96 protein-coding genes and 1 tRNA gene (1 of these 97 running past the window's edge) are annotated in these 115343 nt (G+C 42.3%); 62 read left to right on the top strand and 35 right to left on the bottom strand.

Annotated features, from left to right (window positions below; translation table 11 throughout):
- The 5 genes from BMX56_RS26420 to BMX56_RS26400 all read right to left on the bottom strand — a co-directional run.
- On the bottom strand, positions 1-1667 hold the 5' portion of the coding sequence (locus BMX56_RS26420) for a peptidase domain-containing ABC transporter (protein WP_090652716.1). The gene continues 520 nt to the left of window position 1, outside the view; the window shows 1667 of its 2187 coding nt (coding positions 1-1667); it begins with the start codon at positions 1665-1667; the stop codon falls past the left edge of the window.
- A gap of 82 nt (positions 1668-1749) precedes the next feature.
- A complete protein-coding gene (locus BMX56_RS26415) occupies positions 1750-2718 on the bottom strand; it encodes a hypothetical protein (RefSeq protein WP_090652715.1) in 969 nt (322 codons plus the stop codon).
- A 24-nt stretch (positions 2719-2742) separates the two neighbouring features.
- Complete coding sequence (locus BMX56_RS26410; protein ID WP_090652714.1) at positions 2743-4116, bottom strand: radical SAM protein; 1374 nt, start codon at positions 4114-4116, stop codon at positions 2743-2745.
- Between the two features lie 234 nt (positions 4117-4350).
- Positions 4351-4560, bottom strand: a complete 210-nt coding sequence (locus BMX56_RS26405; protein WP_090652713.1) for a hypothetical protein — start codon at positions 4558-4560, stop codon at positions 4351-4353.
- A 182-nt stretch (positions 4561-4742) separates the two neighbouring features.
- Complete coding sequence (locus BMX56_RS26400; protein WP_090652712.1) at positions 4743-4952, bottom strand: hypothetical protein; 210 nt, start codon at positions 4950-4952, stop codon at positions 4743-4745.
- A 352-nt stretch (positions 4953-5304) separates the two neighbouring features.
- Between BMX56_RS26400 and BMX56_RS26395 the strand changes: the two genes are divergently transcribed.
- Positions 5305-8124: a lantibiotic dehydratase gene (locus tag BMX56_RS26395; protein ID WP_090652711.1), complete on the top strand. Its 2820-nt coding sequence runs from the start codon at positions 5305-5307 to the stop codon at positions 8122-8124.
- Here BMX56_RS26395 and BMX56_RS26390 read toward each other — a convergent pair.
- Entirely contained in the window at positions 8027-9190 is a 1164-nt protein-coding gene (locus tag BMX56_RS26390; protein ID WP_090652710.1) for a sensor histidine kinase, read from the bottom strand. The genes BMX56_RS26395 and BMX56_RS26390 overlap by 98 nt on opposite strands.
- Before the next feature lie 266 nt (positions 9191-9456).
- Complete coding sequence (locus BMX56_RS26385) at positions 9457-10200, bottom strand: LytR/AlgR family response regulator transcription factor (RefSeq protein ID WP_090652709.1); 744 nt, start codon at positions 10198-10200, stop codon at positions 9457-9459.
- 468 nt (positions 10201-10668) lie between these two features.
- Here BMX56_RS26385 and BMX56_RS26375 point away from each other — a divergent pair, with 468 nt between their 5' ends.
- The 11 genes from BMX56_RS26375 to BMX56_RS26325 all read left to right on the top strand — a co-directional run bounded on the left by BMX56_RS26375 (position 10669) and on the right by BMX56_RS26325 (position 27072).
- The gene (locus BMX56_RS26375; protein ID WP_090652707.1) at positions 10669-11412 is read left to right on the top strand and encodes a LytR/AlgR family response regulator transcription factor; all 744 of its coding nucleotides are present in this window, start codon (positions 10669-10671) and stop codon (positions 11410-11412) included.
- Positions 11413-12040: 628 nt separating this feature from the next.
- Positions 12041-12619 (top strand): RNA polymerase sigma factor, encoded by a 579-nt coding sequence (locus BMX56_RS26370; protein WP_090652706.1) that lies wholly within the window; start codon positions 12041-12043, stop codon positions 12617-12619.
- A 186-nt stretch (positions 12620-12805) separates the two neighbouring features.
- Entirely contained in the window at positions 12806-13975 is a 1170-nt protein-coding gene (locus tag BMX56_RS26365; RefSeq protein WP_090652705.1) for a FecR family protein, read from the top strand.
- A gap of 217 nt (positions 13976-14192) precedes the next feature.
- Positions 14193-17621 carry a SusC/RagA family TonB-linked outer membrane protein gene (locus BMX56_RS26360; protein WP_090652704.1) on the top strand — a complete coding sequence of 1143 codons (3429 nt, stop codon included), beginning with the start codon at positions 14193-14195 and terminating at the stop codon, positions 17619-17621.
- A gap of 9 nt (positions 17622-17630) precedes the next feature.
- Complete coding sequence (locus BMX56_RS26355) at positions 17631-19124, top strand: RagB/SusD family nutrient uptake outer membrane protein (RefSeq protein WP_090652703.1); 1494 nt, start codon at positions 17631-17633, stop codon at positions 19122-19124.
- Positions 19125-19202: 78 nt separating this feature from the next.
- On the top strand, positions 19203-20057 hold the full coding sequence (locus BMX56_RS26350; RefSeq protein WP_090652702.1) for a DUF4843 domain-containing protein: 855 nt from the start codon (positions 19203-19205) through the stop codon (positions 20055-20057).
- Positions 20058-20067: 10 nt separating this feature from the next.
- Positions 20068-21501, top strand: coding sequence for a PKD-like family lipoprotein (locus tag BMX56_RS26345; protein ID WP_090652701.1), 1434 nt, complete (start codon positions 20068-20070; stop codon positions 21499-21501).
- Between the two features lie 104 nt (positions 21502-21605).
- The gene (locus BMX56_RS26340) at positions 21606-22745 is read left to right on the top strand and encodes a TlpA disulfide reductase family protein (protein WP_090652759.1); all 1140 of its coding nucleotides are present in this window, start codon (positions 21606-21608) and stop codon (positions 22743-22745) included.
- A 7-nt stretch (positions 22746-22752) separates the two neighbouring features.
- Positions 22753-24630 (top strand): protein-disulfide reductase DsbD domain-containing protein, encoded by a 1878-nt coding sequence (locus BMX56_RS26335; protein WP_090652700.1) that lies wholly within the window; start codon positions 22753-22755, stop codon positions 24628-24630.
- Positions 24627-25190: a TlpA family protein disulfide reductase gene (locus BMX56_RS26330; RefSeq protein WP_255369926.1), complete on the top strand. Its 564-nt coding sequence runs from the start codon at positions 24627-24629 to the stop codon at positions 25188-25190. Before BMX56_RS26335 ends, BMX56_RS26330 begins: the two co-directional genes overlap by 4 nt.
- A gap of 151 nt (positions 25191-25341) precedes the next feature.
- Positions 25342-27072: a trypsin-like peptidase domain-containing protein gene (locus tag BMX56_RS26325; protein WP_090652698.1), complete on the top strand. Its 1731-nt coding sequence runs from the start codon at positions 25342-25344 to the stop codon at positions 27070-27072.
- Positions 27073-27263: 191 nt separating this feature from the next.
- Here BMX56_RS26325 and BMX56_RS26320 read toward each other — a convergent pair whose 3' ends face one another.
- Complete coding sequence (locus BMX56_RS26320; protein WP_177183926.1) at positions 27264-27638, bottom strand: ABC transporter permease; 375 nt, start codon at positions 27636-27638, stop codon at positions 27264-27266.
- Between the two features lie 570 nt (positions 27639-28208).
- Here BMX56_RS26320 and BMX56_RS30715 point away from each other — a divergent pair.
- Both BMX56_RS30715 and BMX56_RS26310 read left to right on the top strand, forming a co-directional pair.
- Entirely contained in the window at positions 28209-28316 is a 108-nt protein-coding gene (locus BMX56_RS30715) for a helix-turn-helix domain-containing protein (RefSeq protein WP_218152493.1), read from the top strand.
- A gap of 31 nt (positions 28317-28347) precedes the next feature.
- A complete protein-coding gene (locus BMX56_RS26310; protein ID WP_143065536.1) occupies positions 28348-28629 on the top strand; it encodes a hypothetical protein in 282 nt (93 codons plus the stop codon).
- A 262-nt stretch (positions 28630-28891) separates the two neighbouring features.
- Here the strand turns inward: BMX56_RS26310 and BMX56_RS26305 are convergent, their stop codons facing one another.
- The 8 genes from BMX56_RS26305 to BMX56_RS26275 all read right to left on the bottom strand — a co-directional run bounded on the left by BMX56_RS26305 (position 28892) and on the right by BMX56_RS26275 (position 34030).
- Positions 28892-29272 carry a site-specific integrase gene (locus BMX56_RS26305; RefSeq protein WP_090652695.1) on the bottom strand — a complete coding sequence of 127 codons (381 nt, stop codon included), beginning with the start codon at positions 29270-29272 and terminating at the stop codon, positions 28892-28894.
- A 15-nt stretch (positions 29273-29287) separates the two neighbouring features.
- Positions 29288-29932 (bottom strand): phage integrase SAM-like domain and Arm DNA-binding domain-containing protein, encoded by a 645-nt coding sequence (locus BMX56_RS26300; RefSeq protein ID WP_090652694.1) that lies wholly within the window; start codon positions 29930-29932, stop codon positions 29288-29290.
- Between the two features lie 190 nt (positions 29933-30122).
- Positions 30123-30209, bottom strand: a tRNA-Ser gene (locus BMX56_RS30290).
- 98 nt (positions 30210-30307) lie between these two features.
- Positions 30308-31288, bottom strand: coding sequence for a YihY/virulence factor BrkB family protein (locus BMX56_RS26295; RefSeq protein WP_090652693.1), 981 nt, complete (start codon positions 31286-31288; stop codon positions 30308-30310).
- A gap of 10 nt (positions 31289-31298) precedes the next feature.
- Positions 31299-31706 (bottom strand): acyl-CoA thioesterase, encoded by a 408-nt coding sequence (locus BMX56_RS26290; RefSeq protein WP_090652692.1) that lies wholly within the window; start codon positions 31704-31706, stop codon positions 31299-31301.
- A complete protein-coding gene (mltG, locus tag BMX56_RS26285) occupies positions 31706-32758 on the bottom strand; it encodes an endolytic transglycosylase MltG (RefSeq protein WP_090652691.1) in 1053 nt (350 codons plus the stop codon). Before mltG ends, BMX56_RS26290 begins: the two co-directional genes overlap by 1 nt.
- Before the next feature lie 191 nt (positions 32759-32949).
- The gene (locus BMX56_RS26280; RefSeq protein WP_090652690.1) at positions 32950-33258 is read right to left on the bottom strand and encodes a rhodanese-like domain-containing protein; all 309 of its coding nucleotides are present in this window, start codon (positions 33256-33258) and stop codon (positions 32950-32952) included.
- Positions 33239-34030: a PASTA domain-containing protein gene (locus BMX56_RS26275; protein ID WP_090652689.1), complete on the bottom strand. Its 792-nt coding sequence runs from the start codon at positions 34028-34030 to the stop codon at positions 33239-33241. The genes BMX56_RS26280 and BMX56_RS26275 overlap by 20 nt, the downstream gene beginning before the upstream one ends.
- A gap of 230 nt (positions 34031-34260) precedes the next feature.
- Here BMX56_RS26275 and BMX56_RS26270 point away from each other — a divergent pair, with 230 nt between their 5' ends.
- The 3 genes from BMX56_RS26270 (at position 34261) to BMX56_RS26260 (ending at position 37188) form a co-directional block, all read left to right on the top strand.
- On the top strand, positions 34261-35238 hold the full coding sequence (locus BMX56_RS26270) for a D-alanine--D-alanine ligase (RefSeq protein WP_090652688.1): 978 nt from the start codon (positions 34261-34263) through the stop codon (positions 35236-35238).
- Between the two features lie 202 nt (positions 35239-35440).
- Positions 35441-36076 carry an ABC transporter ATP-binding protein gene (locus BMX56_RS26265; RefSeq protein WP_090652687.1) on the top strand — a complete coding sequence of 212 codons (636 nt, stop codon included), beginning with the start codon at positions 35441-35443 and terminating at the stop codon, positions 36074-36076.
- Positions 36076-37188 (top strand): hypothetical protein, encoded by a 1113-nt coding sequence (locus BMX56_RS26260; protein ID WP_090652686.1) that lies wholly within the window; start codon positions 36076-36078, stop codon positions 37186-37188. Before BMX56_RS26265 ends, BMX56_RS26260 begins: the two co-directional genes overlap by 1 nt.
- On the opposite strand, the gene prmC is transcribed toward BMX56_RS26260, so the two are convergent.
- Complete coding sequence (prmC, locus tag BMX56_RS26255) at positions 37175-38155, bottom strand: peptide chain release factor N(5)-glutamine methyltransferase (protein WP_090652685.1); 981 nt, start codon at positions 38153-38155, stop codon at positions 37175-37177. The genes BMX56_RS26260 and prmC overlap by 14 nt on opposite strands.
- Positions 38156-38188: 33 nt before the next feature.
- On the opposite strand from prmC, the gene ribD reads away from it, so the two are divergent.
- The 5 genes from ribD to bioB all read left to right on the top strand — a co-directional run bounded on the left by ribD (position 38189) and on the right by bioB (position 43669).
- The gene (gene ribD, locus BMX56_RS26250; RefSeq protein ID WP_090652684.1) at positions 38189-39244 is read left to right on the top strand and encodes a bifunctional diaminohydroxyphosphoribosylaminopyrimidine deaminase/5-amino-6-(5-phosphoribosylamino)uracil reductase RibD; all 1056 of its coding nucleotides are present in this window, start codon (positions 38189-38191) and stop codon (positions 39242-39244) included.
- Between the two features lie 137 nt (positions 39245-39381).
- Positions 39382-40272, top strand: a complete 891-nt coding sequence (locus tag BMX56_RS26245; RefSeq protein WP_090652683.1) for a transporter — start codon at positions 39382-39384, stop codon at positions 40270-40272.
- Positions 40273-40343: 71 nt separating this feature from the next.
- Complete coding sequence (locus BMX56_RS26240; protein ID WP_177183929.1) at positions 40344-40958, top strand: IMPACT family protein; 615 nt, start codon at positions 40344-40346, stop codon at positions 40956-40958.
- A 296-nt stretch (positions 40959-41254) separates the two neighbouring features.
- Positions 41255-42610: a magnesium transporter gene (mgtE, locus tag BMX56_RS26235; RefSeq protein WP_090652681.1), complete on the top strand. Its 1356-nt coding sequence runs from the start codon at positions 41255-41257 to the stop codon at positions 42608-42610.
- 57 nt (positions 42611-42667) lie between these two features.
- Positions 42668-43669, top strand: a complete 1002-nt coding sequence (gene bioB / locus BMX56_RS26230; protein WP_090652680.1) for a biotin synthase BioB — start codon at positions 42668-42670, stop codon at positions 43667-43669.
- 87 nt (positions 43670-43756) lie between these two features.
- Here bioB and BMX56_RS26225 read toward each other — a convergent pair whose 3' ends face one another.
- Both BMX56_RS26225 and BMX56_RS26220 read right to left on the bottom strand, forming a co-directional pair.
- Complete coding sequence (locus BMX56_RS26225) at positions 43757-44593, bottom strand: KilA-N domain-containing protein (RefSeq protein WP_090652679.1); 837 nt, start codon at positions 44591-44593, stop codon at positions 43757-43759.
- A 19-nt stretch (positions 44594-44612) separates the two neighbouring features.
- Complete coding sequence (locus BMX56_RS26220; RefSeq protein WP_090652678.1) at positions 44613-45104, bottom strand: YajQ family cyclic di-GMP-binding protein; 492 nt, start codon at positions 45102-45104, stop codon at positions 44613-44615.
- Positions 45105-45291: 187 nt separating this feature from the next.
- Between BMX56_RS26220 and ppk1 the strand changes: the two genes are divergently transcribed.
- From ppk1 to BMX56_RS26180, 8 genes are all read left to right on the top strand, one after another.
- Positions 45292-47337: a polyphosphate kinase 1 gene (gene ppk1 / locus BMX56_RS26215; RefSeq protein ID WP_090652677.1), complete on the top strand. Its 2046-nt coding sequence runs from the start codon at positions 45292-45294 to the stop codon at positions 47335-47337.
- Between the two features lies 1 nt (position 47338).
- A complete protein-coding gene (locus tag BMX56_RS26210; RefSeq protein ID WP_090652676.1) occupies positions 47339-48217 on the top strand; it encodes a Ppx/GppA phosphatase family protein in 879 nt (292 codons plus the stop codon).
- Between the two features lie 169 nt (positions 48218-48386).
- A complete protein-coding gene (locus BMX56_RS26205) occupies positions 48387-48950 on the top strand; it encodes a UbiX family flavin prenyltransferase (protein WP_177183928.1) in 564 nt (187 codons plus the stop codon).
- Between the two features lie 81 nt (positions 48951-49031).
- Positions 49032-49370: an NINE protein gene (locus BMX56_RS26200; RefSeq protein ID WP_090652675.1), complete on the top strand. Its 339-nt coding sequence runs from the start codon at positions 49032-49034 to the stop codon at positions 49368-49370.
- A gap of 129 nt (positions 49371-49499) precedes the next feature.
- The gene (gene mtaB / locus BMX56_RS26195) at positions 49500-50819 is read left to right on the top strand and encodes a tRNA (N(6)-L-threonylcarbamoyladenosine(37)-C(2))-methylthiotransferase MtaB (RefSeq protein WP_090652674.1); all 1320 of its coding nucleotides are present in this window, start codon (positions 49500-49502) and stop codon (positions 50817-50819) included.
- Positions 50820-50848: 29 nt separating this feature from the next.
- Positions 50849-52015: a prolipoprotein diacylglyceryl transferase gene (locus BMX56_RS26190; RefSeq protein WP_090652673.1), complete on the top strand. Its 1167-nt coding sequence runs from the start codon at positions 50849-50851 to the stop codon at positions 52013-52015.
- Positions 52008-52493 carry a GtrA family protein gene (locus tag BMX56_RS26185; protein WP_090652672.1) on the top strand — a complete coding sequence of 162 codons (486 nt, stop codon included), beginning with the start codon at positions 52008-52010 and terminating at the stop codon, positions 52491-52493. Before BMX56_RS26190 ends, BMX56_RS26185 begins: the two co-directional genes overlap by 8 nt.
- Positions 52459-53250, top strand: a complete 792-nt coding sequence (locus BMX56_RS26180) for an inositol monophosphatase family protein (protein ID WP_090652671.1) — start codon at positions 52459-52461, stop codon at positions 53248-53250. The genes BMX56_RS26185 and BMX56_RS26180 overlap by 35 nt, the downstream gene beginning before the upstream one ends.
- Before the next feature lie 195 nt (positions 53251-53445).
- Here BMX56_RS26180 and BMX56_RS26175 read toward each other — a convergent pair whose 3' ends face one another.
- Both BMX56_RS26175 and purB read right to left on the bottom strand, forming a co-directional pair.
- On the bottom strand, positions 53446-53997 hold the full coding sequence (locus tag BMX56_RS26175) for a NifU family protein (protein WP_090652670.1): 552 nt from the start codon (positions 53995-53997) through the stop codon (positions 53446-53448).
- A 184-nt stretch (positions 53998-54181) separates the two neighbouring features.
- Complete coding sequence (purB, locus tag BMX56_RS26170; protein ID WP_090652757.1) at positions 54182-55528, bottom strand: adenylosuccinate lyase; 1347 nt, start codon at positions 55526-55528, stop codon at positions 54182-54184.
- Positions 55529-55757: 229 nt separating this feature from the next.
- Here purB and BMX56_RS26165 point away from each other — a divergent pair, with 229 nt between their 5' ends.
- The 5 genes from BMX56_RS26165 to BMX56_RS26145 all read left to right on the top strand — a co-directional run bounded on the left by BMX56_RS26165 (position 55758) and on the right by BMX56_RS26145 (position 63059).
- A complete protein-coding gene (locus BMX56_RS26165; RefSeq protein WP_090652669.1) occupies positions 55758-56369 on the top strand; it encodes a TetR/AcrR family transcriptional regulator in 612 nt (203 codons plus the stop codon).
- Positions 56370-56456: 87 nt separating this feature from the next.
- Entirely contained in the window at positions 56457-57806 is a 1350-nt protein-coding gene (locus BMX56_RS26160) for a TolC family protein (RefSeq protein WP_090652668.1), read from the top strand.
- A gap of 32 nt (positions 57807-57838) precedes the next feature.
- Positions 57839-58951 (top strand): efflux RND transporter periplasmic adaptor subunit, encoded by a 1113-nt coding sequence (locus BMX56_RS26155; RefSeq protein WP_090652667.1) that lies wholly within the window; start codon positions 57839-57841, stop codon positions 58949-58951.
- A gap of 26 nt (positions 58952-58977) precedes the next feature.
- A complete protein-coding gene (locus BMX56_RS26150; protein WP_090652666.1) occupies positions 58978-62394 on the top strand; it encodes an efflux RND transporter permease subunit in 3417 nt (1138 codons plus the stop codon).
- A 179-nt stretch (positions 62395-62573) separates the two neighbouring features.
- Positions 62574-63059 (top strand): DUF4126 domain-containing protein, encoded by a 486-nt coding sequence (locus BMX56_RS26145; protein WP_090652665.1) that lies wholly within the window; start codon positions 62574-62576, stop codon positions 63057-63059.
- On the opposite strand, the gene BMX56_RS26140 is transcribed toward BMX56_RS26145, so the two are convergent.
- A complete protein-coding gene (locus BMX56_RS26140) occupies positions 63056-64174 on the bottom strand; it encodes a mechanosensitive ion channel family protein (RefSeq protein ID WP_090652664.1) in 1119 nt (372 codons plus the stop codon). The two genes, BMX56_RS26145 and BMX56_RS26140, sit on opposite strands and share 4 nt — an antisense overlap.
- 172 nt (positions 64175-64346) lie before the next feature.
- Here BMX56_RS26140 and BMX56_RS26135 point away from each other — a divergent pair, with 172 nt between their 5' ends.
- Positions 64347-64967 carry a TetR/AcrR family transcriptional regulator gene (locus BMX56_RS26135; protein WP_090652663.1) on the top strand — a complete coding sequence of 207 codons (621 nt, stop codon included), beginning with the start codon at positions 64347-64349 and terminating at the stop codon, positions 64965-64967.
- 409 nt (positions 64968-65376) lie between these two features.
- Here the strand turns inward: BMX56_RS26135 and glgX are convergent, their stop codons facing one another.
- Positions 65377-67524 (bottom strand): glycogen debranching protein GlgX, encoded by a 2148-nt coding sequence (gene glgX, locus BMX56_RS26130; protein WP_090652662.1) that lies wholly within the window; start codon positions 67522-67524, stop codon positions 65377-65379.
- Positions 67525-67738: 214 nt separating this feature from the next.
- On the opposite strand from glgX, the gene BMX56_RS26125 reads away from it, so the two are divergent.
- Entirely contained in the window at positions 67739-68104 is a 366-nt protein-coding gene (locus BMX56_RS26125) for a response regulator (protein WP_090652661.1), read from the top strand.
- Between the two features lie 119 nt (positions 68105-68223).
- On the opposite strand, the gene BMX56_RS26120 is transcribed toward BMX56_RS26125, so the two are convergent.
- Positions 68224-68832 carry a DUF2238 domain-containing protein gene (locus tag BMX56_RS26120; RefSeq protein WP_090652660.1) on the bottom strand — a complete coding sequence of 203 codons (609 nt, stop codon included), beginning with the start codon at positions 68830-68832 and terminating at the stop codon, positions 68224-68226.
- Positions 68833-68946: 114 nt separating this feature from the next.
- Between BMX56_RS26120 and BMX56_RS26115 the strand changes: the two genes are divergently transcribed.
- A complete protein-coding gene (locus BMX56_RS26115; protein WP_090652659.1) occupies positions 68947-69153 on the top strand; it encodes a helix-hairpin-helix domain-containing protein in 207 nt (68 codons plus the stop codon).
- 9 nt (positions 69154-69162) lie between these two features.
- Here BMX56_RS26115 and BMX56_RS26110 read toward each other — a convergent pair whose 3' ends face one another.
- The 3 genes from BMX56_RS26110 to BMX56_RS30420 all read right to left on the bottom strand — a co-directional run bounded on the left by BMX56_RS26110 (position 69163) and on the right by BMX56_RS30420 (position 70506).
- A complete protein-coding gene (locus tag BMX56_RS26110; RefSeq protein ID WP_090652658.1) occupies positions 69163-69681 on the bottom strand; it encodes a DUF2306 domain-containing protein in 519 nt (172 codons plus the stop codon).
- 113 nt (positions 69682-69794) lie between these two features.
- Positions 69795-70292: a GDSL-type esterase/lipase family protein gene (locus BMX56_RS26105; protein ID WP_218152491.1), complete on the bottom strand. Its 498-nt coding sequence runs from the start codon at positions 70290-70292 to the stop codon at positions 69795-69797.
- Positions 70293-70362: 70 nt separating this feature from the next.
- A complete protein-coding gene (locus BMX56_RS30420; RefSeq protein WP_218152490.1) occupies positions 70363-70506 on the bottom strand; it encodes a hypothetical protein in 144 nt (47 codons plus the stop codon).
- Between the two features lie 191 nt (positions 70507-70697).
- On the opposite strand from BMX56_RS30420, the gene BMX56_RS26100 reads away from it, so the two are divergent.
- Positions 70698-71009 carry a hypothetical protein gene (locus BMX56_RS26100; RefSeq protein WP_090652657.1) on the top strand — a complete coding sequence of 104 codons (312 nt, stop codon included), beginning with the start codon at positions 70698-70700 and terminating at the stop codon, positions 71007-71009.
- Positions 71010-71166: 157 nt separating this feature from the next.
- Here the strand turns inward: BMX56_RS26100 and BMX56_RS26095 are convergent, their stop codons facing one another.
- On the bottom strand, positions 71167-72819 hold the full coding sequence (locus tag BMX56_RS26095) for a L,D-transpeptidase family protein (protein WP_090652656.1): 1653 nt from the start codon (positions 72817-72819) through the stop codon (positions 71167-71169).
- A 420-nt stretch (positions 72820-73239) separates the two neighbouring features.
- Here BMX56_RS26095 and BMX56_RS26090 point away from each other — a divergent pair, with 420 nt between their 5' ends.
- From BMX56_RS26090 to BMX56_RS26080, 3 genes are all read left to right on the top strand, one after another.
- Entirely contained in the window at positions 73240-73881 is a 642-nt protein-coding gene (locus BMX56_RS26090; protein ID WP_090652655.1) for a peroxiredoxin family protein, read from the top strand.
- Between the two features lie 39 nt (positions 73882-73920).
- Entirely contained in the window at positions 73921-74538 is a 618-nt protein-coding gene (locus BMX56_RS26085) for a beta-class carbonic anhydrase (protein ID WP_090652654.1), read from the top strand.
- Positions 74539-74604: 66 nt separating this feature from the next.
- Positions 74605-76059, top strand: coding sequence for a phytoene desaturase family protein (locus BMX56_RS26080; RefSeq protein WP_090652653.1), 1455 nt, complete (start codon positions 74605-74607; stop codon positions 76057-76059).
- A gap of 79 nt (positions 76060-76138) precedes the next feature.
- Here BMX56_RS26080 and BMX56_RS26075 read toward each other — a convergent pair whose 3' ends face one another.
- Positions 76139-77695 carry an alpha-N-arabinofuranosidase gene (locus BMX56_RS26075; RefSeq protein ID WP_090652652.1) on the bottom strand — a complete coding sequence of 519 codons (1557 nt, stop codon included), beginning with the start codon at positions 77693-77695 and terminating at the stop codon, positions 76139-76141.
- 203 nt (positions 77696-77898) lie between these two features.
- On the bottom strand, positions 77899-78486 hold the full coding sequence (locus tag BMX56_RS26070; RefSeq protein ID WP_090652651.1) for a TlpA family protein disulfide reductase: 588 nt from the start codon (positions 78484-78486) through the stop codon (positions 77899-77901).
- Between the two features lie 279 nt (positions 78487-78765).
- On the opposite strand from BMX56_RS26070, the gene BMX56_RS26065 reads away from it, so the two are divergent.
- The 13 genes from BMX56_RS26065 (at position 78766) to eutC (ending at position 94950) form a co-directional block, all read left to right on the top strand.
- On the top strand, positions 78766-79314 hold the full coding sequence (locus tag BMX56_RS26065) for a hypothetical protein (protein WP_090652650.1): 549 nt from the start codon (positions 78766-78768) through the stop codon (positions 79312-79314).
- 253 nt (positions 79315-79567) lie between these two features.
- Complete coding sequence (locus tag BMX56_RS26060; protein ID WP_143065535.1) at positions 79568-80500, top strand: hypothetical protein; 933 nt, start codon at positions 79568-79570, stop codon at positions 80498-80500.
- A 25-nt stretch (positions 80501-80525) separates the two neighbouring features.
- A complete protein-coding gene (locus BMX56_RS26055) occupies positions 80526-82079 on the top strand; it encodes a vanadium-dependent haloperoxidase (protein WP_090652648.1) in 1554 nt (517 codons plus the stop codon).
- A gap of 29 nt (positions 82080-82108) precedes the next feature.
- A complete protein-coding gene (locus BMX56_RS26050) occupies positions 82109-82924 on the top strand; it encodes a hypothetical protein (RefSeq protein WP_090652647.1) in 816 nt (271 codons plus the stop codon).
- A gap of 97 nt (positions 82925-83021) precedes the next feature.
- Positions 83022-84128, top strand: a complete 1107-nt coding sequence (locus BMX56_RS26045) for a hypothetical protein (RefSeq protein ID WP_177183927.1) — start codon at positions 83022-83024, stop codon at positions 84126-84128.
- Positions 84129-84331: 203 nt separating this feature from the next.
- Entirely contained in the window at positions 84332-84796 is a 465-nt protein-coding gene (locus BMX56_RS26040) for a RidA family protein (protein ID WP_090652646.1), read from the top strand.
- 111 nt (positions 84797-84907) lie between these two features.
- Positions 84908-86020: a D-TA family PLP-dependent enzyme gene (locus BMX56_RS26035; protein ID WP_090652645.1), complete on the top strand. Its 1113-nt coding sequence runs from the start codon at positions 84908-84910 to the stop codon at positions 86018-86020.
- An 11-nt stretch (positions 86021-86031) separates the two neighbouring features.
- Positions 86032-87102 (top strand): dipeptidase, encoded by a 1071-nt coding sequence (locus tag BMX56_RS26030; RefSeq protein WP_090652644.1) that lies wholly within the window; start codon positions 86032-86034, stop codon positions 87100-87102.
- Between the two features lie 98 nt (positions 87103-87200).
- Positions 87201-89798, top strand: a complete 2598-nt coding sequence (locus BMX56_RS26025) for an MGH1-like glycoside hydrolase domain-containing protein (protein WP_090652643.1) — start codon at positions 87201-87203, stop codon at positions 89796-89798.
- Between the two features lie 415 nt (positions 89799-90213).
- Positions 90214-91146, top strand: coding sequence for a sugar phosphate isomerase/epimerase family protein (locus BMX56_RS26015; RefSeq protein ID WP_090652641.1), 933 nt, complete (start codon positions 90214-90216; stop codon positions 91144-91146).
- A gap of 164 nt (positions 91147-91310) precedes the next feature.
- Positions 91311-92660 (top strand): ethanolamine permease, encoded by a 1350-nt coding sequence (eat, locus tag BMX56_RS26010; RefSeq protein WP_090652640.1) that lies wholly within the window; start codon positions 91311-91313, stop codon positions 92658-92660.
- Between the two features lie 62 nt (positions 92661-92722).
- Complete coding sequence (locus BMX56_RS26005) at positions 92723-94099, top strand: ethanolamine ammonia-lyase subunit EutB (protein ID WP_090652639.1); 1377 nt, start codon at positions 92723-92725, stop codon at positions 94097-94099.
- A gap of 92 nt (positions 94100-94191) precedes the next feature.
- Positions 94192-94950, top strand: a complete 759-nt coding sequence (gene eutC / locus BMX56_RS26000; protein WP_090652638.1) for an ethanolamine ammonia-lyase subunit EutC — start codon at positions 94192-94194, stop codon at positions 94948-94950.
- A 48-nt stretch (positions 94951-94998) separates the two neighbouring features.
- On the opposite strand, the gene BMX56_RS25995 is transcribed toward eutC, so the two are convergent.
- From BMX56_RS25995 to BMX56_RS25975, 5 genes are all read right to left on the bottom strand, one after another.
- Positions 94999-95523 carry a DUF4251 domain-containing protein gene (locus tag BMX56_RS25995; protein WP_090652637.1) on the bottom strand — a complete coding sequence of 175 codons (525 nt, stop codon included), beginning with the start codon at positions 95521-95523 and terminating at the stop codon, positions 94999-95001.
- A gap of 127 nt (positions 95524-95650) precedes the next feature.
- A complete protein-coding gene (gene htpG / locus BMX56_RS25990) occupies positions 95651-97534 on the bottom strand; it encodes a molecular chaperone HtpG (protein ID WP_090652636.1) in 1884 nt (627 codons plus the stop codon).
- Between the two features lie 228 nt (positions 97535-97762).
- Positions 97763-98284 (bottom strand): NADPH-dependent FMN reductase, encoded by a 522-nt coding sequence (locus BMX56_RS25985; protein ID WP_090652635.1) that lies wholly within the window; start codon positions 98282-98284, stop codon positions 97763-97765.
- Positions 98285-98874: 590 nt separating this feature from the next.
- Entirely contained in the window at positions 98875-100224 is a 1350-nt protein-coding gene (locus BMX56_RS25980) for a sensor histidine kinase (RefSeq protein ID WP_090652634.1), read from the bottom strand.
- A complete protein-coding gene (locus BMX56_RS25975; RefSeq protein ID WP_090652633.1) occupies positions 100214-101572 on the bottom strand; it encodes a sigma-54-dependent transcriptional regulator in 1359 nt (452 codons plus the stop codon). Before BMX56_RS25975 ends, BMX56_RS25980 begins: the two co-directional genes overlap by 11 nt.
- A gap of 689 nt (positions 101573-102261) precedes the next feature.
- On the opposite strand from BMX56_RS25975, the gene BMX56_RS25970 reads away from it, so the two are divergent.
- From BMX56_RS25970 to BMX56_RS25940, 7 genes are all read left to right on the top strand, one after another.
- On the top strand, positions 102262-103515 hold the full coding sequence (locus BMX56_RS25970) for an efflux RND transporter periplasmic adaptor subunit (RefSeq protein ID WP_090652632.1): 1254 nt from the start codon (positions 102262-102264) through the stop codon (positions 103513-103515).
- Between the two features lie 136 nt (positions 103516-103651).
- Entirely contained in the window at positions 103652-104329 is a 678-nt protein-coding gene (locus BMX56_RS25965; RefSeq protein ID WP_090652755.1) for an ABC transporter ATP-binding protein, read from the top strand.
- Positions 104330-104619: 290 nt separating this feature from the next.
- On the top strand, positions 104620-105045 hold the full coding sequence (locus BMX56_RS25960) for an ABC transporter permease (protein WP_090652631.1): 426 nt from the start codon (positions 104620-104622) through the stop codon (positions 105043-105045).
- A 137-nt stretch (positions 105046-105182) separates the two neighbouring features.
- On the top strand, positions 105183-107612 hold the full coding sequence (locus tag BMX56_RS25955) for an ABC transporter permease (RefSeq protein WP_090652630.1): 2430 nt from the start codon (positions 105183-105185) through the stop codon (positions 107610-107612).
- A gap of 103 nt (positions 107613-107715) precedes the next feature.
- Positions 107716-110082 (top strand): ABC transporter permease, encoded by a 2367-nt coding sequence (locus BMX56_RS25950; protein WP_090652629.1) that lies wholly within the window; start codon positions 107716-107718, stop codon positions 110080-110082.
- Between the two features lie 71 nt (positions 110083-110153).
- Positions 110154-112508: an ABC transporter permease gene (locus BMX56_RS25945; RefSeq protein WP_090652628.1), complete on the top strand. Its 2355-nt coding sequence runs from the start codon at positions 110154-110156 to the stop codon at positions 112506-112508.
- 232 nt (positions 112509-112740) lie between these two features.
- Positions 112741-115167, top strand: a complete 2427-nt coding sequence (locus tag BMX56_RS25940) for an ABC transporter permease (RefSeq protein WP_090652627.1) — start codon at positions 112741-112743, stop codon at positions 115165-115167.
- The last annotated feature ends 176 nt before the right edge of the window (positions 115168-115343 follow it).

The following is a 115343-nucleotide window of genomic DNA, read 5'->3' as shown; positions in this document are numbered from 1 at the left end:
TTCATTAATTCAAAGTTGGTTTCGTCAATCAGGATATTACCCTTTTGTGGAGTGTAAAAATTGAGAAGTAACTTGAATATGGTTGATTTACCGCTTCCGCTGCTTCCTACTATGGCCGTTACCTTGCCAATTGGTATTTCAATATTGATATCCGATAGTACATAAGGCTGGCTGCTCCCTTCATATTTAAAGCTTACATTTCTCAGTTCAATCTTTTGCATCGGTTCAACATCCAGGTAACCGGCATCTTCAATAACTTCGTTTTTGCGCTGCATAATTTCATCCAGGCGGGTTAACGATAGTTGGGCGTCCTGGATGGTGCGTGAAAAATTGGCAAGCGAGTCGATAGGGTTTGAAAGCAGCCCTGTTATATACCCTATACTTAACATAGTACCTATGCTGAGTTGGCCTTTGATTACAAGGTAGGCACACAAAAAGGTAATAAAAACGTTCTTAAGCTGCGTTAACAGCTGTACGCCGATATTTTGATATACGCCAAGTTGTAATACCCGGTTTTTAAGTACGAAGATCTTGGTTTGTAAACGTTTCCATTGTGATATTTTTTTATCCTGTGCGTTGTTTACTTTCACATCTACCATGCCATGAATAATTTCATTTACCAGGTTATGATTTTCGGAATTCAGCCTGAAATTAGTGTAGTCAAGCTGCCTTCTGAGCCTGTAAAACATGAATACCCATGAAACAGATACAATACTTAAAATCGAAAAAATAAAACCTATATCGGTGTTATATCCAAACAAGCGCACGGTTAATACAATGGTTAATACTACCGATACAATTGTTTGGATAAGTTGCTCGGAAATAAACAACTCTACATTTTTTTGGTCTTCAATACGCTGAAAAATATCTGTAGGTACCCGGCTGTCAAAAAAGCGAACAGGTAACCTGATTACCTTTAGTAAAAGCTGGGTAATCATTTTTACACTAATCCTCATGCTGAATTTTACACGTACCCAGCCTTGTATCCAGTTAAACAGGTTCTGCCCGAATATTAATGCCAGCTGAAAACCAAGTACCGACCACAAGATGGTTACGTTTTTACGCTGAATCCCCTTATCAATTACAGTTTGCATTGTTTTGGGGAACACATAAATAATGGCCGAGCTAAATATGATGATAAGTAAAAGCGCACCAATAAGCCCATGCTGATCTTTAACGGCATCTTTGAAATAGGAAAAGCTTCGTCCAACGCGCTCCTTAAAGGTCGACGATACTAACTGAAGCTCATTAAAATCGGCTTTCGGCTCAAGAAACAAGGCAATACCTTTTTCCGCATCTTCTTTCCACCAGTTTGCAAAAACATCGTGTTTTAACCTTATTTTCCCAAATGCCGGATCGGATATATAAAAATATTTATCGGTGATTTTATATAAAACGACAAAATGATCCTGTTTCCAATGAATGATGCAAGGCAGAACCGCGTTTTCTATAAGCCACTGGCTTGTGCATAATAGGGATACCGTCTCAAAACGCAACTTATTGGCAGCGTTAACAAGGTCGCCAACAGATACACCCGCCCTGGTTGTTTCGCATAGGTCCCGAAGCTGCCCGAGAGATGATTTTTTGTTGTAGTATTTTAAAATGATCTTAAGACACGTGGCTCCGCAGTCGCTATATTCTAACTGTGAATAATGTGGAAACGACATATGAAAATTATTAAAATATTGATCTTTTGTTGCTTTCAACCAGTAACGGGATGGTTACTATCCAATTACCGGAGTTAGTTGATCAGGAGTAAACCGGCTTTCCTTTATAAGCGAGGCCGAACTCTGTCAATATGCCGGCGAAATATGTGAAATTTGCGTGTTCTTCTATGTTTTCGTCATGCTTGCTGATGTAGCTCAAATAGTTATTCAATACCATCCGTTTCAAATAAAACGGACTGTTCCTTATGGCATCAAAGTCGTGTTCGCTTAATTTATTGAAAACGTTTTTCCTGCCATCAAGATATTGCTGGTTAAGGCTCAGTACTTTTATCAGGGCGTTGAGCGTGGTGCCGGCCTGGTTTGCCGGGTGCAATATGTTTTGGAATACTGCCCGGTAAATGGCGTCGGCCTCAATACTCTCATCCCCGAATTTGCGCCACAGCGCATGGATGGAATTGTTAACGATGTGATGGGCCCATTTTTTTTTGTCTCCGTGCGAAAGACTGTTCAGGCCGGGATTGAGATAGGTGCTATTATTTATATCATAAATAACACTCCCCAACAAATCTGATAATATTTCGATGGTTTTTTCTGTGTTTTTTGTTTTAATATAAACCCGTAAAATATTAACATTCAACTCGTAAATGCTGGGAAGAAACTTGGCCATTTTATCTTTTTGAACAACAGTGTATTTTAAAGCTTCTTCCATACAGGCGATGGCACTGTCATAACGTTTTTCAACGTATTCAAGATAGGCCAGGCAGGAATAATAATTGGCGTCAACAGCATTTACTACACCGGGCGAAAAGGCATGCCTGTCAATTGCCGAAAGGGTTTTGAATGTAGCATGCGCTGAGTTGATTTCGTTACGCCTGCTAAAGGTTAAACATTTTTCGCACAGGGTATAAAAGTAGTAAAGCTCCATGTATTCGGATGATGAAAGCTCTTTTTCAAAATGTGCCAGCAATTCAATAAAAATGTGATAGCTCTTTGATTGTTCGCTTGTATCGTTTAGGGCGCTGGCTGATATGAAATGGTCGAGAAAATTCATGGCAAAAAGATTAAAGGTTAAAGATTAGTTTAATACAGACGACTGTGCATTATCAAGGCTCACAAACTTGCTCAGGAACAGGCGCTCGTCAATGTTCTTTTTAAAGCTGGGGCAAGCTGCCGAGCCGCTGTTCCAATGTTTTGGACAACCACCACCGCAAACAGGGAGGAATTTGCATCCTTTACACCATGAATCGTTGGTAGGTATTTCATTAAACCAGTCGCGCATGATAACCTTGGTCGAGTCAATATTGGGGTTGGTGTGAAGGTTGCCTGCATAATATTCTGTGTTGTCGTAAACAGGGGTGTACGGAACTTCCCAACATGTTGAAACATTGCCGTAAGCGTCATAAACCTCGCTCTGAGAGTTGGCAACCATACATACATTGTAGTTCCTGAGCGGGATGAGCCTTCCCCGGCGAAGCAGGCCATAGCTATGCAGCTTTAGCAGAACGTCGATCTCGAACTGCGCATAATCATCTTTCGAGATACCATTTATTTGCGAGGCGCCATTGTCGCCCCAGTCGTGTATAGGTGCTGTATTAAAGCCAACTTTATCCAAAATTCCGTGTTCGTGCATCATTTCAAGCAGCGTAATAATGTTGTCCTTGTTTTGGGCATCAACATTACACCTTATATTTATATCAGCTTTGTTATCCTTGAAAAAATCTGAGTGCACAATCTCTTTCACGTTGTTAAATATGATATCAAATGAAGGTGCACCGGTTTTTAGCATACGGCGCTGGTCATGAAACTCGGCTGTGCCGTCAATAGTGATCTGGAAGCTGGTGATTTTGTATTTACTTACAAGCGTTTTAAACGTCGACATTTTTAATGCAAGAGCATTAGTGACAATAGACGCGCTGTAAAAAATATTATTGTTGTCGCAATAGCTGATAAGCTGTTTGGAAAGCTGCTCAATTGAACTCAGCCCGGTTAAAGGTTCGCCCCCATACCAACTTACAGACAGTGATTGCAGGGTTTCCTGTATAGCCAACACTTTGCCAATGATGCGGTTATAAATGGCATCGTTGGTTTCGGTGGATGCTACTTTCTTTACGTGCTGCTGCCCGCAGTAATGACATCCAAGCTGGCAATTGGCCGTTGGCTGGATAGTGAATGATAAGAACTTTTTGTCGTTATCCTTTATATTCTCCTTGTTGGATGTAAGTACATAATCCAATTCATTCTGTTCCACGGGTACAATTGCTTCAGCGAGCATCAGGGTATCAATAACCTTTAATGGCAGCGCCTTCCAGTTTTCCTGTAAAACATCATCGTGATATTTTGTTTCCAGTTCAATTGCGGCCCCCGTACGTGTAGCGTATAAATAAAATGCATCGGGTAACACGTCATCATCCTTACTGATGTGTACGTATTTGGATAATTTAAATTCCATAATTGTTGCTTTTAAATTTTTATAACTTGTTTAGTACTGTTGTTTTTCAGGCTCTGCCGAAACCGGCCGGTTATGTCTTAAATTGATAATAATGAGTTGCCAAAAAAAATGAAAAACCATAAGCAAATCCTTGCTGCCCGCTACCAGATGCCCAAATGTTATTGGATGAGTTGATTAAAGTTTATGCTTTATGTAAACATCAGAAAGGCAGGCAGCTAAGGATATTGCTTAGAATTAAATACCTACTTTAACGTTGTCGGCAAAGCATTTGTCGGTGCACGAATCATAAGTGCCGCATGACGTTAAGTTTGGACAACTGGATGAAACATTACCGCCCATTGCATAAATGAGCTCGTCCTGGTTAAGGATGCTCACTTCGGCTGGTTTTGCATTGTTTTCGGCAAGTTTTGTGGCCATCAGGCCTCTCAAATTTTTGTTTTTCATTTTATGTTTTTATTTAATGGATAAACAAATCGCCATGGGCGCGATCATAATTTTCGGGCATAAGTAGTCCTGTTCAGCCGATAAAATCTGCTGAATGATTTTTTAAAGATGCTTGACCGGGCTTACCTTTTGCGGCGATTAATTTTGACTAACGCGATCATGGTTTAGGTTAATTTGGATGTTTATAAACCAACAGTTACATTGTCGGCAAAACATTTGTCACCGCAGGAATCGTAGGTACCGCATGAAGTGAGTTTTGGACAATCTGACGCTACGCTACCACCCATAGCAAAATTTAGTTCATCCTGGTTAAGGATGGTTACTTCTGTTGGCCGCTCATGGCTTTCTGCCATTTTCAAAGCCATGAGGCCTTTAAGGTTTTTGTTTTTCATTTTTTTAGCTTTTTTGATTTAAAAAATCCGACAACATTTATAAAACATTAATTAAACTTTACTTACCAGGTTGGGGTATTTTCCGTTATTTGTGCCATTGGCACCGGCTATGCCCCCTCAGGGTGTTTTTCGCTATTCCCGATATAAAGCCGGGGTTGAGCACTGATTAAAGCGATCGGATTAAAGTTAACTAACAAGGATTTTTTTTGCGTTAAAAAGCACCTGTTTTGTATCCTGAATTTTACCCTTTTTACCCCGAAAACAGGCCAATGCATAGAAAATTATGTGTAAAGACATTCTTAAATTATTGATTAGTGTAAAAAAACAGGTTAACACCTACTAAACGAAACCTATGATAAAGCTAAAATTACACCCGGCAATTCTTTGCCGGACACCTGCCTTTAGTTTGACAGACACGCTTGAACAAAAGGCCGGGGATTTGAAAGAAATGATCAAAGAGGCATCTCCTGATTTTTACCAGGTGATTCATGAACTGGATTTGGTGCAATTGCATGGTGATTTAAGCAAAGTCGGTTTTTCGGTTTGGAAATATTTTAACCGGGCAAAATACCGGGCAACGCCCTACGGAAATTTCGCGGCAATATCTATGTTAAGAGCTACCGGAGAGCCAGGCAACAGAGCGATTATAGACAATAAAATGGAACTACACCGGTTTACAGGATGGCAGCATAAGGATACATATACTAAAGCCATACCTGGTTTGGTAAAAAGCATACCATGGTTTCAAACAAACACCTCACTTTATAAAATCGGTACCGGGTACAGGTATATCAGGGTAAATGATGGATGCTTTGAAATCGCATCGGCCCCCGGCTTTGCAGAACTTGATGCGCTTTTAGCGTTTTGTAGCCAAAAAGCAGCTAATGAAGATATTTGTAAGTTTATGTTTTCGGAATTTTGTTTAAAACGGCGGGAGGTGTACGCTTTGCTTAAGCAACTTATTGAGCTTCAGCTTTTGTTATCCGATAAACATCCTAATATAACCGGGCCTGATTATTTCAGGAGGATAGGCTACCTGCCACAGGGCGACGATTATATCATCGCCAGCCGGAACGTGGTTTCGGGTGCAATTGAAAAAATGAAACTTAAGAATGTTCCCGAAATACTTAATTTTTTAGCTGTGCACCTGCCCAGGCAAACAAATAATATGCTAAATGATTTCAGAGGTGCATTCTTAAAGAAGTTTGAGGGCAGGGGCGTTCCGCTTACTATTGCCCTTGACCCCGAATTAGGCATCGGGTATGGAAACCTGGGCGAGGAATATGTGGGTGAAAAACCTGTTATGTTAAACGCAGAGAATAAACCTGAAGCGCCGCAGCAAGTTGCCGGCTATACCGGACTTCATAAGTTTATACTGAATAATTTATACAAACAAGTAATCAGGCTTGATGAGTTTAGCAACAACGAGATAAATGAGGTTTACCCTTTGCCTAATACATTTAATGTTTTAATGCATTTTTGGAACAATCAGCCGGTTATTGAAAATGCCGGCGGTTGCACAGCCAACACACTACTGGGCCGTTTTACTATATCCAATGACCAATTGGGGCAAATATCCCGTGAACTGGCTGAAATTGAACAGGATGCTAATCCTGGCGTCCTGTTTTTCGACATTGCCTACCAGGCCGAAAAACAGGTTGATAATGTTAATCGCCGCGGGCAATTGTATAAGCATGAAATGCCTATACTCACATGGTCATGTAACAATGAGCCTCTGCTACTTCATGAGGTATTGGTATCCGTAAATGGCAACCAAATTATCCTCTGGTCAAAACAATTTAATAAAAGGATAGTGCCACGCATCCCTTCGGCTTACAACTATACTCGTTCTGACCTCGCGGTATACCGTTTCCTTTGCGATCTCCAACATCAACAAATCAGTTCCGATCTTAACTTTAAAATACAGCATTTTTTTCCTGGCCTGGATTATTACCCCAGGGTAGTGTATAAAGATGTTATTGTTGCAAGAGCCTCCTGGAAACTCCCTCAATCAGTATACAAAACCCGCGCACCAGAAAACCTAAAACATAACCTCATAGGGTGGCTTGCCGGGAAGGGGATCGACTTCTTGTTTAAAAGTGGCTTTGGTGATCAAACTTTATGTTTTAACCCCAAGCAAGACGCCGATATGGATGCTTTTTCGGCTTATTGCAAACAATACAGTCAACAGGAAATTTATATTACCGAGGCCCTCATTAGCAACGCCGATGGATTAAGTGACAGCCAGGGTAGGGTGTATGCTACAGAATATATTTTAAATTATACTCATGAAGGGGCTGTATATGATGATGTTATGGTTAGCAGATCGGCATCAGCAAACACGGATATGAAAAGCAGCAACATTTTGCCCGGTGGCGATTGGGTTTATTTTGAAATATATTGTAGCACCACAAGGGCAAACAACCTTTTAACAAACAGGTTGAGCCTTTTCCTGCGGGATGTTAAATGGGATGTAAAGAAATGGTTTTTTATACGTTATGAGGATCCTAAACCGCATATTAGACTTAGGCTGCAATTGAAGCAACTAGAAGGCGGCGCCCATCTAATCCGTAAATTGAATATTTTTCTCACACCTGATTTTTCAAACGGGCTGATAACCGATGTTCAGATCAAAACCTACTTTAGAGAAACAGAACGCTACGGATATGACAGGATGCCCCTGATCGAATCCTTTTTTTTTGCAGACAGTAAATATGTGTTAAAGCAGATTGCCAATTCAACACCAAATAACAATTTATATATTCAAAGCCTTCAGTTAATGGCAGAACTACTTCAATGCAGCCTTGATTGCATTGATGAACAGATAGCTTTTGCGCGTGCGATGGCTAACGGTTTCAGCGCCGAATTTGGCATGGGCGCTGAGGCGTTCAAAAAGCTGAACCTGGATTATGCTGAATTAAAAAAACGGTTCCCGCAGCCTGATTATGGAAACGAAAGGTTTTTACCTGCTGCATACATTAAACTATTTAAACGTATTATGGATACCTGCCAAAGCGGTACGGCGCGCCATCAACTGATAGCAGATGTTATTCATATGCATATTAACCGCCTTTTTAATGCCAATCAGCGTGCCCACGAAGCGGTTCTTTATCATTATCTTTTGAAGATTTTGCAGACACGCCGGGCCCTTTTAAACAGGCCACCGGAATAGCAAGGCTAAGTTTGAAATGCTTATCAGTACCGTCTGTATAATATTTAAAATCAACAAGGTTGCCGTAAGCGTATACCAGGCGTTTTTTAATATTGATTAAGCCGGTTTGGGTTCCGGGTTTCGGCCCCGAATAGTTGATCATGTTATCCGTCTCGATATAAAAGATATCATCCCTTATATATATATTCACCAAAGACTCGTGTCCTGGCTCTGTGAGGTTGCCGTGTTTAAAAATATTTTCAACAAGGGTTAACAATACCAAAGGTATCAAATACACCCTACGGGCATCATCGGCTACCTTAAGCTCAAAGCCCAGATTATTGCTTTTTCGCATCTGGCTTAGGTATAGCAAATTGTTTACCTGGGTTATTTCTTCATCAAGGCAGATATAATCGCCTATTTTATCCGAGTCTATTGCATAGCGCATCATTTCAGACAAGGTAATTACGGCGTCGGAAGCCACCGGAGAAATAGTTACAATATTGTGATATATAAAGTCAAGTGTATTGAACAGGAAATGTGGATTGATCTGCGCCTTTAAGAAAGCATTTTGTGCTTTAATTAGTTCTTGTTCAGCATTTTGTCTGTAAATTAAATTTTCAAGCCGCTGCTTTTCAAGCTCGCTGGTTTTCTGTTTCTCGTTATTATATCTGAGAATAAAAAAATATCCAGTAGAAAAACCGATAAAATAAATCCCCCTGTATAATGTTTTAAGGCTGTACTGATATGATAACTTAAAATTGGGACTATCGGTAATAATATGGCTTTTAATAAGCAGCGCGTCAGCCGTATACGACATCAATACAAATAGTGATATTTCACCGATAAATGTAAGAGGTACCCGCCATATAGCGGCCCTGGTACTTGATAATGCCCAAGGCAGGCCATAGTTTGCGTGAAGGTAAAATAAAAATGCAATGATGAAATAATGCGCTGCATAGGTTAAGGGGTTCCCAAACTGCCCGGTAACCAGCCCTATCACAATGGATTCATACAGTATAAATAACGCCCAGACGATTAAGTGCTGTTTATATTTTTTTAGCCATTGTAGATTAATGCTTTTCATGCCGTATAGTGCTTTTGTATAGAAATTTAACTGTTATGCATAGTGGGTTTTCTTTTAGGGAAAAATCAATATAAGTTTCGAAAAAATAACAAATCCTATGAAAACCAAGTCATTTAAAATTAACTGTACTACATTGTTTGTGTACAAAGCCACCAGAAACACCCACCCCTCAACTGAAACTGACCCCACTACCAGTATGGTTACTTTTACCAAAACAGGAGGGTTTAATAAGCCTCGTTTACAGTAAAATTAAGGCTGGGTGCAAATTAGTCTTTGCGCCCTGCCTTAATCAGCTTTTCGGCCATAAAAGCGGCGAAATTTTTTCGGTAATAATCGCCCACGGTAATGTCAAGTCCGGTAGTCATTTTGATCGTATTCCCATCAATACTTTCTATATGATCTTTGCTAAGGATAAAACTACGCTGAAATTGAACAAAATTTGTTATCCGGTTGAATACCTGTGAAATCTCTTTCAACGACATGTATGTCATCACCTTCTTCGAAGTGGTGTGTATCATTACATAGTTTTGTTTGCTTTCAACGGCCACAACCTCGGCATACTTTATCTTTACTATTTTCAGGTTATCATTTTTATTTTTTACGAAAAAGAAATCGTCCGTTTCATGGGCGTCAGCATCCCCGTTAATTGCTTTGGGGAAAAGTTTGGCTATTGTCGCAGCAAATTTAAAGAACGTATAGGGTTTCAGGAGATAAGCGTCAGCAGCAACTTCAAATGCTTCGTAACCGTAACGGGTGTGGGCAGTTGTTACAATAAGCTTATGTGTTTGCTGTCTTATCGCTTTTGCCAGTTCAAGACCGGTTATGCGGGGCATTTCAACATCCATAAATACAAGATCGACGATATCCATATTTGCAAAACCAAGTAAAGCTTCCACCGGGTCGGTGTAGCAATTAAGTAGTTTAAGGTGGGGCACCTCGTTAATATACTTTTTTAAGCCTTCAATTGCGTAGGGCTCGTCATCAATTATAATACACTTGTAGCTGCTCATTTTGCAAATAAAAAACTCAGTTTAATTTATTAAGATATTAAATATAAAAGATTATTAAGATATTAAATATAAAACACAATTGGACAGACCCCATACGTTTATTGATGTTTTTTGACAAAGGAAAATAAAGAAAAAAGCCCTGTTTATGTAGAAAGTATATCGTTTTGTATAAATATTACACTTATTAATTTTTATACGGATAAATTGCGGCATTTATCTCCCTGATTGTAGATGTTTTTTTATGGAGTTATATTATTAGCGGCGTATTTAAATCTTTTGCAATGATTCTGGTATCCCAGGCGAAAGGAGACAGCAACTGTCTTGTTTTTTGTAAGAATATATGATATAGTTGCCAAATTTCGCGGTTGTGCGCCAAAGGGCTGTTTTGAATGTTAAAATATTTGCTTTGTTTAGTAAAAATAACTGGCCTTACCGCTGGGGTATAATATAGATTATAATAAACCAATTATGCTAAAATGCGCTATAATAGACGATGAAGAATTTTCAGTCAATTCGCTATTAAGATATATAAAGCTTTTACCACGACTGGATGTAGTAGGAGTGTATACTAATCCGCAGGAAGCTTTGGAGCAAGTTGGGCTGATCAATGAGTTAGACCTGCTTTTTATGGACATTGATATGCCTTATATTTCAGGTATCGAGTTGGCTCGTGCGTTACGATCAAAAACAAAAAAATTAGTTTTTACTACGTCTCATTCACAATATGCGTTTGATGCATTTGAAGTTGAAGGTGATGCATTTTTGCTTAAGCCTTTCAGTTTCGGAAAATTCTCAACAACAATCAGCCGTCTGTTTCCTGTTGGAATGGGAGAGAAAACAAATGATGTCGGCTCCGGAGATGATTATTTTTTGGTGAAGAATAAAGAGGAGGACTTAAGGATAATTAAAGTGAGGTATAATGAAATAATAGCTTTTGAAAGCGCTCAAAATTATGTTAAAATTTACCTGACAAACGGTAAGGTGTTAACAGCATACCTGACACTAAAGGACATAATGGATATTGTAGGCTCACGGGATAGCTTTAAACAATTTCATCGCGCGTTCATCGTCTCCACCGACTGCATCGACTATATCGAAGGCGGCACAGTAAAGATGGTGAATAGCTTATGTTTTACAGTGGGCGAACTTTATCGGGAAAGTTTTTCAAAATATTTATCAAACAAACTCGTTAAAACTTCCCGGAAACGATAGTAAAAAGGGCGTAAAAGCACCAGCTGGCAAATAAATATTCTTTCTGCAGCTATAAAAAGAAAAAGAGGCCGTCTCATAAATAAAATTATGGGACGGTTTTTTGTATATAATTTAAGATTTTGTAAATTGATGGCCAGAGTGCACCAATTTAAAATTGGAGACGAGGTTTATGCGCGGCCGGCGGATCATCACATTGGCACTTCGCGGAATTTATTGCTATTAAGGATGGATATTCCGGAGCCATTGATCACCACGTTCTTGAATTGCTAACCTCGGGCTCTGCAACACTTTGAGCATACTAATTCGTTGATTAATAACTGCCATTTTCTAAAGCTATAACACAAACCCGTGCTCTATATTTACAGAATTGCCTAGTCAAGCCGCCCGGAATGTCCGGAAGGAAGCCTTAAACTCGTTGATTGTCTAACCTTTTCCGGACGGGTCAGCGACCGTTCAATCCATCCGAAAGCGAACAGCTATATGTTCGGTTGCGCTACACTATATATGATATTCCTGGATGTTTGATTCCTTATATTGATAAAAGTGCGTTTTCAAACTCTTAAGCTAATCACGAGGTTTTACTCGCGAAAATTCATCGTTATCATCAATAAACTTATATTGCAGCCCCATGAGTCAGGATTTAAAAAATGCAGATGATGCCCAACTTTTATTGCTTTTGGGCGAGGGGAGTAAACCTGCTTTTGACGTGCTGTATAATAAATATTGGAAACAGGTTTATAACACAGCCTACAAAAGGCTGAATGATACCGAGCGTGCTCAGGATATAGCCCAGGACGTATTTGTTCAGTTGTGGACACGTGGTTCAAAATCCCCTATAGATAATTTACCGGCTTACTTACTTGTTGCCGCCCGCAATGGCGTTTTTAAGTACATGGAAAAAGAGGCCAAATATGCTGCCCTGCCCGATGGTGCCGAAGAATTGGAAAGCCCGCTTGGCCGTGCTGATGCCAATATGCTGCATGACGAATTTTTAAAGGCTTTTAATGAACTTATAAATACCCTACCTCCTCAGCAGCAAATGATCTTCAATTTACGTTTTAATGAGGGATTATCAAGCCAGCAAATAGCAGATCAGCTCCAGATATCTCCAAAAACAGTTCGTAATCAGATGGGCAGGGCACTTGCTACACTTCGCAAGTCGCTTTTTCTGCTTCACGTACTGTTTTATTTCTATCAAAAAGGATAGTGAAAATGCTTTTGGTCTTCTAATGTTAGTTAAAAGTGTCTATATTTTATCTTTTTTATCGTTTTGTTACCATAATTACTTTCGACAGGTGGAATAAATGTACTATTATTAATAAAAAGTGAATTTATTTGAAATTCTTGTGGGCTATTTTAAATCTTTTGACTCATGCAAGTATAAAGGATATAAATGGACGAGCTAAGCAAGCAATATTTTATACAAATACTTGCAAAATACAGGTTAGGAGAAGCTACCAATGAAGAAACAAAGTTTCTGGAAGCTTATTATGATGTGTTTGATTTAAATGACGATGTTATTACCGATGAAAATGAGCAGGATTATTTTTACTTAAAGGAGCGGATTAAAAACAAAATAGATGAACGGATTGACGGCCTTCAAAAAAGACCTGTCGCCCGGACGCAATACCTCTGGATAAAATACGCGGCAGCGGCTTTAATCCTTTTGTTTATTTCATTTGGAGCGTACTTTATAATTCGCACCGGTAACAGCAAAAATAATGCTGTTGTACACAGTTATAAAGCTATAGTTCCTGGCGGTAACAAAGCCATATTAACTCTTGCTAACGGAACAAAAATTGCGCTTGATGATGTAATTAAAGGCATAGTGGCCAGGCAAGCCGGAGTTAGCATTACTAAAACTGCCAATGGGCAAATTGTTTACAAAGCCGTTTCGGGTAGCACTGATGCAGCCGGGTTGCTTCGGAATTCGGTTTCTACTCCTAAAGGCGGGCAATACAAGGTCATTTTGCCCGATGGTACCAATGTTTGGCTTAATGCCGCATCTTCAATTACCTATCCAACCGTATTTAAGGGTACCGAACGCCTGGTAAGCCTTACCGGAGAGGCATATTTTGAAGTTGCCAAAAATAAGCAAATGCCTTTCAGGGTTAAGTCGCCTATGCAAACAATCGAAGTTTTGGGGACTCATTTTAACATCAATGCATATGCGGATGAAACGGCGGTAAAAACTACGTTACTTGAAGGCTCGGTGAAGGTTGCTTCGGGCTCAAACTCCGCGCTTATTGCGCCTGGCGAACAAGCCGTTATTAACAGGGCGGGGAATGCAACCATTACAATCCACCCCGTTAATGTTGATAATGAGGTTGCCTGGAAAAATGGTTTGTTTTCGTTTGATGGCGAAAATATTCAGTCTATTATGCGACAAGTGTGCCGCTGGTATAATGTTGATGTAGTTTATGAAGGCAGCATGCCGCCAGAAAAATACTTCGGCGAGATATCAAGAACAAGTAGCCTTGCCGATGTTTTTAAAATATTGGAGCTCAATAACGTAAAATTCAGCATCGAGGGCAAAACGGTAACAGTGACCTATAAAAAATAACGCTTGATTTAAATCTTGGGCCCTAAACCATATCGCTAACAAACTATTAACTAAAATTAAACTTCAAACCCCACAAACATGATTAGAAAATTACTTTAACCTCAGCAGATTTTTGACATGAAAACCGGGGGCGTCTCACCGCCCCCGGTAAAAAGGTCAGCAGCATCAGATTGTTCAAGCCGTAGCTGCATTTATTTAACCCTATTTAATCAAAAATATGAAATTAACCTTTCTTTACAACGCCGTATGCGCAATACGGAAGGTAAAGTGCAAATTCCTTTTAGTATTGAAACTCATTACTATCATGTTACTTGTTGGCGTAATGCATGTATCCGCTGCAAGTTATGCCCAAACAGTAAGCCTGTATGGCAAAAACAAAAGCCTCGAAACGGTTTTTAAGGAGATAAAGCAGCAAACGGGCTATTTGTTTTTTTATAACGAAAAAGTAAATATTAAGGGTAAAACCGCCAATTTGAATGTTAAAAATGTCCCTCTGGCCGAGGCTCTTGACATTTGCCTTAAAGATAATGGCCTTAGTTTTACTATTATTGATAAAACAATTGTTATTCAAAACAAAGTAGCCGAAGAGAAAACCGGTAACATCATCAACAAAGTCCAGGTAAGTGGACAGATTGTTGATTCGGTAAGCAAGGCTACCGTGCCGGGTGTAAACATTTCTTTAAAGGGCAGCAAAGGTATCATCGGACAAAGTAACGGCATGGGCGAGTTTAGTGTAATGGCAGATCCGGGTCAAACGCTTGTTTTTACCTTCATTGGTTACAAATCGGCAGAGATTAAAGTTACCGCGGCCGCCGTTATTACAGTAAAGCTTTTACCCGACATCAATAACATTAAAGATGTGGTGGTTACAGGTTACCAGGTAATTAAAAAAGATAACTATACAGGTAACGCCATTACCGTTAGCGGTGCCGACCTGATCCGCAACAATCCTCAAAACCTAATCAAAAGTATCCAGTCTTTTGATCCTTCTTTTAAGGTTTTGGATGATAATCTAATTGGATCGGATCCCAATAAACTTCCTAAAATAAATGTTCGCGGGGCAACTGCCATTCCATCTATCAACGATGATATCCTTAACCGTAATAACCTATCCAGCAACTACAACTTACCTGCTTTTATATTGGATGGTTTTGAGGTATCGCTTCAAAAAGTGGTGGATCTTGATATCAACAGGATAGAATCGGTTACGTTACTAAAAGATGGGGCGGCAACAGCGGTATACGGTTCAAGGGCCGCCAACGGCGTAATGGTTATTACTACCAAGGCACCTGTAGCCGGCAGGCTTCAGCTATCTTATAATTATCAGTTAACCTTTAACGGGCCCGACTTATCAGACTATCACGTGCTTAACGCCAAACAAAAGATAGATTATGAGCAATTAGTTGGCCTTTACAGCGCATCAACATCCAGCAGCGGCGATACCAAACAAGCCGATCTTGACGCGCAATTGTTTACCCGTTTAAAAAACGTGGCCAGCGGTGTTAATACCTATTGGTTATCGCAGCCGCTCAGAAACGCCTATCAGCAAAAGCATACTGTGTACGCCCAGGGCGGCGATCAGTCGTTTAGGTATGGGATAGATTTGCGTTACCAAACGCAGCCGGGTGTAATGAAAGGGTCTGATAATACCAGGTACAGTGGGGGAGTTGATTTTACCTATAACCCCAATTCAAGATTGATTATCAGGAACGACCTTACCATTACCCAGGTTAACCAGGCTAACTCGCCCTATGGCAATTTTGCTACCTACGTAAATGCAAACCCTTACTTCCCGATGCGGGATAGCACAGGCGCGTTATTGCAGGAACTGGCCAATTGGCGCATAAATACAGGCAGACAGGGGAACGACCAGTACATTACCGAAAACGTATTTAACCCTTTATATGAGGCAAGCCTAAGCAGCTTTGATAAATCGGCTTATACCGAAATCCTCGAGTCTTTTTCTGCCGACTATAAGATAACAACGGGCCTTAGGTTTAAGGCGTTGATGAGCGTAAATAAGACTAACTCATCGGCCGATCATTACGTGTCGCCTTTAAGTAACGCGTTTTATAACACGCCTACAGATAAGCTGAATAACCGCGGAACTTATGACTATGCCAATAATAATAACCTTAACCTGGATGGTAGCACAACTATCAACTATAACCGGCAAATTGGCGATCACTTTTTTAACCTCGTATTGGGAGCGAACATCATAGCCGCCAAGTCCGATGCCAAATCATTCTCGGCCGAAGGTTTCTCAAATGACAGGTTTAGCAACATTGGCTTTGCCCGGATCTACAAAGAAAATTCAGGCCCGGGCGGCAATGTAATTAAATCACGCACAGCGGGCTCTTTCTTCTCCGGTAACTACTCCTACAAAAACCGTTACCTGCTGGATGTATCAGCAAGGGTTGATGGTTCTTCGGCATTCGGCGCCGATAAACGGTTTGCCCCCTTTTGGTCGGTAGGTGCTGGCTGGAATGCCCACCAGGAAGCTTTTTTGAAAGGTTCTGACGTTATCAGCCAATTGAGGTTAAAAGGAAGTATAGCCACGCTGGGTTCAATCAGTTTCCCCGCTTACCAGTCGCGGTCAATTTACCAATATCAAACGTCAAACTGGTATTCTACCGGCATCGGCGCTACCATATTGGGTTATGGCAACAGCAACCTGGAGTGGCAAAAAACAAAAACTTACGATGCTGGTATAGACCTGGGCTTATTTAACGATAGGATAGTAATATCCCCAAGATACTATTATAAATTAACCAGGGGCCTTATCACCGATATTAACCTTGCACCATCAACAGGTTTTTCAACCTATAAAGATAACCTGGGCGATATGTCAAATAAAGGCTACGAACTTTACTTAGTGGCCAACGTTTTTCGTACCAAGGATTGGAACGTTAATTTAACGGGTAACCTGGCCCATAACGTAAACAGGATTGTACATATCTCAGATGCTTTAAAGGCATTTAACAGCAACATAGATAATTTTCAAACCAACACTGATAACAACGCCTTTTCAATCCCGCTAACCCGGTATGTAGAAGGTAAATCGTTAAATACTATATACGCCGTAAAATCATTAGGCATCGACCCCGAAAACGGGAAAGAGATACTGGTGAAAAAAGATGGTACCCTAACCTACACCTGGGATGTAAAAGACATACAGGATGTGGGCAACACTACGCCAAAGGCCGAAGGCTTTTTTGGTAGTACGGTAACCTACAAAAGGTTTATGCTAAGCTTTAGCTTTCACTACCGCTTTGGCGGCCAGGCGTTTAATCAAACCCTTATTGACAGGGTTGAGAATGCCGATCCCCGATTCAACGTAGATAGTCGTGTATTGGAACAAAGATGGAAACAACCCGGCGACCATACTTTCTTTAAAAACATTGCCGACCTAAGCGATACCTACGTATCGTCGCGCTTTGTGCAAAAGGATAACCTGATAGAACTGCAATCGCTTTATCTCTCTTATGATTTTAACCCTAAGTCCATTCACAGGTTCGGTTTACAAAATTTGAGGTTCGCGGCAACCGCCAACGATATTTTCAGGGCATCTACTATCGAAGTTGAACGTGGTATCAACTACCCGTTTGCCAGGAGTTTAACAGTTTCCATACAGGGCTCATTTTAAAACATAAACATGAAAAGATATTTAATATTTATAATTCCATTGCTGGTATTTACATCATGTAAAAAGTTTCTTGATGTGCAGCCAGAGTCTGATGTAACCAAAGAACAGTTGTTTAGTACCGAAACCGGTTTCCAGGAAGCCCTTAACGGGGTTTACACTGCATGCGCGGGTGGCAATTTATATGGCGGTAATTTAACCGTTAGCAACCTGGATATTATGGCGCAAAACTATACATTCAGCAATGTTACTTACCAGAAAATAGCTTCTTTTAAATATAAGGACGATGTTTTGAAGGATAAAAACAGCACCATATGGACAGCTGCCTACAGCGCCATAGGTAACTGTAACCAGATACTTGAGCAGATAGATAAGCAAAAAGGCATTTTCTCGGGTAATAACTACAGCATAATTAAAGGCGAAGCGCTTGCCTTGCGGGCATATCTTCATTTTGATTTGTTGAGGATGTTTGCCAACTCCTATAAATATAGCCCGGCTGGCAAGGGCATTCCGTACGTAACAACGGTTGGTATCAAAAGCACGCCGTTTTTATCTGTACAGGATGCGCTTAATATGGCTATTATCGATTTACGCAGCGCCCGTACATTGTTAAGCAATACCGATCCAATTATTGCTGCCGGTTACGTGGTTGGTTACCCTAACAAAACTTACCCCGGTGGTTTTACCGGCAAAAAGCAAACAGAAACAAGCAGCAATACTCTGTTTTTGCAAAACAGGAGGCACAGGCTCAATTATTACGCAGTATGTGCCGAACTGGCAAGGGTTTACCTGTACAAAGGCGATTTTCCAAACGCATTGAGCAACGCAAATGATGTAATAACCGCCAATAAATTTCCATGGACGGCACAGGAGGATGCCTTTAATACCAGCGTACAGCAAAGAGATAAGATTTTTTATCCCGAGCTTACTTTTGGCTGGTATATACAAACAACAGACGAGGTTAACATGATGGTGGCCCTGTTTACAGCTCCCAATGTTGCGCCGTACCAGCCGACACCTTTGCAATTAGATAATATTTATGAAAAAAGCAGCATTGGTGCCGAAGACTGGCGATATCGGCAATGGTTTTCGACAGTTACAGATGTAACGCCCAACCGCAGCTATCTTATTAAGTATACTACCAATACCGCGCCGCTCGTCAACCTGCATCCGCTTATCGCGCCGGCGCTGCGGCTAACAGAAATGTACTACATAGCAGCAGAAGCTACCTATGATACCGACCCGGTAAAAGCCATTGGTTATTTAAATACCGTACGTACGCACCGTGGTATTATTGATTTGTTGCCAACAACGTTAAACAAAACATCCTTTATTAATCAACTGGTAAAGGAGTGCCGCAAGGAGTTTTACGGAGAAAGCCAGATATTTTTTATGTACAAGCGCTTAAACCTGGATATAGTGGCGCCAAGCGGCCTTATCTACCCGGCATCTAACAACATATTCGTGTTTCCTGTACCCGATGATGAGTTAACCTATAATCATTGATTTTAAACGCCTGCGCGGTTGCGGTTGCCTTGCGGGCTACAGTTTAAACAACACATAATATTGAAAACGATATAGATTATGAAAAGAAATATATTTTACGTTTTATTTGCTGCCACCATTCTTTTTGGATGCAAAAAGGATGCTAAGCTGGTTTATAACTCAAAGGACAACATTTATTTGAATTATAAGGACAAAGATGGCAATCAGGATACCTCGGCATTAACTTACTCATTTGCTTACAATCCTACCTTATCTAAAGATACCGTTTGGGTTCCCGTTATTATCTCGGGTTTAAGGGTTAACCACAATCGGCAGTTTGTGCTAAGCGTTGTAGATTCTAATACTACAGCCAGGGTTGGCGTTCATTACGAAGCATTGAAGCCTTTTTACGTTATGCCTGCCGATTCGGGTACCACACGCGTGCCGGTAATTATAAAGAATACCGACCCGGCGCTGGCCAGCAGTTCGGTAAACCTGGCTTTGCGCGTATCGGGCGGTACCGATTTTAATTCGTCGCTGCCTTTGGCGCTCCGGTCAAAATCTGTTTATTACTCGGCACGTTTAGAACAACCGGGCTGGTGGATATACTGGCAAGGCCAGCTGGGCGATTACAGCAGGGTTAAGCACCAGCTTTTCCTGATCTCATCGGGTACGGTTGATTTGGTTGATATGTCTAAGCCGAACGCTTTTCTGCAAATTCCGAGAACGCTTTATTACATTGATAACACCCGCACATTTATAAATGATCCGTTTGCATGGGTTGCCCGCCATGCCGAAAAAGGTTATGTATTAACCAAAAGGACCGATGGCAGCAAGGACTATGATTTTTACAGTTCTTCATCGCCCGATAAAAAATTCTACTTAAAGTATTATGCACAGGTTGATAAGTATTTTTTTGTAGACGAAAACAGTAAACAGATCACTATTAACTAAATAAACGATCATGAAATTTAAAATAATATATGTACTGGCGTTAGTGGCGGCTGTTTATACATCCTGTAAAAAGGACCTGGGCAACTATAATTATTCGCCGCCATCTGAACCGGTTGTTACCGGCCTGGCCAATAAAACGTTTGCCGCCTTACTGGGCGATACCTTAACCATTAAGCCCACAGTAACGCTTGCCGGTGCCGATCCTTTAAAAGACCTGGATTTTGAATGGCATATTACTGTGCAGGAATTGTTAACCGAAGTAAGTTACAAAGGCTACCCGCTAAAAACGGTTTACAACCTTGGCCCGGGCGATAGGGCTTGTAAGCTTACTATTACCGATAAAAGAAACGGGCTGTTTTATAACTACGACTTTAAAATAACAGGAACCACTCAGTTTTCGGCCGGCAGTATTGTGCTAAGTAATGATAACGGCGCAACTAAGGTATCATTTGTTAAGCCCGATAAAACAGTGCTGGCCGATATTTACCAGGCGCTTAATAAACAAACATTGCCTGCAACGCCTGTTCAGCTTTATTACTCAAAGCCGCTACCTTATCAGCCCAATACCAAAGAAGAGTATTGGATACTTTGTAACGAGCCAGGCAAAAGCGGGGTAGTGGTTGATGCCAGCACATTATTGCGTAAAACAGATTTTTCGGCACAGTTTTTTACACCGCCTGCATCAATAACCACCGGCTACCTTGAACCATTTTTAGGGCCCGTACAAATGGGTACTGTGCCTACGGGGGTTATTAATGGTAAGTTGTATGTAGGTGTATCATCTACAGCGCCCTTTGCCGATGATTACGGAAAGTTTGCCAATGAGCAGGCCGGCAATTATAATATGTCAAAATATTTTTATCATGGCAGCTCTTATTTCCTGGGTTATGATGTTACTTCAAAATCCTTTATCTCATTCGGCGGTGATGGCACTTACGCCGGCAAAAATTATAAAATTGATACGCTGAACAAGGGCTTCGATCCTACAAATGTTGGCCTGGATAACTTAATTTTTATGAAGGCAGCAGAAGCGGGCTCATCTTATGCGTTCTTTAAGACGGGTACCACCGTAACCGAGCTGAATTTTGCCTATCCCATGGGTAACGACAGAACCTTTAAAGGTTTAGGTAAAAGACCTTTCAAAGGTGCATCATTAGTTAACGACAATACCATATGGGTGGCCAACCGCATAAATGTGTTTTACTTTTCATCAAACGATAAAATTTATCGTTACAATCCCATTAATGAGGACCTGAGGGTGCTGGATGCCAATTTGGGAGGGAAGACAGTATCTATGATGAAGATAAGCCTGGATGATAACACGTTGACGGTTGGTGCAAGCGGCACTGTTTACACTCTTGATATAAGCACTTCCAAAATGGGTAACATCGTTAACACCATAACAGGTATTCCTGGTGCGCCTGTTGATATTGTTATTAAATAAAGCAATTCGATTTTATTATGGAAAATGTACCTCAAAATATAAAATACCTTATCCTGCCAATGGCCGCCGGAATTTCAATTTCAATTAAAGCCAACTATACAACTATGAAAATCAAATTATTAACAATTGCCATGTTGTTGCCGGCTATGGCAATGGCGCAAAAATCAAATTTTAGTGTAAGCGGCCAGATAGGCAAACTGGACAAACCCGCCAAAGTTTATCTCGACTACATGGATAATGGCGTTAGTCACGAAGATTCGTGCGTGGTTGCTAATGGCAGTTTTAAGTTCACGGGCATTGTTAGCGGTATTGTTACGTCGCGCATGTCTCTTGATCATACTGGCCAGGGGAAACCTCATGCTATTTACGCGCCGGGGGCCGATGTGGTTTACATCTACTTCGGCAAAGAGAACATGGTATTCTCCTCTGCCGATTCGTTGGTAAATGCTAAAGTAACCGGTTCAAAGGTTTATGACGAATTTGAGGCATACAACCAGCAAATAGGAGGTACCATTATGGCGCTTACCAAAGCAGTTAACGCCGAGTTTTCGGCGGCAAGCCCGGAGCAGCAAAAGGATACTGCTTTTGTAAAGGCTGTAGATGCCAGGTATCGCCGCAATATTGCTAAAAGGGAGCAAAAGCAGTTTGAGTTTGCCAAAAATAATCCCAATTCCTATTTCGGTTTGGTGGCACTGTCCGAGTCGGCAGGTACACATGTAGATGTGAAAAAGGTTGGGCCGGTTTTTAATGCCTTGAATGTCGATTTGCGTAATACCGACATAGGCAAAGAACTGCAGCAGCGCATAGAAGCGGCCGGTATTACCGGCATTGGAGTACAGGCACCTGCTTTTACACAGAATAATGTGGAGGGCAAACCTGTTTCACTGGCCGATCTGAACGGGAAATATGTACTGGTTGAATTTTGGGCAAGCTGGTGCTCGCCGTGTCGGGCCGGTAACCCCAACCTGGTTAAACAATACCAGCTTTATAAAGATAAAGGGTTTGAAATTATTTCGGTATCGCTTGATAACGTAAAAGAAAAATGGATTGACGCGATTAAAAAAGATGGATTGCCATGGATTCACGTATCCGACTTAAAGGGCTGGAACAATGCCGTAGGCAGGTTGTACGGCGTCAGGGCGGTGCCACAAAGCTTTTTGTTGGACAAAGATGGAAAAATAATAGGCAATACCCTGCGCGACGAAACGCTGAACGCCAAACTGGCCGAAATATTTAAAAATTAAATACGCGATGAAAAAGATCTTGTTGATCCCTTTATTGCTGCTGCTTATCCAGGGAATTTCTTATGCAAAGAATGGCAAATCAGGGTTAGATAAAATGTCGCTCAGCGTTTTATACGTTGGTTACGACCCTGCTAAAGCTAAGCCAGAGCACATTAATTACTACAGCACCTCGGCAGCGGCTATTAACGAGGCCTGGAAAACCCGCATGGCCGATTTTAAAGCCTTTTTGCTAATACGTTTTAGCAAAGTTGAGGTAGTAGATGTAAGGGACTACAATGCAGCGATGTCTGACAAGGTTGATGTTACTATTATGGATGCCGGGCCGGTAAAACTACCGGTCGGATTCAATCGCCCAATGATATTGATGCACGAGATGGCTCCAAATGTGGGCATGCCTATCGGCCTGAAGTTTGATTGGTATTGCCAGTGCCTGGAAGACGATGCATTGAACATAAAAACAAGTCATCCGATATTTAATACGCCCGTTAGGGTTAAACTTACATTAGTAACCAGGTCTACGCCGGGATCTTTTTACAACGGTTTCCAGGGCGCTAAAACACCAAAAGAAATGCCAATGTGGAAAGTGGTCAAAGATGATCCAACATCTAAGGATAAATACATTATCGGGATGGTTGCTCATGGCGAAGGTTTTAACGATTCGCCGGATGCCGAATCGATCTCTGGTGGTGTTTGCCTTAAAAATGCCGAAGCGGTTGCTTTGGGTAGGCATGGTAATTACTTTATGTGGGGTTTTTCGGCATCGCCCAATCACATGACCGACGAGGCTAAGGACGTGTTTGTAAACGCCGTATGCTATATCAAAAAGTTTGACCATCAGCCGCCCATCATGAAAAAGGTGCAGATTGAGAACCGGGAATGGGTTGATGAAATGCTTTACCGAACCGATAAAGATTTATATAACAAGGCTTTGATAGCCCGAAAAGAAGGCAACGCCCGCCTGCTTAAAATGCAGGAGGAGTTGAGAAGCCGGAAAGCCAAAGGAGAGGATATTGGACGGGGTAACGAAGGTCTGCTGCACATGCCGGTAACCAATGATGTAGAAAGCTTTGCCGATTACTTAAAGGATTGGACAGGAAGTGACATGGTAGCTAAATTTGATACCAACACCAATGCTTACCACAGGTACTACCGGGATAATTTGGAATACTTTTATCCGGCCGATCCATACTCGTTGCAGGTGGATGCCGATGCACAAAAACTGGGTATTTCCAACCGTAAAGTTGAACTGCTCGAAAAATGCATTCAATTATGGGAAAAAGGCCAGGACACTGCACTTGCGAAAAGAGTTTTAGAGCGGTACACTACAGCGAAGTTTGCAACCGCTGCCGAATGGAAAACATGGCTAACCAAAAACAAGCCAAACCTTTACTATACCGAGTCTGGCGGTTTTAAATTTATGGTGAATACTTACAAAACTGCAACTACGGCCATTAAACCAACTAATTCAACAAATGTTAAGCTGGTAAATGTAGCCGTGCCTACCCTGGCCGATCCGGTTGTTATAAGTGCGCAAATTGTAGCCGGCGATGTAGGTAAAAAAAATGTGGAAATTGATGCTGCCATATTAAAAGGATGGCACATTTACGCTTATGTGCCACAGGACAGCCCCTTTATTGTAACACAGCCAAGTATTGAATTGCCCGAAGGCGTTAAAAGCAGCGAATGGCAAAGCTCAGCGGGGACTCCGTTGATAGGTGGCGAGGGCATGTTTGTTTGGGAAAATAAGGCCAGCTTTAAAACAGCCGTTGATGCATCGGCATTAAAACCGGGTATGGTTATTAGGTGTAGTTTGTTTTATCAGGTTTGCGACAACAATAAATGTTTTCCGCCCAAAAAGAAAATTGTTGTAGTAACAGTGATATGAGTAAAAAGACGTTTAATGCCAAGGTTCTTAAAAATTGTTTGTTATTGCTTTGCCTGCTTGCCTTAGCAACAAAAGCTCAGGCAGCAATTACCGGAAGTGCAGATACCGTTATCAAACAAAATGACAACTTGGCAATTGGGAAGCCACTGCCTAACTTGAGTCTGCAAACTGCCGATGGGGCAACCGTAAACCTGGCCACATTAAAAGGTAAAGTAGTACTTGTTGATTTTTGGGCGTCGTGGTGTATGCCATGCCGGGCATCAATTCCACGCCTGAAGACACTTTATCAGCTATACGGTGCTAAGGGTTTTGATATTTTAAGTGTATCTATCGATCAGAATAATAAAGCCTGGAAAACGGCAATGCTTAAAGAAGCAATGCCCTGGCTGCAGGCTATTGATAAATACGAAAACGGAAAAGATGCGTCGGTGTTGATGAATGTATTGGGGATTCAATCGGTGCCGTTTGTTATAATTTTAGGTAAGGATGGAAGAGTGATGTTGATAAACCCGGATGGTACGCAGATAGAAACTGCATTGACAAAGCAGTTTAACCCGTAAAAAGCGATAATAAGTATTAATAAACCTGGAGCGTACAGCATGCCGGATTTAAAGAAACCTTTAGGCAGAATGATCAGTTTAATTTAGTTAGTTACCCGGAAGCCGGCTTGTTACCGGCTTCCTTTTTTTCAACCTCGTTTTTAAGCTTTCTATGTATAAGTACAAGTTTTTATCTGTAATACTTTTACAGCTTTTAGCAATAACTATAAATGTAAAGGCTCAGCAACCTCGTATAGGCAAGGATGTTGGTAACAGTAAGGCCTTATCGGCGTACATTTCAGGTGCAGTTGCTAAAAGCTATGATGCGTCGGTACTAATGTGGGAGATTGATGCCGAGTCGGGCAACCGGATGAGCGCGCAGTTTAGCGGTGTGGTAGTAAGTAACGGCGGGGAAATTTTGAGTGCGGCGCATGTGGTAACACCCGGCAAAACATATAAAGTAATGTTTCCTGATGGAAAGGAATGCACTGCGCGTGGGTTAGGCCGTATATCAATACCACCCACGTTTATGCTTCCTGATGCGGCCATGCTAAAAATTCTTGATAAGGGTCCCTGGCCTTTTGCGGTGTTGGGATGGTCATCGTCATTAACTGTTGGTCAGCCTTGTATCAGTATTGCCTATCCCGAAAGCCTGGAACAGCGCCGGCCTAATGTCAGATTTGGGCATATCAGTGTTTTAAAAAACAAACACGGATTTGTACAGTCTACCTGTATCATGGAGCCCGGTGATTCCGGCGGCCCGTTGTTTGACTTACTTGGGCGTGTTATTGGCATACACAGCGGTATTGAAGTGCCTGAAGATATTAATTATGAAATACCTGTTGATACGTACCGCAAATATTGGAACGCTTTAAGCAGGGCCGAAAATTATACCTCATTGCCTGCAGATACCGATGCTTTTACAGGCGATGCACAAACGATGTCCATAGCTGTTATTCCTTCAGTTAATAGCCTCAGTGCTATCTTTAATAAAGCCGCTATTGAGGCAAAGTTAAGCTGCGTTAAAATAAAAAGCCTTGTTGATGGAAAACAGCAATTAATTTTGGGCACTGCATTTTTATTAGATGGCAATGCGATAAAGAAGCAATTTTCCGGGAAAACAGTTTTGCTGAGCAAAAGCTCGATGGTTGGAGAGGATCCCACAATTGTATTGGCCAATGGCCAAATGATCGGCGCCACAATAATCGCCAGAAACCGGGCCAATGATCTGGCGTTGCTGCTGCCGGCCAAAAATATAGGTAAGGGAATCAAATACAGTTTATTGAAGGCTGATAGCATAACTTTCAATGATCTGGGCAGGTTATTGATAGCGCCAAGACCAGACTCGTCCGGCAGGGTCTGCGTTTTGGGAAGTATGCTAATAAAGCTCCCTAAAATAACCAGTTATGGATATATAGGAGCCGTTACCAATATTAAGGCTGATGACCTTGTTTTTACCTATATTCAACCAAATAGCGCAGCCGAAGCCGCCGGTTTAAAAATTGACGATCAGGTATTAACTGTTGACGGGCATACGGCCGACGATCCGCTTGATTTTATCAAAGCCCTACAAAAATACCGCGCCGGCGATACCACTGTAGTTGGTATTATGAGAAATGGCAAAAAGTATATTAAAGCAGTGGTTTTAAAGTATCCGCCCCAAAAGGTGTTCAATCATCCGGCCGAACAGTTTGCAGGCGGTAAAAGCCTCAGAAGAGACGGATTTGATCGCGTATTTATTAACGATGCCCCAATGAAACCATATGAATGCGGCGGCCCGCTATTTGATGACCGGGGATACTTTAGGGGTATCAATATTGCCAGACTGAGCCGGACCAGCACTGTAACAATTCCGGCGGTTACTATCAAGCAGTTTTTGCATGCCTGTACAGGAATAAGGTGAAATCGAAAAAAAAGTAAATAAATACTCATTCCACTTCCATCCATTAACAGGACGATCTGTCTGTTGAATTTATTTGAGCCGTATTTATAGTCACTATGCAAACTTTTTATCGGGTTAGCCATCGATGATCTGAATGTTTGTACTGGTATGGGTAAGCCGGGTTATATTTTTCAAATATCTTCGCGATCTTGTCAATAGCGGTATATATATGCTATATGCGCGTTTTTCGCAAGCCGGTACGTCACCACATAGTCGAAGGGGTTATGCCCGAAAACGGCGGGCTCCACTGGCCTGTAAGGCGAATCCATCAGCGCATCTCTTACCACACCAATGATCTTTACCTGTGTTTTATTGAAATTGATGGTTATTGCTTGGTTAACACGGTATTTTAGATCGATACGCCTAACCATCGCTTCATTTACGATTACATGCAGCGTTTCGCTTTTCCTGACGCCTCTGAAATTGTTCCCTGCAGCGAAGGTCATTTCCAACGTCTTAAAATAGTCGTCAGAAACCCATATCGCGCCGATGTTTACATTTTTGTCACCCGCATTTTGCCTGGTCATTTCTCCAGCGAAAAATGATTGTACAACTGTGTCGCTGACTTCGGGGGGCGAAAACAAAGTAGAGGGCTGGGCAATTTATATACATCCTGATTTTTTAAATGCAACCGGCAGAGGTCGTAAGCTATTCGAGTACTCTTTCTTCGGTTATGACGCCAATGAGTGCCTGCATATTTCAGACGCTGAAAAGAATGTCCTGGAAGATTGTTTGCGCAACGTCGGCAAAGAGATCGGAAACAACCTCGATAAACATTCGCATAATTTGATCTTGACAAACCTTGAATTGCTTTTATCTTACTGTTCGAGGTTTTATGACCGGCAGTTCTTGACAAGGGTAAAAGCAGGAAATGATCTCGTTGAAAAATTTGAAAGACTTTTAAATGATCATTTTGCCCAGGACTCGCTGATCGAAACAGGTGTTCCGGATGTAAAGTATTTTGCCTCGCACTTAAATTTATCAGCCAATTACCTTTCCGACCTGTTAAGTAAATACACCGGCAAGTCGACACAGGAGCACATCCATTTGAAATTAATTGATAAAGCAAAGCCTTACTACGGAGTACAGAAAGGTCGATCAGCGAAATCGCTTATGAACTCGGCTTCGAGCACCCCTCTCACTTCTCAAAGATTTTTAAAAACAAGGTCGGTCAGCCTCCGAAAGAATTCAGAAACCTGAATTGAGGACGACAACGACGGCTATAAAATAAAAGCTATGAAAACATTAAATATTTCTTATCAGACAAAAGCAATTTGCTTGATGATATTGTTCCTGTCATTCCTGTTTTCTATCCCGGTAAGAGCGCAGGATAAAACGCACGTTCGGAATGTGGCACTGGTTTACGGTGCTTTTGCAGACGGGCCAGGCTGGCAGCAGGTTTATGAGTTACTTACTAAAAAAGCTAAAAATCTACATCTCAAAATATTGCAAAAGCAGGGGGTGTTTTGGCGGCCAGGCAAAATAAAGTCCCCTAAGCGCTCGCCGCCGGGGACTTAAACCTAAACCTTATCACAATGCAGGCGGGTGCCTGCTTGAGATGTAATAATATTAAATTATCATGAATTATTGATGAACGATTTTTGATGGCTTAAAAAAAATACTAAACACTTGATCGTCAAAAGCTTGTATTTTATGGGGCATATTCGCATCGTGTCTGATAGCCCGAAGCGCATTTCGACGACCGTATTTTAATTTTTTATAAAAGATGGTAAGCCTGGTAAAGTCAGCATAACCAAGTGCAACACCAGCTATGTTTTCGTCAAAAGACTGACATTGGGGTTAACAGGTCCGCGATCTCTTTTAAATAGGCATTCATTTTTTGATTACTTAACACAGGTAACAAACGTCCTTTGTTGACGCATTGTGGGTGATGTTCGTATCGCTTCATGATCTCCAGGGCGATGGGTAACAAGGGAATCCTCGATGGGGTATCGGTCTTTTGTCTGGCCGTGTAAACCCATTGTTCACCATCTATACCAATGCTGATCTCGGATCGGTTCAGTTTCTTTACGTCCGCGTAGGCAAGGCCCGTAAAACAACTGAACAGAAATATATCTCTCACCTGGCTTACCCTGTCGCTTACGAAAAGCTTCTCTTTTACAGCCTGCAATTCCTGCTTGATGACATAGGCGGGGATCACCTCGATTAATTTTGATTAGTGACCTGCATAGGGGGCTTTGTCAATCCAACTGTTGTTCAAACAGATCTTAATGATCTTTCTGAAATTCTTCAGGTATTTAACTGTCGTATTGTTGCGGCATTTCTTTTCAGACCGGAGATAGAATTCATAGGTAGCGATAAAATTGTGATCGATCTTTTTTACATCGATATCCGGTACGCCATAATGCCACCGCATAAATTCAATAGTATGCTTTAAGCTGGTTTTATACCGCTCCAATGTACTTTTGGCATAGTCCTGACCGACCAGGGCCGCTACGTGGCGGTTGTGCTCTTCAAAAATGGGAACGAGCATCTTTTGTTCTGCGGATTCAAAGGTCCCCAGTAAGACAGCTTTTAGCGCCTGTACCGTTACCTGCTTTTTGGATTCGATTAATTCCCGGCAGGCATTGTAGGCATTTTGCTCAAAAGAACTTAAGTATTGCTTGAATGCCCGGGCTTCTTCATTCGTGCCCGTCATCTTCTGGGCTGCGGCATTCCAGCGGGCGGGACTGATATACCGCCGTGTCGTGAATTCAATTCGGGTCCCGTCAATCGTTAAACGCAAATAGATCGGCGCTGTTCCATTTGCCATAATTTTGCTCTTCTTAAGTGCAAAATTCACACATAAAGTACTGATCATAATCTGATTACTAATTCATTAAATAATATTTCAATGTTTAGCGAGACCTGTAAGTTACGAGCCGGTAATAGGTCTCGCAATAGGCCCCGATCAGAATAGATTCTTATGGTTCAATTCGGTATGGAAAAAACAAAAAAGGCCTTAAATTTTACATTTAAGGCCTTTTTGAACTCATTTGGAATATTGTTTGCGGAGAGCTAGGGATTCGAACCCCAGGAACCTTTAACAGTTCAACAGTTTTCAAGACTGCCGCAATCGACCACTCTGCCAGCTCTCCGGGGACAAAAGTACAAATCCGGAGCGGATTGACAAGTATCGAAATGATTTTTTTTCATTTTCTTAACATTTGTGGCTAAGTTTTTGATAGACAGATAATTAATTTTTAAAATGGTCGGCTTTTTTCTGCCTGAAGCTGTTGAAACGTGGTTTTACCACCCTTAAACTGCGTTTTGAAAGCTCAACCGACGCGTTTAATTCAAACCCGATGAGCAAAATCAGCGAGTTTATGTACATCCAAAGCATCACTACAATTAGTGTTCCGATTGATCCGTATACTTTGTTGTATGATGAGAAATTGTTGATATAATAGGAAAAACCAAGCGACGTAAGCACAGCCAGCCCAGTAGCCAGTACCGAGCCCGGATTTACAAAGTTCCAACGTTTTGTATGGGCAGGGCCGTATCTGTACAACCAGGCTATGCTGATAAAAATAATAATAACAATCATGATCCACCGGAACAACATGATAGGGTAGATCCAGAAATGACTTTCTTTATTAACGTGCAGCTGAATCCAGTGAATAACGGCCTGGCCGGCGATCATAATAGCTATCGAAATAAAAAGTGCCATACTAATGGCTATCGTGATTCCGGTAGCAACCAACCGCCGTTTGAGCCAGCTTCGCCGGTCGGTAATTAGCGATGCTTTGTTGAAGGCCTTCATCAGGTTAATTACGCCATTGGTAGCAAAGTACATGGTTGATAAAAAACCAAACGAAAGCAACTTGCCGTTTTCATTCTTGATAATGTCGATAAGCGTCCCCCTGAAGGCTAAATAAGCGTTTGTGGGCATTACTGACGCCAAAACGGTTAGTAGTGTCCCCTGGAAGTGTTTTATGGGTATATAAGGGATCAGCGTAAACAAAAAGATTGTGGCAGGGAATACGGCCAGCATAAAACTATAGGCCAGCGCGTATGCGCGGTTAGTTAATGAGGTTTTAGTGATCTCCTTGATAAAAAAATCAATCACAGTATACAACGGCAGCGGACGAAAACCTGGCAAAATGATATATTTTGTCCACTCTATAATATACTGATAAAAACTAAAGCGCAGCAAAAAGTGGTGAAGCCATCTCATCTAACCAAATTTACTCAAAAAAAGGCAATAATTTATCTATAAAATCCTGTGGCGGCAGGCACGGACGGTTTGTTTTCATATTAATGAAAACCAGTAAGGTTTCGCCGGTATTAATCAGATCGCCTTTTTCATTACTTAGGTCATACCGGAAATGGATACGGATACCGGGCATTTTATCCATAATCACTTTTACGCTTATTTCCTCATCATACAAAGCCGGTTTCAGGTACTTGCATTTAAGCTCCAGCACAGGCATCATAATGCCCGACTGTTCCATACCGCTATAAGTTAATCCAAGGCTGCGCAGCATTTCTACGCGGCCAACTTCATAAAACTCGGCATAATTACCGTAGTACATATAGCCCATCTGGTCGGTTTCGCCGTACCGCACCCGTATTTTGGTGGTATGCTCAAACATTACCTTTTAATGTTGCGTTCGTTAAGCGCTTTTTGAAAAGCATGGGCATTCACTAAATGGTCGGCAACGTTGTTTGCAAAGGCGTGATATCCCGAAAAATCGGCTTTGGCGCACATGTATATGTAATCGTTGTTTTGATGATCGAGCACAGCGTTTACTGCATTTACCGAAGGCATCATGATAGGGCCGGGAGGCAAACCTGTATGCAGGTAGGTGTTGTAAGGCGAATTGTATGACAGGTACCTGTTTAATACCCGCTTGATGGTAAAATCATTTAAAGCGAAGATCACGGTAGGGTCTGCTTCCAGTTTCATGCCTTTTTTAAGGCGGTTAAGGTATAAACCTGCAATGGCCGGCATTTCGTCGTCATGCAACGCCTCAGCGTCAACTACCGAGGCCAAAACAGATACTTCCTGTTGCGACAGGTTAAGGGCAGCGGCCTTCTGCTTACGCTCTGGTGTCCAGAATTTTTCGTAGTTGGCATACATCTTTTTAAAGAATTTATCGGGCGATGTGTTCCAGTACATTTGGTAGGAGTTGGGCATAAACATGGTGTACACATTATCGGTAGTAAAACCATACTTGGCCACATATGCCGATGAATCAAGCAAGTTGATGATGGATGCCGAATCTGGCTCGATTTTTTTGGAAACAAAACCGGCAAATTGCTCTTTCTGCCGTAAACCATGAAACTCCAGTTGTACAGGCTCCTGTGTGCCGGATGCCAGCATATTAATGAGCTTGCGGTTGCTCATACCTTCGTGCAGGTGATACCTGCCCGGCTTAACCCGGTGTGTATAGTTCATATTTACAGCCGCCCAGTTAAAGGTAACGGTATCTTTAACCATACCTTCATTTTGTACTGTTTTTATTACGTCGGCATAGGTTGCGCCGGTATGTATGTATAAATACTCCTGTTTGGCAGTTACATTGGGGCCAAAATACTTATAGTAATAGTTTACACCAACACCTGCCAGTATGATGACAATCACAATTACAAATGCGATAATGAATTTTTTTAATGGTCCTGATTTTGACTTTTTCTCAGTCATGATAAATTAGCTATAAATGGTAATTATTTAGTTTTTATCACACTAATTGCACTAATGTTGTCTAATTAAATTTAAATGAATTAGAAAATTAAGGTGATAATTAATTTGATTTTTATGAGGCAGATGACAACCCGTTAGCTCTGTGTTTTTTCATTAATTTAATTCGTGCAATTCGCTTTAATTAGTTCCAATTAGTGTCTGATTTTTTGAATGGCAATCAACCCACCGGTTAAGTTTTTAACGTTTTGATAACCGCTTTGCAGTAATAGTGTTTGAGCTGTTTCGCTGCGTAAGCCAACTTTGCAGATAACGATTAATTCATCGGTTTTGTTGTAACCCAGGTTATTTAGCTTGTCAGCAAGGGTACTCAGCGGGATATTAACTCCGCCTATATTAAAGGTTTGATATTCAATAGCCTCGCGTACATCTATCAAATGGAGTTGTTCGCCCCGGGTTATCCTGGCAAGCAGTTCGGCTGCATTAATTTGTTGGGGCTGCATTTGTTTTTGCACCTTGTGAAACAGTAATATTCATGCGTGTACCTATGCTGGTTTTACTCAGCGAGTCGGTTCTCATGGGGTATTGCGCGGTTACAACTACATTGGTCGAGTCGGTTATGGAACCCTGGTATGTTATTGTGCCCATTGTTAATCCGGCGCCTTTAATGGCAAAACGTGCCGCATCCAAATCAAGATTAATCAGCTCGGGAATGGCTACCTCGCTTGCTCCTGCGCCATCACCTAAAACAAGGTCCACTTTTGATCCTTTAGGCAGTTTGGCCCCCGTTTTAATAACAACCCCTCCAAAACGCACTTCGAGTATACGGTCGCGGGCAATATCCGAACGGTATGTGGTATCGCCAATTTTTAAGCCATAGTTAGATAGGGTAGCGGTAGCTTCACGGTAGCTGGCCTGTTCCAGATCGGGTAGGGCCACGGGGGGCGCCTGTAATGTAACCATGGTTAAATAAATTACGCGGCCTTCTTTTACGTTGGTTCCGGCATCGGGATCCTGTTCTACAATGGTGCCCGGCTCAACATCCTCAACATAAACCGAATCTATTTTATAGCCAAAGCCCTGCTCTTTTAATAATGCCATAGCGCGATCAATTTTCTCGCCTTTCAGCTTTGGTACAGGTATCCCGGATCCATGATTAGTATAATATCCCAGGCTGTAAAAGGCAATTAAAACAACTACAATTACGGTAACAATTGCACCTAAAAGGTTATAACGGAAAGATTTTGTTTTTAAATAAAGACCAAATTTGCTCATTGGTATGCGTAGGGATAATTACAGTCAAATAAGTATCAAACATAGTGATAATTTTGGATTTGAGAGTCGGAAAGTCAGAAAAGTCCGAAAGTCGGGAAGCCGGAGTTTGTTGCAACGATGCGCATTTTAGTCGTTGACAAAGACTAATTAAATTACAGACGCATCATATAATTATTAAATTTGAGCCTTACTTCCGGACTTTACCGACTTCCGGACTTTCTGACTCAAATATGAAGAATATAGCCCTTTTGGCCGGTGGTTTTACCGGTGAGTATGAAGTATCTGTAAACAGCGCCAAAAATATTGCCGCCAGCCTTGATGCCTCAAAATATAAAGTTTATACCATTTATGTAAACCGCGACAGGTGGATTCATGATGCCGCCCATGGTGTTGTTGATGTTGATAAAAACGATTTCAGCATTACCCTGGATGGCGAAAAAATCAAATTCGATTTTGCTTTTATCACCATACACGGCACTCCCGGCGAAGACGGCAAAATACAAGGGTACCTGGATATGCTGGGCATACCTTATAACACCTGTGATGCCACAACATCGGCTATTACCATGAACAAGGCTTACACTAAAACCATAGTGAATGGGATACATGGCCTGCATACCGCCCATTCTATGCGCCTGTTTGAAAAGGATATGCATGATGTGGCTATTATAGCGGCTACGCTTAAATTTCCGTTGTTCATCAAACCCAATAATGGTGGCAGCAGCGTAGGCATGAGCAAGGTTTATAATGTTGCCGGCTTGCCCGATGCTTTAAGAAAGGCCTTCCATGAAGATGAACAGATCCTGGTAGAGGAATTTATAAAAGGCCGGGAGTTTAGCATTGGCATAGCCCGGCTGAATGGTAAAATCACCGTGCTGCCTGCAACAGAGATATTGACCACTAAAGATTTTTTTGATTACGAAGCCAAATACACATCTGGCGTAACCAAAGAGGTAACCCCGGCTGATTTGCCGGCCGCACAGGTTGAACTGATAGCCGATATTGTAACTGAAGTTTATATCCGCCTCAATTGCAAAGGCATGGTACGGGTTGATTTTATTTTGCTGGAAGGCAGTAACGATTTTTATTTTATTGAGATTAATACAACGCCAGGCCAATCTGCTAATAGCCTTATACCGCAACAGGTTAGGGCTGCGGGTATGGATCTGGGCGAATTTTACGGTACATTGATAGAAGGAGCGATATAGGAATTTTGCATTTATCAGAATTAATCCCTTGTTTTCGGTACCATATATAACCAGCAAACTGTGTGTACCGGTACGGGATGACACACCCTGGCACGGGCTGAAACATCCTGAAACACCCTGGCACAGGGTGGTACACTTTGACTGATTACAAAATTGAAGTATCTCCGTGTAACATTGCATTTCTTTTACTATCAAACCAACAATGCTGCAATTCATAAAATTTAAAAAACTCTACGGTGGTTTCCCGGCGCTTAAAATAGACGAACTTACCATCAGTCCGGGAGTTTACTGGATAAAGGGAGTTAACGGTTCGGGTAAAAGTACGCTGCTAAAGTCTATCGCCGGTATTTTATCTTTTGATGGTGATATTTTGTTGGATAACGCTATCAGCATAAAAAAACAACCTGTGGCTTACCGCAAACTGGTGAACTTTGCCGAAGCTGAACCCGTGTTCCCCGAATTTTTGACTGGTAAGGAGATGATTGCCCTTTTTGCGCAGGCCAAGGACGCCCCGGAAGGGCAGGAGCAACATTATATAGATACCATGCAGATGCAAAGCTACGTTGGCCAGCCTTTGGGGACTTACTCCAGCGGGATGCTTAAAAAATTGTCGCTGGTGTTGGCGTTCCTGGGCAATCCTAAATTGATCCTGTTAGATGAGCCGCTTATTACCATTGATACCGGATCTTTAAAAATCTTAAACAGCTGGATTGCCGAGCGGCATCTTCAGCAAGGTACCAGCTTCCTGCTTTCATCGCACCAAACGCTTGAGCTTGAGGAGTTGCCTGCAGCGGGCGAACTACTGGTTGAAGGGCAAACCTTAAAGTCAATAGCGTAATGAAGCAGCCGTTAAGCAATGTGTTGGTAAAAGTATTTGCATTTGGTTTTTACCAGGTGCACGCGCCTGTGTTGCTTTTTGTTTTTTTTATATTGGTTGGCTGTGTGCCCGGCAATATGCTCATTAGCTACCATGAATCGTTAATGGTGGCCATGTGCAGCAGCCCGGTAATGTTGGCGATAGTTATTGGCGGCTGGCTGTTATACGTTTTTAAAAGCTGGCACTATGTATCGGTGCAATTACTGGCGCCCGAAAAGCAGTTTTTATTTTACAGCAGCAATGCGCTAAGCCGCAAGCATCAATTAAAAAGCTGGGGCTATACACAAGCCATTATTTTAAGCCCGGTTATCATTTACGCTGTAATGGCTGTTTGCGTAGGTGTAGTGCATCATTACTATCTGCTGCCTGCCGCGATGGTTTTGTTTTTAGTGGCCATGGTTTGGTGGAGCGCACTAATATATACACGGATATTAAACCGGCTGGTTGACGGCAGCAGCCAATCCTTTTTGTTAAAGCTGAGCAACAAATGGCGCAAGCCATACATTAGCCTGTACATCTATCATGTTTTTGATAAGCTTAAAGTGCAATACTTTGTTACCAAAGCATTGTCGTGGTTAATTATAACCGGTGTTTTTTATTTATTTGCCGATGTGAAGAATGATTTGCGGCTGGCCGGGATAGCCATCCTGGCTGTAATAACTGCCCATGTGGTTTTGATATTTGAGGCGCATAGGTTTGAAGAAACGAGGCTAAGTTTTTCGCGTAACCTGCCCTATAGCAGGTTCAGGCTGTTCCTGAATTTTGCGGGTGTTTATTTCTTTATGCTAATACCCGAAAGCGTTTGGCTGTTTAGCCGGTTTAGCCCTTTAATGGCTGTGGAATTATTATTGGCAGGGTTAAGTACAGCCATGCTTTTCCATTGCCTGCTTTATTGGTTCGGCTTAAACATGGATAAATATATTCAATGGATACTGGCCTTATTTATTGTGTTGTTTTGGGTAATTATGTTTCACCTGCTTTGGGTGTTGATACCGCTTAACCTGGGTGTGGCTTACCTGTTTTTTTACCGTAATTACTACAATTACCAGGGCATTGTAGTTAAGGATAAGTAACATGCCATCTGCAACCAATCATCCTGTCGCGGCCGCTCATGTCTTGTCGTAGCTCAATATCGGTAAAATGTTTGTCGCGTAATAATTCAACAGTTTCTTTACCTAAACTCTCATTAATCTCAAAAAATAAATATCCCCCGACGGTTAAGTTACCCGAAGCAAAATCTGCAATAGCCCTGTAAAACAACAGCGGATCGTCCTCAGGGACAAACAACGCAGTATGGGGCTCAAAATCGGTTACGTTGGTGTGCATTTGTTTTTTGTCGTCCAGCGTTACATAGGGCGGGTTACTGACGATGATTTGGTGAGTTGTGAGTAGTGGTGAGTGGTGAGTAGTGAGTGGTGAGTGGTGAGTGGTTGCTGCGTCTAAAATATCAGCCTGGATAAATTGCACTTGAACATCATTTAAGTCAGCATTTTCTTTTGCGGTCTGCAACGCACCTTCGGATATATCAATTGCCGAGACCTGTGCCTGTGGTAAATTCTTTTTCAGGCTAATGGCAATGCACCCGCTCCCCGTGCCAATATCCAATATACTGCCTGCAAACTGCCCATTGCCAATCGCCGACTGGGACCTGCCATCTGCCCACTGCCCACTGCCCACTGCCCACTGAGAACTGCCCACTGCCAACCGCCCGCTGCAAACTGCCAATATCCACTCTACCAGTTCTTCTGTTTCGGGGCGGGGGATAAGTACGCTGGTATTTACTTTAAACGGTAGTCCATAAAATTCGGTAACACCTAAAATATATTGAATAGGCTTGCCCGTTATCAGCTCGGCAACAATATTCGTTAGTTTTTGGGCTTGTTCCTCATTTAGCTCCCGTTCCGGAAATGCTTTAACAGATGCTTTTGTCAGGTTGGTTACCTGGCTGATAGTTAATAAAGTAAGCGACTCTACCTCGTTAGCGTCATATACTTTGTTCAGCTGTTTGTAATCTTCAAAAACATCCTTTATGGTAATCATGCAACAAAGTAACATAAAAGCTACTTTTGCAGCATGGTTCAACATGAAATTTTTATGCAGCGTTGCCTTGAACTTGCCCAGCTTGGAGCAGGGCAGGTGAGCCCGAACCCGATGGTAGGCGCGGTAGTTGTTCATGAAGGCAAAATAATAGGCGAGGGCTATCACCAGAGATATGGCCAGGCCCATGCCGAAGTGAACGCAATTGCGCAGGTAATGGCTAAATTTGATAACGCGGCCCAACTGTTAAAGCAATCAACCATATATGTTTCATTAGAGCCCTGTGCACATTATGGTAAAACACCACCCTGTGCCGATTTGATTATTGAACATCAAATTCCCCTGGTAATTGTTGGCACCCGCGACCCTTTTGCCCAGGTTGATGGTAAAGGAATTGAAAAACTTAAAGCTGCCGGTATTGAAGTGATAACCGGGGTGCTGGAAAAAGAATGCCAGTGGCTTAACCGCAGGTTTTTTACCAAAGTACAAAAGCACCGGCCATACATTATATTGAAATGGGCGCAAACCAATGATGGTTTTTTTGCGCCTGCTGATGGCAGCCAGTTTTGGATAACGGGCACCCAGGCGCGCAAGCTGGTACATAAATGGCGCAGCGAGGAGGATGCTATTTTGATTGGGAAAAATACCGTTGCCATTGATAACCCGCAATTAAACGTAAGGTACTGGGAAGGAAGATCGCCAAAACGGGTGGTGATAGATAGGAGGCTGGAACTTAGTAAAGAGGCCAATGTATTTGATCAATCTGTTGAAACACTGATTTTTAATGAAATAGAATTTAATTCCGACGGAAAAAACAAGTATATTGCATTAGAGGATTTTGACCGCTATGTGCCTCAATACATTTTGTACCAATTATATTTACAAGACATTCAATCGGTGATCATTGAAGGAGGTGCGCATACCCTGCAGGTGTTTATTGATGCCGGGCTTTGGGATGAGGCCCGCATTTTTACCGGCAAAACTGTTTTATCAAAAGGCATAAAATCACCACAAATAACAGGTATACTTGCCGCCGAATCATTTATTGAAGACGACCGTTTACAAATAATTTATAATAGAATCAAGAATTAAGAGTCAAGAATCAAGACAGGAGAAATATGGGACAGCGAAAAAATAAGCTTGTAATTTGCACCTGATGCTTTCGCCTGAAGCCAGAAAAATCTTAATTCTTGACTCTTGATTCTTGACTCTACTACACACCACCAATTATGCTATTTGTTTTTTTAAGTATTTGTTGTAGTGTTATTGTGTCGGTTATGCTTAAGCTGGCCAAAAGGTACCACATTGACGTTTACCAGGCGGTAACCTGGAATTATTCGATGGCCATTATGCTTACCTGGCTTTTTTACAGGCCATCGCTTGCAGGCCTGCAAAATACACCTGTATTTAATTACCTGGCGCTTGGAGTTTTATTTCCCTCTGTGTTTTTGGTTATGGCTGCATCGGTGCGCAGGGCTGGTATTGTACGTACAGATGTTGCGCAGCGTTTGTCGCTGTTTATTCCCATTATATCGGCCTTTTTGATATTTGGCGAGGCTTCAAATACAATAAAGATCATTGGTATCGCCTTGGCGTTTATTGCCATATTTTGTACAATTCCATGGCAAAAAACAACGGGCAGGCCTAATCATAAAAATACAGAAAAGGGTTCTTGGACCTATCTGCTTATTGTTTTCCTGGGGTTCGGAATTATAGATGTATTGCTGAAGCAGATCACTAAAGTTAACAGCGTGCCTTTTACTACAGCCATTTTTATTGTCTTTATTCTTGCGTTTACGTTGTCGTTTATCGGTTTGTTATACCAGGTGTTCACAAAAAAAATGCGTTTCTCATGGCCGCATATACTCATTGGCTGGGTATTGGGTTTGTTTAATTTTGGTAATATTCTTTTTTATCTGAAGGCGCACAAAGCCCTGGCAAATAACCCGTCATCGGTGTTTTCGTCAATGAATATTGGGGTTATTGTTGTAGGAGCCCTGGTAGGTATGCTTGTATTTAGAGAGAAATTAAGCACACTTAACAAAATAGGACTATTGGTAGCTATATTGGCTATTGTTATTATTTATTTCCCGCAAACATTAGGCTTTTTGCATTTGTAATTTAATGTTGTACTCATGAATGGCTTTTCAATGCTTTCCGCTTTAAGCCTTCAGCTTTTAGCTCCTAAATAATGCTTTTTGACGACACCTATCAAACCATCGAAAAACCGACCGAAAGTATATTCCGGGATAGGGGCAGCAAGTTCCTGGGGTTTGCTTATCCCATCAGCTCCGATAATGATATTAAAGGTATCGTAGCCAAATTAAAAGCCGAACACCCCAAAGCCAACCACCATTGCTGGGCCATGCGCCTGGGTACCGATAGGTCTGTTTACCGGGTGAATGACGACGGCGAACCATCGGGCACCGCCGGCCGGCCGATACTAAATATCCTGCTGTCAAAAGATGTTACCAATATCCTGGTGGTTGTAGTGCGTTATTTTGGGGGTACGCTGCTTGGCGTACCAGGGTTAATTAACGCCTACAAGGTAGCTACAGAAGAAGCCCTGAAGCTGGCTACCATCATCCAAAAAACGGTGAATGATATTTACACCATTAAGTTTGATTACCTGCAGATGAATGATGTGATGCGGATTATCAAAGAAGAGAATCTTCAGGTGCTTGAACAGCAGTTTGATAACGATTGTAGCATGCAGCTGTCTATCCGCAAAATGCAGGTGGAGCAGGTTCTGGGTAAATTAGGAAAGCTAGCCGGGTTAAAGGCGAAGTATGATTATAGTTTGTAGCCTCTTCAACGTCATGGGGTAGTGGAAAAATTTCGCGAAATTCTGAAGGGAGACTGACATTCAAAAATAAAAGACTGTCATCCTGAGGTACGAAAGGATCTATTCGCGAACTTTTCTATCGATGATACATGCCTGATAGATCCTTCGTGCCTCAGGATGACAGGAAAATTGAATATGTCTTGGTGAGCCTGTCGAACCATAGCGGGCAAAGGCCTCACTTTTAGCTTGTGAGTTTACCTCGATTTAACCTCATTTTAATGTCGTAATTGCGGCATAAATGTTTATTTTCGTCGGATATGCAATCTTTTGACTTAGATAAAACCGATCTCCTCCGCATCAAAACGGCTCTTGAGGCCGATGACGCTGAATTAGAGAAAGTTCTGAAGGAATATCACGCCTCGGAGATTGCTTTATTGTTTGAACAACTTGAGCAGGAGGACAAGGAAAGGATCATCAATATCCTGCCGACTGACGTTGCATCCGAAGTTTTATCCGAAATGGATGAGGAGCACAGCCCCGGCGAACTGCTCCTGAACCTCCACCCTGAAAAAAGAACCGAAATAGTTGAAGAGCTGGATTATGACGATGCAACCGACATTATATCCCAGCTTGATGAAGACGAGCAGCAGGAAATATTAGAAGATATTGATGCCGATGATGCCAGCAGCATCCGCGCGCTTTTGAACTATGCCGAAGATACGGCCGGCGGTTTGATGAACTCCGAACTCATCAAAGTAAATATCCGGCTGGATAAAAAGGAGGCACTGGACGAGATCATTCGCCAATCGGAAGAGATGGAGGAGTTTTACACCATTTACGTGGTTGACGATGCCGACACCTTGCAAGGCATCCTCTCGATAAAAGATGTTATAAAAGCCCATGCGGATGCCAAAGTGAGCGACCTGGTAAAACGCGACCCTGTATATGTAAGGGCCGAGCTTGACCAGGAAGAGGTTGCCCGCCTGATATCGCAATACAATTTAACAACCATCCCGGTTGTTGATGACCATATGAAGCTGCTTGGCCGGGTTACCGTTGATGATATCATCGACGTAATGGAGCAGGAAAATACCGAAGATATATTAAAGATTTCGGGTGTATCTGAAGACGAGGAATTGAGCGGTAACTGGAAAGATGCCGTAAAAAGTCGTTTGCCATGGCTGGTTATTAACCTGGCCACTGCTTACCTGGCCGCATCGGTGATCAGGCATTTTGACGATACCGTTTCCCAGGTGAAAGGCATAGCCGCTTACATGACCATTATAGCAGGTATGGGCGGTAATGCAGCCACGCAGGCCCTTGCGGTAACAGTCAGGCGTATATCGTTAAGTAACCTTACCGATAGCCAGGCCTATAATACAGTATTAAAAGAATTTTTAGTAGGCATGCTTAACGGGGCCGCCAACGGACTGGTTGTTTTTTGCATCGCCCTGTTTTATGATGCCAACCCCATGCTTGGTCTCGTCTTGTTTTTAGCCATGACAGGAAACCTCATCATCGCGGGTATTACCGGGGCATCTATACCGCTGGTATTGAAAAGGGTGGGGATAGATCCGGCGGTGGCTTCGTCTATTATTATTACCACCTTTACTGATTGCGCCGGGTTTTTATTGCCCTTGTACCTGGCTACCAGGCTTTTGTTGAAGCATTAAGCGTTACTGGCGTTTTATACGATATTATTATAAATTTGAACCATCAAAATTTGAGATATGACTGAAGTAAGATACGACTGGACAAAAGAAGAAATAGCCGAAATATACCATACCCCATTACTCGACCTGGTTTACCGCGCGGCAACCGTACACCGCGAAAATAAAGATTACGCCGAAGTACAGATCAGCTCGCTGATTTCTATTAAAACCGGCGGCTGTTCTGAAGATTGCGCTTACTGCCCACAGGCTGCCCGTTATAATACCGGTGTAGATGTACATGCCATGATGCCTAAAGATGAGGTTATTGCTGCTGCCGAAAAAGCAAAAGCCGGTGGCGCATCGCGTTTATGCATGGGTGCCGCCTGGCGCGAAGTGCGCGATAACCGCGATTTTGATAAAGTGATTGACATGGTAAAGGCTGTTAATAGCCTTGATATGGAGGTATGCTGTACACTGGGTATGCTTACCGAGAGCCAGGCGCAACGATTGGCAGATGCCGGCTTGTATGCTTATAACCATAATTTAGATACATCTGAAGAAGATTATAAGCGTATTATCACCACCCGCACTTATGACGACAGGTTAAATACCCTTAAAAACGTACGTAAAGCGAAAATTACAGTTTGCAGCGGTGGCATAGTTGGTTTAGGCGAAACCGTTGAAGACAGGATCTCGATGCTGAAAACATTGTCAAACCTGCCCAAGCACCCCGAATCGGTACCTATCAATGCTTTGGTGCCCATAGCTGGTACACCACTGGCCGATCAGCCCCGCGTACCTATCTGGGATATGGTAAGGATGATTGCTACCGCCCGTATTATTATGCCACGTTCGGTAGTGCGGTTATCTGCCGGCCGTACCGAAATGAGTACTGTTGAGCAGGCTTTTTGCTTTATGGCAGGCGCCAGTTCTATTTTTGCAGGTGAAAAGCTTTTAACCACACCAAATCCCTCATTTGATACCGATATGGCTATGTTTGAACTGCTTGGCCTTACACCACGCAAAGCCTTCAAAAACGGCCGCCCAAATGAAGTTAAAGAAATGGAAGCAGCGGGGTAGTTGCTTGCCGTTTTAAACAAGAAAGGCGCAATTAATGCGCCTTTCTTGTTTTTAGAGAAATAAGAAGTTTACTATCTGAAAGAGTATTTATTTTTCGTCATCCAGTTTTTTTAAATTCGAATTACCTGTTAATGATCTCAATTGTTGAATTGCAATTTGATTTAATTTTTTTAGTCTTTCGCCTTGCGTTAAATTCATCCTTATAAATTCAGAGTTCATGCTTTCCATATTGGCCAATATCAATAGCTGCTCGATAGAACTGTGATCTCTAATATTGCCTTCTGAATTTTTATTTTTATCCCGCCATTGTTTAGCCGTTAATCCAAATAATGCTACATTTAATATATCCGCCTCATTGGCGTAAATATGTTGTATTTGCTCTTTTGTTATATCGGGAGGGATTATATTTTCCTTTATAGCATCTGTATGGATACGGTAGTTTACTTTGGCAAGCGTGCGATTTAAGTTCCAGTTTAATGATAGCCTATTATTTTCATCATTTTTTAGACGCTGAAATTCTTTGATCAGGTAAAGTTTAAATTCCGGGCTAAGCCATGAACCAAATTCAAATGCAAGATCACGATGTGCATATGTTCCGCCTCCATACCTGCCTGCCTTTGATTGGATGCCTATTGCTGAGGTTGCGTCTATCCATTTTTTGGGCGTCAGCCTGAAGCTATTAAGGCCTGCTTCTTTTTTAAAGGTGTCGAATTCGACACCTTTAAAATGGGGATTGTGAATTTGTTCCCATATCCCAAGAAATTCCACAGTGTTACGGTTGCGCATCCAATTATATATCAAATCATCGCCACCGAACTTATTAGCCATATCAGTGAGTGATATGTAGTCGTCCTCTTTCAAAGAAACAACAGTTATTTCTGTTCCCTGAACGTTAATGGTTGACTTCTTACCTTTTGTCGACATGGATATGATTTTATTTCCCTTAATCCCTCATATTAATAAACTGCAACGGCTGGCCAAAGTTTTCACTGCGGCATAGGCTGATCACCGCTTGCAGGTCGTCAATTTTTTTGCCTTGTACACGTACCTGGTCGTCCATGATAGAGGCTTGCACCTTAAGGCCGCTGTCTTTTATCTTTTTAACCAGTTTTTTGGATGTTTCTTTGTCGATACCTTCTTTAACCTTTATCTCCTTGCGGATCATGTTGCCCGACGCATATTGCTCTTTACCAAAATCAAGCGCGCTTGAATCCAGGTGTTGTTTCACCATGCGGCCGATGATGGAATCCTGGATAGCTTTAAGGCGCATCTCATTTTCGGTAACAATGGTTATTTCATTGTTTTTTTTATCCAGGTCGATAGTGCTTTTTGAATCGTTAAAATCGTACCGGTTAAGTATTTCTTTTTTAGCGGTATTGATGGCGTTATCAAGCGTTTGTCCATCTATTTTGCTTACTATATCAAATGTTGGCATAAGTAAAAGAGTTTATAATGTTTACAAAACTAATGTATTGTAAACATTTACACAGCTCCATTATCAATTTGTTTACATGGCACACTAAATAATAATCATTAAAAACAGGTTTTATGTAGATGAGTTAATATTAAATTAACAAATAAATAAGCAGTTTTGTACACGTGGCCTAAGGGGCACAAATTTTATGGATAAACAACCACCATTAATTAACAGGGAAATAAGCTGGTTATATTTTAACGACAGGGTTTTGCAGGAAGCTGCCGATCCAACTGTGCCCTTAATTGAGCGGGTGCGCTTTTTGGCTATATTTTCATCAAACCTTGATGAGTTTTATAGGGTGAGGGTGGCTACGATGACACGGCTTGCCGCTTTAAACGAAAAATCGAAAGAAATATTAGGCTATAATCCTAAAAAGCTCCTTAACCAAATCAAGAATATAGTTGTAAGGCAGGAGCGTAAGTTTAATAACCTGTATGAAAACATTATTGTTAAACAGCTTGCTGAAGAAAAGATATTTATCCTGAATGACAAACAGCTTAACGTAAGCCGCGGGGCGTTCGTTAAAAATTATTTCAGGGAAAAACTGCTGGCCACTTTGGTGCCCATTATGCTTGATGATAGCCTGCCGCTACCCGAACTGCGCGACCGGGCTATTTACTTTTTTGTAAAGCTTACCAAAAATAAAAAAACGCGTTATGCGCTGATTGAGTTTCCGGACAGTTTGTCAAGATTTGTTGTGTTGCCCGAAACCAACAATCTGAAATTTATTATACTGCTGGATGATATTATAAGGTACAGCCTGGAAGATATATTTTTCATTTTTGAGCACGACAGCATCGAAGCATATTCCTTACAGCTTACCCGCGACGCTGAACTTGACCTGGATAAGGAAGTGAGCGGCAAATTCATAGATGCATTATCAAAAAGCCTTCAAAAACGCAAAAAGGGTACACCAATGCGTTTGCTTTACGATACCGAAATGCCCATGGATATGCTAAAATACCTGGTAACTAAAATGGGGCTACACGGGGAAAGCCTTATACCCGGTAACAGGTACCACAACTTCAAGAATTTTATTTCATTCCCAAATGTAGGCAGCCCCGACCTGGAATTTGTTAAATATCCGGCTTTGCCCGTAGAAGATCTTTCGTTTGGTAAAAGCTTGCTGGGCCTTATCGCGAAAAAGGACTATATGGTGAGCACCCCATATCAATCTTATGACTACATTATCCACTTTTTGCGTGAGGCGGCTATCGATCCAAAAGTTAAAGAGATAAGCATTGCAGTTTACCGGTTGGCCGAAAATTCAAGAATTGTACACGCGTTGGTAAATGCGGCCAAAAACGGTAAAAAGGTAAACTGTTTGGTTGAATTGCGGGCAAGGTTTGATGAGCAGAATAACATATTTTGGAGCAACAGGCTTGAAGAGGAGGGCGTAAATGTACTTTACGGTATAGCAGGCTACAAAGTGCACTCCAAGATATGCCTGGTTAGCCGCCTGGAAAAGCAAAAGATTGTGCATTATGCCTGTTTATCAACCGGGAACTTTAACGAAAAGACGGCCAGGATATATGCCGATCATACACTGTTTACGGTAAACAAAAAAATAACCGACGATTTGGATGTTGTATTTAGATCGCTCAAGAGGAACACCTTGCCCAAAGGACTGAAAACCTTGATCGTATCGCCCATTGATTCCAGGCCGGCTATTTACAAACTGATAGATACCGAGATAAAAAATGCGAAGGCGGGCAAAAAGGCCTACATGATACTAAAAATGAACAGCCTTGCCGATGAAGGCCTTATCAATAAACTTTACCAGGCAAGTAACGCGGGTGTTAAAATAAAAATGATCATCAGGGGTATGTGCTGCCTTGTGCCGGGAGTGAAGGGATTCAGTGAGAATATTGAAGTGATAAGTATCGTGGATAAGTACCTGGAGCATGCCCGCGTACACATTTATTGTAACGGGGGAGACGAATTGATTTACCTTACTTCGGCAGATTTTATGAGCCGCAATATTGATACCCGGGTTGAAGTTGGTTTCCCGATTTTAGACGAGCGTTTAAAAAAGGAAGTTAAAGATATCATTAACATTCAATTGCATGATAATACCAAGGCTCGCGAAATAAATAGTGCCAACAGCAATAAATACCACAAAACCAACGCGGCCGAATCGCACCGGGCGCAAATTGAGATATACAATTACCTGAAAACTAAAAACAAATAAGTTGAGATACGCAGCTATAGATATTGGTTCAAACGCAGTAAGACTGCTTATTGCCGATATTATTGAAAATCACGGTTCCTTTTCGTTCAAAAAAAATACGTTGATCCGGGTGCCTTTACGCCTGGGCGATGACGCTTTTATCCAACACAGTATTTCGGATAAAAAAGCTGCCGATCTGGTAAAATCAATGAGCGCTTTTCGCAATTTAATGGATGTTTACAAGGTAACCCATTACCTGGCCTATGCCACATCGGCTATGCGCGAAGCTACCAACGGTGAGGATGTGGTTAAACTGATTAAGGAACAAGCTAATATCGACCTGGAGATTATTCATGGTTCCAAAGAAGCCAAGGTGATTTACGCCAGCCATGCCGAGCAAACCATTGATAAAAGCAAAAGTTATTTATACATTGATGTTGGCGGCGGTAGTACCGAGCTTTCTTTGTTTTCGGCAGGTGAGTTAATGGCCTCCAAATCGTTCAATATTGGCACTATCCGTATTCTGGACAACCAGGATACCGAAGAAACCTGGGATGAAATGAAGGAGTTTATCCGCGAACATACGCGTGGCTATAAACAGTTGCTGGGTATTGGTACAGGTGGCAATATTAATAAACTGCACCGTTTAGCGGAGGAAGGAGACGAGACCCCAATGGCTTTTGCCAAGCTAAAATCATTGTATACTTACCTTAATTCGTTCTCGCTTAAAGATCGCATTAACGTGCTTGGTTTAAACCAGGATAGGGCTGATGTTATTATTCCGGCCTGCGAAATTTATTTGACGGTTATGAAAAATGCGGGGATAAAACAAATATACGTACCCCGTGTAGGCATGGTTGACGGTATAATTCAAACCTTAATAGATACGAATTTATCTTAACAAAAAGATAACGTAAAAATATTTTTACAAATTTGCTTTATAATATAAAAACTGTTAGTACATTTGTAGTGCCCTCTCAAGGGCATGTTTTTCATAGGTAGATGTAGGGTCGGGTACTTGTATTCGACCCTTTTTTGTGCCCGTATTTTTGGATTGTTGGAGAGATATAATGAAGAAGAAGATTGTAGTTGCCATCACCGGCGCCAGCGGCGCTATTTATGCCCACCTGTTATTAAAAAAGTTAAACCAGCTAAAAGATCAAATTGCCGAAGTTGCCGTTGTGATGTCGGATAACGCGAAAGATGTTTGGCGCTTTGAGTTAGGGAACGACGATTACAGCAAGCAAAACTATAAGTTTTATGCCAAAAACGATTTTATGGCGCCCTTTGCCTCCGGGTCGGCAAAGTTTGATACCATGGTAATTGTGCCGTGTTCTATGGGTACCCTGGGACGCATAGCAGGAGGAATATCTGACGATTTGATAAGCCGCGCTGCCGATGTAATATTGAAGGAACGCCGCAAACTTATCCTTGTTGCACGTGATACCCCTTTTAACCTTATTCACATTCGCAATATGGCCACTGTTACCGAGGCCGGGGGGATTATTTGCCCCGCCATACCATCATACTACAGCAAACCACAAACTATCGAGGAACTGGCGATGACGGTAGTGAACCGTGTTGTTGACCTCATAGGCTTGCAGAACGAAAGCTATGAGTGGATGGGGATATAATTATCATTAGATGTTTTTGTAGACTTAAAGGAAAATGTTTACCTTGGTTAAGCCAAAATTAAACTCCGGTTCACCCGAATAATGAAATCTAAGTCGACTGCATACACTTTATGTTTTTTTTTAGGTGTATTGGGTGCGCACAAGTTTTATCTCAATAAAACAGGCGTTGGTATGCTTTATTTTTTTACGCTTGGCTTGGCTGGCATCGGGTGGATTATCGATCTGTTTACCCTGGGCAGCCAGGTAGATGCCTGTAATGCTTTAATCAAACGGCGTTCTGTTGTTAATGCGCCCGATTACCGTAGCGCTGCTACGCAGCCAAGCCTATCAGAGCAATTACATAAACTTCATATGCTAAAAGAAAAAGGTATAATAAGCGATGAAGAATACGCCCGGCTAAAGAGCAAAGTATTAGCATAAGCTGCTTTTAATCTCATTTTTATTAGTGCATGTTAACGGGAGGATTGGCTACAAATAATTAACCCCAAAGTAAAATCACTAATTCAGTAACTCAGTAATTCACTAATTGCTTATCTTTGCGCCCTTGCAATGAATAAGAAAGTAGCTTTTTATACCCTTGGCTGTAAGTTAAATTACTCGGAAACCTCTTCAATAGGCCGGATGTTTACCCAGGCCGGTTACGATACGGTTGAGTTTTCAAACACGCCCGACGTTTTTGTGATTAATACCTGCTCGGTAACCGAAAACGCCGACAAGAAGTGTAAAAAGATAGTTAAAGAAGCACTCAAGATATCCCCGAATGCTTACGTAACCATTGTAGGTTGCTATGCTCAGTTAAAGCCACAGGAAATTGCCGATATTCCCGGCGTTGACATGGTACTTGGCGCTGCCGAAAAATTCCAGATCATTGATCATATTACCGATCTTACTAAAAAGCCCAAAGCAGTTGTATACAACCAACCTGTGAGCGAGGCCAACCAGTTTGTACCGGCATATTCTTTTGGCGACCGTACCCGTACGTTCCTGAAAGTTCAGGATGGCTGCGATTATTCCTGTACCTTTTGCACCATCCCCCTGGCCCGCGGTGCCAGCAGAAGTGATACCATTGGCAACGTAATTGAGCAGGCCAAACAGATAAGTGCTTCGGGAGTAAAAGAAATAGTACTTACAGGTGTTAACCTGGGCGATTTCGGGATCCGCAACGGGCAACGGGAGGATAAGTTTTTTGACCTGGTTAAAGCCCTCGACGAGGTGGAGGGAATAGACCGGATCCGCATTTCCTCTATCGAACCAAACCTGCTTACCGACGAGATAATTGCTTTTGTGGCTACTTCAAAACGGTTTGTTCCCCATTTTCACATTCCGCTTCAGTCTGGTTCCGACAAAATACTCGGCCTGATGCGCCGTCGCTATAAACGCGATTTGTATGTAAACCGTGTGGCCAAAATAAAAGAACTGATGCCCGATTGCTGCATCGGCGTTGATGTTATTGTAGGTTTCCCCGGCGAAACACGTGAAGATTTTATTGATACCTATAATTTTTTAAACGATCTGAACGTTTCATACCTGCACGTATTTACTTACTCCGAAAGGGAAAATACCCTGGCCGCCGAAATGAAAGGCGCAGTACCTGGTTCAACCCGGGCGGATAGAAGTAAAATGCTGCACATATTGTCCGATAAGAAACGCCGGGCTTTTTACGAAACCCAGTTGGGTAAAACCGATGAGGTTTTATTTGAAGGTGACATAAAAGATGGCTTTATGCACGGCTTTACCCGCAATTATGTAAAGGTAAAGGCCAAATACGACCCTATATTGGTAAACGAATTGAAAAAGGTTTGCTTAACAAATATTTCACCGGATGGTGATGTCGAAATAACAGAAGGCGAAGAAATATTAGTTCATTAAAACGCTATCTTCGCTTCAAAATACAACCTATGTTTCCAACCATAACATCGCTTCTGCAATATCTTTTCGGTTTTAACTTTCCGTTGCCTATACAAACATTTGGTTTTTTTGTGGCTATAGCTTTTATGGCAGCATACTGGGCCTTTGTTCAGGAATTTAAACGGAAAGAGAAGCTGGGAATTCTTCATTCATCAAAAAGAATGGTCATGGTTGGGCAACCTGCTTCGGCAGCCGAATTGGCCGGTAACGCTGTATTTGGTTTTATTTTAGGTTATAAATTAATCGATTCGGCATTAAATTATCACGCACTTTTAGATGATACACAGGGTTTCCTGCTGTCATTAAGAGGGAATTGGATAGGTGGCATTTTAGGCGCTGCAGCTTTTGCTTACTGGGCTTATTACGAAAGCGAAAAGCAAAAATTAGCCAAACCCGAAAACAGGGAAGTAACCGTACACCCGTACGAAATGATGGGCAGCATTTTGTTGTGGGCTGCTATATTTGGCTTTGCAGGTGCCAAGTTATTTAACGCCCTTGAAAACTGGGGCGATTTTATGAAAGACCCGGTTGGCATGCTAATAGGTTTTAGCGGCCTTACTTTTTACGGTGGCCTCATCTGCGGCGGCGCAGCAGTGTTATATATAGCCAATAAAAACGGAGTTAAGCCTTTAGATATGCTGGATATTGGCGGCCCGGGTATGATGCTGGCTTATGCATTAGGGCGTGTTGGCTGCCAAATGTCGGGCGATGGTGATTGGGGTATAGTAAACCTTGCGCCGAAACCAGGCTGGTTAAGTTGGGCACCTGATTGGGCGTGGTCTTTTAAATTCCCTCACAATGTTAATGACGAGGGCGTTCCACTGGCAAATTGCATAGGTAAATTTTGTCATGAACTGCAATACCCCGTATACCCAACATCGTTATATGAATGTATCATCTGCCTGATACTATTTGCGTTCCTGTGGAGTATCCGCAAACAGATAAAAAATTCAGGTGTGCTTTTTGGTATTTATATGATATTGGCCGGTGTTGAACGGTTTTTTATCGAACTGATACGCGTAAATACAAAATACCATGTGGCTGGTATCAGCTTTACCCAGGCCGAAATGATTTCGCTGATCATGGTTATTGGTGGTGCGTTGTTAATTGTCAACGGTTTAAAAAATAAAAAAACAGCTACGTTACAGCATGGCTAATAAAAAACAGGCTCACAAGCTGTTAAATAACCAGGTATTCAGGTTTGTACTTTCGGCTGGTGCCGGTTTTTTAGTCGATATCTCTGCCTTTTATCTTTTTTATCACAACCTGTTAGCCAGGCGCACTTATCTCATAGGTTCATACACTTTCCGTAATTCCACTTTATCGTTAGCCATCTCGTTTTTGCTTGGGGTTATAGTCAATTTCGCTATTACCCGCGCTCTTGTTTTCGCCGAATCAAAATCATCTGCTTATAAGCAGTTTTTTCGCTTTGTTGCAGTGGCTTGCGTCGGTTTTTTTGCAAACCTGGCGCTTATAAAAATTTTGATCCAGGCTTTCGGTATTTATCCTCCTGTGGCACGCATAGGTGCTGCTTTAAGCTTGTTTTTTGCAAGCTTTTTTATTCATAAGGTATTTTCATTCAGCTTATCATTACGTAAACATGCAACTCCAAAACATAACGCAACAGGTAATTGAAATAGCCAAACAGGCAGGCGATTTTATCAGGCAGGAACGCAAATCATTCAGCCCTGATAAAATTGAATACAAAGGGCTCAATGATATGGTTTCATACGTTGACCAAACAGCCGAACGGATTATTGTTGAAGGCTTGAAAAAAGTACTACCCGAATCTGGTTTCATCACCGAAGAAAAAACCACTACCATAGTGGGCGACCGGTATAACTGGATTATCGACCCCTTGGATGGCACTACCAATTTTATTCACGGCCTGCCGGCTTATTCGGTAAGTATAGCATTAAAAGAATATGATGAACTGGTAGCGGGCGTTGTGTACGAAATAAATCAGGATGAATGTTTTTACGCATGGAAAGATGCTCCGGCTTACCTGAATGGCAATGAGATTCATGTAAGCAAAAATACCACGGTAAGTACAAGTCTTATCGCTACAGGTTTCCCTTACTATGATTTTACCAAGCAGGCCCAATACATTGAACTATTTACCGAATTGATGAAAAGCAGCCACGGCCTGCGTCGCATTGGTTCGGCAGCTGTCGACCTGGTTTACACCGCCTGCGGCCGCTTTGACGCCTTTTACGAATACAACCTGAACGCCTGGGATGTAGCCGCCGGAATCGTAATTGTAAAACAGGCGGGTGGCGATATAGTAAACTTTAAAGGGGGAAGTGAAGTACTGGATACAAGGGAATTGTTGGCTAGCAATGGTATAATAACAGGGGAGATGCTAACGGCGATACAGAAATATTTCAAGTAATACACACGAATATCACTAATTGAATCGAATTTCACGGATTTTTAAAGCACAATTTTTAAAAATCAGATCAAATTGCCACAAATGCAATAGCACCAATTTATTCGAACACTGATTGTGTAATTCGAATAAATTGATGCCATTTCTGTCCTAATTCAATTCGCGAAATTCGATTCAATTAGTGAGGTTCGTGTGTAATTATAGTGCTTCAGATACCACTTCGGTAACTTCAGGAACCATGCGTTTAAGCAGGTTTTCGATGCCTGCTTTAAGCGTTATGGTTGATGACGGGCAACCGCTGCATGAGCCGCGAAGCTCGACAGTTACCACACCTTCATTAAACGAACGGTAGGAAATAGCACCACCATCCTGCTCAACAGCCGGGCGAACATAGTCATGCAATATCTGCTGAATTTTAACTTCAGTTTCAGATCCTTCGAAGTTTGTTTCTTCAGACTGCTCTTCTAATTGGATCTTCAATTCCGATTCAACCGCGCCCTTTACAAACTCTTTCATGATGGGTTCAACGTCGGCCCAGTCGCTTTCATCGGTTTTGGTGATGGTAACGAAGTTGCTGGCGAAGAAAACACCATTTACAAACGAAAATTTATATAGTTCCTTAGCGAAAGGCGATTTATCGGCGCTTTCTTTAGTAGCAAAATCGACACTGCCATTAATCAGCAACTTGTTCACAATGAACTTCATTGTTGCCGGGTTTGGCGTTGATTCGGTATATACGTTGATATTCATCGAAATTCTATTTAGATTAATTAAACAAATTTAATCACCTTTTTGATTTAAATACAATACTAAAATTGTTATGACGGGCAGATGATAGATGTGCAGATATGCAGATTTCAGATGTGCAGATGATTTGAATGGGTAGCATTATAAAAATCACTCATCTGCACATCTGTAATTTGAAATCGGCACATCAAATCCCCGTATAATTTAATGGCGTAATTTGTTTCAATTCATTTTTTACGCTATCGCTTACCTGCAAGGTATCAACAAATTCTGCGATAGTTTGAGCGTTTATCTGTTGATTGGTGCGGGTAAGGTCCTTTAATGCTTCGTATGGGTTAGGGTAGCTCTCGCGCCTTAATATAGTTTGGATAGCCTCAGCAACTACAGGCCAGTTGGCTTCCAGGTCGGCGATGATGGCGTCCTGGTTAAGTAATAGCTTGTTTAAGCCTTTGATGGTAGATTTTATGGCGATTAAAGTATGCGCTACAGGCACACCTATGTTACGTAAAACTGTTGAGTCTGTTAAATCGCGCTGTAATCTCGAAACAGGCAGTTTGGCGGCCAAGTGCTCAAACAAAGCATTGGCGATGCCTAAGTTACCCTCCGAGTTCTCAAAATCAATAGGATTAACTTTATGCGGCATGGCCGATGAGCCTACTTCGCCCGCTTTTATTTTCTGCTTAAAGTAGTTCATGGATATGTAAGTCCACATATCGCGATCAAGATCAATCAGGATATTATTGATGCGTTTTAAAGCATCGCATTGAGCGGCAAAGTTATCGTAATGCTCAATCTGGGTAGTAAACTGCGAGCGGCTCAGCCCTAATACATCATTCACAAAATGATTTCCGAAAGCTTTCCAATCCTTAGTAGGGTAAGCTATATGGTGCGCGTTGAAATTGCCTGTAGCGCCCCCAAATTTGGCCGAGTATTTTACCGATTTCAAAATCTCCAGCTGGCCTTCAAGCCGTTCCACAAAAACCTCAACCTCTTTACCAAGCCTTGTTGGCGAGGCCGGTTGCCCGTGTGTGTGCGCCAATAATGGAATATCTTTCCAATCGGCGGCATAACCCTTTAATGTATCAATTAACTGGCTGATGGCAGGGTAATAGGCGTTGTTTATAGCAAGTTTAAACGTGTAAGGGATAGCTGTATTGTTGATATCCTGCGATGTCAAACCAAAGTGGATAAACTCTTTAAATGCATCTAAACCGCCTAATTTATCAAACTCATTTTTGATAAAATACTCTACGGCTTTTACATCATGGTTGGTAATTTTCTCAATCTCCTTGATGCTTTGAGCATCGGCCTCGGTAAAGTTTTTATAAATATCGCGTAACTTTTCTACCAGATTGACATCAAAACCTTGTAACTGAGGCAAAGGATATTCCACCAATGCTATAAAATATTCAATCTCGACAAATACACGGTATTTGATCAGGGCGTATTCGGAAAAATAATCAGCAAGTTCGGCGGTGATGTTTCGGTAACGGCCATCAATTGGCGAAATTGCAGAAAGCGGAGACAAGTTCATTGAAATATAATTTTTTGCAAAGATAGGAAAATTGATATGCAGGCGGGCGAATTTGAATATTTGAAAATTTGAAGATTTGAAAATGCCAGAAAAGTTCTTCATCTTATAATTTTCAAATTCTCAAATCATCAAATTTTCAAATAAAATGAGTTTTTTGTCGTAAAAAAGTCATTTCAGTTGGAAACTTTGAAATCAAAAAATGTTTCCTTAGTTTTGACCCGGAAAGTCAATGAGTCAAATAGAAAGAATAATTGAAGGTGGCGAAGAGCTGTTTTTAAAGGCAGGCATCAAGAGCGTAACCATGGACGATATAGCCAGGCACCTGGGTATGTCGAAAAAAACCATATACCAGTTTTTTAAGGACAAAAACGAATTGGTAACAGCAATGGTTAAAAAGAAGCTGAAAGAGGATGAGGAGCAAATGATCGAGTTCATCAGTAAATCTGCCAATGTGATAGAGGAAATGATGAACATGACCAAATGCTCGGAAGATATGTTTTCGCGTATCAACCCGATAGTAATTCATGACATGCAAAAGTATCATCCTGATGCGTGGAAGGTTTTTCAGCAATTTAAAAATGAGGTTTTGATTAGCACCCTGGAAGAATTATTAACAAAAGGTATTAAACAAGGTTACATAAGACCCGAAATTGACGTAAGGATAGTTGCGCGCATGAGGGTAAACACGGTGGAACTTGGATTTAACACCACGATATTCCCGATAGCGGAGTTTAATACCTGGAAGGTGCAGGTCCAGTTTTTAGAACATTTTAACTATGGCATTTGCACCCTTAAGGGGTACAAGCTTTTAAATCAGTACAGGAACATACAGGAAGATTAATTTAATACTGCTGACATAAGGCTGTCAAAATCGGCCCGGATATTTGGGGCACAATAGATAAAAAATCACCAAACAACTATATATACAATGAAATATTTATTTTTTACGGCCACATTTTTGGGAGCCATAGCCCTTAAAAGCTATGCCCAGGAAACGCCACCTAATAATCAAACTTTTAATTTCAGCGTGCAGGACTGTGTTAATTATGCTTATGAGCACCAGAATACCGTAGTTAATGCCGGTCTTGATGTTAAAAGTGCCGAATATAAAATTAAGGAAACAACAGGCACAGGGCTGCCTCAAGTAAACGGCAGCGCATCATTTACTGATTACCTTAAGATTCCAACAAGTTTATTACCAGGCGAGTTTTTTGGAGCGCCGGGTACATTTATCCCGGTGAAATTCGGTGTAAAGTACAATTCAAACCTGGGGTTGAGTTTAACACAAAAAATATTCGACGGCAGTTATTTTGTAGGTTTAAAAGCATCAAAAACCTATAAGGAATTATCTGAGCGCAGCTACACGCGAACCAAAATTGCCGCCAATATAGCTGTAACAAAGGCTTATTACCAGGTTTTGGTTAGCGATGAACAAATTAAGCTTTATGATGCCAATATTGCACAACTAAAACAACAGGTTGATCAAACCGTGGCGCAAAACAAACAGGGCTTTGTTGAACTCATTGATGTTGACCGTATAACTGTTCAATACAATAACCTGGTAACTAATCGCGAAAATGTGGTACGCTCGCTTGCACTGAATTATCAGATGTTAAAATTCCAGATGGGTATGCCAATCGAGTTTAGCTTAACACTTAAAGATAAATTGGTTGATATTAAATTAGATAATAACGTGGCAGAATTAGGCACCGATACCGCCTTTTATCATAAGCGCATTGAATATGCTTTACAGGAAACTGATAAGAAAGTAAATGAATTGCTGCTCCAAAATAAAAAGGCAGCTTATTTACCTACGTTGAATTTTAACGGCAATTATGCGGCATCATACCAGGATAATAGTTTTGGAAATTTATATAAAAATTCTTTTCCATCGAGCTATATAGGCCTTTCATTAAACGTGCCTATTTTTAGCAGTGGCCAACGGAGTAATCAGGTAAAAGAAGCCAAAATTTCGTTAATGCAATCACAAAACAACCTGGTAGATCTAAAAAATTCGCTGAACCTGAATGCCAGGGTGGCCTCTGTCGCTTACATTAATGGTTTACAATCATTAAATAACCAAAAAGCCAATCGGGAACTGGCGCAGGAAGTTTTAAGGGTATCAAAAATAAAATATCAGCAGGGAGTAGGCTCAAGTATTGAGGTTACACAGGCACAAACCGCACTTGAAGATGCCGATAACAAATACATTCAGGGGTTATATGATGCACTGGTAAGTAAAGTTGATCTTGACCAGGCCTACGGACGAATTCAATAAAACAAAAACTAAACTCACTATATAAAAACGACATGAAAAAAATATTATACATACCGGCAGCTTTGATTCTTTTGGTGGCTGCCTGCACAAGCAAACCAAAAGATAAAAAAACGGAACTTGCCGACCTTAAAAAACAGCAGGCCGACTTAAACGCCAAGATTACCAAGCTACAAGCTGAGGTTGGCACAACAGATTCGGCTAAGACCACTGACGTAAGTACTGTGGTGTTACAGCCGTCAACTTTTACCAACTATGTACAGATACAGGGTAAAATTGATGCGCAGGATAACGTAGTAGCTTATCCGCAGGCATCGGCTATTATCACTGGTTTGTATGTAAAGGCAGGCGATCACGTACACAAAGGTCAGGTGCTGGCACAACTTGACAATAACGTTCTGTTGCAAAATATTGCGCAAACTGAAGCACAGGTTAACCTGAACCAAACACTGTATAATCGCCAAAAAAATCTGTGGGACCAAAAAATTGGCACCGAGGTTCAGTTTTTGCAGGCGCAAACTACGCTGCAAGCCAGTAAAAGGGCTTTGGCCGGGCTAAAACAACAGGCAAGTTTGTATAAGATTATATCGCCGATAAACGGAACGGTCGACCAAATGGACCTGAAACTTGGCCAGGCAATTAGCCCTGCCAACCCGGTTGGTATCCGTATTGTTAATGCCGATGCTTTAAAAGTTAAGGCGGATGTACCTGAGTCATACTCAGGTAGTGTTAATACAGGTAACGAAGTTAAAATTTTAGTGCCCGATGCAAAAGATTCACTGGTTACCAAAGTAACCTTCGCTGCTAAAGTGATTGACCCGACTTCACGCAGCTTTGGGGTAGAGGTTAAACTACCAGTACGCAAAACTTTACGCCCCAATATGACGGCCATTATACAAATCGCTAACTACACCAGGTCGAATACAATTGCAGTACCTGTAAAAGCCATTCAAAAATCGGAATCGGGCGATTATGTTTTTCTTAATCAAAATGGCATCGCCAAAAAGGTAAATGTTAAATCGGGGGCAACCTACGGTGGCCAAACGGAAATATTATCAGGATTAAAAGCCGGCGATATATTAGTTACCGAAGGCGCTACCGAAATTGAGGATGGTGATAAAATTAAGGTTTTAGAATCAGCGAAATAATTTATTAAACACTTGATCTGTCAATTATGAAAGATTCAACTAAAGAATTTGGACCCTCAAGCTGGGCCATCGACAATAAAACGGCCATATATGTACTCATATTTTTGGTTACCGTATTAGGTTTGGTAAGTTATAACAACTTGCCTAAAGAAAACTTTCCTGATATAGCACAATCGAAGGTGTTTGTTTCGACTGCATTTATAGGTCAATCGCCTCAAAACGTGGAAAACCTGGTAACACGCCAGATTGAAAAAAAGTTAAAATCGTTAAAAGGGCTTAAAAAGGTAACCTCAAACTCGGCCCAAAACATATCTTTAATAACAGCTGAGTTTAATGCTAACATCGATATCCGGGATGCCAAAATTGATGTTAAAGAGGCTGTTGATAAAGCAAAGCCGGATTTGCCGCAAAATGATAACAACCTTAAGGAATCGACCATAAGCGATATCAATGTGGCCGATCTTCCGATCCTGTACATCAATATATCAGGTAACTACGACTTGAAAAAACTAAAGGAGTACGCTGATAACTTAAAAGACGACATTGAAAGTTATAAGGAAATTTCAAAAGTTGATGAAGTAGGCGCATTAACGCCCGAGATACAGGTTAACGTGGATATGAATAAGATGACGGCAGCACAGATCAGCTTTAGCGATATCACGCAGGCTATCGGGAACGAAAATATTCTCGCATCAGTAGGTAATGTTACTACCGATGGTGTGCGCCGCAGTATCGATATCAAACAGGATTTTAAGGATGCCGATCAGGTAGCGGCTATGGCTATCCGTAACCCCAAAGGGCAGGCAGTTTATTTGCGTGATATTGCCGAGATAAAGGATTCGTTTTTGGAGCAGGAAAGTTTTGCCCGCTTAAAAACCAATGATAACGCCAACTTTAAAAATGTAATTACATTAAACGTAAGTAAAAGAGCAGGCGAAAACCTGATCCAGGCATCAGATAAGATCAATGAACTTATTAAACAAAAGCAAAAAACAGTTTTCCCTAAAGGCTTGAATATTACGGTAACTGGTGATCAGTCGGACAAAACCCGTACAACACTTAACGACCTGATAAATACAATAGTAATTGGTTTTATCCTGGTAACGGTTATCCTAATGTTTTTCATGGGTACTACCAATGCCATATTTGTAGCTTTATCGGTGCCGCTATCATGCTTTATAGCTTTTCTGATAATGCCCTGGATAGGTTTTACGCTTAACATGATTGTACTGTTCTCATTCCTGCTGGCCTTAGGTATAGTGGTGGATGATGCCATTGTGGTTATTGAAAACACACACCGCATATTTGCCAATGGAAAGGTACCCATTAAGCAGGCCGCCAAAATAGCTGCCGGCGAGGTGTTTTTGCCAGTATTCTCGGGTACCATGACCACGCTTGCCCCATTTGTACCGTTGGCATTCTGGAATAGTTTGATTGGACATTTTATGTTCTTCTTACCTATCACCCTAATTATAACCTTGCTGGCGTCACTGGTTGTTGCTTATATTATCAACCCGGTTTTCGCAGTTGATTTCATGAAACCTCATTTTGATGGTGAGCACGATCATCCCAAATTTGACCGTAAGGTAAAGCGAGCAATGATATACCTGCTTATTGCCACAGTTGTTGGTTACCTGATAAACTTTGGCATAGGTAATTTTATGGTGCTGATAATAGCACTGTATCTTTTAAATCACTTTGTGCTGTTAAAGGTTATAGACAGGTTTCAGAAAAACGCATGGCCGCGTTTTCAGCAATGGTATGCCAAATGGCTCGAGAAAGCAGTACACTTTCCTAAAACCATGTTGTTTGGTACTATGGGTTTATTTGTTTTTGCCATAGTTTTAATGAGCTTAATTGGTAAAACACCCGAGTTTTTCCCTTCTGGCGATCCTAACTTTGCCTATGTGTACATTACCATGCCGATAGGTACCGACCAGACTTATACAAACGAAGTGACCAAAAAGCTGGAGAAACGAGTGGCCGAAGTGGTTGAACCGGATAAAGACATTGTATCGTCGGTTATTTCAAACGTTACCAAAGGAGTTACAGATCCTACTGATGAAGATCAGGGAGACTATGAAAATAAAGGCAAAGTAACGGTTGCATTTGTTGAATTTGGCAAGCGTAATGGTAAAGATACAAAAGCGGTTTTAAAAAGAATCCGCGAAGCAGTTCAAGGTGTGCCAGGGGCTAAAATATCAGTAACACAGGAAAATAGCGGTCCGCCGGTACAAAAGGATATCAGTATTGAAATAATCGGTGATAACCTTGATTCCTTGGTTAAAACAGGTGATCGTTTGAAAAACTATTTGGTTAAACAAAATATCGCCGGTATCGAAAATTTAACTGCCGATGTGCAAAGTGATAAACCTACCATTGTTTTTGATGTTGACCGTGAGCGTGCTAACCGGGAAGGTATATCTTCTGGTACCATTACCCAAAATTTGGCTACCGCAATATTAGGTGCCAAAGCCGCTGATTTTAGGAATACCAAGGAAGATGATTACCAGATAAAGGTGCGTGCATTGCAGAGTCAGCGAGGGGATATCGACGCCCTTAAAAACCTTAAGGTTACTTATCGTGACATGGCAACGGGTGGTTCTATTCGCCAGGTACCCATTTCTGCATTTACTGATGTGCGGTATACAACTACCTACAGTAACATTAAACGTAAACAACAAAGGCGTGTGCTAACATTAGGATCAAACGTAATAAAACCATTTAATCCCAACGATGTTAACGCAAACATTAAATTGGCCATCAATAACTTTAAAGCGCCCGACAATGTATCTATAAGAATGGGTGGTGGACAGGAAGACCAGATGGAAGCAATGACCTTTCTGTTATCTGCACTTGGTGTATCATTTGGTTTGATATTGGTTATTTTAATGATCCAATTTAACTCTATTGGTAAAACATTTATCATTATCAGCGAGATCTTCTTTAGTATCATTGGGGTACTGCTGGGGGTAACCATATTCCACATGACGATGTCAATAGTAATGACAGGTATTGGTATCATAGCACTTGCCGGTGTGGTTGTCCGAAACGGAATCCTGCTGGTAGAATTTACCGATATGCTGATAGAACAAGGTGCAAGCGTTCACGATGCCGTAGTTGAAGCGGGCCATACCCGTATGACGCCGGTATTGTTAACCGCTACTGCAGCTATATTAGGTTTGATACCATTAGCTGTAGGTTTTAATATCGACTTTGTAGGCTTGTTCACCCACTTTGCACCACACATTCACTTTGGTGGCGATAACGTAGCCTTCTGGGGGCCATTAGCCTGGACAATGATCTTCGGCCTTGGTTTTGCTACCATCATCACCCTGATCCTGGTGCCATGTATGTACCTTATACGTTACAACCTGAAAGCACGGCTTTTTGGTAAAAAGGAAGAAAAACATGTACCGGTTTTAGAAGCAGAAGAAGTTTAACTTTTTAAACTACAAAGAATAATGGCCGCCCTGAATTTATCGGGGCGGCTTTTTTGTTATGGAATAATTTTGACTGTGCTGGTTGCCTTTTATAATTCCGGTATTTAATTATTGATTTATATGTTTTATACAGAACATAATAAGCACTGCTTGGTTTAAATGGTATAATAAGCACTAATATGGAACTCAAAATAACACATCCTTTTTGGCAGGTTATGGGGTTGGGCGCTTTGGCCGGTATGCGGTCAACATCGGCACCGGTTATTGCCAATCATATATTAAGCCATCATCAAACCAAACGACTTGATCATTCCCCGTTAAAATTTATGCAATCCAGGAATGTCGCATTGGCACTGAAATTATTAGCCGTAGGCGAGATCATCGGCGATAAATTACCATCTGCCAAAGATCGAGTTAAACCGGTTTCAGTTGTGTTCAGGATGATGTCTGGCGCGCTTGCCGGTGCCAGTGTATATAAAGCAACAGGGGGCAACCCGGCTGCCGGCGCTTTAATTGGCAGCGCGGCGGCTTTTGCATCAACATTTGGCAGTTTTTGGTTGCGTAAAGATGCTGTTAAAGCCAGTAATGTAACTGATCCGTTTGTTGGCGCTATAGAAGATGCCCTGGTAATTGGCAGCGGTATTGAATTTTCAAATGCAGCTTAAGCCTCGGCTTTATGCTGCAAATATTTTTCAAGGTTACTAACCTCGTTCCTGATTCTTGGCAAGCTGCCAGGGTAGTTTTGCTGGATAAAGCCAACCAGGTTTTCGCGGACGTAGCAGCGCAGGTCAAACGCTTCTGATGAGTTGCGGGCGCTCATGAGTACCCGTACCTCAATGTTGTTTTCTTTGGTATCCGTTACCTGTACCACCTGCACTTTTTTATCCCACAGCGGGCTTAAATTAATCAGCCGCTCAAACTCCGTACGGATAGCATCCAGCGGAATGGTATAATCCACATACAAAAACACGGTACCCAAAATTTCGGATGAGGTGCGTGTCCAGTTTTGAAATGGCTTGGTGATGAAGTAATTGATGGGGAGTATCAATCTTCGTTTGTCCCAGATGTTTAGTACTACATAGGTTAAGGTAATCTCTTCCACGCGTCCCCATTCGCCTTCAACAACCAGCACATCATCAATACGGATAGGCTGGGTAAACGCTATCTGGAAACCGGCCAGCAGGTTACCCAATGAGGTTTGCGCCGCAAAGCCCACAATAATACCGCCTATACCAACACCAGTTAGTAAACCTGTACCAATTTTGCGCATGCTGTCAAAGCTAAGCAGGATGATGGCGATGGTTACAAACACAATAAGTACCACCAAAAACTTGCGGATAAACTGTATTTGTGTACGCACTTTACGCTCAACCAGGTTATCGGCTTTGTTAAGGTCGTAAGTGTGGTAAATATAATCTTCAAGTACGCTTATAGAGCGCACCAGGATGCCCGCGAATGATATGGTAAGGCAAATCTCAATTGTTTTATCAAGCGGGCTAAGGTAGGCTTTATCCATCCGCATTAGCGGGATAAACAGGTTGAACAGGAACAAAGGAATAAAGTAGGTTATGGCCTTACCCAGGTTTACGATGACAGATCTGAAGAAAGAATAATCCGTAGCTTCTTTTTTTGCATAAACTTTAAATAATCGTGTAACTGCAACCTTTATGAGCAAACCTATCAGGATAGCTGTTACCATTATAATAAGGTTCCATAGGATGGCGGGGATTTGTTTAGAAAATTCAAGCAGATCAGGGGGCAGTCTGTTAACAATATTCATGCTTAATAATGTTAGTTAATTACTTTCATAAATACTACGAATGTAAAATTGTTTTAACAACACGTAATGAAAGGGGACTTGGTACAGTTATGTATAGATTTTTTGATAGATTTGTTTAAAAAGTCAGGAATTTAGTTTTTATGCTGACTGGGATTTAATAATTGATACGGCAATGGCTACAACCCACGACCATCAGGATATAAAAAGGGAAAAGATATTAGAGGCATCGTACGAGCGTTTTTTACATTATGGTTATTCAAAAACCACGATGAATGAAATAGCCGGCGACCTTTCAATGTCAAAAGCACTGCTATATTATTACTTTCCGGATAAAAGCCAGCTATATATGGCCGTAATGCGAAAACTGGCTGTAGACTACCTGAAAAAACTGGAAGAAAAGGCTGATACATTCGGCAGCCTTAAAGAAGCTTTTGTGTTTCAGATAAACACCCATCACGATTTTATAGTAAGTAATTATAACTTTTTTGATTTTTTTAGGCTTAACGAGCAAAATTTGCCCGATACCATCTGGGAAATTGTTGAACAGGTGCACAAAGCCGAGCTTGCACTATTGGGCAACGCCGTTAAAAGCGAAATAGAAAAGGGCTGCATAAGCCCGATAGAAAAACCAGAGGAATTGGTAGACCTTTTATTGGATGCCATGCATGGCATCAGGGTAGGGGCCGTATCTCAAAAGAAAACAAGTTTCCCCCGCAAGGAGCACCTTGAAGAAATCAGGACCAAGAAGCTTTTGCTTACCGATATATTTATTAAGGGTTTGATGTATTGCTAACACTATAGGTTAAGTTAAGTACCGATTGGTATAATACCGGTTAGTATATATGTCAGTATCCCGTAAAAATGAATCAGTTGCTCCACACAATCTGTATATTATAGATACCTTTGTTTAAACATTCAATTCATAGGCTTTGTAAAAGCATCTATCTATTAATTGTTTATAACTTCCTATTTAATAAGAGGTGATTGTTTTAGAGTGATTTAGCCGGATGAAGATTTATTTTTCATCCGGCTTTTTGCCTCTTACCCTCCGGCGTTCTGTACACTGTTAAATGATTTGCATTAAAGGGCTAAAAATGACTAACATCAATATTGTGTTTTTTAGTAAAACTTAGTTAGCATTTCTCATTCACCCCCTTTTTGTTTTAAAACCCTTTGTCATTAAATTAATGCATCATATTCTGTTAGTTATGTTTTGTTTCGCCATTATGGATCAATTGATGCTGAAGCAGTACAACCGACCGCCCTTCAACCTGTATCGTTTCTTCGGCTTTAAATACTCCCTTTACTTTCTCGTTTGCTTTTTTATCTGTGTCAATCAAAAGCTCCCAGCTGGCCGCATATTCGGCAGTTGGCAGTTTGTAGTTTAATGGTTCACTATGGGCGTTAAAGATAATGTAAAAGCTATCGTCTATTATCTTATTACCTTCAGCGTTAACGCTATGTAACCCTAATCCGTTTAAAAAAACAGCAACTGATTTTGCAAAATCATGGTTCCAGTTATCTTCGCTCATTTCCGATCCACCCGGTAAAAACCAGGCGATATCGGCTACACCGCTTTTTTTTTCTACTTCGCCCTTAAACCAGTTCTTGCGTGAAAATGCCGCATGTTCTTTTCGCAATTTAATCAGCCTGCTCGTAAAGCCCATCAGATCTTTATCCATTGTGTCCCAGTTGATCCAGGATAATTCGTTGTCCTGGCAATAAGTATTGTTGTTGCCATTTTGGGTGCGGCTCATCTCATCGCCGGCAACAAGCATCGGTACTCCTTGCGATAGGAACAGGGTTGTTAGGAAATTTCGTTTTTGTTTTTCGCGCAATTCATTAATGGCTTCATCGTTAGTTGGACCTTCAACACCGCAGTTCCAGGAGCGGTTGTGGCTTTCGCCATCGTTGTTATCTTCTCCGTTGGCTTCGTTATGTTTTTCGTTGTAGGTTACCAGGTCGTTCAGGGTAAAGCCATCATGGGCGGTTACAAAATTGATGCTGGCTGTTGGCCTGCGGTATGATTTGTAAAGATCGGAACTGCCGGTAATCCTGTCGCCAAACTCGGCCAATGAACTTTCGGTACCGCTCCAGAAATCACGGATGCTGTCGCGATATTTGCCGTTCCATTCGGCCCATCCCGGCGGAAACTTGCCTACCTGGTAGCCGCCTTCGCCAATATCCCACGGTTCGGCAATCAATTTTACCTGCGATATACAGGGGTCCTGGTGAATAATATCAAAAAAAGCGCTTAGCCGGTTTACCTCGTGCAGTTCGCGCGCCAGCGTAGCGGCGAGGTCAAACCGGAAACCGTCAACATGCATTTCCAATATCCAGTAACGCAGGCTATCCATCATCAGGCGTAATACGTTGGGCAAATTGGCGTTTAGCGTGTTCCCGGTGCCTGTATAATCCATATAATACCGGTTATCCTCGGTCAGGCGATAGTAACAACAATTATCAATGCCGCGGAACGATAGGGTAGGCCCCATCTCGCTGCCTTCTCCGGTATGGTTATACACTACGTCAAGTATCACTTCAATGCCTGCCTTATGCAGCTCTTTTACCATGGTTTTAAATTCGGTTACCTGCTCGCCGAGCACACCGCTTGATGAGTAACGGGCATCGGGTGCAAAAAAGCCGATGGTATTATAACCCCAATAGTTGGTTAAGCCCATCTCAACCAGGTGCCTGTCATTTAAAAAATGATGGATAGGCATCAGTTCGATAGCGGTTATGCCAAGCGCTTTTAAATATTTGATAGTTACCGGATGACCGATGGCGGCACAGGTGCCCCTTATCTCTTTCGGAATATCGGGATGCATATTGGTGAAACCTTTAACGTGGGCTTCATATATCACCGAGTTAAAGTACTCGATACAAGGAGCTGCATCGCCCTCCCAATCAAAATTATGATCAACAACCACCGATTTGGGTACAAAGGCCGCATTATCGGTTTCACTAAAACTCAAATCTTTTTCATCGCTACCTATCTGATAGCCAAAAAGAGAATCGTCCCAGTTAATGGTACCCGATATGGCTTTAGCGTAAGGATCAAGCAAAAGCTTGTTGGGGTTAAACCGATGGCCGTTCTCGGGATCGTAGGGGCCGCTTACACGGTAACCGTAAAGCTGACCGGGTTTTAAACCGGGAATATAGATATGCCAGATGAGTTCGGAATATTCGGTAACCGGGATCCTTTCTGTTTCTACTTCATCTTCGGGGCTGTGAAACAAGCAAAGGTCAACGCCGGTAGCGTTCTCGGAGTATAGGGTAAAGTTTACGCCCTTACCATCCCATGTTGCGCCAAGTGGGAATGATTTACCAGGGTATGTTGTTATTTTCATAGGGGATGAGATACTTATCAAAAACTTAAATTATCAGCTATTTAAGGAAAAAGCGTTGGATTTGTTTGATCGTTATTTTTTTTATTACCTGTTAACTGATAACCACATTGTAAAAAAATGAACACATTGGTTGCTTTGGGTTTAAAATTGTTAATTTATAATTGATGGTTGTAAATTAACTTATGTAGCTTTGTATATCTATTATAATAAACCTATGAGTAAAAAAATATTTGTTGTTGAAGACGATGCAGATCTGTCTGACGCGATACAGATGATCCTGCATGACGAGGGCTACCGTACCGTTGCTTCGTTGGATAAAAACTCAATAAAAGGGGTTATATTACACATGCCAGATATGGTGTTGGTTGATTATAAGCTTAAAGATGGCTTTGGGAGCGAACTTTGCGTTGCTATCAAAAAACATCCGTTAACCTATCATATACCTGTAATATTGATTTCCGGTTACCCTGATTTGGCCGATATTGCTAAGGCATGCGGTGCCGACGCCTGGTTGAGTAAACCATTTGAACTGGCAGATCTTACCCGCCTGGTTGACCATTATTTGAAACGTGCAGCTTAACTAATAGTTAATTATTTTTTTGTTTTGTAAACCGGAAAATGTTAAGCGGCCTGTATCTGGTGGCCCTGTTGATGGCAGTTATCGGCAAATTGTAAATATTAAATAAACTGTATCTGACGTTATTTCGCCGGCCCTAAATCCCTTATTTGCCTATCCTGTAACTTTGCAAAAAATATAACCATGCAGGTTGCGCCTATCATGGCGAACAACATATCTGATTGTGTATCCCAGATATCGCCTTGCGTACCTAAAAATGAATCGCCGGATGAGCCTGACGCCAGGGATACAAACCATTCTATAAATTCGTATAACACACTGATAGTGGTACAAACGCAAACCGTCAGTACGGCCAGCCAGCCGCGTTTTTGGATAATATTTTTCCTGATGAATAATTCGCGGGTTATCAGGGCAGGTACAAAGCCCTGGGTAAAATGGCCAACTTTATCGTAGTTATTACGTACCTGATGAAAAACCTCCTTTACCCAATCAAACAACGGCACCAGCGCGTAGGTATAATGGCCTCCTATAAATAATACATAGCAATGCGCCAGTATCATAATGTAGGTAAAATAGCTGAACCTGAATTTGTTGAATGTTAAAACCAGGGCAATAAAACCTAAAATTGCCGGAAAAACTTCCAATATCCAGGTGAAATAGTCATGCGGGTATATGCCCGCACCTATTAAGCCGGCAAAAAACAAGAACACTAACAGGTAGTATTTTTTCATGTTACAATATGGGCATTAATTTCGGATAGTCGCAACCTGCCCGATAATTTGTCGCACCGGTACTGCTTGATAAAGGGATATAGGTGTTAAATTTGAATCATAAACCTGGTGAAGATGAAAGACAATAACAACGACAATCCATTGCATAAACTTTCGAACCCGGCACGGCGCGCCTTAGCCAAGGCCGGAATAACGGATATAAACCAGTTGTCGGCCTGGCACGAAGCTGATTTTATGAAACTACATGGTACAGGCAAAAAAGGCCTTCAAATACTTAAAGCATTAATGGCCGAAAGGAATATTGCGTTTAGGCAAGCGTAAATTGCGCTATCAGCTTAAGTTAACATCGGGCGTTCCGGCTGCTTTTCGTTTCGATCGGATCTTCAATAGCTGATACAAAACGCCGATTACAAATACGGCAACAAGCGCCATCAAGCCCATTTTAGCTACCGGATCATTAGGGTCTGCGGCCAACGGATGACTGATGGGTAACCTGGTTAAGGTTTCGATAGTTGCCGGTATCATAGAAAAAAAAAGGGTGAGCGACATGATGAAAACCTGTACATATTCGGCCGATTTTCCTAAAAAGCTAATTGATTTGGCGTAAATGCCCAAGGGCAACGCTGCTAAAACGATAACAGCCAGACCATGGCCCGCAGTAAAGTGCCCGGTTTTCATGATAGGCAGGGCTGTAAGGCAACCGATAATAGTAAACAGGATATATAATTTACCGGGACCGCTTTTAGGATCGATTTTCCCCTGGCGAAATAAAGCATAAAGGGCAACAAGTACGGCAAGGATACTGATAGCAGTGTGGAAAATTCCGAGTGGAGACAGGTGATTAGGCATGATGTGATGTTTTAAGGGTAAGCTGTAATGTATTTAAAACTGCCGGTAGTACAACCGGTTGTTCTAAGCTACATAAAACCGTTTATATTTGCAAGCCGCTATAAAACAAGTGTTTATTTTAATGCTTTGGCTATAGCTTCTTCGGTAACCTTTGCCATAATTTTATAACCCGCCACATTGGGGTGTACACCATCGGTTGTTAATTCGGCTTTTTGCCCGTTGCGCTCGTCGGCCAGTGGCGAAAAGTAGTCGAGCAAGGTAAAGTTATTAGCAACAGCATAGGCCTTAATTTCTTTATTTAAGCTGATAATCTTATCGGCCGGCTTAAGGCCCTTACGCCATGGATAATCAAATACCGGAAGGTATTGGCAAAGGATTACTTTTATGCCATGCAGCTTAGCTAATTCGGCCATCGAACGCACATTATCCATGATAGTTTGGTTGCTCACGTGCCCGGTGTTCGCGGCAATATCGTTGCTGCCTGCCAGTATAATAACCGCTTTGGCTTTTAAATCAATTACATCCTGCCTGAAACGGATTAACAACTGCGGCGAAATCTGTCCGGTAATACCGCTGTCGAGATATGGCCTACCGGCAAAAAATTCGGGCACTCTGCTTTCCAGAACTCAAATATCGAACTGCCTAAAAACACCACGCGCTTTTCGCCGGGCTTAGGTTCGCCTAACTGCTGGTTTTCTTTTTATAGTGCGATAGGGCAGCCCAATCATCTTTAAAATCTTCTTTTGCCGTATCGGGTATGCTTTGCTGGCCATACAGATTTACAGCAAAACACAAGGATAAAGCCAGGGAAAAAGTGCGTTTCATAATTTTTTTTTAGGTTCAAACAAAAATAGCAGAATTCTCCACCCTACAGTTTTGCAGGCAGTATTTAGGGCGAATTAGTTAAATATCGTAAAATTCCTCCTGGCTATTTTTCTTATTAATTTATTAGATTAATTTGTAGTTATGAAACCTTTGTGTTTTTTTATTGTTATCGTTTTATATCTATTAACTATATGAAAACTTTTAACGAACATGATTCTGTGATCTATACCGATCCTGACGGCAATAAGATTGATACATTTGTGATATATGATACCGACAAAACTACCGGCCTTACACACATCAATCATATGAACTTGAGGGTGCCAACTGATAGTTTGCAACTACGCCCTGCGTCCATTGCCAAATGGAATTTACCAATGCAGGATGCTTTCAGTTTCCAGATATTTAAAAAACTTAAGGGTAAATACAAGGAACCCGCCATCCCGACCGTGAAGCGCACATTAATGGCCGAGCATGGTTACAAGCTGGCAAAAGCTTCTTGATAATTGAACTGAAATATCATCCACTAAAAAAATCCGCCCTCGTGATTACCAGGCGGATTTTTTTTACGATATGCAAGGCGGTTTTATTAATTTGTTGCGCCGCCATTTACCAGCAGGTGTCGGTCGGATACCCGAAAAATGATTTGACTGGTTGGTGCTAATATTTCCCGATTCCCGATAATATCATCGAAGCCAGCTGCTCATCCCTGTCGTAGATATCCTGGCGAAAGTTGAGTTTGTTATCTCTATCGGTAAAAGCTGTGAAATAGGCGATGAACACAGGTACTTTTTGTTTAAGTGTTATAGTTTGTTCTTTGCCAAGATGCATCGCTTTGTAAATTCTGTCAGCAGTCCAGGTAGTATCATATTTCAACAGAAAAGCGGTAAGCTTTGCAGGTTCGCCAACGCGGATGCAACCGTGACTAAAGGCCCTGGACGATTCGCCAAATAACGATCGTGAGGGCGTATCATGCAAATAAATACTATAGCTATTCGGGAACAAAAATTTCACAAGCCCTAATGAGTTTTCGGGGCCGGGTTTTTGTTTAATTACCGGCAAACCATTCTCGCTGCCCGTAATGATCATGTTGTGCTTGCTGATATAACTGGAGTTCTTTCGCATTTCGGGTAAAACTTCGTTTCGGACAATACTCTCGGGTACATTCCAGTACGGGCTAAACACCACGTATTGCATCTTGCCATAGAATATAACTGTTTGATGCACCTTTTGGCCTACAACCACATTACAACTCCACAACAAACTATCGGCATGATAAACGTGCAATTTAAATTCGGGGATATTTACAGCCAGGTAATCGGTACTTAAACTAACCGGAAGCCAGCGGCACCGCTCCATATTAACAATAATCTGCCTGATGCGTTTTTTTAAGGGTACGTTCATCTCTGCAAGTGTCCCCGGCCCCGGCAGGCCATCGGCTGTTAAGCCATGCCTTAGTTGAAACTGGTTTATGGCCTGTTGCAATTCATTGTCAAAAACATTGCCTAAGGTGTCGCCCTTAAAATCTCCCAATTTGAAAAGCCGTGTTCTTATCTGCGGGATAACCGCCGACGAGTCGCCTGGTTTTACGCCTTTGGCTGATGGTATCGTTGTCCATTTTTCTTTCGCGTCTAACGCCCGGTATTTGGCGAGGTAGTTTTTTAATAAATCGTACTGCCTGTAAACAGGCTCTGATAAGGTGCTGCCGGCTTTGCCGCTTTGCCTTAATAAAGTATCCAGGTAATCATTATAGGAGATTTTTTTGCGCGGCAAAAACCAGTTAACCGCTTTACTGGTAGAATCGCTCATTCCCTGGAAGGCCAGTTTTGAAAATGCAAAATACTGGGCCGTCAGCATTAACTCTGTTTCGATATTGGGTTTTGATGACTTGCTATTAGGCGCAAATATCAATGAGTCTAAAACTTTGGGGTAGGGAGTGGCCTTGTAAATACCCTCATTTTGTAAATTTCCTACTCTGTCTGCCAGGTTACCGGCCTGTTCAATCAACTTTCCTTTGTTGTACCATGCGTAAGCAAACTTGCGCTTGCTATAAAACAGGCTGATATCCTTAACATAGGGCTCAAATGCAGGGTGGGTTTTAACAAAAGTGGCAAGCAGCGTACTATCAAAAGTTGCATCGGTTTGATCGCTGAAATTGCCTGGGATGGTTTTATTCCATTCTTTAACAGCTTTTCGTTTAAGCGAGTCGGCTTTTGATTGCCGGCCGGATTTAGAACTATGATTGCAGCCTAATGGTATGTATAAGAGCGAAATAAGTGGTATGGAAATGAATTTGCAAACGCCTTTTAACATGGATGTTTTTATTGGTAAGTTAAGTAACTAAAAGAAGAATAAAAAAAATTATAAAAATGTATACTAATTATATAGACATTATAGTATATTTGTTTCGTTAATTCAAAGGAATGTTAAACAACACAATAAAATACAAATCAAATAACTTTTTAAATCGCCACGATTTAAGAGGGATGATGTGTATGTGTTGCTGCTGTTGAGTTTCTCTCCCTTAAAACCACAGATCCCGCCAAAAGTTTACTGACCTCGTTATTTAATATATTTTATGAACGCTTACCCGATAAACCCTTTAAAGAAGCCATTTTTTGATAGGGTGCTGCATTACTGGCAGTTGATTTATGGCTTATGCCGTTGTTGAAGGTGTTGTTTCTCTTATCTGCGCCAATAAACATAATTTACTACTATTAACCACACTACAAAATGTCAACTACTGCTAATAAATACCCGTTTTTCGATCTTTCAGAAATTGTTCCTGATAACGATATTGCTTTTAAACCTTACCGCGCTTTGCAACCCGTAAAAGCAGGTAATTATATTCCGGATTTAAAGTTTTCCAATGATTATACCCGTTGGCAATCGTTTTTCAACGGTGCACAAACACATGGGCCAATTGCTTTAAGGCAACTGCTCAAAAAACCATTGGTGATTGCATTTTACTCGCACCACTGGAAAGAGCAAGGCTTTGAATTGTTAAATCAATTGAACAATATCCAGCAGGAAATAAGAGCAAACGGCGGTAGCTTGTTGATTATCACCGATGAGCGTACCGACGAACTGGCAAAACAGGCCTGGGAAAGCAGTTTTACCCTTAACTTTTATCACGACGAGGAGAAAAATATAGCTCACACATTCAGGATTTATTCTGACAACGACCCGGTTTGGAACCGTTTTTCGGGTATTGATGTTAATGTGCCCTTACTGGCCACCTATATCATCGATGCCAATAAGCAGGTGATTTACAGCCATATTGATCTCGATTTTTTAGGAACTTTCAATGGTGAAGCGATCATTACTTCGGTTTACGAATCGTCATTAATAGCTAACAGCAGGAAATCAGCCTGATAATTTAAAAACGAGGTTTATTCACAAAAACATAAAACAATGTCAAACGCAATTGATGAACTTCAGCAAGTTAAAAGTAAAGTACACCGGCAGGTACTTAAAGCTAACGATGAATATGTAAAACATTTTGGCGATAAGGGTAATCTTACTATACCGCCGGCACGCCAGTTTGCCATTTTAACCTGTATGGATGCCCGCCTTGATCCTGCCAAATACGCGGGCCTTGCCGAGGGCGATGCACACGTGATCCGCAACGCAGGCGGCCGGGCAAGCGATGACGCTATCCGTTCATTGGTGATATCACATAAACTATTGGGTACCAAAGAATGGTTTGTAATACACCATACCGATTGCGGTATGGGCTTGTTTACCGATGATATCATTCGTAACTTACTATCCAAAAGCCTGAATACGGCCACTATCGACGAAAACGGCTGGCGCAATGCCGACGAAAGCGGCGGATCTGACGAAGCCAATCATATCGCATTCCTCACCTTCAAAAACCTGGAAGCCAGCGTTGTGGAAGATGTGGAGCGCATCAGGCATCATCCGTTAGTGGCTGGCAACATTCCCATTTACGGTTATATATATGATGTACGATCGGGTAAATTGATTGAGGTGCCCCAGGCCACACACGCTGGCGAGGTTTTAAACTAAACAATGTCGGCTTAAAGTAGTTAATTTGGATATCTTAGGGGTATCAAATATCCCTTTGTGCCATACATGAAGCTTGAAAAGCGCGATTACGATGCGATAATAGTAGGATCAGGGCCGAACGGGCTGGCGGCTGCAATTTTATTGCAGCAACATGGGCTTTCTGTTTTATTGCTTGAAGGTAAAAATGAAATAGGGGGCGGGCTGCGTACAGCCGAACTTACCCTGCCTGGCTTTAAACACGATATTTGCTCGGCCATCCATCCACTCGCAGCCTCATCGCCTTTTTTTGAAACATTGCCGCTTGCACAGCACGGCCTTGAATATATATTTCCGGAGATAGCTGCCGCCCACCCCTTTGATGATGGAACGGCTGCTGTTTTGCTTAAATCAGTAACGGAAACCGCCAGGTTACTTGGCAAGGATGAGCAGGCATATCTTGATTTAATGAAACCCGTTGTAAAAAACTGGCCATTAATAGCCGCCGATGTTTTAGGCCCGCTGCATTTTCCGAAACATCCTTTGCTGATGGCACAATTCGGCCTTCCTGCTATAACGCCCATCACATGGTTAGCCAAAAAGTTTAAAACCAAAGAGGCAAAAGGCTTATTAGCAGGGATGGCGGCACATTCCATACAGCCTTTGAGCAATATCGCCACATCCGCTATTGCACTGGTACTAATGGCACAGGGGCATTTAAAAGGATGGTCATTACCCAAAGGCGGATCTGAGCAAATAGCAAAGGCCTTGGCTTCGTATTTTATATCGATTGGCGGTAAGATTGAGACCGGGTTTTATGTCGAGTCATTAAATCAATTACCCTCATCACATGCTGTTTTGTTCGACGTTACACCAAAACAACTGTTAAAAATTGCCGGCCATAAATTTTCGCCGCTATACAAATGGCAATTAGAACGCTATCGTTACGGTGCGGGTGTATTTAAAGTAGATTGGGCTTTGGATGCGCCAATCCCGTTTAAGGCCGAAGCAGTTAAACAGGCAGGCACGGTACATATTGGCAACACATTTGCCGAAATTGCCGAAGGCGAGCAACTGATTTGGAAAGGTAAACACCCGGACAAACCCTATGTACTTTTGGCTCAGCAAAGCATCTTCGACTCATCGCGGGCACCAACAGGCAAACATACGGCATGGGCGTATTGTCATGTACCGAATGGTTCAAATGAAGATATGACCGGTATTATTGAACGACAGGTTGAACGCTTTGCGCCCGGCTTTAGGGATACAATTTTGGCTAAGCATACTTTTAACACGGCCCAGCTTGAAGAATATAATCCCAACTATATTGGCGGTGATATTAACGGTGGTGTAATCGACATAGGCCAGTTATTTACGCGGCCAGTGTTAAGAGTGTCGCCTTATAAAACGTCAGCCAAAGGGCTGTACATCTGTTCTTCATCAACGCCACCGGGTGGAGGGGTGCATGGTATGTGTGGGTATCATGCGGCAAAAAAAGCGTTGAAGGATATATGGAACAAAAGCCCCACCCAAACCCTCCCCTGAAGGGGAGGGCCCAAGAAGGTTTTACTACTATTAATAGAAGGGGAACTTTACTTTTTAAAGTCTCCCCTTCAGGGGAGATTTAGAGGGGCTGTAACTCCAGCGTAACTACCGATTTTGCGGGTAGTGTAACCACCAGTTTATCTCCATCTTTTTTGGCATTGGTAAAGGTTGCCAGGTGCAGTTTGTTTGGCACCGCAAAAGTGTTAATATCCGTAATATTTGCTGAGGTTAACACCTGGCCTTTAACAGCACTCCATTTAACATCCTTCAATTCGGTAGTAATGGTGATGGCATTATGCATATCAAGGTTAACTAATGAAATATGTACCTTGCCTGTGTTATCCTGCGATGCAGACGCATTTACCGCCTCTATTTTTTTGCCATCAACCTCGTAGTTTGGCACATCCAGCTTAATAGGCAGGTATTTGGCATCCTGGTGCACCTTGTACATATCAAAAACATGATAGGTAGGGGTAAGCACCATTTTTTCTTTGTCGGTTAAAATAAGCGCTTGTAACACGTTGACGGTTTGCGCCAAAGCTGCCATACGTACACGGTCGCTATGGTTATTGAAAATATTAAGTGTAGTACCTGCAATTAAGGCATCGCGCAGGCTGTTTTGCTGAAACAAAACGCCGGCGTTGGGGCCTGGTTCAGGGTCTGTCCAAACACCCCATTCGTCAACCACCAGGGCCACTTTTTTTCCGGGATCGTATTTATCCATAATAGCCGAGTGTTTGGTAACAAGCTCTTCCATTTTAAGGCAGTTAACCATGGTGTTAAAGTATTCTTTTTCGCTAAACGCGGTAGCCGAACCTTTTTTGCCCCAGTTACCGGTAGGGATGGTGTAATAATGTAAAGATAGGCCCGACATCATCCCCGACGGGATCTTCTTCATACAAACTTCCGTCCAGTTATAATCGTCGGCATTAGGACCGCTGGCTATTTTTTGCAGCTGCGCACCCGGATAATCTTTGGCGAACGAAGCATAGCGTTTAAAAAGGTCGGTATAGTACTCTGGCGTCATGTTGCCGCCGCAGCCCCAGCTTTCATTGCCCACGCCCCAAATAGTTACTTTATAAGGTGCCGGGTGACCGTTTTTAACACGTTCTTTAACCACAGTGCTGGTACTGTTCGAGTTAAGGTATTCAATCCATTTCGACATTTCTTCTACCGTACCGCTGCCCACATTACCGGCAACATAAGGCTCGCATTTCAGTAATTCGCAAAGTTCCAAAAACTCATGCGTGCCAAAGCTGTTATCTTCTGTAACGCCACCCCAGTTGGTGTTTACCATCCTTGGGCGCAAGGCTGTTGGGCCAATACCATCACGCCAGTGATATTCATCAGCAAAGCATCCGCCCGGCCAGCGAAGGTTAGGGATCTTGATCTTTTTCAAAGCCTCTACAACATCCAGGCGAATTCTGTCCTGCTTTTTAACAGGGAGGTTTTTATCAACCCAAAAGCCACCATAAATGCCACGGCCTAAATGCTCGGCAAATTGCCCGTAAATGTGCTTGCTGATGGTTGTTTTTGAATCGGTACTGATACTAAGCGTTCCGGTTTGGCTGTAACCGGAGGCCGAAATTAAACACAGGGCTGCAACGCCAAGTGATGAGAGCAAATTTCTTTTCATTGAATAACAGGTTTATGACGTAAAGAAAAGAAAAAATAATTAATAAGTGTTGTTTTAACAATAAAAATTATTGGTGAACGGTGAGTAGAGAGTAGTGAATTGTTATGCCTTCGATAAAATACTGCGGCGAGACCGCATATTGAGATAAGCTTTTGTTTGAATTTTACTTAATAGTCTTTTGTCTTGACTCTTGGTTCTTAACTCTACTTCGCTTCTTTCTCCAAAAACTCATTAAACTTATCGCTGTTGTAATCGGCAGCGCCGGTATGTTTGTACTTTAGCTTGCCATCTTTGCCAAATATCAGGGTTGTTGGTATAGTGCCATCCAGTAAAGTATCCGGAAATTTGCTGACTGACGTATATAATGGCAGGCTGTAATGGTTATTTTTGAGGTACGTTCCCGACTTTAGCTGGTCGTTATCCGTATCAACCATTATAAAAACAACATTGGGGTTATTTTTAAATTTCATATAAAGCCGGTTTACCGATGGCATTTCGGCAAGGCAAGGCGGGCACCAGGTAGCCCAATAATTTACAAACACAACCTTATTTTTCAGACCGGAGATAGAAATTGTATTTCCTGATGTATCGCGGTAGCTATAATCAGGCAGGTTTGCAGGGGCTTTATGGGTGCGGGCATAATCACCCGGATCTGGTTTAAAAGCCCCGACGGCCATCAAACCGCGAATAAGTTCAACTTTGGCGGACGGGTTGAGCCAGGTAATTACAACCAATGCCATTAGCAATATAAATATGATGTTTGAAGCCGAAAAGTATTTTCTTAATATCATATGATAAGTTTGGCACAAAGATGCAAACAAAGTTATATTATGTTAATCATATATAATGAAGGTTAGCCCTTCGGGCGAAAGGGTTGAGTTCTGAGTGCCTTATGGGAGGTGTCGTGTTTTGTTTGTCCGGCTCAAAATACCAGAAATTTTAAGTCTCATATCTCACGTCTAACATCTCATATCTGTTTTTCGCAGTACAATTTTTACTTTTATTTGTTTTAATAGTATTGTAACAATATATTTACCGGTAATTATTACCCTAATAGTTAATCTGGAAAAGTGAAAAGGTTTATTGCAATGCTATTACTTAATGTGCACCTGTTCAATTTGGGCGGGTACCAGTTTGTATTTCAGTATTTCATTCACCAATCAGAAATACAGATAGTTAAAGAGATTTATGAGAACAAGATTGACGCAACCAAACTTGTCGAAATCAAAATCCCGGTTCACCTTCCCGGTATAAAAAAATGGGACCACTACGTAAGGGATAACGGCCAACTACAGTTAAAAGGAGTTTATTACAACTATTTAAGATACAAAATGTCTCCGGATACCATGTCGTTCATTTGTATTGCCAATAGTGTTAAAACCCGCCTGGTATCCGCCAATCTGGTCATTGCCAAAGAAATTAATGATGTACCACTTAGTAAAAAGGGTCATGATCAGCTTAAAAAATCCGGCACAGGAAATGATTATAGCTTCCAGGTAACAGACTACCAGTTTGTGTCCTTTTCAACGCTGCTTAAAGCTATTGCAAGCCCTATAGCCTACCATGTTAACGACCCTTACATTGAATCTCCAGGCAAACCGCCAAATTTCACCTGCTAATTATAGCTTATAAATTATGATGTTGAATTGTTCTTTTATCGGCAAAAGATAAAGGCTGTTTAATTTGCTTATCATTTAAATAACTCTTTTTAGTCTGCATAGTGGGCTTCAATCAGATATTTTGATGACACATAATCGTAGGCTTCCGGCTTTTACGCTGAATTAATGTTTAACGTGTTATTTAATGCTTTAAATCATTTTCTGTCAGTTGGTTTATTATTAAATTTTTATTGAATTTCCTTACTTAAATAGAATGAAATATTCATTGCTGTATTTTTACAGATGCTGTATTGTTATGGCTGTATGCCTTACTTTAACTAAACATGTACAAGCCCAAACTGATGCCGACGCGCTGATGATACCCAAAAACTATGTTTGTGTGGCTGGCGCTTACACACACAGCCAGTGGGACCATTACTGGGAAGGTACCTTCAAACGCGATGCGCCAAATATGGGTACGGTAAGTTCAAATGCTTACATGCTTGGTGTTGTTTATGGCTTGTCAAACAAAATCAATATATCTGTTGCGCTTCCTTATATTACAACCAATGCCAGCGCCGGAACTTTGCGGGGCGAGCACAATTTTCAGGATGTAAGCGCCTATGTAAAATGGCTGGCTGTTAAACATGAAATAGGTAAAGGATCTTTGAGTTTACATGCTATTCTTTCGGGCTCGATACCTGCAAGTAACTACGAAGCTGATTTTTTACCATTATCTATCGGCTTACACAGTAAAAATGTCGCTTTACGTGGTTTACTCAATTACCAGATTAGCAGGTTTTTTGTGGCCGGTGCTTATCAGTACGTGCGCCGGAGCAATATTACTATCGACAGAAACTCCTATTACACTACCGAAATGCATTATACCAACGAAGTGCAGATGCCCGATGTTTCTAATTATTTAATCAGTGCCGGTTTCAGGAGCCTGCAATTTAATGCCGAGGCTACGTTTACGCAGGTTGATACGCATGGAGGCTTTGATATCAGGAAAAACGATAATCCTTTCCCAAGTAATAAAATGAATTCGCGGGTCGCTGGGCTCATCCTTAAATATATGTTTACCAAAATACCAGGATTAGAAGTGACAGCGGGCGGCAATTATGTGTTGAAAGGCCGAAATGTTGGCCAGTCGCGCACCTTCTACGGTGGTATTGACTATGTTTTTAATACCAGGAAAGAGAAATAATTTTTAATAATTAAAAGAGAATCTGATGAAAAGATCATTACTTTATATAATACCATCAATGTTTATAGGCGTGGCTATATTTAGCTTATCCTGTAAAAAAGACATTGTAGATCGTACTCAACAATACCCCGCGCTGGCCCCGGCCAATATCGACCTTAATGCCGATACCTGGAAACCAGTGCTGGTTAATGATTTTAGCGTGCTTACCGTTGCCGCTCCCGATGCGGTTACTTCGCCAGCTTACCTTGCGGATATTAACGAAATTAAAGCAGCACAGAGAAATTTAACTGACGACCAAAAGGCATCTATTAAATACTGGAGTGCAGGCGCTGTGTTAAGGTGGAACGAAATTATGCGCCAACTGGTGGCTAAGCACAACGTTGCGCCATATCAAAATGAAGATGGTACTTATCCCGCGCCAAGTTCGGCCAACCCATTTAATTACCCGGAGTTTCCATTCTCGAACCCGCCATATGCCGCCCGCGCTTATGCTTATGTGAGCGCAGCGCAATATGATGCTTTGTTGGCTGCGTGGCACTTTAAAAACACCTATAAACGTACGGCCCCTTACAAAAATGATGCAACTGTACAGGCCTTGGTACCGGTTTCTGAGCTGCCATCATATCCAAGTGAAGATGCAGTTGTCGCCGGTACCACCGTTGAGTTAATGAAGCTGTTATTCCCTACCGAATTGGCTTACATCAACCAAAAAGCCCAGGAAGAAAAAGAATACCGTATAATGGCAGGTGCAAATACCCGCGGCGAGATAGCAGCAGGCGAATCATTAGGAAAACAGGTTGCTGCGTTATTTGTAACGCGCGCCCGCGGCGATCGTGCAGGTAAGGCTATTGGCGATGCTACAGTATGGGCAAAACTTCAAACCACAGCATTTGAATCAGGAAAGTTTTGGGTGAGTTTAGAAACACCTAAGAGACCGCCGATGTTGCCTTTGTTTTCAAAAGTGCTTCCGTTTTTGTTTGATACATTAACTGTTGTTTCGCTGCGCCCGGCGCCACCTTATTTATCTACTTCGGCCGAATATAAAAAAGAAGTTGATGAAGTACTATCAATGAGTAAAGATCATAGCCGTGCACATGAAGAGCAGGTTGCTTTTTGGGCTGATGGCATTGGTACCTACACACCGGCCGGCCACTGGAACGCTATTGCTGCTGATGAGTTTGTGAAACAAAATTATAGCGAAGTACGCTGGGCCCGTAACTTTGCATTGCTAAATATGGCCGAAATGGATGCTGCTATTGTTTGCTGGGATACCAAGTACTTTTACTTTAACCAGCGCCCTTCGCAGGTTGATCCGTTGATTAAAACGCTCACGGGGGTGCCAAATTTCCCGGCTTATACATCAGGACACTCTAACTTTAGCGGCGCAGCAGCAACCGTATTAAGTTATTTATTACCTGACAGAGGAACTAAGTTTACTAATCTGGCACAAGCAGCCGCCATGTCGAGGCTGTACGGTGGTATCCACTTCCGCAGCGATTGCGAAGTTGGTTTGGTAACCGGCAAAGCGGTAGGACAATACGCGGTTAACAGGGGTAAAGCAGACGGTGCAGGATTATAACGGGTAGGGAGAGTTTAAGATACGATAACATGTCGCGTTTAATTTCAGATAAAAATATATACTACACGCTCAGGTTTGCGTCAGCAATGTGTTTTATAGGTCATGGTGCCTTTGGTATCATCACCAAGCAAATTTGGTGTAATTATTTTGCCGTAGTTGGCATCGGGCATGATATGTCATACACGCTGATGCCCTACGTAGGAGTGATGGATATTTTGTTTGGCTTATCGCTATTGGTATATCCAACACGTGCGGTAGCCGGCTGGCTGGTGGTGTGGGGGATAATTACAGCCGCCATGCGTCCTTTATCGGGCGAGCCATTTGCCGAGTTTATTGAACGCGCAGGTAATTTTGGTGCCCCGTTTGTACTGCTGCTAATGCAGGGCGGTTTTAAAATGCCGCTAAAAAAATGGTTCGGCCGGATGGACGACAATGTAAACCTGGATGCAGGTACCTTAAAAAATGTTTTAAATTGTTTAAGGCTGTTTGCATTCCTGCTGCTGTTGGGCCATGGTTGGTTAAACCTGATACAAAAACAAAGTTTAATTAATCAGTACCATGCTTTGGGTTTTAACAATCCTGGCAAAACTGCGCTGGCAGTTGGCATTTTTGAAGTTTTGGCAGCACTTTCTGTACTTATTCGCCCATTTGCAAATATTCTGTTTTTGTTTATCATCTGGAAAATAACAAGCGAACTCTTTTACCCTAAATATGAAATATTTGAATGGGTTGAGCGGGGTGGCAGCTATGGGGTATTGTTATCCTTATGGTTTGCTGTTAAGCGATCGCCTACCGGATTTTTATCATGGCCTTTTAAAAAATCAGCCCATTTACAAACTAATTAATTAACCTGATATCCTGTAAAAAGCAGGCTTTAGCTGGGTTTTATCACCCGGCCTTAATACTCAATTATCTAAACAATAATAACCACTAAAAAAAACTATGAAATTAATTTTAAAATTGAGCTGCGTGGCAGCATTATTTGTACTTTTTACAAACGCAAAAGTAAACGCACAAGGCTGCGTAGCCATCAGGAGTACAGGTGGTTTGTGCACCATGGACGAACATCCGGATAGTGCCAATGCTGCTGAAGGAAGCTGGTTGTTAAATAGCAATAGCCGATACTTCAGGTCATACAAGCATTTTGTTGGCACAACTGAGCAAAAACAACGTATAGCGCTGGGTACAAATGTTATTAACCACTCCTATACCAATGATATAACACTTACCCGTATTTTTAACAATCGCTGGTCGTTTGCGGTGGATGTACCTATTGTGGATAACAGCCGTTCATCGTTATACGAGCATGGCGGTAAAGAACGTTTAGAGACACATTCATTTGGTTTGGGCGATGTTCGTTTAACTGCATATGCCTGGTTATTAAATCCGGCTAAAGCACGTAAGGGAAATATCCAGGTTGGCTTGGGCTTAAAACTCGCTACCGGTGCTTATAACTACCAGGACTATTTTTACCACCAGGGCACAACCGATGCCAAAGTACTTGGCCCGGTTGATCAGTCTATACAGTTGGGCGACGGCGGTACAGGTATAACCACCGAAATTAACGCTTATTACAATTTTACCCACAAATTTGGTGTATATGGTGGTTTTTATTACCTCGTTAGCCCAAGAGAACAAAACGGCGTTTCAACAGCTCGCGGTGGTACTGCAAGCGCTAAGGCCATTGCTAATGGCAGCGATATTATGAGTGTGCCAGACCAGGTAATGCTTAGGGCGGGTGCAAGCTATGGCACAGGTAAATTTGACTTTTCGGCAGGTGCACGTTATGAGTGCTTACCGGTTCACGACCTTGTTGGCGGCAGTAACGGTTTCAGAAGGCCTGGTAATATCCTTTCGGCCGAGCCCGGGGTTACATTCCGTTTAAAATCACTTTCTATTTATGCATTTGTGCCGGTTGCTTTACGTCGCGAACGTACGCAAAGTGTTGCTGACAAAATTTCAACCAACCTTACCGGAACATACACACAAGGCGACGCGGCTTTTGCCGATTACGCCGTTAACATTGGAATTACGTACAGATTTAAATAAAGTTGATTCATGGTTTAAGCAAAAGCCGGGTTTGAGATCCCCGGCTTTTTTGTTTTTATGGCAAACAGAAACCTACTTTGTTGCTTTTGGGGGTTGTTTTCGATGGTCTTACTACCATACCGTAAGTTTTTAAAATTTTTAAATATGTTTTCTCAACTTTATGAATAGTATTTATAGATTTGAAAATACAATAGTTTTACAATATGAACACTCCCGAAGAAAATTTTGCTGCGCTTGGTTTAAACCTGCCGCCAGCACCAAAGCCGCTTGGCGTTTATAAACCATGTTTAATTGATGGAAAATACCTTTACTTGTCCGGTCACGGAACGGTACAGGATGATGGTACCCTGATTATAGGCCGTATTGGCGATACCATAAATATGGAAGATGGGAAGCTTGCTGCCCGCCAGGTTGGTTTAGCCATGCTGGCTACCGTAAAAGCCAACATAGGCAGTTTAGATAAGGTAAAACGTGTAATAAAAGTATTAGGCATGGTTAACTGCACACCCGATTTTGAAAAACATCCTTTCATCATTAACGGGGCAAGCGAACTTTTTGCCAAAATTTGGGGCGAAGAAAATGGCATTGGTGTGCGTAGCGCAGTAGGCATGGGATCGCTACCCGATAATATCCCGGTTGAAATCGAAGCTTTATTTGAATTGGTTTGATTTTAGTATCAAGTAACTTTTTAGTATCAAGTAGTTAGTATCAAGTATCAAGACCTTAGGAAGAGAAATTCTGGAAATTCTTTAATTCTAAAAATTCCGGTTCGGAAAAATATGGATCACCACTGGTTCACGATAGATAACGTAGATAAACTGGATACACCGGCTTTGGTTGTTTATCCCGATAGGGTACAGGCCAACATCGATGTGCTTAAAACCATGATTGATGATGTGGCACGGTTGCGCCCTCATATTAAAACTTACAAAAACAAACAGGTTACACAACTATTACTTGAAGCTGGGGTTAACAAATTCAAGTGCGCTACTATTGCCGAAGCGGAATTGCTGGGCATGTGTAAAGCCCCCGATGTTTTGCTGGCTTATCAGCCTGTTGGACCTAAGCTGGATAGGTTTATCAAATTAATACACATTTACCCGCAAACCCGCTTCTCGTGTTTGGTTGATAACGATTTAGCAGCCAAAGAGATTTCGGATGCTGCATTGGCTGGTAAAACTACTGTTACTGTTTACATCGATTTGAATGTTGGCATGAATCGTACAGGCATTGCGCCTGGTTTTGATGCACTGCAACTGTATATGGATTGCGCCGTTTTGCCGGGGATTACGCCGGTTGGCTTGCATGCCTATGACGGTCATATCCACGATGTTGATGTGGCAAAACGAAAAGAGCGCTGCGATGCCGGTTTCGCACCTGTATTAAAACTGCAACAGGATTTGAAAGCAAAAGATTATCCCGAGCCGATTATTATTGCCGGAGGCTCGCCAACGTTTACCATTCATTCCAAAAGGTCTGTTGTAGAATGTAGCCCGGGTACTTTTGTTTATTGGGACAGGGGATATGAACTGGAGATACCAGAGCAACCCTTTTTACCCGCTGTATTGGTAGTTACCCGGGTCGTATCGTTGCCCGATACTACTAAACTTTGCCTGGATGTTGGGCATAAATCTATTTCGGCCGAAAATGAACTGGCAAAGCGAATTTACTTTTTAAATGCACCGCAACTGGTGCCTGTTGGCCAAAGCGAAGAGCACCTGGTTGTTGATGCGGGTAAGGGCCATGACTACCAAATAGGCGATGTGCTTTACGGCATCCCGCATCATGTATGCCCAACAGTGGCTTTATACGAACGCGTTTGTACCATCGAAAATAATATACTTACCGGCGAATGGCTTAACCTGGCCCGCGACCGTAAAATTACCATCTGATAATAAAAAATATGTTTGTAATTGATGCCCATTTAGACCTCAGCATGAATGCGCTGGAGTGGAACCGCGACCTGACCCGTCCGCTGGCCGAATTAAACCAGCGCGAAGAAGGCCTTACCGATAAACCCGACCGCGCCAAAGCAGTTGTTACCTTGCCCGAATTGCGCAAAGGCAATATTGGTTTGGTGGTAGCCACACAAATTGGCCGTTATGTAGCGCCCGGTAATCCATTACCCGGGTGGCACTCGCCCGAACAGGCCTGGGCGCAAACACAGGGGCAGGTAGCCTGGTATAAGGCCATGGAAGATGCCGGCCAAATGGTGCAGGTGAATAACCTGGCATCATTAGAGAAACATCTTACATATTGGAACGATGGCCAGCCAACTGAAACTAAGGCTGTAGGATACATCCTTAGTTTGGAAGGTGCAGATTCGATTGTAACGGTACAACATCTGGAACGTGCCTATAATTATGGGCTGCGAGCTGTAGGCCCTGCGCACTATGGCCCTGGCAGGTATGCCCAGGGTACAGATGCCACCGGCTACATGGGGCCAAAAGGCCATGAGTTGCTTAAAGAAATGGAACGCCTGAATATTATCCTGGATGCTACGCACCTTTGTGATGACAGTTTTTGGGAAGCGCTTGATCACTTTAACGGCCACGTTTGGGCCAGCCATAACAACTGTCGCGCACTGGTAAACCACAACAGGCAGTACAGTGATGAGATGATTAAAGCTTTGGTTGATCGCGGTGCAGTAATTGGCGCTGCATTGGATGCCTGGATGATGGTACCGGGATGGGTGAGGGGTGTATCAACCCCCAAAGGGATGAATTGCAATATGGAGGTGATGGTAGATCATATCGATCATATTTGCCAGATAGCCGGCAATGCCCTGCAAGTAGGTATGGGCACCGATCTTGACGGCGCCTTTGGCCGGGAGCAATGCCCATATGACCTGGAGACCATAGCCGATTTGCAAAAAGTGCCGGATATGCTAAGAAAACGAGGTTATACCGATGTAGATATTGAAAACATGATGCACGGTAACTGGCTAAGGTTTTTGAGAAAGGCCTGGGGGTAAAATGTCGATAGCAGGTTTATTTAGATGTCTTTTTCACCATCGTGTAAAACATCTCCTACAATTCTGTTAATTATTTCAAATAAGCCTACTTTGCATTCATGAATGCAGAACAAGCAAGATTAAAGGATGCAACCTGGAAAAAGTGGGGCCCCTATGTGAGCGACCGCCAATGGGGTACTGTTAGGGAAGATTACAGTGCCAATGGTGATGCCTGGAACTATATAACCCATGATATGGCCCGTAGCAAAGCCTATCGCTGGGGCGAGGAGGGTATAGCAGGCATCTGCGACCGTCAGCAAAACCTTTGTTTCGCGATATCTCTCTGGAATAAAAAAGACCCCATCATCAAAGAACGCTACTTCGGCCTCAGTAATCCCGAAGGAAACCACGGCGAGGATGTAAAAGAATTATACTATTACCTGGATAGTACGCCAACGCACTCGTACATGAAAACCTTGTACAAGTATCCGCAAAATGAGTTTCCGTACGCCTGGCTGGTTAACGAAAATAAGCGCCGTACACGCAACGATCCTGAGTTTGAGCTGATGGATACCGGCATTTTTGATAACAACGAATATTTTGATGTTTTTACTGAATACGCCAAGAATGACCCAAATGATATCCTCGTAAAAATTACCATCTATAACCGATCCGATAAAGATGCTGCATTAAATGTAATGCCTACACTATGGTTCCGTAATACCTGGAGCTGGGGTATTGATGATTACAAACCGCAAATTTCGGCCCATGGTAACGGCGTAACCGGCATATTTCATGAAGATCTTGGACAGTTTTGGTTGCATACGGAGGGCAATCCGGCGGTAATGTTTTGCGATAATGAAACCAATATGCAGCGGCTATACAATTTCGACAGCGGCCAAAAATACCATAAAGACGGGATTAACGATTACATAGTTCATGGGGCTGACACTATCAACCCAAAGAAAACCGGTACAAAGGCAGCTGTTAATTTTGATTTAAATATTGCCGCCCGGCAAAGTGTCACCATTAGGCTCAGGCTTTCGCCGGATGCCAATTATAGTTTTGAAGACTTTGACAACATATTTAGCGTACGTTTAACAGAAGCCGACCAGTTTTACGCCGATATTTATAGTAATAAAGACGATGCCGACAAATGCCTTATTCAGCGGCAGGCTTTTGCCGGGATGCTCTGGAATAAGCAATTTTATTATTCCGACATTCGTCAATGGCTCAATGGCGATCCTTCACAGCCAGAGCCACCTGCCCGGCGTGAAAATGCCCGCAACAGCAAATGGAAACATTTAAATACCAAGGATGTCATATCGATGCCCGATAAATGGGAATATCCCTGGTTTGCCGCCTGGGACCTGGCCTTCCATTGCCTGCCGTTGGCGACGATAGATATGACATTCGCAAAAAATCAGTTGATACTACTCACCCGCGATTGGTATATGCATCCCAATGGGCAATTACCGGCCTATGAATGGGATTTTAGTGATGTAAACCCGCCGGTGCACGCTATGGCCGTTTGGAATATTTATAAAACTGATAAGGCAGCCAATAACGGAAAGGGCGACACGTACTTTTTAGAAAGGATTTTCCATAAACTCATGCTTAATTTTACCTGGTGGGTAAACCGTAAGGATGAAGCCGGTAACAATATCTTTGAAGGGGGCTTCCTTGGTATGGATAATATCGGTGTTTTCGACAGAAATACCCGCCTGCCATCCGGGCAACACCTGGAACAGGCCGACGGTACCAGCTGGATGGCAATGTACTCACTTAACCTGTTACGAATTGCAACCGAGCTTGCCGAAACCGATAAAGCATACCAGGATATAGCTTCGAAATTTTTTGAGCACTTTATTTATATCGTGGGGGCCATGTCAAACTTTGGCGAAAGCAATGAAGGACTTTGGGATGATGAGGATGGTTTTTTTTATGACCAAATTCGTTTCCCGGATGATGGCTCTGTAAAAATGAGGGTAAGAAGCATCGTAGGCCTGATACCGTTATTTGCAACCGAAGTTTTGGATGAAGCAGATATAGCCGACAGCCCTATATTTAAAGAACGGATGAAATGGTTTGCCGAAAAACGGCCGGATTTGGCTTCCTTAGTTTCGCGCTGGAACGAGGCAAGTAATAATGGCAAGCATCTTATCAGTTTGTTGCGTGGGTACAGAATGAAATCACTGCTGAAATATATGCTGGATGAAAATGAATTTTTAAGCGATTATGGCATCCGCTCATTGTCAAAATATCACCTGGATCATCCTTATAAAATAGCAGTTAACGGAGTGGATTTTGGCATCGCCTACACACCTGGCGAAAGCGACAGCGGCCTTTTTGGTGGTAACAGTAACTGGCGTGGCCCGATCTGGATGCCGATTAATTACCTTATTATTGATAGCCTTCAGCGTTTTTATAAATATTACGGCGATGATTTTAAAGTGGAATGCCCCACCGGATCGGGTAATTTCATGAACCTGTCCGAAGTAGCCAATGAACTATACAGCAGGGTTTCTAAACTGTTTTTACCCGATGATAAAGGGTACAGGCCATTATTTGGCGCAAATCACAAAATGCAAACTGATCCGCATTTTAAGGACCATGTACTGTTTTACGAATATTTTGACGGTGATACAGGTAGGGGTTTGGGGGCTTCCCATCAAACCGGCTGGACGGGGTTGATAGCTAATTGTTTGTATAAATAGGCACCTGCTGATGACAGCGCTTTACGAGCGCCAAAATCAAATGTAAATGCCGCATAAAAGCATTTAATTGGGTTAACATAACTTAACATATTTTGAATAAAATATGATATAAGCATTTGGTAGCCAATTATTTGTATTTTATCATGGTTAACATAAAACTCACGTTTTGGGCAAATTAAAGGCAGCCCATTTGTGTGCCTGTTGGCCAAAACAGTTGCTGAAGGTTTGGGTTTTTAACCAGGATCAGGCAGTAAAAGCAAGGTGTCATTTGATGCTTTTATCTCCCCGACATCATAAGCTTGTGCCTGCCGGGAGATGATTAGATGAGTTAATGTGTAAAAAAGACACAATAAGTTTTAATTTGCTGATAATTATTATTTAGATTTACTGTACCACTTAAAACTAAATTATCAGCATGAATTACAACAGGAGAAAATTTATCCAAAGCACCGGGGCTTTGATGCTTGGCGGTATGGCCTTATCCGGCAAAGCTGCTTCCTTATTAAGTAATATGGCTGCTCCGCATGCCATTGGTTTACAGCTATTCACTTTTTTTGGTGTTATTGACGAGGATGTAAAAGGCACGCTGACCAAAATAGCAGCCCTTGGCTTTAAAGACATGGAATCGGCCTTTAGCAAAAAAGGGGGCTACTATGGTATGACACCCAAAGAGTTTAAAGCCATGGTAAATGACCTGGGCATGAACTGGACATCGCACCACGTTTTAGGCGCACCATTTAAACTTCCTCCGGGAACAAAACTACCCAACGGCGCCGATGGTAAGCCTATGGTAATACCACCAATGAAAAACCTGCGGGATAATATGCAGGAATTGGTTGATGATGCGGCCGCAGGCGGCATTAAGTACCTGGTTTGCGCCAATTCACCAACTGCAACGCTCGAAGAAATCAAATCGACCATAGAAGTATTGAATAAAACAGGAGAGGCCGCCAAAAAGGTAGGTATACAATTTGCCTATCATAATCATGATATGGAATTTCGTGCCGTTGATGGCAAGGTTCCTTACGATCTTTTGCTGAGCGAAACCGATCCACAGAATGTAAAAATGGAGCTCGACCTGGCCTGGGCTGTTAAAGGCGGCAAAAACCCGGTTGAAATGTTTAAACAACATCCTGGCCGTTTCCCGCTTTGGCACGTAAAAGATTTGGATGCCGAGCGTAAAACCATTTTACCCGTAGGCAGCGGCACCATCGATTTTAAACCAATCTTTGCAGCCGCAAAATCAGCCGGTATGAAACATTTCTTCGTTGAACACGATGGCCCGAAAGATCCGCTGGCAAGCATTACCAGCAGTATAGGGTATTTGAAAAATACGCTGAAGGTTTAGCCCCACCTAAATCCTCCCCTGAAGGGGAGGACTTAAAGAAAATAGCTCAAAAGTCTCCCCCTTCAGGGGGAGATTTAGAGGGGGCTGTCTTAACAATTCCATAACATATGTCAATTTTGATATTCGCCCCGCAATAAGTATCTTAAGGCGGCAAATCAAAACGTATGGCAACACCCCCGGCAGAGCAACTAAAGAGAGTTTTAAAACCAGTCCATTTATGGGCGATAGCTGTAGGGCTGGTCATCTCTGGTGAATACTTCGGCTGGAATTTTGGGTGGGATGTGGCCGGTACAATCGGGATGCTTATAGCCACAGCGGTTATAACGGTGATGTATATCACGTTCATTTTCAGTTACACAGAACTCACCACGGCAATTCCGCATGCAGGCGGGGCTTTCGCCTACGGCTACCGGGCCATGGGGCCATTTGGCGGCCTGATAGCTGGTTATGCCACGCTAATCGATTTTCTTTTTGCATCGCCCGCGATAGCTATTTCGTTAGGGAGCTACCTCCATTTTTTATACCCGGAAATTCCGGTTATGCATTCGGCCTTTGTATTTAATGCCGCATTCCTGTTGCTTAATGGTTTCGGCGTAAAAGAATCTGCTGCATTTTCGGTATTCATAACCATTTTGGCGGTTGCCGAATTGGTTTTGTATTTAGGTATAGTTTCGCCTCACTTTAAAATGAGCAACTACATGAGTAACCCTATGCCTTTTGGCTGGGGAGGTGTGTTTGCCGCCCTTCCGTTCGCCATATGGTTTTACCTTGCCATAGAAGGCGTGGCCATGGTTGCCGAAGAAGTAAAAGACCCACGAAAAGATATCCCCAAAGGTTACATTAGTGCTCTGGCTACATTGGTAGCATTGGCATTAGGCGTAATGGTTGTTACCGGCGGGATAACCGATTGGCGCAAACTAAGCACTTTAGATTATCCCTTGCCCGAAGCAATAGGTATTGTGCTGGGCAAGGCAAGCGGCTTAACCAAAATATTTGCCAGCATCGGCTTATTTGGGCTGATAGCTTCGCTTCATGGCACTATTCTGGCATCGTCAAGGCAGGTATTTGCAATGGCCAGGAGTGGTTATCTGCCAAAAGGATTAGATAACCTAAACCACCGGTTTAAAACCCCGCATTGGGCGTTGGTGGTGGCCGGGGCTGTTAGTTTTATAGCCATTTATATTGGTACCCATACCAAGAATGGTACTTCGCAAATCCTGGTACTGTCTGTATTAGGGGCAGTTGTTATGTACATTATGTGCATGGTGAGCTTGTTCATCCTGCGGAAAAAGGAGCCAAAGCTTCCACGACCATTTAAAGCACCTGTGTATCCGTGGTTTCCGGGTATAGCGCTGCTTATAACAATAATAAGTTTATTTGCCATTATGTGGTTTAACTTTACCGTGAGCATTATATTTTTTGCAGGCCTGCTTCTGATCAGTATTATATTTATCCTTATGGGTAAACACAAAGTAGCCCTTACAGATGAAATGATGGCAACGCCTGATCTGTAAATAAAAGACTGTACTCCGCAAGGCACCAATTAACTAATGAACCAGTGAACTAATGAACAAAAATGCCATACCGCCACACCATACGACATAAGGTTTACAAGTTTCAGGATTTGAAAACTTTGCTGGGCAAGGCATCGCCCTACCGGTCGGGCGATGAGCTGGCCGGCGTATGCGCCGGTAGTTATGAAGAACGGGTTGCCGCGCAAATAACCCTGGCCGATGTGCCACTCAAAACATTTTTAAATGAGGTTGTTGTCCCTTACGAAGATGATGAAGTAACCCGTTTAATTGTTGATAGTCAGTATGTTAAATCATTTAATCAAATAAGCCATTTAACTGTTGGCGAATTACGCGATTGGTTGTTAAGTGATGAAACAGATACCCAAACCCTAACTGATATTGCCGATGGGCTGACGCCCGAAATGGTTGCAGCGGTATCTAAACTAATGCGTAACCAGGATTTGATCGCGGTGGCAAAAAAATGCAGGGTAGTTACCCGGTTTCGTAATACAATTGGATTAAGCGGGCATTTTAGCACCCGTTTACAGCCAAATCATCCAACAGACGATCCGAGAGGCGTGGCTGCCAGTATTATTGATGGCCTTTTGCATGCCAGCGGCGATGCCACCATCGGTATAAATCCGGCTACTGATAGTCCCGCTGCGGTAAGTAGTTTACTAAGGCTTATGGATAATATCAGGCAACAGTTTAATATCCCCACGCAAACCTGTGTATTAAGCCATATTACCACCACTTTGCAACTGATTAATGAAGGTGCGCCAGTCGATTTATGCTTTCAATCAATAGCAGGCACCGAAAAAGCCAATGCAAGTTTTGGCATCAATCTTAATTTAATTGACGAGGCTTACCAGGCAACGCTATCGCTTAACCGTGGCACGGTGGGCAATAATGTCATGTACTTTGAAACCGGACAGGGGAGTGCACTATCTGCCAATGCCAATTTTGGCGTCGATCAGCAAACATGTGAGGTCAGGGCCTATGCCGTAGCACGCAAGTTTAACCCCCTGTTGGTGAACACAGTAGTTGGCTTTATCGGACCTGAATATTTATATGATGGCAAGCAGATCATCCGGGCTGCATTGGAAGACCATTTTTGTGGTAAGCTGCTCGGTTTGCCCATGGGTTGCGATGTTTGCTATACCAACCATGCCGAAGCCGACCAGGATGATATGGATAACCTGCTAACCCTGTTGGGCGTGGCGGGTTGTAACTTTGTTATGGGCATACCGGGTGCCGATGATATTATGCTTAATTACCAATCTACATCATTTCATGACGCCCTATATTTGCGCAAAGTACTTAATTTAAAACCATCACCTGAATTTGAACAATGGTTAATAAGGCAAGGAATTACCGATAGTAAAGGTAATATGATACCTATCGATCCGACGCACGGGTTGTTAGGAGCTATGGTTTAGGAGGAGGTAAAAGGGTAAAGGTGAAAGGCAAAAGGTAAAAGGACAGGGTCAAGGATAATCCAAAAACCTGCCGTTTTCTTTGATATAAAAACATGAAAAGAAACATCCCCCACGAGATAGAACCCTTAAAGGCCTTGCAGGAGTTTACTACTGCCCGCATAGCTATTGGGCGTGTGGGTACAAGTATCCCGCTGAAACAATCTCTTGATTTTAAACTGGCACATGCCCACGCCCGAGATGCTGTTTATTCTGAGCTGAACATCAGTTACTTGACAGATGTATTTAAACAATTTAATTTACCCATTCTGCAGCTGCACAGCCGAGTAACCCACCGCCGGCAATACCTGCAACGCCCGGATTTTGGCCGTAAACTTAATGAAGCGTCATTAAGCCTGTTAGAAGATTATTTTATCCAAACCGATATCGCCATCATTGTAGCCGACGGACTTTCGGCAACGGCCGTAAATGAAAATACATTTGGACTGCTAAAAGAACTTATTCCGTTATTATTGGCGGCGGGTTTTAAGTTTGCGCCAATAAGCCTGGTTGAGCAGGGCAGGGTAGCCATCGGCGATGATATTGGGTATAACCTTAAAGCGCAACTATCTCTTGTACTTATTGGCGAACGGCCTGGATTAAGCTCGGCAGATAGCGTAGGAGCGTATCTCACTTACGCCCCTAAACCAGGGCTGACAGACGAATCCAGAAACTGTGTTTCAAATATCCGCCCCAAGGGCCTTACCTATAAAAAAGCGGCCAAAAAGATCTTTTACCTGATCAGCGAGGCCTTTAAACGGAAACTGTCCGGTGTAGAACTGAAGGACAACGCAGGATTATTAGATAGTCATTAGGTTACCAGGAAAATTTCTACCTTTCGCATTACCCTTTCATCTTTTACCTCATTTCTTAGCTGGTCTTTTCTGAATCATTCCGTTAAATGATATGGCATCGCGGTTGGTGCTGATTACCTGGAGTGACGCATAACCATCCGAACTAACAGTTAGATACATAGATTGCACATCGCGGGAATCACTTATATTTTTGTTGGTGGGCTTGATGGTGATGTTCCAGCCATCTTTTTTGCGGGCCTTTAATGCATAAGTGAAGTGAGTATTTGTAAATTTGATACCGCCCTCTGTTGAGCCATAGGGAGGTGCTACATAAGCACGGCCAAAATAGGGAAGGTAGGCAATAATCGTATCTTTAGTGATTGTTAAATCGTAATCAGATGACGTTAGTGCCCTGCCGGCACCCCTTGCGGGATTTACGTAATTGGCCTCAAAAACAAAGTTTTGACTTTCGATAAGTTGTTTTATTTCAGCAACATGGGCTGCTTTTTTCTCCTGGCGGGTTTGCGCATCTGCCATGTTTATGCCGATAAAAATAAAGGCAGCAACTACAGATATTCTATTCAATAATTTCATAATAAATGATTTAAAGTTTAGACAAGGATGCGGGGTAAGGGTTTATTCCATAACAAATTTAACATATATTTAAATAAAAAAGCCACCCGTTTTTGCAGGTGGCTTTTATTATATAAGCAAATAATTGTTAAATCAAATTAACGCTGCGGTTTACAAACTCGGTAAGTTCGGCGCCGGTTAATAATCCTTGCGAAAGCAGGGCCAGGTCAAATGCCTGTTTTGATAACTGGGCTTGTACTTCTTCGTTCTCTTCCTGTAAAATGCGGGTTATCAACTTGTGGTTTCCGTTAACAATTACCTTGTAATTATCGGGCATATTACCATAAAAACCCATGCCGCCACCCATAGCTGCCATATCTTTCATACGGCGCATAAACTCATCCATAGTAACGGTTACCGGTAATTCATCCGGGCTAAGGCTCTCTAATTGAACGCTATACGCCGGTTTGCTAATTGCTTTGTTGAAGATGTCTTTAACCTTTGTTGATTGCTCGTCGGTTAAAACTGATTCAGGCGCTTCGTCTTTTTTAATCAGCTTATCAGCTACATCAGCATCAACGCGTTTCAACGAAGTCTTTTCCAGTTTTTGCTCCAGCTGGCTAATGAAGTGATTATCAATAGGCGAGTTCATCACCAATACATCATAACCTTTTTTGTTGGCCGATTGGATAAATGAATCCTGTTTAGCCGGATCGTTGGTATAAATATAAACCAGCTGTCCGTCTTTATCGGTTTGGATGGCTTCAACTTTTTCTTTGTATTCCGATAAAGTAAAGTTTTCTTTTTTGGTGTTGCTTACCAAAACAAAGTCTTTGGCTTTATCATAAAACTTATCTTCGCTCACCATGCCGTATTTTACAAACAGGCCAATGTCTGTCCATTTTTCTTCGTAAGCTTTACGGTCGGCTTTAAACAATTCTGACAATTTATCAGCTACTTTTTTGGTGATGTAGCTGTTTATCTTTTTAACGTTGCTATCGGCCTGTAAAAAGCTGCGCGAAACGTTCAAAGGAATATCCGGTGAGTCAATTACACCATGTAACAACATCAAAAACTCAGGCACTATATCCTTCACTTCATCGGTAATAAATACCTGGCGGCTAAATAACTTGATCTTATTTTTCGAGATCTCAAAATCGTTTTTCAGCTTAGGGAAGTACAATACACCGGTAAGGTTGAACGGATAATCAACATTCAGGTGGATCCAGAATAATGGGTCTTCGCTGAAAGGGTAAAGTTGTTTGTAAAAGTCAAGATAATCCTGGTCTTTTAATTCAGATGGTGCTTTTGTCCAGATAGGGTTGGTATCATTAATGATATTATCTTCCTGAACATCAATGTATTTAGGTTTGCCTTCTTCGTCAATACCATCCTCGACAGATTCGGTTTTGGTGCCAAATTTAATAGGCACAGGTAAAAACTTACAGTATTTATCAAGAATTTCCTGCAATTTGTATTTGCTCAGGAATTCTTCCGATTCGCTATTGATGTATAAGGTAATCTCGGTACCGCGCTCGGCTAAAATGCCTTCGCCAATTTCAAATTCGGTGCTGCCATCGCAAACCCAATACGCTGGTTCGGCGCCCTCCTGGTAGCTAAGTGTTTGTATTTCAACCTTGTCGGCAACCATAAAGGCCGAGTAAAAGCCTAAACCAAAGCGACCGATGATTTCGTTGGCATCCTTAGCTTCCTTGAACTTTTCCATAAACTCAGTAGCGCCCGAAAATGCTATCTGGTTGATGTATTTTTTTATTTCTTCGGCGGTCATACCCAAGCCATTATCACTAATGGTGATGGTTTTCTTAACCTCGTCAAATGCAACTTCAACGCGCAAATCGCCAAGTTCGCCGTTATATTGGCCTAAAGAAGCCAGGCGTTTTATTTTTTGGGTAGCATCTACAGCGTTAGATACCAGCTCGCGCAAAAATATCTCATTATCAGAATAAAGAAATTTCTTAATTATCGGAAAAATGTTTTCGGTGTGGATTGAAATGCTGCCTTTTTCTTGCATAATATTGATATATAAATGGATTAATATTAATTTCTACCTGCAACCATCAATGCATGTTCCAAAGAGGGCGAAGTTGTCAAATTGGCAGACTAATAATTTTGACCGGAAAGAAATCAAGCTTGTAGCTGGTTAAGGGTAACGCAACAGGCACTGGTTACAATGCCAATAACGGTATTTAAGGTAACCTGAGCGGCGATAAAGCCGGTAAGACCAAATAAAAGGCGAGTTTTAAATCCTGCTCAAAAAAGTCTCCAAAACCACGTTCAATGATTGCAAAGTATCGTTATCTGCAACATTCCCCTTCCCATCCATTTTCGACCTGATAAATGATATATTCAGCTTTGCCCCATCGGCAACCTGCGCGTTTAGTGCGCCCAGAATCAATAGCATGGCGGCGTGGGCTGCTTCGCCACCTAAAGATGCGGTGATGAGGGCGACCGGCTTTTCGGAGAATGAACCGCTGGAAACCGTCCAGTCCAGCATGTTTTTTAGCTGGCCGGGTACGCCAAAGGCATATTCGGGTGTGCAAATGATTATGCCATCGGCCTGCTTTAATAACTCCCTTAATTCAAAAACCGGTTCCGGTGGGTAATCATCGTCATTGCCAGGGTCAAAAGGAGGGATGAGGGCCAAATTGTTGTAAATACTGTAATCAACATCAGCAGACACCAGGGCACCTAAGTATTTCAGGATATTGTGGTTTGTTGAACCGGCCCTTAGGCTGCCGGGAATGGCTAAAATGCGTTTCATGGTAAATTATTTAGTAGCGCGATCAAACTTACAAAGTTTTAAAACTTTTTAGGTTTCGGTTCTGATGCAGCGCGGAAGATTTTCAAGGGCAATAATGAAGTAAAATAGCTGGTTAAATGTTTTAGCAAGATAGCTTCAGCGTTCTAATGCCAATAAATACCTATATTGGTTTACAATCCCTGACTGCTAAACCGATAACTGGCGACATGTCGGGAAGATGCCTGTGAGGACACAGGCATCTGGAAAACGCATTTTTTTTGTCATGCTGAGGTACGAAGCATCTACCCGCGAACTTGTCCGTCAGCGATGCATGTCGATTAACGGATTTTTCACTCCGTTACCCATGACAAGTTTCATTTTCTGTCATCCTGAGCGATAGCGAAGGATCTATTGTACGCCATGCATAACCGCCGGAAAAGTTCGCGAGTAGATCCTTCGTTCCTCAGGATGACAGTCTTTTATTTTTGAATGTCATTCTCCCTTCAGAATTTCGCGAAATTTTACCACTCAGAATGACTGCTCTTTTGTTTTTTGATAATCTATCCTGCCAATCAAAAAGTTCCCCCTTCAGGGGGCGGAGGGGGCTCGCCTTACGGCACAAACTGCAATATAAACGACGACCCCTTGCCCTCGGTAGATAATACCTGGATGTTGCCTTTGTGCAGCAGCATGATTTGTTTACACAAACTCAGCCCTATACCACTGCCGGTTTTTTTGGTGCTGAAGAAGGGGATAAAAATTTTATCCAGCAGCTCGTGCGGCATACCCATGCCGTTATCGGTTATTTTAACCAGGGTTTTACTGTTGTTTTGCGCCTCGGCAGATAGGGTAATGCGGGGTTCATCGCGGTCTTTAACAGCTTCAATAGCATTCACCAGTAGGTTAATCATTACCTGCTCTATCAGGTTTATATCAGCCTCAATGGCCAGGGCAGGGTCGCGCAGGATAATTTCCAGCTCAATATTCTTTTTGGATAGCGTTGGCTTCATCAGGCTGTTCAGGTTCTCGAACAGGTTGCGTACCAGTATCCTGTCGCGCTCCAGCTTGGTTATCTTGTTCAGGCTGCGGTAGCTTTCGGTAAATTTCAGCAAGCCGTCGCTGCGGCGTTTAATGGTATCTATACCCAGCTCCAGGTCTTCCAGCTCGGTAGCCTCCATCGTTTCAGTAATTTCGGGGCTTTGCAGCCGGTTTTTCAAGGTATCTGCCAATGACGAAATTGGGGCAACCGAGTTCATAATCTCATGCGTCATCACGTTCAGCAATTTCGACCATGCTTTTGATTCCGTTTCGTCCAGCGCTTCGCTCACGTTTTGAAAAGCCAGTAGTTTATACAACTTATCGTCGCTGCGCATCATGCTGGATGTTATTAAAATTTTTATCATCTGCTGGTTACGGATAATGCTGATGATATTGCTTTCCCCGGGTTTTAGCTTAAGTAACTCGTGGTACAGCACCGGCTCCCGTTTTTCGAGCGATTGGATAGTTTTAAGGTAGGGGATGCTGAGTAATTTTTTAAAAGCCTCATTTATCCAGCTGATGGTGCCGGTATCTTCCTCGTACGATAGGATGCCCGTATCTACCAGTTCCAGTATCTTTTGCAGGTAATGGTATTGTGTTTCGCGTTCGCGGCTTATTAATTTAAAAGTGGTATTGATATCGTTAAAGCCCTTGCGTAACGGCTTTAATTCGTTTGGGGCTTTGCGCACATCAAAATGGCGCGAGAAATCGCGGTAGTGTATAGATTCAACAAACTGGTTTACCTCGTCCTGCGCTTTTTTCTGAAAGCGTATCATCTCTATCACAGCGTAAATTACCAGGGGGACGAATATCACCAGGTATAGCGGCTGGCCTTTAACCGTTACATAAGCGGCGGCAGTAAGTGCCAGGAATAACAAAAACACACGCAGCAACAGCCGCCATTCGTAACGGTTAAATATCATATTTGCTTAATCTGCGGTACAGGGCAGTACGGGTTAATCCCAATTCTTTGGCGGCACGGGTAATGTTGCCATTATGCTTTTCAATAACTTTTAAAATAGCATTCTTCTCCAGTGTGCTCAACTGAATGTTATCATCATTGATGTTGTTGTCCGTTTGCGTTTCCAGTATTGAAAAGATAAGGTCATCGGGCCTCAGCGTACTGTCGTCGGCCATAATAACTGCGCGTTCAATAGTATATTGCAGCTCGCGTACATTACCGGGGTAATTGTATGATTTTAATTTTGTTAAAGCCGGGCCATCAAAATCAACGGCAGCCTTAAGGTACTTGCCGGCATAAAGTTTGGCAAAATGCCTGGCCAAAATCACAATATCTTCGCTGCGGCGGCGTAAGGGCGGCATATTAATTTCTACGGTGTTTATCCGGTAAATTAAATCCTTCCTGAAACGGTTTTCATTCGCCAGTTCGCTCATGGGTACATTGGTGGCACATATCAGCCTGATGTCAACATCAACCGCCTTGTTGGTTCCTAACCGGGTTACCTGCCGGTTTTGCAGTATGGTGAGCAATTTGGCCTGCTGCTGTAAGCTGATGTTGCCAATTTCGTCTAAAAACAGGGTGCCGCCCTGGGCGTCTTCAAAACGGCCCGCTCGGTCTTCGCGCGCATCTGTAAAAGCTCCTTTTTTGTGGCCAAATAATTCGCTTTCAAACAAGGTATCGGTAAGGGCGCCTACATCAACTTTAATAAAAGGCTTATCGGCACGTAATGAGCGCTCGTGAATGGCTTTGGCCATCAAATCTTTACCTGTGCCGTTTTCGCCCAACAGCAAAATATTGGCGTCGGTAGGGGCTATTTTATTTACTTTATGGAAAATATCCTGCATCACTTCCGATTCGCCCAATATCGATGTATCCCCCGCCGTATTTTTCGCAGGTGCTTTGGTGGCTTTGGCGCCACCTTCTTTTTTATCCAATAGCTCTTTTATAGTGCCTATCAGCTTTTCGTTATGCCATGGTTTTACCACAAAGTCGTCGGCGCCTTCTTTTAATGAGCGTACGGCCAGGTCAATATCGCCATAGGCGGTTATCATAATTACACAAACGTTGGGCTTCCAGTCTTTTACTTTACGCAGCCAGTACAAACCCTCGTTGCCGGTGTTAATGGCGCTGTTAAAGTTCATATCAAGCAAAACCAGGTCAACCTCGTTGCGTTGCAGCAGCCAGTTCAGGTTTTCGGGATTCTTCTCGGTTATCACCTCGCCGGCCTGGGTTTTTAACAGCAGCTTTACGGCAGTTAGTACATCCGGGTCGTCATCAACAATAAGAATAGTAGCTTTTTTTAGTATCATGTTTTTAGGTTCATAGTTGATAGTTCATGGTTCATGGCCCTATTTTGTTGATTGTTATATGACAGACGCCTGTTAAACAGTAAATGTTACAATACCGGCAGTTACTAATCTTAGCCATGAACCATTAACTATGATCCATGAACCAGCTGCAACAAACCTCCTGCCATTAACCATCAATAATGAACCATGAAGCAAACAAAACTTTCTGCAAATTAATAATTGCATACTTAAGTTTTATACGGCCGGCAAAAAATGATGAGCGGTAAGTTGTGAATGGTGAGTTGTGAGGTATATTTGTTATGATTGACAATGGCTTGTAGTGTTGAGATTTGTTCTGTCGGGAAGGTAAGGTATAACGGAGAATGGGCGAAAAGCAATGTATTTGCAGCTGGCTTGAAGAAATACCTACTGGTTTTGTGCTCATTTCGGCGGGTACCTCCAGGGAAAGGCAATTTAAAATAAACAGAAACGGCGCATTGAAAGAATGTATAAATTCTATTTAATTGAAAATTAACCAACCACTCACCACTCACAATTTACTACTCGCGCACACTGTATCATTACCGTACACTTGATGTAACAGAAGCGTACGCCCTAAATACGTAATATGTATTTAATGTATTGAAAAACAGTGTTTTAATTTGTGGCATGTGTTTTTGTAACCATTATTCAAAATATCATAAACTACAGTGGACAGAAAAATTGAGAAAAAGACCTGGAACAGCAAACGAATATTAACTATTGCTGGTATTGCAGGCATAATTTTATTAATAGGGGGCAGTATTTATTTTACATCGGGCAAAAGCAAATTAGATGTTGATACCGAGCGCATAACTATCAGTACTATAACTAAAGGTCCGTTCCAGGAGTTTATACCTGTTAACGGTACCGTGATGCCATTGACCACCATTTTTCTTGACGCAACAGAAGGCGGCGAGGTTGAAGAGCGTTATGTTGACGATGGCGCCATGCTTAAAAAAGGCGATCCGATACTAAAACTAAGCAACGTTGACGAAGAACTTAACCTTGCTACCCAGGAGTCGGCAGTTTTTGCAGAGCAAACCCAGATGCAAATTTCACATAACAATGCCAACCAGGCTACTATTAACAAATTAAACACCATGGCCGATGTTGAGAACGCATTCAAAGAAGCCAAAAGGATATATGAGTTGGATAAAAGGCTTTACGATCAAAAGGCGATTGGATTGCAGGAGTATCAATCGGCAAAAAATAGCTATGATTACCAGGTAAACCGCCGCAAACTGGCTATCCAGATTTTGAAGCAGGATACATCGTTGGTTAAACAACAAGATCAGCAATCACAGGAACACTACGCTCAAATGAAGGCTGCGCTGGCGCTGATGCGTAAAAAGGTAGCCAGCCTTACCCTAAGGGCGCCTATTGACGGCCAGCTGACTAACCTTGATGCTGAAGTTGGCCAAAGCAAAACCAAGGGCGTGCGTTTAGGCCAGATTGACGTACAATCGGGCTTTAAAGTACGTGTTGATATAGATGAACATTACTTATCACGCGTGTTTCCGGGTTTGAAAGGCGATTTTCAGTTTGCCGAAAAAACATATAACATGATAATTAAAAAGGTTTTTACAACTGTAACGGCCGGCAGATTCCAGGTTGACATGCAATTTGTGGGCGAAGTGCCTAAAGGGATTCGCAAGGGGCAAACGCTGCAGGTTAGATTGGCGCTGAGCGATGAAACCACAGCTGTACTTGTGCCTAAAGGTGGCTTTTTCCAGCAAACCGGTGGCAATTGGATATTTAAAGTAGCAGAAGACGGTAAGCGAGCTTATAAAGTAAACATTCAGCTTGGCCGCCAAAGCCCTGACTATTTTGTGGTAACCGATGGTTTAAACCCTGGCGATAAGGTAATTACATCGAGCTATGAAACTTATGGCGACATACAGGAACTTGTGCTCAAAAAATAGATATTTTGCTCGTGCTATTGCAACGAAATGCTGATGCTAAACGTCATATAAACAGATAATTAATTTAATAAATAATAATATAAACCAAATCAAACAAACATCGTCGGCCGAAAGGCAGATGATTCAGGAGGGGCAAATGATAAAAATTACTAATCTCGAAAAATTTTACCGCACAGAAGAGGTAGAGACTATAGCCTTAAACAAGCTATCAATTGAAATTGCAACGGGCGAGTTTGTGGCCATAATGGGCCCGTCTGGTTGTGGTAAATCAACATTGTTAAATATCCTGGGAATGTTGGACGACCCGGATGAAGGCAGCTACGTTTTTAACGATATTGAAGTAGCTCATTTTACCGAGCGTAAACGTGCCGACCTGCGCAAGCACAACATCGGCTTTGTTTTCCAGAGTTTTAATCTTATTGACGAGTTAACCGTGTTTGAAAACGTTGAACTGCCGTTGATTTATACCGGCGTACCATCGGCCGAGCGTGTTAAAAGGGTAGAAGAGGTATTGGATAAAATGCAGATTATGCACCGCCGTAACCACTATCCGCAACAATTATCGGGCGGTCAGCAACAACGTGTGGCCATTGCCCGCGCGGTTGTAAACAAACCAAAACTCATCCTTGCGGATGAGCCAACCGGTAACCTGGATAGTACCAATGGTAACGATGTAATGGAACTGTTAACCGACCTGAACGAGCAGGGTACAACCATCATCATGGTTACACACTCTGAGCATGATGCCCGTTACAGCCACCGGATTATAAGGTTACTTGACGGCCAGGCCGTTGTAGAAAACATTATGGTATAAAACCAAAAGTGTCGTCTGCCCCAATAAAAAGATAGTTTATATAAGTTAATGTTGTTAAAAGCTAACCTCTCCGCGATGGAGGGGTAAGCTTGTTTTGCCCCTAATCGTTCACTGGTTCATTAGTTCATTGGTAGGATAATTTTAGATTTTGTAGCTATGACTTAACGCCAGCCATGGCGGCTACTCATGAGCCCATAAGTAAACCACCCAATCAAAACTAATGAACAAGCGAACCCATAAACCACCAGATACTACCAATGAGTTAATGAACCAAAAGTGAACCTATTAATATGATCAGGAACTACATTAAAATTGCATGCAGAAGCCTTTGGAGACACAAGGGCTCTTCGATTTTTGCTGTGCTGGCCATATGTATTTCATGCATGGGCTTATTTGGTTTGGCATCATACAGCACCATACAGCGTACCCGCGAAATTGGTATTCGCAAAGTATTTGGTGCTTCTGTAACCGGCATAGTAAATATGTTGTCTATTGAGTTTTTACAGCTGGTAATCATCTCATCGCTAATAGCATTACCGTTGGCATGGTTTGCAATGAACAAATGGTTGCAGTACTTTGCATACCGCATAGCTATAGGTTGGTGGGTTTTTGCATTGGCAGGAGTAATAGCGCTTGTAATTGCATTTGCTACGGTTAGCTTTCAGGCTGTTAAAGCCGCGATTGCCAACCCGGTAGATAGTTTGAGAAGTGAATGATCTTGGTTCATTGATGGGTGGGAGTAAAATTGCACCACCTTGGGCCATTATTTCACATAACCAACCCAATGAACCGCCATACAAAACCAATGAATTAATGAAAAAGTGAACTAACACGGTGTACTCAAGAATTAATTATGATAAGAAACTACATAAAAACCGCCATTCGTGGCCTGCGTAAGAACAAGGGTTTCACGGCTATAAATATATTGGGCCTGGCTTTGGGTTTGGCCACTTGCTTACTTATTGTGTTGTACGTAGCCGACGAGCTGAGTTACGACAGGTACAACGAAAAAGCCGGCCGTATTTACCGGGTTAATGAGGACCTAAAACTGGGCGATAACAGCGTAAAGTATGCGGTTTGCATGGCGCCGCTGGCTAAAACCTTGATTGCCGAATATCCTTATGTTGAGAATGCCACGCGCATAAAAAACGCCGGCTCCTCGCATGTTAAAAAAGGCACGCTGAACATGGTTGAAAACAGGGTGGCATTTGCTGATCCTTCTTTGTTTAGCGTGTTTACACTGCCTATGATCAATGGCAACGCGGCTTCGGCACTTGTTGAGCCTAACAGCGTGGTAATTACCGAAACCACCGCTCAAAAATATTTTAACAGCAGCAATGTAGTTGGTAAAACACTGCTGTTTAATGATAATACCCTTTGTAAAGTAACCGGGGTAATTAAAGATGTACCCCAACAGTCGCATTTCAATTTCGACTTTTTTATCTCGATGTCATCCTTCCCCGACAGCAAATCGACAGAGTGGCTGCGCAGCGATTATAATACCTATGTATTATTAAAAGACAAATCATACGCCAAACAATTAGAGGCAGCTTTCCCGGCGTTATTAGAGAAATTCAGCGGTGCGCAAATGAAATCTGAGTTAAACATGTCTTATGCCGAGTTTGAAAAACGGGGCAGCTTTTTCAGGTTGAATTTAATCCCACTCACAGATATTCACCTCAAATCAAATATCTCCGGCGAATTAGGTTCAAACGGTACTACGCAGTATGTTTATATATTTTTGCTGATAGCGGTATTTATACTGCTGATAGCTTGTGTAAACTTCATGAACCTGTCAACAGCCCGTTCATCAAACCGCGCACGTGAGGTGGGGGTACGCAAGGTTTTAGGATCGGCGCGTAAGCACTTGATAGCTCAGTTTTTAACCGAGTCGGTGTCGGTAACTGTAATAGCTACTGTGCTTGCTTTTATTATTGCGTTGTTTTTATTGCCGGTGTTTAATCAATTATCGGGTAAAGCGCTTGCTATCAATGCGACTTCATTAAACTGGATACTACCACTGCTGCTATTGGTTGCGTTGGTTGTAGGTATACTTTCCGGCTCGTACCCGGCATTTTATCTGTCGGCATTTCAACCTGTTGATGTGTTGAAGGGCAAGCTGGCAACTGGCTTTAAGGGAGGCGGGCTTCGCAGTTTTTTTGTTGTATTCCAGTTTTCCATATCCATATTTTTAATTATCGGTACGCTGGTTATTTATAATCAGCTTAATTATATTCAAACCAAAAACCTGGGCTATAACCGTAACCAGGTACTTATCATAAAAAATGTTTACGAACTTAATAACCAGGCTAAAATATTTAAGCAAAAGGTAAAGGAACTACCCGGTGTTATTAACGCTACCATGACTGGCTTTGTACCAACATCGGGTTGGAAAAGTACTGCCATTTATTACAGGGACGCCACCTTAAACGAAAAAACCTCCATGTTTCCGCAAAGCTGGCAGGTTGATGAAGATTATTTGCCTACCCTGGATATGAAAATAGCCGCCGGGCGTAATTTTTCAAGAAATATGCCTACAGATTCGGACGGGGTTGTTATCAACGAAGCTGCGGCTAAGTTCCTGGGTTTTAAAGAACCGGTAAATAGTGTTATCTACCGGTCGATGGGCAGCCAGCACGACCTGGAACACATGAAGCAATACCGTATTTTAGGCGTAGTAAAAGACTTTAATTTCAATTCCCTGCACGAGAATGTAAGCCCTGTGATATTGACCCTTGCCGATAATAAAGGAGGCCTTAGTGTACGAGTTCAAACTAATAACTTGCCAACGCTGATGGCGCAAATCAATGCCGCCTGGAAAGAGCTGAACCCCAATATCCAGATCAACTACTCTTTTATGGATCAGGATTTTGACGCCTCGTACCGTACGGAGCAGCGCACCGGGCAAATCTTTATGGTATTTACCACCCTGGCCATCGTGATAGCTTGTTTAGGGCTGTTTGGTTTAGCAGCTTACGCTGCCGAGCAACGCACCAAGGAAATAGGCATCCGTAAAGTGTTAGGGGCGAGTGTTGCCGCTATAACGGGGATGCTCTCGGTCGACTTTATAAAACTTGTGGGCATATCCATTTTAATAGCCTCGCCTATAGCCTGGTACCTCATGAATCTTTGGCTGCGCGATTTTGCCTACTGTATAAGTATTCAGTGGTGGGTATTGGTTGTAGCTGCTGCGGGTGCATTGATCATTGCTATAATAACGGTAAGTTTTCAATCCATTAAGGCGGCGATTGCCAACCCGGTAGATAGTTTAAAGAATGAGTGACCTTGGGTCATTTAAATGGAGTATCAATTTAGGTTAGCGTTGAATTTTAGGATTTGGAAATTGCGATTTGGAGTTTAGCGTTTAAAATTTAATACCAGAAATCATGATTAAAAGCTATGTAACTATTGCCTTCAGGAACATCCGGCGCAACCTTAGTTATGCTTTCCTGAACGTTTTTGGGCTTACTTTGGGTGTGGCTGCGTGTTTGGTGATCTTCCTTATTGTGAGGAATGAGCTGGGCTTTGACGGCTACAACAGCAAGGCCGGCCGTACTTACCGGGTAACCTTAAACGCGCTTGATTTTAACTCGAACGTGTCTTTGGCGATAATACCGGCCATGCGCATTGATTTTCCAGAGCTGGAGCAAACCACGCAGCTTTTTTACCTGCCCGACGCGATGATTAAGATAGGCGAAAACCGGTTTAAAGAAAAGAACATAGTTTTTGGCGATGGGCAAACGCCGATGGTTTTTGACTACCAATGGCTGGCCGGCGACCCTAAAACCGCGCTTTCGCAACCCAATAGTGTAGTACTTACCGAGACCGCCGCCAAAAAATATTTCGGCAACAGCGAAGCTATGGGGAAAAATATCAACTTCGAAAATCAGTTTGATATTAAAGTAGCAGGCATTATTAAAGATTTGCCACCCAATTCAAGCACGCCAACATCGTTGCTGATCTCGCTCAAAACCATCGAACAGAAGTTAAAAGGCGCCATGGGTAATTTCTGGTCTATCCCGGGCGGTAGCTATGCCTATATCGTGATCCCTAAAAAGTATTCCATCCATCAATTGGAAAGCAAAATACCCGCTTTTATTAAAAAGAACTGGGGTGCCGATATTGCCAAAGCAGCTCATTTGCCGCTGCAGCCATTAAAAGATGTTCATTTCGATCAGCGTTATATTAATAACATTATCACACCAACCTCAAAAGATACGTATTACGCGCTGATAGGGGTTGCTTTGCTTATTATCATTACCGCCTGTATCAATTTCGTTAACCTTGCCACGGCTCAGGCTATCAGGCGAGCTAAAGAGGTTGGGGTACGTAAAGTGTTAGGCGCTACCAAATCGCAGCTAATAAGGCAATTTATGGGCGAAACTACTGTCCTGGTTTTACTATCGGTAATTTTAGGCGTATTGGTATCAGCTTTTTTCCTTGCCCGGGCGGGCGAATGGATGTCGATAACTATTGATGCCAAACAGCTGTTACAACCCGAAGTTATGACCTGGATAGCGGGAATAACCTTCCTGGTAATCCTCCTGGCTGGTTTATACCCATCATTTGTGCAATCGGCATTTCAGCCGGTTGAATCATTAAAAAGCCAGGCGGGCATACCGGCAAAAGGCTTAACCTTACGTAAAGGCCTGGTTATAGCGCAGTTTGCCATCTCGCAGATATTAATTGTTGGCACCTTGATAGTTGCCCATCAAATGGACTTTTTTAAAAACCAGGACCTTGGATTTAATAAGGAAGCTGTTATTACGGTTAGTATCCCGACAAAAGAGAAACGGGATGTATTTAAACAGCAACTGATGACAAATCCCGGTATCAAAGATCTCAGCTTCTCTAACGGCGGACCTGTATATAATAATTCTTTCACCAGTTTTCAGTCGCCCGAGCTTGGACTTACCAAAGATGATGTTACCGAGATGAAATTTGTTGATGAAAAATATATCGACATGTTTCAGCTGCACATGCTGGCCGGTCAAAAAATCTGGAAAAAAGATGATAAAGATACACTGAATAGCATCGTAATCAACGAAACTATGATGCATAAGCTGGGCATCCAGGATCCGCAACTGGCGTTGAATAAACACGTAAAGCTTAATGGCGATCAACAATCAACTATTATGGGCGTAGTACAGGATTTCCAAAGCGAATCAAAACATAAAAAACGGAGGGCCTGCGTGTTGGAGTACAATTCGCAGGGCTTTTTCATGGCCAGCATCAGGATTCAGCCCGCCGCAATGAATAAAACCATTGCTTTTATCGGTAAACAATGGCTTCGGCTTTTCCCTGATAATGTTTTCCAATACGAGTTTATGGACGAGCATATAGCCAATTTTTACAGGCAGGAACAAAAAGTTTACACAGCTTTTCAGCTATTCTCGTACATCGCTATACTTATTGGTTGTTTGGGCTTATATGGGCTGATAGCTTTTGCCGCATCGCAACGTACAAAAGAAGTTGGTATCCGCAAAGTTTTGGGTGCGCCCATATACAGTATTGTAGCCCTGTTTGGTAAAGAATTTATTTACCTGATAGCAATAGCCTTTTTTGTAGCCGCGCCGCTGGGTTACTATGTGATGCATAACTGGCTTCAAAATTTTGCATATCACATTAGCATCGGTCCGGGCATATTTTTCGTCGCTATAGTATCATCATTTATCATAGCCGCGGTAACCATTGCCTATCAGGCCATAAAGGCCGCGTTGGTTAACCCGGTGAACAGCTTAAGGAGTGAATAACTTTATACTTTTTGATGCAACGTTGTTAACAAAAGTTTCGTCTTTATATTATTCAAACTTATCCCGGTTGTATGTTTAAAAATTTTATAAAAATAGCCTGGCGCAATTTGCTGCGTAACAAATCATTTTCATTAATCAATATATCGGGCCTGGCTATAGGTATGGCCAGCGCGGCGCTTATCCTGTTCTGGATCCAGAATGAGCTGAGCTACGACCAGTTTCATCAAAACCGCGACAGGTTGTACCAGGCCTATAACCGTGCTGTATTTGATGGCAAACTGTGGTGCTGGGGAACCACACCCAAGATCATGTCGAAAACTTTGAAGCAGGATTACTCTGCTGTTGAACAAAGCTGTCGCACAACATCGGCCAATTTCTTGTTTACCCTTGGCGATAAACACCTGAACCTTAATGGTGATTTTACCGATCCTGATTTTTTGACCATGTTCAGCTTTCCGCTGGTGGCGGGCAATCCTAAAACAGCGCTCAATACCATTAACTCTATAGTTATTACGCAAAAACTGGCAAAAAAACTATTTGGCGAACAAGACGCTATGGGGAAAGTGGTACGTATTGACAGCGTTGACCATTTTACGGTGACAGGGGTAATGAAAGATTTGCCCAACAACACCCGTTTTGATTTTGAATACCTGATGCCCTGGAGCTACCTGAAAAAAACAGGTGGCGATGATGAATATTGGGGCAATAATTCGGTACAAACCTGGGTGCTTACTAAACCCAATGTAACCGAAGATCAGCTTAACAAGCAAGTCCTCAACATCACCAAATCGCACTCCGACCAAAAAGACCAGGAAGTGTTTATGCACCCCGCTGCCAAATGGCATTTATATTCCAAATTTGAAAACGGTAAAATAACCGGTGGCAAAATTGAATCGGTAAGGTTGTTTGCTGTTATTGCCGCATTCATTTTATTGATAGCCTGTATAAATTTCATGAACCTGAGCACAGCCCGGAGCGAAAAGCGCGCCCGCGAAGTTGGCATCATGAAAGCGATAGGTGCAAAAAAAGGCTCGATTATAACACAGTTTTTAGGCGAAAGTATCCTGATAGCTTTTATTGCGGGCGTAATAGCCATTGTTATTGTGCAAATCAGCATGTCGGGCTTTAACCAGTTAACCGATAAGCAATTGTTTGTGCCTTATGCCAGTGTTTATTTCTGGCTGGCGGGCTTAGGATTTGTTTTGTTTACCGGCGCAATTGCGGGTAGTTACCCGGCTTTCTTCCTGTCGTCATTTAAGCCCGTTAGCGTGTTAAAAGGGACGTTTAAAAATGTAGACGCCGTAATCAGTCCCCGCAAAATATTGGTGGTTGTGCAGTTTATATTCGCTATTTTTCTTATCATTTGTACCATTCTTATCCGCGATCAGATGCAGTACGCTCAAAACAGGGATCTTGGCTACAAAAAGGACAACCTGGTGTACACCATGATGTCGGGCAGTATTGATAAAAATTTTAAAATGATCCGCAATGAGCTGGTAAGCAGCGGGGCCGCGGTATCGGTCACCAAAACCAATTCGCCGGTTACCCAACGCTGGAGCGACAGCTGGGGTTTTGACTGGAAGGGAAAAGATCAAAGCCAGAAGATAGATTTTATTATGTACAACACCGATGGCGACTTTGTAAAAACAATGGGTTTAAAAATAGCCGCAGGCAGGGATATCGATGTAAATACTTACCCAACAGACTCAACAGCGATATTACTCAACGAAGCTGCTGTAAAAGTTGTTGGTTTTAAAGACCCGATAGGGCAGGTGATCAAGCGCGACAACCACAATTTGGTTATAGTAGGCGTGATTAAGGATTTTATTATCGAATCGCCATACCAGCCTGTTAAAGCCATGATTATCCAGGGGCCAAAATCATGGTTCAACGTGGTACACTTCAAGCTTAACCCCAATAACACCACAGCCCAAAACCTGAAACTTGCCGAAGGCGTTTTTAAGAAATATAATCCTGAATATCCCTTCGAGTATCATTTTGTGGATGACGAGTATGCTAAAAAATTCAGCGACGAGCAAAAAGTTGGAACCCTGGCCAGTTTGTTTGCCGGCTTAACCATCTTTATATCATGCCTCGGTTTATTTGGCTTGTCGGCCTATATGGCTCAAAACAGGCAAAAAGAGATTAGCGTACGCAAGGTGCTTGGCGCATCGGTATCAAACCTTACGGGCATGCTATCCAAAGAGTTTTTACTGCTGGTATTCATCGCCTTTGCCATTGCATCGCCAATTGCCTGGTGGGGCATGCACAAATGGCTGGAGGGCTATACCTACCGCATAACTATACAGGTATGGGTATTTATAATGGCAGGCGCCGGCACCGCCATAGTAGCGCTGCTAACCGTAAGCTTCCAATCGATCAAAGCCGCACTGGCCAACCCTATTAACAGTTTGCGGAACGAATAATATCGAGGCGAAAGGGAAAAGGCGAAAGGGAAAAGGTTATTCAAGGTTACAAGACACTGTGACCTTTCGCCTTTAACCTTTTCCCTTTCACCTTTCGCCCTGTATCATAATCGTACACCTACTGTTACGCCTGCGTACAGTTGTAATTTGAGCTATGAATTAACTATTTGATTTTCAGCTGTTTTAATAATTGGTATGTATTTTAAACTGCATTGCGGGTAAATACATCACAATGCTTAAGAACTATATTAAAACCGCGTGGCGTAGTTTAAAACGCAATAAAATATTTTCGTTTATAAATGTATTTGGCCTATCGGTTGGCCTGGCTTGCTGTATGCTGATAACGGCATACGTTTATAGTGAATTAAGCTACGACAGATACCCGCAGGATTCCGGGCAGATTTATCGCGTTGGTATTAAAACTATTGAAAACGCGGGAACAAGCGAGTACCCCAACGTAGATGTTGCTGTAGCCAAAGGCATTAAAGATCAATATCCGCAGGTAAGCGATGTAACCAGGCTTACCGGCCGCAAACCATCGTTTATTGAATATAATGGCAAAAAGTTTAAAGAAGAACACCTGTTTATGGTGGACGTCAACTTTTTGCAGCTGTTTTCTATCCCCTTAATTGATGGCGAAAGTAAAACCTGCCTCAAAGATCCCAACAGTATCGTAATCACCGCGGCATTTGCAAAAAAATACTTTGGCAATGGGGTGGCTGTAGGTCAATCGTTACTGGTAGACGGGGAGCCTTATAAGGTTACCGGGGTTATTGAGAAAGTACCCGACAATTCCCACTTTCATGGCGACGCTTTTTTTAGCATGAATAACCAGGTAAGAACCGGGCCGCAAACCTGGAGCAACATTGGTTATTTTACCTACATAAAACTAAACAAGAACGCTGACCCGAAAAAGCTGGAGTTGGCGTTTCCGAATGACCTGGTCAAAAAGTTTGTAGTGCCCGAAATTGCCCACGACATGAATGTAAGCGTGGCCGAGGCAAGTAAATCTGTGAATACCTTCCTGTTTTATTTGCAGCCCTTAACGGATATTCACCTGCACTCGGCAACCAAATACGAGCTGGAAGCTAATGGCGATATCCATTACGTTTATATATTTGGTGTTTTGGCTATATTTATTTTGATGCTGGCCTGCATTAACTTTACCAATTTATCAACCGCCAGTTCGGCAAAACGGAGCAAAGAAGTTGGCATCCGTAAAGTATTAGGTTCAGAAAAAAGCGGGCTTATTTCACAGTTCCTTACCGAATCGGTATTGCTCACATTAGGGGCTATGGTACTGGCCATCGTATTAGTGTACCTGCTGCTGCCGGTTTTCAATGACCTGTCGCGCAAGCATATCGATATTAGTTTCTTTGTGAGTTTCCAGGCCATAGTTACCGAGGTATTACTTGTTTTTGTAGTTGGGGTTATAGCAGGTATTTATCCGGCATTTGTATTGTCGGGCTTCCAGATCATCGCTGTATTAAAGGGTGGCTCGGGGACTACCAAACAGGCCAGCAAAAACTATTTACGCAGCGGGCTTATCGTTTTCCAGTTTGCAGTATCTACCGCACTTATTATAGCCACATTTGTAGTTTACCAGCAATTGCATTACATGCAAAACAAAAAACTGGGCTATGATAAAGATCAGGTACTGGTAATAAATGAAACTTATTCGTTACGCAACAACATTGACGCATTTAAGCAGGAGTTGCTGCGCAATCCACAGGTTATAAATGCTACCATATCCAGCAGTGTTCCCGGTTCAGGAGGCGGTATTGACGGCACGCAGATAGATGCCAAGGAATTTAATGACAAAGGCGGCCACGCCGAAATTCATACAGATATTTTTCATGTGGATGAACACTATATACCCACTTTAGGGATCCAGATAGTAAAAGGGCGTAATTTTTATTCATCGTATCCCGGCGATTCCATGGCGGTAGTTGTTAACGAGTCCCTGGTTCGCGATCTGGGATGGGGCAAAAGCGATCCGATAGGCAAAACCATTGTCCGCTCGGCAAGAGCTCAGTATACTGTTGTAGGGGTAGTTAAAGATTTTCATTACGTATCGACAAAGCAAAAGATTGCGCCGCTGATGTTGTTGCCCGGCCACAGCATCAGTTCAATTATGGTTAAGGTAAAAACAAAAGATATTAAAAACCTTATTGCCGATATGCGCACACAATGGGATAGCTTTAAAACTGATTTACCTTTCAGCTATTCCTTCCTCGACGAAAAATTTGCGTCGCTTTACGCATCAGAACAACAAACGGGGAAGATATTTACCGTGTTTGCCGTTGTTGCCCTGATAATAGCCAGCCTGGGCTTGTTTGGCCTGGCAGCATTCATGATCAGGCTAAGGGTTAAAGAAATAGGTATCCGTAAGGTTTTGGGGGCATCAACAGGCAGCATTACCACATTATTATCAAAAGAGTTTTTAAAACTTATTGTGATAGCATCGCTCATATCATTCCCTATAACCTGGTACGCCATGAGCAAATGGCTGCAGGATTTTGCCTACCGTATAAGCATCCAATGGTGGGTGTTTTTATTAGCAGGCTGTATTGCATTACTGGTAGCCGCAATAACCATCAGTTTTCAGTCGATAAAAGCGGCCCTGGCCAACCCTGTGAAAAGTTTGAGGAACGAGTAGGTGAGTAGGTGAGTTGTGAGTTGTGAGTTGTGAGTAGGTGAGTTGTGAGTTGTGAGTTGTGAGTTGTGAGTTGTGAGTAGGTGAGTTGTGAGTTGTGAGTTGTGAGTTGTGAGTTGTGAGTTGTGAGTTGTGAGTTGTGAGTTGTGAGTTGTGAGTTGTGAGTTGTGAGTTGTGAG

The sequence above is a fragment of the Mucilaginibacter sp. OK283 genome, assembly GCF_900110415.1.
Lineage (GTDB): Bacteria > Bacteroidota > Bacteroidia > Sphingobacteriales > Sphingobacteriaceae > Mucilaginibacter.
The sequence above is the reverse complement of the archived record's forward strand: the minus strand, read 5'-3'. Positions and strand labels throughout refer to the sequence as shown.

Excerpts from the sequence above, each read along its gene's own strand:
- BMX56_RS26140 (WP_090652664.1), bottom strand. The coding sequence starts at position 64,174 with ATGAATATTGTTAACAGACTGCCCCCTGATCTGCTTGAATTTTCTAAA.
- ribD (WP_090652684.1), top strand. The coding sequence starts at position 38,189 with ATGGTTCAACATGAAATTTTTATGCAGCGTTGCCTTGAACTTGCCCAG.
- BMX56_RS26360 (WP_090652704.1), top strand. The coding sequence starts at position 14,193 with ATGAAATTAACCTTTCTTTACAACGCCGTATGCGCAATACGGAAGGTA.
- BMX56_RS26200 (WP_090652675.1), top strand. The coding sequence starts at position 49,032 with ATGAAATCTAAGTCGACTGCATACACTTTATGTTTTTTTTTAGGTGTA.
- BMX56_RS26015 (WP_090652641.1), top strand. The coding sequence starts at position 90,214 with ATGAATTACAACAGGAGAAAATTTATCCAAAGCACCGGGGCTTTGATG.
- BMX56_RS26055 (WP_090652648.1), top strand. The coding sequence starts at position 80,526 with ATGAAAAGATCATTACTTTATATAATACCATCAATGTTTATAGGCGTG.
- BMX56_RS26110 (WP_090652658.1), bottom strand. The coding sequence starts at position 69,681 with ATGCCTAATCACCTGTCTCCACTCGGAATTTTCCACACTGCTATCAGT.
- eat (WP_090652640.1), top strand. The coding sequence starts at position 91,311 with ATGGCAACACCCCCGGCAGAGCAACTAAAGAGAGTTTTAAAACCAGTC.
- BMX56_RS25975 (WP_090652633.1), bottom strand. The coding sequence starts at position 101,572 with ATGATACTAAAAAAAGCTACTATTCTTATTGTTGATGACGACCCGGAT.
- BMX56_RS26205 (WP_177183928.1), top strand. The coding sequence starts at position 48,387 with ATGAAGAAGAAGATTGTAGTTGCCATCACCGGCGCCAGCGGCGCTATT.
- BMX56_RS26300 (WP_090652694.1), bottom strand. The coding sequence starts at position 29,932 with ATGATCAGTACTTTATGTGTGAATTTTGCACTTAAGAAGAGCAAAATT.
- BMX56_RS25940 (WP_090652627.1), top strand. The coding sequence starts at position 112,741 with ATGCTTAAGAACTATATTAAAACCGCGTGGCGTAGTTTAAAACGCAAT.
- BMX56_RS26240 (WP_177183929.1), top strand. The coding sequence starts at position 40,344 with ATGCTTTTTGACGACACCTATCAAACCATCGAAAAACCGACCGAAAGT.
- BMX56_RS26040 (WP_090652646.1), top strand. The coding sequence starts at position 84,332 with ATGAACACTCCCGAAGAAAATTTTGCTGCGCTTGGTTTAAACCTGCCG.
- BMX56_RS26260 (WP_090652686.1), top strand. The coding sequence starts at position 36,076 with ATGAAGCAGCCGTTAAGCAATGTGTTGGTAAAAGTATTTGCATTTGGT.
- htpG (WP_090652636.1), bottom strand. The coding sequence starts at position 97,534 with ATGCAAGAAAAAGGCAGCATTTCAATCCACACCGAAAACATTTTTCCG.
- BMX56_RS26410 (WP_090652714.1), bottom strand. The coding sequence starts at position 4,116 with ATGGAATTTAAATTATCCAAATACGTACACATCAGTAAGGATGATGAC.
- BMX56_RS26405 (WP_090652713.1), bottom strand. The coding sequence starts at position 4,560 with ATGAAAAACAAAAATTTGAGAGGCCTGATGGCCACAAAACTTGCCGAA.
- BMX56_RS25985 (WP_090652635.1), bottom strand. The coding sequence starts at position 98,284 with ATGAAACGCATTTTAGCCATTCCCGGCAGCCTAAGGGCCGGTTCAACA.
- BMX56_RS25965 (WP_090652755.1), top strand. The coding sequence starts at position 103,652 with ATGATAAAAATTACTAATCTCGAAAAATTTTACCGCACAGAAGAGGTA.
- BMX56_RS26175 (WP_090652670.1), bottom strand. The coding sequence starts at position 53,997 with ATGAATATCAACGTATATACCGAATCAACGCCAAACCCGGCAACAATG.
- BMX56_RS26160 (WP_090652668.1), top strand. The coding sequence starts at position 56,457 with ATGAAATATTTATTTTTTACGGCCACATTTTTGGGAGCCATAGCCCTT.
- BMX56_RS26335 (WP_090652700.1), top strand. The coding sequence starts at position 22,753 with ATGAAAAAGATCTTGTTGATCCCTTTATTGCTGCTGCTTATCCAGGGA.
- BMX56_RS26145 (WP_090652665.1), top strand. The coding sequence starts at position 62,574 with ATGGAACTCAAAATAACACATCCTTTTTGGCAGGTTATGGGGTTGGGC.
- BMX56_RS26125 (WP_090652661.1), top strand. The coding sequence starts at position 67,739 with ATGAGTAAAAAAATATTTGTTGTTGAAGACGATGCAGATCTGTCTGAC.
- BMX56_RS26320 (WP_177183926.1), bottom strand. The coding sequence starts at position 27,638 with ATGACCAGGCAAAATGCGGGTGACAAAAATGTAAACATCGGCGCGATA.
- BMX56_RS26400 (WP_090652712.1), bottom strand. The coding sequence starts at position 4,952 with ATGAAAAACAAAAACCTTAAAGGCCTCATGGCTTTGAAAATGGCAGAA.
- mltG (WP_090652691.1), bottom strand. The coding sequence starts at position 32,758 with ATGACTGAGAAAAAGTCAAAATCAGGACCATTAAAAAAATTCATTATC.
- BMX56_RS26045 (WP_177183927.1), top strand. The coding sequence starts at position 83,022 with ATGAAATTAATTTTAAAATTGAGCTGCGTGGCAGCATTATTTGTACTT.
- BMX56_RS26350 (WP_090652702.1), top strand. The coding sequence starts at position 19,203 with ATGAAAAGAAATATATTTTACGTTTTATTTGCTGCCACCATTCTTTTT.
- BMX56_RS26310 (WP_143065536.1), top strand. The coding sequence starts at position 28,348 with ATGAAAACATTAAATATTTCTTATCAGACAAAAGCAATTTGCTTGATG.
- ppk1 (WP_090652677.1), top strand. The coding sequence starts at position 45,292 with ATGGATAAACAACCACCATTAATTAACAGGGAAATAAGCTGGTTATAT.
- BMX56_RS26090 (WP_090652655.1), top strand. The coding sequence starts at position 73,240 with ATGTCAACTACTGCTAATAAATACCCGTTTTTCGATCTTTCAGAAATT.
- BMX56_RS26395 (WP_090652711.1), top strand. The coding sequence starts at position 5,305 with ATGATAAAGCTAAAATTACACCCGGCAATTCTTTGCCGGACACCTGCC.
- BMX56_RS25995 (WP_090652637.1), bottom strand. The coding sequence starts at position 95,523 with ATGAAATTATTGAATAGAATATCTGTAGTTGCTGCCTTTATTTTTATC.
- BMX56_RS26070 (WP_090652651.1), bottom strand. The coding sequence starts at position 78,486 with ATGATATTAAGAAAATACTTTTCGGCTTCAAACATCATATTTATATTG.
- BMX56_RS26415 (WP_090652715.1), bottom strand. The coding sequence starts at position 2,718 with ATGAATTTTCTCGACCATTTCATATCAGCCAGCGCCCTAAACGATACA.
- BMX56_RS26270 (WP_090652688.1), top strand. The coding sequence starts at position 34,261 with ATGAAGAATATAGCCCTTTTGGCCGGTGGTTTTACCGGTGAGTATGAA.
- BMX56_RS26155 (WP_090652667.1), top strand. The coding sequence starts at position 57,839 with ATGAAAAAAATATTATACATACCGGCAGCTTTGATTCTTTTGGTGGCT.
- BMX56_RS25945 (WP_090652628.1), top strand. The coding sequence starts at position 110,154 with ATGTTTAAAAATTTTATAAAAATAGCCTGGCGCAATTTGCTGCGTAAC.
- BMX56_RS26355 (WP_090652703.1), top strand. The coding sequence starts at position 17,631 with ATGAAAAGATATTTAATATTTATAATTCCATTGCTGGTATTTACATCA.
- BMX56_RS26345 (WP_090652701.1), top strand. The coding sequence starts at position 20,068 with ATGAAATTTAAAATAATATATGTACTGGCGTTAGTGGCGGCTGTTTAT.
- BMX56_RS26185 (WP_090652672.1), top strand. The coding sequence starts at position 52,008 with ATGGCTAATAAAAAACAGGCTCACAAGCTGTTAAATAACCAGGTATTC.
- purB (WP_090652757.1), bottom strand. The coding sequence starts at position 55,528 with ATGAACTTGTCTCCGCTTTCTGCAATTTCGCCAATTGATGGCCGTTAC.
- BMX56_RS26050 (WP_090652647.1), top strand. The coding sequence starts at position 82,109 with ATGTCGCGTTTAATTTCAGATAAAAATATATACTACACGCTCAGGTTT.
- mtaB (WP_090652674.1), top strand. The coding sequence starts at position 49,500 with ATGAATAAGAAAGTAGCTTTTTATACCCTTGGCTGTAAGTTAAATTAC.
- BMX56_RS25955 (WP_090652630.1), top strand. The coding sequence starts at position 105,183 with ATGATAAGAAACTACATAAAAACCGCCATTCGTGGCCTGCGTAAGAAC.
- prmC (WP_090652685.1), bottom strand. The coding sequence starts at position 38,155 with ATGATTACCATAAAGGATGTTTTTGAAGATTACAAACAGCTGAACAAA.
- BMX56_RS30420 (WP_218152490.1), bottom strand. The coding sequence starts at position 70,506 with ATGAAACGCACTTTTTCCCTGGCTTTATCCTTGTGTTTTGCTGTAAAT.
- BMX56_RS26080 (WP_090652653.1), top strand. The coding sequence starts at position 74,605 with ATGAAGCTTGAAAAGCGCGATTACGATGCGATAATAGTAGGATCAGGG.
- BMX56_RS26075 (WP_090652652.1), bottom strand. The coding sequence starts at position 77,695 with ATGAAAAGAAATTTGCTCTCATCACTTGGCGTTGCAGCCCTGTGTTTA.
- mgtE (WP_090652681.1), top strand. The coding sequence starts at position 41,255 with ATGCAATCTTTTGACTTAGATAAAACCGATCTCCTCCGCATCAAAACG.
- BMX56_RS26030 (WP_090652644.1), top strand. The coding sequence starts at position 86,032 with ATGTTTGTAATTGATGCCCATTTAGACCTCAGCATGAATGCGCTGGAG.
- BMX56_RS26005 (WP_090652639.1), top strand. The coding sequence starts at position 92,723 with ATGCCATACCGCCACACCATACGACATAAGGTTTACAAGTTTCAGGAT.
- BMX56_RS26025 (WP_090652643.1), top strand. The coding sequence starts at position 87,201 with ATGAATGCAGAACAAGCAAGATTAAAGGATGCAACCTGGAAAAAGTGG.
- BMX56_RS26220 (WP_090652678.1), bottom strand. The coding sequence starts at position 45,104 with ATGCCAACATTTGATATAGTAAGCAAAATAGATGGACAAACGCTTGAT.
- BMX56_RS26190 (WP_090652673.1), top strand. The coding sequence starts at position 50,849 with ATGTTTCCAACCATAACATCGCTTCTGCAATATCTTTTCGGTTTTAAC.
- BMX56_RS25950 (WP_090652629.1), top strand. The coding sequence starts at position 107,716 with ATGATTAAAAGCTATGTAACTATTGCCTTCAGGAACATCCGGCGCAAC.
- BMX56_RS26095 (WP_090652656.1), bottom strand. The coding sequence starts at position 72,819 with ATGTTAAAAGGCGTTTGCAAATTCATTTCCATACCACTTATTTCGCTC.
- BMX56_RS26120 (WP_090652660.1), bottom strand. The coding sequence starts at position 68,832 with ATGAAAAAATACTACCTGTTAGTGTTCTTGTTTTTTGCCGGCTTAATA.
- BMX56_RS26275 (WP_090652689.1), bottom strand. The coding sequence starts at position 34,030 with ATGAGCAAATTTGGTCTTTATTTAAAAACAAAATCTTTCCGTTATAAC.
- BMX56_RS26365 (WP_090652705.1), top strand. The coding sequence starts at position 12,806 with ATGGACGAGCTAAGCAAGCAATATTTTATACAAATACTTGCAAAATAC.
- BMX56_RS26290 (WP_090652692.1), bottom strand. The coding sequence starts at position 31,706 with ATGTTTGAGCATACCACCAAAATACGGGTGCGGTACGGCGAAACCGAC.
- BMX56_RS26180 (WP_090652671.1), top strand. The coding sequence starts at position 52,459 with ATGCAACTCCAAAACATAACGCAACAGGTAATTGAAATAGCCAAACAG.
- BMX56_RS26295 (WP_090652693.1), bottom strand. The coding sequence starts at position 31,288 with ATGAGATGGCTTCACCACTTTTTGCTGCGCTTTAGTTTTTATCAGTAT.
- BMX56_RS26370 (WP_090652706.1), top strand. The coding sequence starts at position 12,041 with ATGAGTCAGGATTTAAAAAATGCAGATGATGCCCAACTTTTATTGCTT.
- glgX (WP_090652662.1), bottom strand. The coding sequence starts at position 67,524 with ATGAAAATAACAACATACCCTGGTAAATCATTCCCACTTGGCGCAACA.
- BMX56_RS26035 (WP_090652645.1), top strand. The coding sequence starts at position 84,908 with ATGGATCACCACTGGTTCACGATAGATAACGTAGATAAACTGGATACA.
- BMX56_RS26245 (WP_090652683.1), top strand. The coding sequence starts at position 39,382 with ATGCTATTTGTTTTTTTAAGTATTTGTTGTAGTGTTATTGTGTCGGTT.
- BMX56_RS26100 (WP_090652657.1), top strand. The coding sequence starts at position 70,698 with ATGAAAACTTTTAACGAACATGATTCTGTGATCTATACCGATCCTGAC.
- BMX56_RS26390 (WP_090652710.1), bottom strand. The coding sequence starts at position 9,190 with ATGAAAAGCATTAATCTACAATGGCTAAAAAAATATAAACAGCACTTA.
- BMX56_RS26330 (WP_255369926.1), top strand. The coding sequence starts at position 24,627 with ATGAGTAAAAAGACGTTTAATGCCAAGGTTCTTAAAAATTGTTTGTTA.
- BMX56_RS25960 (WP_090652631.1), top strand. The coding sequence starts at position 104,620 with ATGATCAGGAACTACATTAAAATTGCATGCAGAAGCCTTTGGAGACAC.
- BMX56_RS26135 (WP_090652663.1), top strand. The coding sequence starts at position 64,347 with ATGGCTACAACCCACGACCATCAGGATATAAAAAGGGAAAAGATATTA.
- BMX56_RS26375 (WP_090652707.1), top strand. The coding sequence starts at position 10,669 with ATGCTAAAATGCGCTATAATAGACGATGAAGAATTTTCAGTCAATTCG.
- BMX56_RS26150 (WP_090652666.1), top strand. The coding sequence starts at position 58,978 with ATGAAAGATTCAACTAAAGAATTTGGACCCTCAAGCTGGGCCATCGAC.
- BMX56_RS26165 (WP_090652669.1), top strand. The coding sequence starts at position 55,758 with ATGAGTCAAATAGAAAGAATAATTGAAGGTGGCGAAGAGCTGTTTTTA.
- BMX56_RS25980 (WP_090652634.1), bottom strand. The coding sequence starts at position 100,224 with ATGATATTTAACCGTTACGAATGGCGGCTGTTGCTGCGTGTGTTTTTG.
- BMX56_RS26385 (WP_090652709.1), bottom strand. The coding sequence starts at position 10,200 with ATGAGCAGCTACAAGTGTATTATAATTGATGACGAGCCCTACGCAATT.
- bioB (WP_090652680.1), top strand. The coding sequence starts at position 42,668 with ATGACTGAAGTAAGATACGACTGGACAAAAGAAGAAATAGCCGAAATA.
- BMX56_RS26085 (WP_090652654.1), top strand. The coding sequence starts at position 73,921 with ATGTCAAACGCAATTGATGAACTTCAGCAAGTTAAAAGTAAAGTACAC.
- BMX56_RS26340 (WP_090652759.1), top strand. The coding sequence starts at position 21,606 with ATGAAAATCAAATTATTAACAATTGCCATGTTGTTGCCGGCTATGGCA.
- BMX56_RS26115 (WP_090652659.1), top strand. The coding sequence starts at position 68,947 with ATGAAAGACAATAACAACGACAATCCATTGCATAAACTTTCGAACCCG.
- BMX56_RS26225 (WP_090652679.1), bottom strand. The coding sequence starts at position 44,593 with ATGTCGACAAAAGGTAAGAAGTCAACCATTAACGTTCAGGGAACAGAA.
- BMX56_RS26060 (WP_143065535.1), top strand. The coding sequence starts at position 79,568 with ATGAAATATTCATTGCTGTATTTTTACAGATGCTGTATTGTTATGGCT.
- BMX56_RS26265 (WP_090652687.1), top strand. The coding sequence starts at position 35,441 with ATGCTGCAATTCATAAAATTTAAAAAACTCTACGGTGGTTTCCCGGCG.
- eutC (WP_090652638.1), top strand. The coding sequence starts at position 94,192 with ATGAAAAGAAACATCCCCCACGAGATAGAACCCTTAAAGGCCTTGCAG.
- BMX56_RS26280 (WP_090652690.1), bottom strand. The coding sequence starts at position 33,258 with ATGCAGCCCCAACAAATTAATGCAGCCGAACTGCTTGCCAGGATAACC.
- BMX56_RS26325 (WP_090652698.1), top strand. The coding sequence starts at position 25,342 with ATGTATAAGTACAAGTTTTTATCTGTAATACTTTTACAGCTTTTAGCA.